This window comes from Novosphingobium sp., assembly GCF_040398825.1.
GTDB lineage: Bacteria > Pseudomonadota > Alphaproteobacteria > Sphingomonadales > Sphingomonadaceae > Novosphingobium.
This window is the reverse complement of sequence record NZ_JBBATI010000008.1, coordinates 1-115,343: the sequence shown is the minus strand read 5'-3', so window position 1 is coordinate 115,343 and position 115,343 is coordinate 1. Positions and strand designations below refer to the sequence as shown.

Annotated in this window: 104 protein-coding genes and 1 tRNA gene (1 of these 105 running past the window's edge); 63 read left to right on the top strand and 42 right to left on the bottom strand. The window is 62.9% G+C overall.

Annotation, left to right across the window (positions count from 1 at the left end):
• Positions 1-504, top strand: partial view of a crotonase/enoyl-CoA hydratase family protein gene (locus ABWP89_RS06490; protein ID WP_353228041.1) — the 3' portion only. It extends 300 nt beyond the left edge of the window; only the last 504 of its 804 coding nucleotides appear in the window; its start codon lies beyond the left edge, outside the window; the stop codon is at positions 502-504.
• A 120-nt stretch (positions 505-624) separates the two neighbouring features.
• Positions 625-698: transfer RNA gene (locus ABWP89_RS06485), tRNA-Cys, on the top strand.
• Here the strand turns inward: ABWP89_RS06485 and ABWP89_RS06480 are convergent.
• Together ABWP89_RS06480 and ABWP89_RS06475 are read right to left on the bottom strand one after the other, a co-directional pair.
• Complete coding sequence (locus ABWP89_RS06480; RefSeq protein WP_353228040.1) at positions 667-3,999, bottom strand: PAS domain S-box protein; 3,333 nt, start codon at positions 3,997-3,999, stop codon at positions 667-669. The genes ABWP89_RS06485 and ABWP89_RS06480 overlap by 32 nt on opposite strands.
• Positions 3,996-5,426 (bottom strand): sigma-54-dependent transcriptional regulator, encoded by a 1,431-nt coding sequence (locus ABWP89_RS06475; RefSeq protein WP_353228038.1) that lies wholly within the window; start codon positions 5,424-5,426, stop codon positions 3,996-3,998. The genes ABWP89_RS06480 and ABWP89_RS06475 overlap by 4 nt, the downstream gene beginning before the upstream one ends.
• Before the next feature lie 281 nt (positions 5,427-5,707).
• Between ABWP89_RS06475 and ABWP89_RS06470 the strand changes: the two genes are divergently transcribed.
• The 6 genes from ABWP89_RS06470 (at position 5,708) to ABWP89_RS06445 (ending at position 11,443) form a co-directional block, all read left to right on the top strand.
• Entirely contained in the window at positions 5,708-6,955 is a 1,248-nt protein-coding gene (locus tag ABWP89_RS06470; protein ID WP_353228037.1) for a polysaccharide biosynthesis/export family protein, read from the top strand.
• A complete protein-coding gene (locus ABWP89_RS06465; RefSeq protein WP_353228036.1) occupies positions 6,952-7,488 on the top strand; it encodes a hypothetical protein in 537 nt (178 codons plus the stop codon). Before ABWP89_RS06470 ends, ABWP89_RS06465 begins: the two co-directional genes overlap by 4 nt.
• Complete coding sequence (locus tag ABWP89_RS06460; protein ID WP_353228035.1) at positions 7,407-8,351, top strand: GumC domain-containing protein; 945 nt, start codon at positions 7,407-7,409, stop codon at positions 8,349-8,351. Before ABWP89_RS06465 ends, ABWP89_RS06460 begins: the two co-directional genes overlap by 82 nt.
• 201 nt (positions 8,352-8,552) lie before the next feature.
• Positions 8,553-9,122, top strand: coding sequence for a heme NO-binding domain-containing protein (locus ABWP89_RS06455; RefSeq protein ID WP_353228034.1), 570 nt, complete (start codon positions 8,553-8,555; stop codon positions 9,120-9,122).
• A gap of 10 nt (positions 9,123-9,132) precedes the next feature.
• Positions 9,133-11,058 (top strand): ATP-binding protein, encoded by a 1,926-nt coding sequence (locus ABWP89_RS06450; protein WP_353228033.1) that lies wholly within the window; start codon positions 9,133-9,135, stop codon positions 11,056-11,058.
• A gap of 61 nt (positions 11,059-11,119) precedes the next feature.
• Positions 11,120-11,443: an Hpt domain-containing protein gene (locus tag ABWP89_RS06445; RefSeq protein ID WP_353228032.1), complete on the top strand. Its 324-nt coding sequence runs from the start codon at positions 11,120-11,122 to the stop codon at positions 11,441-11,443.
• 12 nt (positions 11,444-11,455) lie between these two features.
• Here ABWP89_RS06445 and ABWP89_RS06440 read toward each other — a convergent pair whose 3' ends face one another.
• From ABWP89_RS06440 to ABWP89_RS06425, 4 genes are all read right to left on the bottom strand, one after another.
• Positions 11,456-12,772 (bottom strand): NADH:flavin oxidoreductase/NADH oxidase family protein, encoded by a 1,317-nt coding sequence (locus ABWP89_RS06440; RefSeq protein WP_353228030.1) that lies wholly within the window; start codon positions 12,770-12,772, stop codon positions 11,456-11,458.
• Positions 12,773-12,901: 129 nt separating this feature from the next.
• Positions 12,902-14,161, bottom strand: coding sequence for a GNAT family N-acetyltransferase (locus tag ABWP89_RS06435; protein WP_353228029.1), 1,260 nt, complete (start codon positions 14,159-14,161; stop codon positions 12,902-12,904).
• A gap of 153 nt (positions 14,162-14,314) precedes the next feature.
• Positions 14,315-15,763: a WecB/TagA/CpsF family glycosyltransferase gene (locus ABWP89_RS06430; RefSeq protein ID WP_353228027.1), complete on the bottom strand. Its 1,449-nt coding sequence runs from the start codon at positions 15,761-15,763 to the stop codon at positions 14,315-14,317.
• Between the two features lie 335 nt (positions 15,764-16,098).
• A complete protein-coding gene (locus ABWP89_RS06425; protein ID WP_353228026.1) occupies positions 16,099-17,262 on the bottom strand; it encodes an ATP-binding protein in 1,164 nt (387 codons plus the stop codon).
• Positions 17,263-17,561: 299 nt separating this feature from the next.
• On the opposite strand from ABWP89_RS06425, the gene ABWP89_RS06420 reads away from it, so the two are divergent.
• The 4 genes from ABWP89_RS06420 to ABWP89_RS06405 are packed head-to-tail and all read left to right on the top strand — an operon-like array spanning position 17,562 to position 21,890.
• On the top strand, positions 17,562-18,857 hold the full coding sequence (locus tag ABWP89_RS06420) for an oligosaccharide flippase family protein (RefSeq protein WP_353228025.1): 1,296 nt from the start codon (positions 17,562-17,564) through the stop codon (positions 18,855-18,857).
• Complete coding sequence (locus tag ABWP89_RS06415) at positions 18,857-19,837, top strand: glycosyltransferase family 2 protein (protein WP_353228024.1); 981 nt, start codon at positions 18,857-18,859, stop codon at positions 19,835-19,837. The genes ABWP89_RS06420 and ABWP89_RS06415 overlap by 1 nt, the downstream gene beginning before the upstream one ends.
• A gap of 26 nt (positions 19,838-19,863) precedes the next feature.
• Positions 19,864-20,880 (top strand): glycosyltransferase family 2 protein, encoded by a 1,017-nt coding sequence (locus tag ABWP89_RS06410; protein WP_353228022.1) that lies wholly within the window; start codon positions 19,864-19,866, stop codon positions 20,878-20,880.
• Positions 20,877-21,890 carry a glycosyltransferase family 4 protein gene (locus ABWP89_RS06405; RefSeq protein WP_353228020.1) on the top strand — a complete coding sequence of 338 codons (1,014 nt, stop codon included), beginning with the start codon at positions 20,877-20,879 and terminating at the stop codon, positions 21,888-21,890. The genes ABWP89_RS06410 and ABWP89_RS06405 overlap by 4 nt, the downstream gene beginning before the upstream one ends.
• A 66-nt stretch (positions 21,891-21,956) precedes the next feature.
• Here the strand turns inward: ABWP89_RS06405 and ABWP89_RS06400 are convergent, their stop codons facing one another.
• Together ABWP89_RS06400 and ABWP89_RS06395 are read right to left on the bottom strand one after the other, a co-directional pair.
• Complete coding sequence (locus ABWP89_RS06400) at positions 21,957-22,373, bottom strand: DUF1761 domain-containing protein (protein ID WP_353228019.1); 417 nt, start codon at positions 22,371-22,373, stop codon at positions 21,957-21,959.
• Between the two features lie 137 nt (positions 22,374-22,510).
• Positions 22,511-23,569, bottom strand: a complete 1,059-nt coding sequence (locus ABWP89_RS06395) for an SAM-dependent methyltransferase (protein ID WP_353228018.1) — start codon at positions 23,567-23,569, stop codon at positions 22,511-22,513.
• Positions 23,570-23,984: 415 nt separating this feature from the next.
• Here ABWP89_RS06395 and ABWP89_RS06390 point away from each other — a divergent pair, with 415 nt between their 5' ends.
• Positions 23,985-24,683, top strand: a complete 699-nt coding sequence (locus ABWP89_RS06390) for a response regulator transcription factor (protein ID WP_353228017.1) — start codon at positions 23,985-23,987, stop codon at positions 24,681-24,683.
• 2 nt (positions 24,684-24,685) lie between these two features.
• Positions 24,686-26,113, top strand: coding sequence for a HAMP domain-containing sensor histidine kinase (locus ABWP89_RS06385; protein WP_353228015.1), 1,428 nt, complete (start codon positions 24,686-24,688; stop codon positions 26,111-26,113).
• A gap of 30 nt (positions 26,114-26,143) precedes the next feature.
• On the opposite strand, the gene ABWP89_RS06380 is transcribed toward ABWP89_RS06385, so the two are convergent.
• Entirely contained in the window at positions 26,144-26,638 is a 495-nt protein-coding gene (locus tag ABWP89_RS06380) for a DUF427 domain-containing protein (RefSeq protein WP_353228014.1), read from the bottom strand.
• A 139-nt stretch (positions 26,639-26,777) separates the two neighbouring features.
• Positions 26,778-28,085: an MFS transporter gene (locus ABWP89_RS06375; protein WP_353228012.1), complete on the bottom strand. Its 1,308-nt coding sequence runs from the start codon at positions 28,083-28,085 to the stop codon at positions 26,778-26,780.
• A gap of 245 nt (positions 28,086-28,330) precedes the next feature.
• On the opposite strand from ABWP89_RS06375, the gene cyoA reads away from it, so the two are divergent.
• From cyoA to ABWP89_RS06335, 8 genes are all read left to right on the top strand, one after another.
• Positions 28,331-29,410, top strand: a complete 1,080-nt coding sequence (gene cyoA, locus ABWP89_RS06370) for a ubiquinol oxidase subunit II (RefSeq protein ID WP_353228011.1) — start codon at positions 28,331-28,333, stop codon at positions 29,408-29,410.
• A 22-nt stretch (positions 29,411-29,432) separates the two neighbouring features.
• A complete protein-coding gene (cyoB, locus tag ABWP89_RS06365) occupies positions 29,433-31,442 on the top strand; it encodes a cytochrome o ubiquinol oxidase subunit I (RefSeq protein WP_353228010.1) in 2,010 nt (669 codons plus the stop codon).
• A gap of 6 nt (positions 31,443-31,448) precedes the next feature.
• A complete protein-coding gene (cyoC, locus tag ABWP89_RS06360) occupies positions 31,449-32,099 on the top strand; it encodes a cytochrome o ubiquinol oxidase subunit III (RefSeq protein ID WP_353228008.1) in 651 nt (216 codons plus the stop codon).
• A complete protein-coding gene (gene cyoD / locus ABWP89_RS06355; RefSeq protein WP_353228007.1) occupies positions 32,096-32,470 on the top strand; it encodes a cytochrome o ubiquinol oxidase subunit IV in 375 nt (124 codons plus the stop codon). Before cyoC ends, cyoD begins: the two co-directional genes overlap by 4 nt.
• A complete protein-coding gene (locus tag ABWP89_RS06350; protein ID WP_353228005.1) occupies positions 32,467-33,186 on the top strand; it encodes an SURF1 family protein in 720 nt (239 codons plus the stop codon). Before cyoD ends, ABWP89_RS06350 begins: the two co-directional genes overlap by 4 nt.
• A gap of 62 nt (positions 33,187-33,248) precedes the next feature.
• The gene (locus ABWP89_RS06345; protein WP_502915250.1) at positions 33,249-34,490 is read left to right on the top strand and encodes an ATP-binding protein; all 1,242 of its coding nucleotides are present in this window, start codon (positions 33,249-33,251) and stop codon (positions 34,488-34,490) included.
• The gene (locus ABWP89_RS06340; protein ID WP_353228003.1) at positions 34,487-35,023 is read left to right on the top strand and encodes a response regulator transcription factor; all 537 of its coding nucleotides are present in this window, start codon (positions 34,487-34,489) and stop codon (positions 35,021-35,023) included. The genes ABWP89_RS06345 and ABWP89_RS06340 overlap by 4 nt, the downstream gene beginning before the upstream one ends.
• Positions 35,024-35,070: 47 nt before the next feature.
• Positions 35,071-35,958 (top strand): LOG family protein, encoded by an 888-nt coding sequence (locus ABWP89_RS06335; RefSeq protein ID WP_353228002.1) that lies wholly within the window; start codon positions 35,071-35,073, stop codon positions 35,956-35,958.
• Between the two features lie 28 nt (positions 35,959-35,986).
• Here the strand turns inward: ABWP89_RS06335 and ABWP89_RS06330 are convergent, their stop codons facing one another.
• Both ABWP89_RS06330 and glmM read right to left on the bottom strand, forming a co-directional pair.
• The gene (locus ABWP89_RS06330) at positions 35,987-36,211 is read right to left on the bottom strand and encodes a DUF1272 domain-containing protein (RefSeq protein ID WP_353228001.1); all 225 of its coding nucleotides are present in this window, start codon (positions 36,209-36,211) and stop codon (positions 35,987-35,989) included.
• 94 nt (positions 36,212-36,305) lie between these two features.
• Positions 36,306-37,643 carry a phosphoglucosamine mutase gene (gene glmM / locus ABWP89_RS06325; RefSeq protein ID WP_353228000.1) on the bottom strand — a complete coding sequence of 446 codons (1,338 nt, stop codon included), beginning with the start codon at positions 37,641-37,643 and terminating at the stop codon, positions 36,306-36,308.
• An 82-nt stretch (positions 37,644-37,725) separates the two neighbouring features.
• On the opposite strand from glmM, the gene ABWP89_RS06320 reads away from it, so the two are divergent.
• On the top strand, positions 37,726-39,033 hold the full coding sequence (locus tag ABWP89_RS06320) for a dicarboxylate/amino acid:cation symporter (RefSeq protein ID WP_353227999.1): 1,308 nt from the start codon (positions 37,726-37,728) through the stop codon (positions 39,031-39,033).
• 162 nt (positions 39,034-39,195) lie between these two features.
• The gene (locus ABWP89_RS06315; protein ID WP_353227997.1) at positions 39,196-39,789 is read left to right on the top strand and encodes a hypothetical protein; all 594 of its coding nucleotides are present in this window, start codon (positions 39,196-39,198) and stop codon (positions 39,787-39,789) included.
• 59 nt (positions 39,790-39,848) lie between these two features.
• Here ABWP89_RS06315 and ABWP89_RS06310 read toward each other — a convergent pair whose 3' ends face one another.
• The gene (locus tag ABWP89_RS06310) at positions 39,849-41,051 is read right to left on the bottom strand and encodes an AI-2E family transporter (RefSeq protein ID WP_353227996.1); all 1,203 of its coding nucleotides are present in this window, start codon (positions 41,049-41,051) and stop codon (positions 39,849-39,851) included.
• A gap of 263 nt (positions 41,052-41,314) precedes the next feature.
• Here ABWP89_RS06310 and ABWP89_RS06305 point away from each other — a divergent pair, with 263 nt between their 5' ends.
• The gene (locus tag ABWP89_RS06305; protein WP_353227995.1) at positions 41,315-42,616 is read left to right on the top strand and encodes a UDP-glucose dehydrogenase family protein; all 1,302 of its coding nucleotides are present in this window, start codon (positions 41,315-41,317) and stop codon (positions 42,614-42,616) included.
• 24 nt (positions 42,617-42,640) lie between these two features.
• Here the strand turns inward: ABWP89_RS06305 and ABWP89_RS06300 are convergent, their stop codons facing one another.
• Positions 42,641-43,609, bottom strand: coding sequence for a PDZ domain-containing protein (locus ABWP89_RS06300; RefSeq protein WP_353227994.1), 969 nt, complete (start codon positions 43,607-43,609; stop codon positions 42,641-42,643).
• 309 nt (positions 43,610-43,918) lie between these two features.
• Positions 43,919-44,170 carry a hypothetical protein gene (locus ABWP89_RS06295; protein ID WP_353227993.1) on the bottom strand — a complete coding sequence of 84 codons (252 nt, stop codon included), beginning with the start codon at positions 44,168-44,170 and terminating at the stop codon, positions 43,919-43,921.
• Positions 44,171-44,810: 640 nt separating this feature from the next.
• Between ABWP89_RS06295 and ABWP89_RS06290 the strand changes: the two genes are divergently transcribed.
• From ABWP89_RS06290 to ABWP89_RS06215, 16 genes are all read left to right on the top strand, one after another.
• Positions 44,811-45,488 (top strand): NnrU family protein, encoded by a 678-nt coding sequence (locus tag ABWP89_RS06290; protein WP_353227992.1) that lies wholly within the window; start codon positions 44,811-44,813, stop codon positions 45,486-45,488.
• 514 nt (positions 45,489-46,002) lie between these two features.
• The gene (gene nusG / locus ABWP89_RS06285) at positions 46,003-46,497 is read left to right on the top strand and encodes a transcription termination/antitermination protein NusG (RefSeq protein WP_353227990.1); all 495 of its coding nucleotides are present in this window, start codon (positions 46,003-46,005) and stop codon (positions 46,495-46,497) included.
• A 275-nt stretch (positions 46,498-46,772) separates the two neighbouring features.
• On the top strand, positions 46,773-48,020 hold the full coding sequence (locus tag ABWP89_RS06280) for a hypothetical protein (RefSeq protein ID WP_353227989.1): 1,248 nt from the start codon (positions 46,773-46,775) through the stop codon (positions 48,018-48,020).
• 223 nt (positions 48,021-48,243) lie between these two features.
• Positions 48,244-49,707, top strand: a complete 1,464-nt coding sequence (locus tag ABWP89_RS06275) for an O-antigen ligase family protein (protein ID WP_353227988.1) — start codon at positions 48,244-48,246, stop codon at positions 49,705-49,707.
• 78 nt (positions 49,708-49,785) lie between these two features.
• Positions 49,786-50,514 (top strand): polysaccharide biosynthesis/export family protein, encoded by a 729-nt coding sequence (locus ABWP89_RS06270; protein ID WP_353227987.1) that lies wholly within the window; start codon positions 49,786-49,788, stop codon positions 50,512-50,514.
• Positions 50,515-50,543: 29 nt separating this feature from the next.
• On the top strand, positions 50,544-52,781 hold the full coding sequence (locus ABWP89_RS06265; RefSeq protein WP_353227986.1) for a GumC family protein: 2,238 nt from the start codon (positions 50,544-50,546) through the stop codon (positions 52,779-52,781).
• Positions 52,782-53,215: 434 nt separating this feature from the next.
• The gene (locus tag ABWP89_RS06260; RefSeq protein WP_353227985.1) at positions 53,216-55,213 is read left to right on the top strand and encodes an acyltransferase family protein; all 1,998 of its coding nucleotides are present in this window, start codon (positions 53,216-53,218) and stop codon (positions 55,211-55,213) included.
• Positions 55,214-55,571: 358 nt separating this feature from the next.
• Positions 55,572-56,345 carry a hypothetical protein gene (locus ABWP89_RS06255; protein ID WP_353227984.1) on the top strand — a complete coding sequence of 258 codons (774 nt, stop codon included), beginning with the start codon at positions 55,572-55,574 and terminating at the stop codon, positions 56,343-56,345.
• Positions 56,346-56,515: 170 nt separating this feature from the next.
• On the top strand, positions 56,516-57,268 hold the full coding sequence (locus ABWP89_RS06250; protein WP_353227982.1) for a WecB/TagA/CpsF family glycosyltransferase: 753 nt from the start codon (positions 56,516-56,518) through the stop codon (positions 57,266-57,268).
• Between the two features lie 100 nt (positions 57,269-57,368).
• Complete coding sequence (locus ABWP89_RS06245; protein WP_353227980.1) at positions 57,369-58,619, top strand: lipopolysaccharide biosynthesis protein; 1,251 nt, start codon at positions 57,369-57,371, stop codon at positions 58,617-58,619.
• A 129-nt stretch (positions 58,620-58,748) separates the two neighbouring features.
• Entirely contained in the window at positions 58,749-59,966 is a 1,218-nt protein-coding gene (locus ABWP89_RS06240) for an O-antigen ligase family protein (RefSeq protein ID WP_353227979.1), read from the top strand.
• Positions 59,967-60,108: 142 nt separating this feature from the next.
• Positions 60,109-61,317, top strand: a complete 1,209-nt coding sequence (locus tag ABWP89_RS06235; protein ID WP_353227977.1) for a glycosyltransferase — start codon at positions 60,109-60,111, stop codon at positions 61,315-61,317.
• On the top strand, positions 61,295-63,301 hold the full coding sequence (locus ABWP89_RS06230; RefSeq protein WP_353227975.1) for a hypothetical protein: 2,007 nt from the start codon (positions 61,295-61,297) through the stop codon (positions 63,299-63,301). Before ABWP89_RS06235 ends, ABWP89_RS06230 begins: the two co-directional genes overlap by 23 nt.
• A 605-nt stretch (positions 63,302-63,906) precedes the next feature.
• Entirely contained in the window at positions 63,907-65,028 is a 1,122-nt protein-coding gene (gene gmd, locus ABWP89_RS06225; RefSeq protein WP_353228045.1) for a GDP-mannose 4,6-dehydratase, read from the top strand.
• A 16-nt stretch (positions 65,029-65,044) separates the two neighbouring features.
• Entirely contained in the window at positions 65,045-66,001 is a 957-nt protein-coding gene (gene fcl, locus ABWP89_RS06220) for a GDP-L-fucose synthase (RefSeq protein ID WP_353227974.1), read from the top strand.
• Positions 66,002-66,015: 14 nt separating this feature from the next.
• The gene (locus tag ABWP89_RS06215; protein ID WP_353227973.1) at positions 66,016-67,086 is read left to right on the top strand and encodes an NAD-dependent epimerase/dehydratase family protein; all 1,071 of its coding nucleotides are present in this window, start codon (positions 66,016-66,018) and stop codon (positions 67,084-67,086) included.
• A gap of 279 nt (positions 67,087-67,365) precedes the next feature.
• Here the strand turns inward: ABWP89_RS06215 and ABWP89_RS06210 are convergent, their stop codons facing one another.
• The 5 genes from ABWP89_RS06210 to ABWP89_RS06190 form a co-directional block, all read right to left on the bottom strand.
• Positions 67,366-68,784: a sugar transferase gene (locus ABWP89_RS06210; protein ID WP_353227972.1), complete on the bottom strand. Its 1,419-nt coding sequence runs from the start codon at positions 68,782-68,784 to the stop codon at positions 67,366-67,368.
• 463 nt (positions 68,785-69,247) lie between these two features.
• Positions 69,248-70,270, bottom strand: coding sequence for a DNA polymerase III subunit delta (holA, locus tag ABWP89_RS06205; protein WP_353227971.1), 1,023 nt, complete (start codon positions 70,268-70,270; stop codon positions 69,248-69,250).
• Positions 70,271-70,277: 7 nt separating this feature from the next.
• Positions 70,278-70,787, bottom strand: coding sequence for an LPS assembly lipoprotein LptE (gene lptE / locus ABWP89_RS06200; RefSeq protein WP_502915249.1), 510 nt, complete (start codon positions 70,785-70,787; stop codon positions 70,278-70,280).
• 10 nt (positions 70,788-70,797) lie between these two features.
• Positions 70,798-73,332 carry a leucine--tRNA ligase gene (gene leuS / locus ABWP89_RS06195; RefSeq protein ID WP_353227968.1) on the bottom strand — a complete coding sequence of 845 codons (2,535 nt, stop codon included), beginning with the start codon at positions 73,330-73,332 and terminating at the stop codon, positions 70,798-70,800.
• A gap of 117 nt (positions 73,333-73,449) precedes the next feature.
• Positions 73,450-73,893, bottom strand: coding sequence for a DUF3576 domain-containing protein (locus tag ABWP89_RS06190; RefSeq protein WP_502915248.1), 444 nt, complete (start codon positions 73,891-73,893; stop codon positions 73,450-73,452).
• A 503-nt stretch (positions 73,894-74,396) separates the two neighbouring features.
• On the opposite strand from ABWP89_RS06190, the gene ABWP89_RS06185 reads away from it, so the two are divergent.
• The 3 genes from ABWP89_RS06185 to ABWP89_RS06175 all read left to right on the top strand — a co-directional run bounded on the left by ABWP89_RS06185 (position 74,397) and on the right by ABWP89_RS06175 (position 76,361).
• Positions 74,397-75,221 carry a hypothetical protein gene (locus tag ABWP89_RS06185; RefSeq protein ID WP_353227966.1) on the top strand — a complete coding sequence of 275 codons (825 nt, stop codon included), beginning with the start codon at positions 74,397-74,399 and terminating at the stop codon, positions 75,219-75,221.
• Between the two features lie 154 nt (positions 75,222-75,375).
• Complete coding sequence (gene phbB, locus ABWP89_RS06180) at positions 75,376-76,098, top strand: acetoacetyl-CoA reductase (protein WP_353227964.1); 723 nt, start codon at positions 75,376-75,378, stop codon at positions 76,096-76,098.
• Entirely contained in the window at positions 76,095-76,361 is a 267-nt protein-coding gene (locus tag ABWP89_RS06175; protein WP_353227963.1) for a ribbon-helix-helix domain-containing protein, read from the top strand. Before phbB ends, ABWP89_RS06175 begins: the two co-directional genes overlap by 4 nt.
• A 126-nt stretch (positions 76,362-76,487) precedes the next feature.
• On the opposite strand, the gene ABWP89_RS06170 is transcribed toward ABWP89_RS06175, so the two are convergent.
• A complete protein-coding gene (locus ABWP89_RS06170; protein ID WP_353227962.1) occupies positions 76,488-77,789 on the bottom strand; it encodes a metal-dependent hydrolase family protein in 1,302 nt (433 codons plus the stop codon).
• A gap of 3 nt (positions 77,790-77,792) precedes the next feature.
• The gene (gene murA / locus ABWP89_RS06165; protein WP_353227960.1) at positions 77,793-79,076 is read right to left on the bottom strand and encodes a UDP-N-acetylglucosamine 1-carboxyvinyltransferase; all 1,284 of its coding nucleotides are present in this window, start codon (positions 79,074-79,076) and stop codon (positions 77,793-77,795) included.
• Positions 79,077-79,193: 117 nt separating this feature from the next.
• Here murA and galU point away from each other — a divergent pair, with 117 nt between their 5' ends.
• Positions 79,194-80,087: a UTP--glucose-1-phosphate uridylyltransferase GalU gene (gene galU / locus ABWP89_RS06160; protein ID WP_353227959.1), complete on the top strand. Its 894-nt coding sequence runs from the start codon at positions 79,194-79,196 to the stop codon at positions 80,085-80,087.
• A 138-nt stretch (positions 80,088-80,225) separates the two neighbouring features.
• Here galU and ABWP89_RS06155 read toward each other — a convergent pair whose 3' ends face one another.
• The 8 genes from ABWP89_RS06155 to ABWP89_RS06120 form a co-directional block, all read right to left on the bottom strand.
• The gene (locus ABWP89_RS06155; RefSeq protein ID WP_353227958.1) at positions 80,226-81,527 is read right to left on the bottom strand and encodes a cytochrome P450; all 1,302 of its coding nucleotides are present in this window, start codon (positions 81,525-81,527) and stop codon (positions 80,226-80,228) included.
• Between the two features lie 23 nt (positions 81,528-81,550).
• Positions 81,551-83,086 carry an acyl-CoA synthetase gene (locus ABWP89_RS06150; RefSeq protein WP_353227957.1) on the bottom strand — a complete coding sequence of 512 codons (1,536 nt, stop codon included), beginning with the start codon at positions 83,084-83,086 and terminating at the stop codon, positions 81,551-81,553.
• Positions 83,087-83,695: 609 nt separating this feature from the next.
• Positions 83,696-84,388, bottom strand: a complete 693-nt coding sequence (locus ABWP89_RS06145) for a M23 family metallopeptidase (protein WP_353227956.1) — start codon at positions 84,386-84,388, stop codon at positions 83,696-83,698.
• A 220-nt stretch (positions 84,389-84,608) separates the two neighbouring features.
• On the bottom strand, positions 84,609-85,409 hold the full coding sequence (locus ABWP89_RS06140) for a ferritin-like domain-containing protein (RefSeq protein WP_353227955.1): 801 nt from the start codon (positions 85,407-85,409) through the stop codon (positions 84,609-84,611).
• Between the two features lie 4 nt (positions 85,410-85,413).
• Positions 85,414-85,881: a peroxiredoxin gene (locus ABWP89_RS06135; RefSeq protein WP_353227954.1), complete on the bottom strand. Its 468-nt coding sequence runs from the start codon at positions 85,879-85,881 to the stop codon at positions 85,414-85,416.
• A 3-nt stretch (positions 85,882-85,884) separates the two neighbouring features.
• Positions 85,885-88,590 carry a bifunctional [glutamine synthetase] adenylyltransferase/[glutamine synthetase]-adenylyl-L-tyrosine phosphorylase gene (locus ABWP89_RS06130; protein WP_353227952.1) on the bottom strand — a complete coding sequence of 902 codons (2,706 nt, stop codon included), beginning with the start codon at positions 88,588-88,590 and terminating at the stop codon, positions 85,885-85,887.
• Positions 88,587-88,949 carry a type II toxin-antitoxin system VapC family toxin gene (locus ABWP89_RS06125; protein WP_353227950.1) on the bottom strand — a complete coding sequence of 121 codons (363 nt, stop codon included), beginning with the start codon at positions 88,947-88,949 and terminating at the stop codon, positions 88,587-88,589. Before ABWP89_RS06125 ends, ABWP89_RS06130 begins: the two co-directional genes overlap by 4 nt.
• Complete coding sequence (locus ABWP89_RS06120; protein ID WP_353227949.1) at positions 88,946-89,431, bottom strand: DUF7662 domain-containing protein; 486 nt, start codon at positions 89,429-89,431, stop codon at positions 88,946-88,948. Before ABWP89_RS06120 ends, ABWP89_RS06125 begins: the two co-directional genes overlap by 4 nt.
• 49 nt (positions 89,432-89,480) lie before the next feature.
• On the opposite strand from ABWP89_RS06120, the gene ABWP89_RS06115 reads away from it, so the two are divergent.
• The 3 genes from ABWP89_RS06115 to wecC are packed head-to-tail and all read left to right on the top strand — an operon-like array spanning position 89,481 to position 92,951.
• Entirely contained in the window at positions 89,481-90,467 is a 987-nt protein-coding gene (locus ABWP89_RS06115) for an agmatine deiminase family protein (RefSeq protein ID WP_353227948.1), read from the top strand.
• Positions 90,468-90,517: 50 nt separating this feature from the next.
• Positions 90,518-91,657 (top strand): non-hydrolyzing UDP-N-acetylglucosamine 2-epimerase, encoded by a 1,140-nt coding sequence (wecB, locus tag ABWP89_RS06110; protein ID WP_353227947.1) that lies wholly within the window; start codon positions 90,518-90,520, stop codon positions 91,655-91,657.
• On the top strand, positions 91,647-92,951 hold the full coding sequence (gene wecC / locus ABWP89_RS06105; protein ID WP_353227946.1) for a UDP-N-acetyl-D-mannosamine dehydrogenase: 1,305 nt from the start codon (positions 91,647-91,649) through the stop codon (positions 92,949-92,951). The genes wecB and wecC overlap by 11 nt, the downstream gene beginning before the upstream one ends.
• Positions 92,952-92,963: 12 nt before the next feature.
• Here wecC and ABWP89_RS06100 read toward each other — a convergent pair whose 3' ends face one another.
• The 5 genes from ABWP89_RS06100 to ABWP89_RS06080 all read right to left on the bottom strand — a co-directional run bounded on the left by ABWP89_RS06100 (position 92,964) and on the right by ABWP89_RS06080 (position 95,904).
• Positions 92,964-93,431 carry a GNAT family N-acetyltransferase gene (locus tag ABWP89_RS06100; RefSeq protein ID WP_353227944.1) on the bottom strand — a complete coding sequence of 156 codons (468 nt, stop codon included), beginning with the start codon at positions 93,429-93,431 and terminating at the stop codon, positions 92,964-92,966.
• A 75-nt stretch (positions 93,432-93,506) separates the two neighbouring features.
• Positions 93,507-93,896, bottom strand: a complete 390-nt coding sequence (locus ABWP89_RS06095; RefSeq protein WP_353227943.1) for a lysozyme inhibitor LprI family protein — start codon at positions 93,894-93,896, stop codon at positions 93,507-93,509.
• A 147-nt stretch (positions 93,897-94,043) separates the two neighbouring features.
• A complete protein-coding gene (locus ABWP89_RS06090) occupies positions 94,044-94,985 on the bottom strand; it encodes a sterol desaturase family protein (protein WP_353227942.1) in 942 nt (313 codons plus the stop codon).
• Complete coding sequence (locus ABWP89_RS06085; RefSeq protein WP_353227941.1) at positions 94,982-95,464, bottom strand: hypothetical protein; 483 nt, start codon at positions 95,462-95,464, stop codon at positions 94,982-94,984. Before ABWP89_RS06085 ends, ABWP89_RS06090 begins: the two co-directional genes overlap by 4 nt.
• Positions 95,461-95,904 (bottom strand): protein tyrosine phosphatase family protein, encoded by a 444-nt coding sequence (locus tag ABWP89_RS06080; protein ID WP_353227940.1) that lies wholly within the window; start codon positions 95,902-95,904, stop codon positions 95,461-95,463. The genes ABWP89_RS06085 and ABWP89_RS06080 overlap by 4 nt, the downstream gene beginning before the upstream one ends.
• A 306-nt stretch (positions 95,905-96,210) precedes the next feature.
• Here ABWP89_RS06080 and ABWP89_RS06075 point away from each other — a divergent pair, with 306 nt between their 5' ends.
• The 6 genes from ABWP89_RS06075 to ABWP89_RS06050 all read left to right on the top strand — a co-directional run bounded on the left by ABWP89_RS06075 (position 96,211) and on the right by ABWP89_RS06050 (position 102,547).
• Complete coding sequence (locus tag ABWP89_RS06075; RefSeq protein ID WP_353228043.1) at positions 96,211-97,008, top strand: cold-shock protein; 798 nt, start codon at positions 96,211-96,213, stop codon at positions 97,006-97,008.
• 169 nt (positions 97,009-97,177) lie between these two features.
• Positions 97,178-98,371 (top strand): aspartate aminotransferase family protein, encoded by a 1,194-nt coding sequence (locus ABWP89_RS06070; protein ID WP_353227939.1) that lies wholly within the window; start codon positions 97,178-97,180, stop codon positions 98,369-98,371.
• The gene (gene argF / locus ABWP89_RS06065) at positions 98,368-99,306 is read left to right on the top strand and encodes an ornithine carbamoyltransferase (RefSeq protein WP_353227938.1); all 939 of its coding nucleotides are present in this window, start codon (positions 98,368-98,370) and stop codon (positions 99,304-99,306) included. Before ABWP89_RS06070 ends, argF begins: the two co-directional genes overlap by 4 nt.
• Before the next feature lie 13 nt (positions 99,307-99,319).
• Positions 99,320-100,234, top strand: a complete 915-nt coding sequence (gene hslO / locus ABWP89_RS06060; protein ID WP_353227937.1) for an Hsp33 family molecular chaperone HslO — start codon at positions 99,320-99,322, stop codon at positions 100,232-100,234.
• A 35-nt stretch (positions 100,235-100,269) separates the two neighbouring features.
• Entirely contained in the window at positions 100,270-100,998 is a 729-nt protein-coding gene (gene queC / locus ABWP89_RS06055) for a 7-cyano-7-deazaguanine synthase QueC (RefSeq protein ID WP_502915247.1), read from the top strand.
• Positions 100,973-102,547, top strand: a complete 1,575-nt coding sequence (locus ABWP89_RS06050) for an MFS transporter (protein ID WP_353227935.1) — start codon at positions 100,973-100,975, stop codon at positions 102,545-102,547. The genes queC and ABWP89_RS06050 overlap by 26 nt, the downstream gene beginning before the upstream one ends.
• A 2-nt stretch (positions 102,548-102,549) precedes the next feature.
• Here the strand turns inward: ABWP89_RS06050 and ABWP89_RS06045 are convergent, their stop codons facing one another.
• Positions 102,550-103,704 (bottom strand): GNAT family N-acetyltransferase, encoded by a 1,155-nt coding sequence (locus tag ABWP89_RS06045; protein ID WP_353227934.1) that lies wholly within the window; start codon positions 103,702-103,704, stop codon positions 102,550-102,552.
• Between the two features lie 228 nt (positions 103,705-103,932).
• Entirely contained in the window at positions 103,933-104,997 is a 1,065-nt protein-coding gene (locus ABWP89_RS06040) for an outer membrane beta-barrel protein (protein WP_353227932.1), read from the bottom strand.
• A gap of 415 nt (positions 104,998-105,412) precedes the next feature.
• On the opposite strand from ABWP89_RS06040, the gene ABWP89_RS06035 reads away from it, so the two are divergent.
• On the top strand, positions 105,413-106,069 hold the full coding sequence (locus ABWP89_RS06035) for a YqaA family protein (RefSeq protein WP_353227931.1): 657 nt from the start codon (positions 105,413-105,415) through the stop codon (positions 106,067-106,069).
• On the opposite strand, the gene ABWP89_RS06030 is transcribed toward ABWP89_RS06035, so the two are convergent.
• Genes ABWP89_RS06030 through ABWP89_RS06020 form a run of 3 tightly spaced genes read right to left on the bottom strand, consistent with a single transcriptional unit; the run spans position 106,044 to position 108,392 of the window.
• The gene (locus ABWP89_RS06030; RefSeq protein ID WP_353227929.1) at positions 106,044-106,895 is read right to left on the bottom strand and encodes a GDSL-type esterase/lipase family protein; all 852 of its coding nucleotides are present in this window, start codon (positions 106,893-106,895) and stop codon (positions 106,044-106,046) included. The two genes, ABWP89_RS06035 and ABWP89_RS06030, sit on opposite strands and share 26 nt — an antisense overlap.
• Positions 106,895-108,142: a serine palmitoyltransferase gene (gene spt / locus ABWP89_RS06025; protein ID WP_353227928.1), complete on the bottom strand. Its 1,248-nt coding sequence runs from the start codon at positions 108,140-108,142 to the stop codon at positions 106,895-106,897. The genes ABWP89_RS06030 and spt overlap by 1 nt, the downstream gene beginning before the upstream one ends.
• Positions 108,143-108,152: 10 nt before the next feature.
• Positions 108,153-108,392: an acyl carrier protein gene (locus ABWP89_RS06020; RefSeq protein WP_353227927.1), complete on the bottom strand. Its 240-nt coding sequence runs from the start codon at positions 108,390-108,392 to the stop codon at positions 108,153-108,155.
• A gap of 120 nt (positions 108,393-108,512) precedes the next feature.
• Here ABWP89_RS06020 and ABWP89_RS06015 point away from each other — a divergent pair, with 120 nt between their 5' ends.
• Both ABWP89_RS06015 and ABWP89_RS06010 read left to right on the top strand, forming a co-directional pair.
• A complete protein-coding gene (locus tag ABWP89_RS06015; RefSeq protein ID WP_353227926.1) occupies positions 108,513-109,601 on the top strand; it encodes a serine hydrolase domain-containing protein in 1,089 nt (362 codons plus the stop codon).
• 98 nt (positions 109,602-109,699) lie between these two features.
• Positions 109,700-110,086, top strand: a complete 387-nt coding sequence (locus ABWP89_RS06010) for a RidA family protein (protein WP_353227924.1) — start codon at positions 109,700-109,702, stop codon at positions 110,084-110,086.
• 105 nt (positions 110,087-110,191) lie between these two features.
• Here ABWP89_RS06010 and ABWP89_RS06005 read toward each other — a convergent pair whose 3' ends face one another.
• Positions 110,192-110,554 carry a response regulator gene (locus ABWP89_RS06005; protein ID WP_353227923.1) on the bottom strand — a complete coding sequence of 121 codons (363 nt, stop codon included), beginning with the start codon at positions 110,552-110,554 and terminating at the stop codon, positions 110,192-110,194.
• Positions 110,555-110,594: 40 nt separating this feature from the next.
• On the opposite strand from ABWP89_RS06005, the gene ABWP89_RS06000 reads away from it, so the two are divergent.
• From ABWP89_RS06000 to ABWP89_RS05980, 5 genes are read left to right on the top strand one after another with little or no spacing between them, the layout of a single operon-like run.
• Positions 110,595-110,900, top strand: coding sequence for a DUF3572 domain-containing protein (locus ABWP89_RS06000; RefSeq protein ID WP_353227921.1), 306 nt, complete (start codon positions 110,595-110,597; stop codon positions 110,898-110,900).
• 5 nt (positions 110,901-110,905) lie between these two features.
• Positions 110,906-111,553, top strand: a complete 648-nt coding sequence (locus ABWP89_RS05995; protein ID WP_353228042.1) for an HAD family hydrolase — start codon at positions 110,906-110,908, stop codon at positions 111,551-111,553.
• A complete protein-coding gene (locus tag ABWP89_RS05990; RefSeq protein WP_353227920.1) occupies positions 111,550-112,029 on the top strand; it encodes a RidA family protein in 480 nt (159 codons plus the stop codon). The genes ABWP89_RS05995 and ABWP89_RS05990 overlap by 4 nt, the downstream gene beginning before the upstream one ends.
• Positions 112,001-112,810 carry a glycerophosphodiester phosphodiesterase family protein gene (locus ABWP89_RS05985; protein ID WP_353227919.1) on the top strand — a complete coding sequence of 270 codons (810 nt, stop codon included), beginning with the start codon at positions 112,001-112,003 and terminating at the stop codon, positions 112,808-112,810. The genes ABWP89_RS05990 and ABWP89_RS05985 overlap by 29 nt, the downstream gene beginning before the upstream one ends.
• Positions 112,807-113,943 (top strand): GNAT family N-acetyltransferase, encoded by a 1,137-nt coding sequence (locus tag ABWP89_RS05980; protein ID WP_353227918.1) that lies wholly within the window; start codon positions 112,807-112,809, stop codon positions 113,941-113,943. Before ABWP89_RS05985 ends, ABWP89_RS05980 begins: the two co-directional genes overlap by 4 nt.
• 188 nt (positions 113,944-114,131) lie before the next feature.
• Here the strand turns inward: ABWP89_RS05980 and ABWP89_RS05975 are convergent, their stop codons facing one another.
• Positions 114,132-114,488: an SEL1-like repeat protein gene (locus ABWP89_RS05975; RefSeq protein ID WP_353227917.1), complete on the bottom strand. Its 357-nt coding sequence runs from the start codon at positions 114,486-114,488 to the stop codon at positions 114,132-114,134.
• A gap of 299 nt (positions 114,489-114,787) precedes the next feature.
• On the opposite strand from ABWP89_RS05975, the gene dksA reads away from it, so the two are divergent.
• Positions 114,788-115,246, top strand: a complete 459-nt coding sequence (gene dksA / locus ABWP89_RS05970; protein ID WP_353227916.1) for an RNA polymerase-binding protein DksA — start codon at positions 114,788-114,790, stop codon at positions 115,244-115,246.
• The last annotated feature ends 97 nt before the right edge of the window (positions 115,247-115,343 follow it).

The following is a 115,343-nucleotide window of genomic DNA, read 5'->3' as shown; positions in this document are numbered from 1 at the left end:
GTCTGGCGCGATCTGCCGGTGCCGGTGATCGCGGCGGTGCATGGCGTGTGTTTTGGTGGCGGGCTGCAGATTGCCAGCGGCGCCGACATCCGCATTGCGCATCCGGACACGCGGCTGGCGGTGATGGAGGTCAAATGGGGGTTGGTGCCCGACATGGGCGGATACCTGCTGTGGCGCGGCAATGTGCGCGATGATGTCCTGCGCGAAATGACCTATACCCATCGCGAATTTACGGGGGTGGAGGCAGTGACGATGGGCTTTGCCACCCACACTGCGGCCGATCCGCTGGCGCATGCGCTGGACCTGGCGCGCACGATCGCCGACAAAAGCCCGGATGCGGTGCGCAGCGCCAAGGACCTGTCGAATCGCACCGCGCAGATGGCCGATGCCGACGTGCTGCTGGCCGAAAGCGTCGCCCAGATCGCGCTGATGCATTCGCCCAACCAGATTGAATCGGTCCACGCCGGCATGGCCCGCCGCACGCCCGAATTCGTCGACCCGTAAAGGCCGCGCCCTGATCGCGAACGCGCAAGGGATTCCCAAACAAACCGATTGCCCTGCCGCCCCGCCTCGGCTAATCGCGCTGCTCTCTTGCCGGGCGCCGCTGCGCGCGCCGGCACCGGGGGCCCGATGGCGGAATGGTTACGCGCCGGACTGCAAATCCGTTTATGCCGGTTCGATTCCGGCTCGGGCCTCCAATTTCCCTTGTTCTGGCAACGTTGGTGCTTTTTCTCGTGCGGGCGGGGCGGCCCGGGTTGCCGAACCCGGGTGGACCACTCTTGCAAGTTCGGCCGCGATTTCGGCCATGCGCACGGGTTTGACCAGGTGCCCCTGCATCCCGGCGGCCAGGCAGTCGTCGATGTTTTCCTGATAGCCGTTGGCGGTGACCGCAACGATCGGCAGCATGTCGGCGGAAATGCCGTTGCTGCGCAGGTTGCGGGTTGCGGTCATGCCGTCCATTCCCGGCATCTGGATATCCATCAGCACTCCGTCGAAGGGCTGGTTCGCGGCCATGGCTGCGTGAACCATGGCCACCGCTTCTTCACCGGTCTGCGCCAAAGTGACCTGGTGGCCCAGCTTGTTCAGCATGGCGGTGACGATCATCTGATTGGTGCGGCCGTCTTCGGCCACCAGCAGCCGCAGCGGCGCCAGCGAATCCGGCGGTGGCACGGGGGCGGGCTGCGGGGTGGACACGGCTGTTGCGTCGGGCAGGACCAGACCGATTCGCAGCACCAGCGTGGTGCCGACATCCGGGGCGCTGTGCAGGGTCAGTGTCCCGCCCATGGCCTGCGCAATCCGGCGTGATATCGGCAGGCCCAGGCCAGTGCCGCCATAGCCGCTGGCGATGCCCGCCCCGGCCTGCACAAAATCCTCGAACACCCGGGCCTGCGCCGTATTCGCAATGCCAATGCCGATGTCCTCTACCGCGATGACCAGCTGGTCACGCTCGGTCGTGGCCGACAGGCGAATTTGTCCGGCGTGGGTGAATTTGACCGCGTTGCCAATCAGGTTGGCCAGGATCTGGCGCAGTCGCAGGCTGTCCCCGACAATGCGCCGGGGCACATCGGGCGCGATGGCCAGGTTCAGCGCCAGGCCCTTGCCGACCGCGCTGGCGGTCATCAGGCTTAAACAATCGGCCAGGCAATCATGCAGGTCAAAGGGTTCGACCGACAGTTGCAGGCGCCCGGAATCGATCTTGGCGATATCCAGAATGTCGTTCAGCAGCTTCATCATGGTTGCGCCGGATTCAGAAATCAGCCGGACATAGTTGCGGCTGGTGGCGTCAAGCGGGTGATCCATCAGCAGCTCTGCCAGCCCGATCACCCCGTTCATCGGGGTGCGGATTTCGTGGCTGAGGTTGGCCAGAAATTCGCTCTTGGTCGCGGCGGCCTGCTCGGCGCGGCGGCGCGCCTCGATCAGATCGTGTTCGAGCAGTTTGCGCGCGGTGATGTCGCGCACCGATGCCACGATCTCGAACGGTTCCCCCTTGCGGTTGCGCAGCAACCGGCAGTTTGCTTCGAGCCACAGGTATTCGTCTGTCGATTTCGCTGGCAGCGATCGGTAGGTGATGGTCAGATCATCGATGGTGCCCTGCGCCAGCTGGTCAAACCCGGCGCGGACACTGTCGATCTCGTCAGGATGAATCCGCACCAGCACCGGCATGCCGATAATGGTCTGCGGATCGTGCCCCATAACCTCACGCACCGATGGCGTGACATACCGGCACCGCCCGTCCAGCCCGAGCCGGTACACCATGTCGTTGATGTTTTCGGTGACCAGGCGCAGTTCGCGCGTGCGCGTCGCCAGTTCGACATCGCTGGCTTTGCGCTGGGTGATGTCCGTGACCACCGCGATATAGCCGCTGAGCCGCGAACCGTTTTCGAATTCACCCGTGGCGCTGAAGGTCAGCCAGCGTTTGAGCCCGGCCTGATCACTGTACTGGATTTCGTTTTCGAAAATCGCACCGGGCGTCATCAGCGATCGATTGACCTGTTCGGCCAGCCGGCTGTTGTCCAATCCCAGCACCTCTACCCACGGCCTGCCGATGATGGATGCGGCAGGCGCCATCACCAGCAGTTCTATGCGCTGGTTGATATAGGTAACCAGACCATCCCGGTCGCAGCGCAGGATGCCGATCGGCGATGTGTCGCACAACCGGCGGAACCGCTGCTCGCTGGCCTCCAGCGCGCCGACGTACCGCAATTGGTCGGACACATCGCGGATGCTGCCGGAAGTGCCTTCGAACGTTCCGTCAGCGCCGCGGATCATCCGGACACTGATGTCGGCTTCACGTGCTTCGCCATCGCGTCGGACAAAGCTGCGATAGGTCCGCAGAACTTCGCTATCATCGTCGCGCGGCCGCGGGGAATGCGCCAGTCTGTCGACAATATCACCAAGATCAAGCGGCGCGGTCCCGGCGCCACGCAGCGTTTCGACCACCGCAATGCCGGTCATCGCCTCCCACGCCGGATTGAGGAAGGTCCAGCGCCCGCGGGCATCGGTGCGGAACACGACCTCTTGCATGTTGTTGAGAATTTGGGCGGTAAAGGCCGCGGTTTGCGCCAGTTCCTGTTCCAGCCGGCGGCGTGCCTCCATCGATGCGGCGATCGGCAGGATGCAGCCAAAGCAGCACAGATAGGCCGTCTCGAGATAGAAAAACCGGCTGTCGGGCGGGATCGCCAGCACGTCGGCCGGGCCATTGCCGCTGGCGACCGCCACGGTCGCGATCATCAGTGACAGCAGATGCGCCGCAGCGGTATCGCGGATACCAAGCGCCAGGCTGACCCAGATCAGCGCCGGGCAGACGAAGAAAATGTAGGCATGCCCATTGCTGAAAAATACCGCTGCAGTCAGCGCGCCGACCGCTGCAAAACCGGCCACCCGCTTGATCGAGAGCAGCCTCGCCATGTCAAACGACCGGTCCCCCAATGCCCCGAGAAAGATCGGGGTGGCGACGACGATGCCAAAGACATCGGGCAAGATCCATCGCAGGGCGCGGGCGTTCAAAACGTCCGCCAGGCCAAAAGCCGACAGCGCCGGCAGTGTGCCATCCCGCAAAAGCATCAGCACGCCGAACACCAGGCTGAACGCCGGCGCGATGACGATGGCCACGACCGCCAGTTTGAGCACGGCATTGGGGCTGGTCAGGTCAAGACCGCCCGGCGCCAGCCTTTTGAGCAGGGCGGCACCGATCAGCGCCTGCATGCCGGCCATGGCTGCCGCAGCGGCCGAGGTGGCCACGGTAACGCCGCCAAGCATGAGCCCGATCATCGCGGCCAGAACCATCCGCAGGACCTGTTTCCACGCCGCCGGCCGTTCCAGCGCAAACGTGGCCGCCAGCATGATCGATGGCACCAGAACGACCGTCAGCGCGCCGGAATGGCGGCGCACGAACTGTGCCTCGAACAAGGTCAGCAGAACAATCAGCGCTTCCAGAACAGTGCGCGCCGGGATCATCGGAAGACCGCCGCCGGCCCCGCGGCTGGCAATACGATTCATGCAGCCTGGCCGTTCGACGCCCATCGTTCGCGTTTGCGGTACAGCGTCGATGCACTCACGCCCAGCAGTTTGGCCGCGGCGGGCAGGCTGCCGTCGGCGTCGTCGATCGCGCGGGCGATAACGATCCGTTCGATTTCGTCGAGTGTCATGCCGCGAAAGGCGGCGGCGAAATCGGGCTGTACCGCCTCTGCGCGGTGCGGGGGGGCGACCGGCGCCGCTGCCGCCGTAACCGGCGGGGCCGGCGCCAGACCATACTCTGCCGGAATCGCCGACAGCGGCAGATCGGGGCCATCCCCCAGCACCGCGGCCCGCCGCAGGACATTCTGCAGTTCGCGCACGTTGCCCGGCCAGCGATAGGCGGACAACGCCGCCACCTGGGCCTGCCCCAGCGGGCCAAAGTGCTTGCCTTCCTCGCGCGAAAAGCGCTGCAGAAAGGTTTCCGCCAGTTCGGCGATGTCGCTGCCGCGATCGCGCAGCGGTGGCATGTGCACGGGGACGACCGCCAGGCGATAATAGAGGTCTTCACGAAAGCGGCCCTCGACCACTTCGCGCATGGGGTCGCGGTTGGTGGCGCAGACAATGCGCACGTCCACTTCATCCACCCGGCTGGTGCCAACCCGCTGGACCGTACCGGTCTGCAAAAACCGCAGCAGCTTTACCTGCAGCGGCAGCGCCATTTCGCACACCTCATCCAGGAACAGCGTGCCCTTGTGCGCCGCCTGCACGGCACCGATGCGATCGTTGACCGCGCCGGTGAATGATCCTTTCACATGCCCGAACAGTTCGGATTCAAGCAGGTTTTCGGGGATCGCACCGCAGTTGATGGCCACGAACGGCCCGCTGCTGCGGCCGGATTCGCGGTGGATGCTGTCGGCGCAGACTTCTTTGCCGGTGCCGCTTTCGCCGGTGATCAGGACGGTCGCGCGGCTGCGCGCGATGCAGCCGATCTGCCGGTACACTTCGCGCATGGCGGCGCAACTGCCGACAAAGCCGCCTGGCGCGGTGGCCGGCGCACCCGGTCCGGCGGCCTGAACCGGGGCCGCGGCCAAAATCGTCGGCCCCGTTTCGACCGCGCTGGCGACCACCGCCAGCAGCCGCTTGGCCGCCAGTGGCTTGACCAGAAAATCATAGGCCCCCAGCCGCATCGCATCGATCGCGCGTGACAGCGATCCGTCTGCGGTAACCACGATTACGGGCTGTTTTGCCAGCAGATCGGGGCTGGTGCGCAACAGTTCCAGGCCGTCGATATCGGGCAGCTGCAGATCCAGCAGCAAGGCGCTGAACGCCTCTCCGTCCGCCAGCGCGCGCAGGACCGCTGCACCCGTATCCACCACCACCGCTTCATAGCCCGCCTTTTCCAGGTGGCCGGCATACATCAGGGCGAGTGCGGGAATATCTTCGACGATCAGGATGCGTTTGCGGGTCATGGGTCGTACCAGGGTTTGAAGGTGTCCGACGAATGTAAGCAGGATGCGTGCCAGTTTCCGAAAGCTATGAACGCAGGGATAGGGGCAAATCCTTAGCATTTCTTTCGCATTTTGCGTATAAAAATCTTTGCAAAATGCGAAAACCGGTCGCGGCAAAATGCAATGATCGGCCCGTTGCAAAACGCGATCCAGCCGGCGTTCGGGCAAAATTGCCGATTTCCGGCGTATTTACCGAACTGGCACGGGGATTGCCATATTTGGGGGAAACGCCGGAGATTGCCATGCCACTGCTGCCCCGCCCACCGCTGACCTGCCCCGCCCGACCCTTGCGGACTTTCGCGCTGCTCACGCTGGCCCTGACCAGCGGGTGCGCCACGATGCCGACGCCCGGCAACCTTGCCGGGGCGCAGTATCAGCCTGCGCAGCGCGTGCCGGATGCCACCGTCGCCGATCGCTGCACGACCCCGGCGCTGCCGGCCGCGCTTGGCCCGCTGGTGGTTGAACCGGCCGAGGCACTGGCGGCCTTTCCCGACATCCTGGGGCCGGGTGACCGTCTGCGTATCGACGTGAGCGGCGACAAGGACGTGCTGTCGCATGACTATGTGATCACCGCGAATGGCAGCCTGATCATCAACGGCATTGCCGCGATCCCCGCGACCGGTCGCACCAGCGCTGCGGTTGCGCAGGACCTGCGCGACCGGCTGGTGGCCGCCGGCCTGATCCGCCCCATTGCCAACAATCTTCGGCTCGTCACGACCGAGCGCACCGGCGTTGCGGTATCGGTCGAGGGTGCGGTGTTCGAGCCAGGCGTGATCGTCGCGGGCGACCGCCCGAACGATGCGCGCGCAACAACGGTTGCCAATGCCGCGCTGGGCGATTTCAACAATGGCCGATCGCTGGCCACTGCCATTCGCGCTGCGGGCGGATTGCGGCCAGATGCCGCGCTCGATGCGGTCTATCTTGTGCGTGGTGATCGCTATGCCCGGATCGACCTCAGCCCGGTGCTGGGCGGGGTCATGGGCAGCGATGGCACCGGCGGTCTGCCGGTCGATCCGCAACTGGCGCGCGGTGACCGCATCATCATTCCTTCGGCGGGCTGTTTTCAGCCGCGGCTGGTCCGGCCCAGCCCGGTGACGGCACCGGGCATTCGCGTTTACATGTCGAACCTGTCGCGCCCTGCGGCCAGCAATGCCTCGTCTGCGATCGGCCGGGATTCAACCAGCCTGCCCTATGGCACGCGCTTTTTGCAGGGGTTGATTGCGGCCAATTGCGTCGGCGGTTCGGCGATGAACGCAGCCCGCAGCGCGGTGCTGATCTCACGCAATCCGGTGAATGGCCGATCGGTGGTGATCGCCCGGAAAGTGGAGGCGCTGGTGCGCGATTCCGATCGTGATGAGGTTGATCCCTATCTGATGCCTGGCGATGCCATCGCCTGCTATGACAGCACGGCGATGACGATCGTCGATGCGGTGGGCGTGGTGGGCAATCTGCTCGGCCCGGCCGTGCTGGTAAAGAGCCTGAAGCCATGAGCGCGATGCAGGACATCGTCGCCGAACGTCGGCTGAAGCGGATGTGGCGCGTGGTGCGCAATGGCCTGCCTTCGGTCGGTCGCTATCGCCGCTATATCGTGATCCTGGCCCCGGTGATCGCCGGCATCTGGGTGCTGACCGCGGTCTATCTGGTCGCGATGCCGCGCAGTTATACCAGCCAGTTCAGCCTGATCCTGCCGGGATCGGGCATCGGCAGTTCGATCAACGTGGAATCGATCGGGCAGGCGCAGGGATCCAGCAATTCCGCCTTTGCCAGCCCCACGCTCAGCCCGACCGAGAATTACAAACAATTGCTGACGGCCGACGTCACCTTGCGCGCGGCCGCCCGGATCGCCCATGAAAACGAAGACCGGTTCCCCGCACCGACGATCAAGCTGGTTGACCAGACCAATCTGATTTCGATCAGCATCACCGCGCGCATCGCCGGGCCATGGCGCTGCAGCAGGCGTTTGTCGAGGAACTGCAGGCCCTGCGCGCGGACGAAGCCAAAAAGCGCGAGGAAACCGATCTGACCCATCTGAGCGAGCTGTCCGACAAGGTAAAAACGGCGCAGCGCAAGCTGATCGAATTTCAGGCCAGCCACGGCCTCGCCACGCTCGAACAGTTCCACAGCCGCATCGCGTCGGTCGATACGATCCGCGACAAGGAACGCGACCTGCGTGTGCAGATGCGCATGCAGGGCGGCATGGCCGGGCGCCTGTCGGGAACGCTGGACACCAGCCCGGACCGCGCCAATGTGATCATGCGGCTGAAGGGCGATCCCGTGTTTGCCGAACTCGCGCAGCGCTATGCCGTCGCCAATGCGGACGCGCAGCTCAAGGCCGGTACGCTGGGCCCCCGGCACAGCGCGCGGGCCCAGGCCGATGCCGAAAGCGCCGAACTGCGGGCCGCGCTGGTGCATCGCGGACAGGAACTGACCGGCCTGTCCGAAGCGGCGCTGTTGCGCCATACCGATTTGCAACTGGGCGATGGCCGTTCGGCGCTGATGCAGGCGATGAGCGCCAGCGATGCCCAGGCGGCCGGCACGCGCAGTGCGCTGAACGAACTGCATGGCGATCTGGCGCGCGCGCGTGCCGAGGCGCCGCAATTGATATTGCAGGCGCAACAACTGGCCGATCTGCAACGCGACCAGCGCGTGACCGAGGCGGTGTTTTCATCGGCGCTGGCCCGGCTCGATACCAACAAGCAGGACCCGTTCGCCTCTTATCCGCTGGTGCAGGTGCTGGCCGCGCCGTCGCTGCCCAAATCGCCGAGCAGCCCATCGACCGGCATCGCCCTGGCGGGCGCGCTGGCGGCGACGATGATGACGCTGTTTGCGTTCGGTCTGTTGTGGCTGCGCCAGCCGATCCTGCGCCGCATGTTGAAAAACGCCTGATCGCCACGATCATCGGCCGGGGACAAGGCTTGCAAAATGCCAAAACCGTTGCCTTTTGCAAAGGCGCCAGTTGCAAAATGCAAATATTTGCCGCCCAAAACGCCCAAAACGCCAAAGTAACAGCGCGTTTCATGGCGTGGTACGTGAATTGCTTATCCAAGCCGTACAGCGCGTTGTAACCGCACAGACCGGGAATTTGGTATGAAGGGTGTTATCATTGCCGAACTGGTCCGGTGGATCGAACAGGCGTTTTCGCCCGCCGTCGCCGATGCGGTGATCACCCGGTCAAAAGTGCCGGGTGACGGGGTTTACACCACGGTCGGCAATTATCCGCACACCGATGCGCTGGCGCTGATGGGGGCGCTTGCCGAAATTTCGGGTCAGCCGGTGCCGGAGCTGGCGGATGCCTATGGCTTCTGGCTCGCCAGCCGGTTCATGGAACTCTATCCCGAAATGTTTGAAGGCTATACCGACGCCGTCACGTTTCTGCGCGATGTCGATGGCCAGCACCACCGCGAGGTGACCAAGCTCTATCCCGATGCGCGCACCCCCAGCATCGTGGTGGTTATCGACGGTGAGGAATTGACGGTCAGCTATGGGTCGCACCGGCCGCTGGCCGATATCGCGCATGGCCTGGTGCGTGGCTACATCGCCTATTACGGCGATGATCTTGAGGTTGTTCGCGACCCCGGCGCGCCCGGGCCGCATGCGGCGCGTGTCCTGGTGCGCGCGCCCGCGCGCCTGACGCCCGATCGCCTGTCGGCCGTTTGAACCCGTAACCATGCCCGGAACCCACCTGACCCGCTTTGCCGTGCCCAGGCTGATGGCGGAGGCCATCGAGCCCACCGACAGCGCGTCGAAAATCGCACTGCTGGAACGGCGGCTGGCGCGCGCAGAGGCGGCGCGGGCGGCGGCGGAGCACCTGCTGGAACAGAAAAGCCGCGTGCTGGCGGCGGCCAACAGCGAATTGACCGCCCGCAAGGACAGTCTGAGCACCAGTCTGGAGCGCCGCACGCGCCAGTTGTTGGATGCGCAGCGGGTGGCAGGTTTCGGTACGATGCTGTGGGACATCCGCAGCCGGCATCTTGAACTCTCTCCGCAAGTGCAGGTCATGATCGGGCTGGAGCCCGGGTCGGCTGTCCGGACCTATCGCACGCTGGTGCGCAGCCTGTTGCGCGAAGACCGTCGGCGCATGCTGCAGTGGATGCATCACGAGCTGCTGGCGGGGCTGAAAAATGACCGCTGCGACCGCTGCGGCACAAATGCCGATCAGCGGGTGGACGTTACCTGCGCGGAAACCCTGCGCGAATATCGCATCGAGGTCCGCTGTCTCGGTGGGCCGCCCGGTGGGCAGGATGGTGACAATGTGCGTTCACTGTGCGTGATGGCGCAGTTCCAGGTTGACAGCCAATGCCGCCCGGCGATGATCTTTGTGACCGTGCAGGACATTACCCGCCAGGTGCGCGCCGATAACGAGGCCGCCGCCTTGCGCGCGCGTGAATTGCAGCGGTTGGCGGACCTGGAACGGCTGAACGAGGCGCTGCTGGTCGCGCGTGAGCAGGCCGATCTTGCCAACGAGGCAAAATCACGGTTTCTGGCGATGATGAGCCACGACATCCGCACGCCGCTGAACGGTGTGATCGGCATGCTGGATCTGTTCGATGAAAGCACGCTGACCACAGAACAGAAACGGACGCTGACGCTGGTGCGTTCAAGCGGTGACCAGCTGCGCGTGCTGCTGAACGATATCATCGATCTCGCGCGGGCCGAGGCTGGCAAGCTGGCGCTCAATCCCGGGCCGACCAACCTGATCGGCGTGCTGACCGACGGGGCGGATTTCTGGCGGCACCTGGCCAACGACAAGAATCTGTCGCTGGATATCGTGCTGGCGCCGGACATGCCGACCTGGATCGAGGCCGACAGCGTGCGGTTGCGCCAGCTGATCGACAACATGTTGAGCAATGCCATCAAGTACACGCATGAAGGCGGGGTCATGCTCAAGACCCGCGTGCTGCCCCAGGGGCGGCTGCGGGTGGAGGTGGTCGATACCGGCATCGGCATTCCCGCCCATCGCCGGACCGAGCTGTTCACTGATTTCAGCCAGCTCAACCTGCTGGGCAGCGAGCCTGGCGGGGCAGGCCTGGGCCTGGCGATCTGCCAGCGCATCATCGCGGTGATGGATGGCCAACTGGGCGTTGATGACGCCGGCCGCGGCAGCTGTTTCTGGTTTGAAATACCGGTCACCACCATACCCGAGCCAAAGCGGGTCGCACACCCGATTGTCCTGTCCTTTGCGGGATTGGACGGACGGGTACCGCGCGTGCTGGTGGCCGAGGATCTGGCGACCAACCGCATTGTTGTCGAAGGCTGCCTGCGCAAACTGGGCTGCGAGGTCAGCGTTGTCGAGGACGGCCAGCAGGCGCTGATCGCCATTGAATCAGGTAACGTCTATGATCTGGTGCTGATGGACATGGCCATGCCGGTGATGGACGGGCCCGAGGCGACCCGCCGCATCCGCGCCCTGCCAGGCCCGCACGCGACGCTGCCGATCATCGCGCTGACGGCCTTTACCCGGCCAGAGGAACTGGCGCCGATGATGGCGGCGGGTGCCAATGGCAGCGTGGCCAAGCCGATCGTGATCGAAGACCTGTACCGCGTCATGGCCGGGGCATTGGCCTTGCCGGATGTCGGCGCTATCGCGCATTAAGCGGTGCCATGGGTGATCATGCACCTGCCACCTTTTCGCATTCAAACAAGGCTGGGCGTGCATGGACCTGATTGATCCCGAACTGACGCTGAGCCAGTTTGAAGCGCTGCCACCCGAAATCGTCGCCCCCTTGTGCGATGCGACTGCGGCCGATCTGCGCGATTGGGGCACACGCCTGCTGGACGCCGTGGCCGCAGACGACACCGATGCCCTGCGGCGCGCGCGCCATTCGCTGAAGGGTCTGTGCGGAAACTTTGGTGCCGGCGCGATCATGCTGCGCGCAGAAGGTGATTTGCGGTCGGCCGACGCCCGCGCTGGTTTTCGCGATTGTATCGAAGCGACGATCGCCGCCGTGCTGGCGATCGCCGCTCCGCTCATTCCGTAGGACAGGGTCTGTTCAGCGCGCCTTTAGCCAGACTTTGCCCGCCTTCTGGATGGACAGCAGGGCGGAAAACGGGGAAATGCGGATATTGGCTTTGCCGGTGCGCGCCAGCGCATCAATCTGGGCGTAATACCAGTATACTGCGGCAAAGGCTTCGACCGTGCGCAGCATTTTCAGCCCGCCGAGAAACGCCAGCCACGGCGGCAGCAGACGCAGCGTGTTTTCCCAGCGGTCCAGCGTGTCCGCACCCGCCAGCAACTTGGCGGGGGCTGCGGTATCGACACACAGCGGGCGGCCAAGGCCGATGATGTCGGCCCCGCCTTGCGCCAGCGCGGCATTCATCGCGTGGCGGGTGCGAAAGCCGCCGGTAACCATCAGCGGCATCGTGAGCGAGGCGCGCATCGTCTTGGCGAAATCGACGAAATAGGCCTCACGCGCGGCGGTCGATGCCTTTTGCGGGGGCGCGTCGGGGGCTTCCACGCCGGCAGTGTCCATCATCGCGGGCTGTTCGTATGATCCGCCCGAAATTTCCAGCAGATCGACCCCCGCCGCCTGCAACCAGCCCGCTACGATCACGCTGTCTTCAAACGCGAAGCCGCCCTTCTGGAAATCTGCCGAATTGAGCTTTACGCCGATGGGGAACGCCGGGCCTACGCCTGCCCGCACCCGCGCGACGACCGCCATCAGCATGCGCGCGCGGTTTTCCAGGCTGCCGCCCCACTGGTCGGTGCGCACGTTGGCGCGTGGGCTAAGGAACTGCGACAGCAAATAGCCGTGCGCGGCGTGGATTTGCACACCGGTAAAGCCGGTGTCCTTCGCCACTTCCGCCGCCACGCCAAAGCGTTCGATCAGCTCCAGTATTTCCGGCTCGGTCAGCGCCACCGGCAGGCCAAACTGCTTGCCAGGCAGACCCACGGCGATGGCCGACGGCGCCTTTGGGTGCGGGTTGACCGTGACTTGCGTCTGGCGCCCGGCATGGCTGATCTGCATCCAGATGTGCCCGCCCGCCCGCGTTCCGGCGCGCGCCATCGCCCGCAGGCCCGCGCGCGCAGCTTCGTCCGGCGCGCCCGCGATGATCACATTGCCCGGCCGTTCAAGATGGTCGCGATCGATCTGCACGTTGCCGGTGATCAGCAGGCCCGAACCACCATCGGCCCACAAGCCATAAAGCCGCTCCAGTTCCGGCGTCGCGCGCCCTTGCGGATCGGCCAGCCCCTCGGTCATTGCCGCCTTGGCCAACCGATTGGGCAGCACTGCCCCGCACGGCAGGGTAAGGCTGTCGGCGATATCAGGCGTTGGAGTCGGCACGGGTATGGGCACGGGTGTCGTCATGGGCAGCGCTCCGCAAGGTCAGGTTGCGAACCCTTGTGGCACCATAAGCGTGTGGGCCACAAGCCATCAGGCGGATGCCGGGGCGCAGCGCGATTTTCGCGGCTGCCTCGACACGACAATCGCCGCGCCTTAGCTCCGTTCGGGCGCTTGCGCAGGTTTGCCGCGTCCGAGCAGGTTCAGAATGGTCGCCTTTGCCCGGCGCCGGCGCTCGGCGGGAATGCTGGTGCGCAGCCGGTCTTTGGCAATCCGCAACGTCAGGAACGCCGCTTCGCACGCCAGCAGCGCGCGGCCGCCGCGACGGATCGCCAGCCGGTACGTCGTTGCCGGGCGGTCGTCCGTCGCCCAATCCAGCTTGTAGGGCTCCTCACCGATCCGGAAATCATACTCCAGCCCGCGCGCCATGCACCATTTCAAGCATTCCATCATCGCGATGGCCCCCGTCGAATAGGATGCGAAATCGGGGTCCTGGGCGGCGATGAACCCTTCGTAGCGCAATGCGTCAAGCGTGCCGATCTTGGTGGCGACCGTCTTGCCACCCAGTTTCAACGCAAACATCACCAGCCGGCCGGGCCTGGTTTCCGGCGCTGTCACCGTCGTGCCCATCACGCGCAGGAATTGCGCAAATTCGCTGGTCCGCATGAAGTCGTTGTCGAGCCGCATGCGGGCCATCCATTCAACCTTGTGCGCCAGCGTCCAGGCCAGCAGCGCTTCGAACTCGGCGCGGTCCTCGATCAGTTCGTATGTCACCGTTCCCAGTTCGGCAAACCGGCGCGATCGGCGCCCGGTGTTGCCTCTGGTATTCTTGCTGCGCGCGTTCCAATAGGCGTCCCAACTGGCAAAGCCGGCGAAGGATACCAGCGGCGAGGGCAAAGTGTGGCGCGTCCCGGGCAGGGTTTCGGCCGACAGCACCGCCTGCATCGCAGACCCTGCCCGCGCGTGCGGGACAACCACCAGGTCGGCGGGGCAATGCCGGTGCAGGAAGCCCAGGGCCGCGCGCAAATGGTCCGCCGCAGCGGGACTGTCCTCGACCAGAACGGAATCATATTCGGTAAATTCCGGCCCCAGCGGTGCGCCGACCTGCCAGGCCAGCCGGCGGTGCACTGCCAGCGGCCAGATCAGCACCGCGCGCCCGTTCACGCGCATGACCACGATGAACATGCGGCGGCCACGCGGCCGGCCGGTGGTTTCCCACCCGTGGCGGAACCAGGCGAAGCGGTGAGAGAATTGCGGCCGGTGCGTGCGTGCCCACAACTGGTCCCATTCGCGCTCAAGCGCCAGGAAATCGCGCTCTTGCGTGATGGTCTCAAAACACGGTTCGCTGCTGTCAGGCGCGCCTGACGCAACCCGCGCATCTGTGCCGAGGCCAGGCGCAAAGCCTGGGGTCAGCATGGTGCGGGCGTTGCCTTGTGCAGATGCGCGGTGGTGACTGGCACGCGGCAGGGCATGGCGTGCAGATTGGCAATTTTGGCCCTCAACATATGACATCATATTGTTATTCCTGTACTATATCGCCAAAATTGCCAGATTCCGCGACCGGCGGGTTCAATATGCGCCGCGCGCGGTGATGATGGCCGGCACCGTGCGCAGGATCAGCACCAGATCGGTCAGCAAGGAGCGCGTGCGCAAATACATCACATCGAGTTCGACCTGACGTTCAAACGGAATGTCGGCGCGCCCGCTGACCTGCCAGATGCAGGTGAGGCCGGGTTTGCCTGTCAGCCGTTCGCGTGCGTCGTCGTGATAACCGACGACTTCGCGCGGCAGTGCCGGGCGCGGTCCGACGACCGACATGTCGCCGGCAAAGATGTTGATCAGCTGCGGCAGTTCATCCAGCGACAGACGGCGCAGAACGGCGCCGATCCGGGTGACGCGGGGGTCGCGCTTCATCTTGAAACAGGTGCCATCGCGTTCTGACATCGCGCGAATGGCCGCCAGCCGGGCCTCTGCATCGATGACCATCGACCGGAATTTCCACATCCGGAACGGCCGGCCATTGGCGCCGATCCGCGTCTGGCGGAAAAACACCGGTCCGCCATCTTCCAGCCGGATCGCCGCACCCACCAGCAGGAACAGCGGTGACAGCAGCAGCAGCGCAATGCCCGCCGCGATGCGATCGGCACCATGCTTCATCGTCAGCGACACGCGCGCGGACAGATCGCGCGCCTGCCAGGCATGAACCAGCGCCGAGGCGAGGAAGCGTGGATTGCCCAGCACATAGCGCGCGAACAGGCGGCGCGGTTCTTGTGCCAGGCGCCACATCCATTCGCACCCGACCCGGCGAATTGCCGCCGGCGCGCGCGGGATCGCGCCCGAATAGTAATCGAACAGACCGCCCACGCCCATCACCACGTGGGCCATCAGCCGGTCGCGGAATTGGTCGATCCAGATTTCCTGGCGTGGCACGCCCAGTCCGACCAGCACGATCGCCGCGCCCGACGCATTGATTTCGGCCACCACGCGGTCGTCATCGCCCGTGTTCCAGAAACCGTCGCGGGTTCCGGCAATGCGCAAGGCGGGATACCGATCGACCATCGCCTGCGCTGCGGCGGTGGCGATGCCGGGCTTGCCGCCCAGCAGATAGATCGACTGGCCGCGTTCGGCGGCGCGGCGGCACAGTTCGGGGAACAGATCGGTGCCGTTCAGATTTTCGCCAAGCTGCGCGCCCGCCAGACTTGCGGCAATCGCCATGCCGCTGCCATCGGGCAGCAGGAAATCGGCGCGCGCCAGCGCATCGCGATAGGCCGGGTTGGTCTGCGCAATGTTGACGCAATGCGCATTGACGAACTGCACGGTCACGCATTCGCTGGACCGCGCCATGGCGACAAGCTCATCGGCAACATGCGCGCGGGTCGAAACCACGAGGTCAAGGCCAAACAGACGCGCGCGGGGGATCTGGCGCAGCGTCTCGGCGAAGGGGTTGCGACGCGCCTGCGGTTGCATGGCGGTGTCCAGCAGCGGAAAAACAGTGTCGGCTTCAAAACGCTTGAGCATGGGTTGGTTCCTGCAATGTGATGCAGATCCCAACGCAGGTGTTGTGCCAAACAGGTTATTTGTGATTTTTCAAATGCTTGCCACCCTGCCCGGTGGGTCTGGTGCAGATTGCCTTTGCGTTTCGCAACCATTCGGGACCCGGATTTTGCATTCTGCTTCGCAAAACGCGATGATTAAAGCTATGATAATAAGCTATAAAATCGTTAAACGACAAAAGGCGCGCCCAGCCTTGTACAGGCCGGGCGCGCGCAATGTGTCGCCAGAGCAATCGGGATCAGGGCAAGCCGGAATCAGATCAATGAACGAACCATTCTGGTGATTTCGTGACCTATCTTTCAGGCGGCCAGGCGCGTCGCAGGCAGGGGATCGCCGACATGCCGGATCAGCCCGGGGTCGTCGCCTGGCACATCGCTCAGACGATTGTGCCGCGCCAGCGCGGGATCAAGCGCATGCGGAAACAGCACCACTTCCAGCGCGCGGCTGGCGGGCATCGGGGCGGCATCCGGCGCTTCGCCGTCAAGCATGCGCGCCAGCGCGGCGGCCAGGTCAACCCCGACGTGGCGGCCCAGATGGTGCACCGGCACCGGCCGCGGATTGCATTCGATCAACAACGGATCACCGCCGTCGTGGGGAATCATGAAATCGAACGCCAGAAATCCGGTGAACCCCAGCGCCGCCGTCATCCTGGTCGCGACATCCTCCAGAACGGTATCATGCATCAGCTTCACGATCTTGCTCGGCCCATTGCCGTGCACCGGTTCCAGCTTTACCCCGGCAAAGCCGCCAACCAGGCGTCCGCGCCATGCCAGCCCGCAATACATCGCGCATTGGCCGGCGATCCCGCTTTGCACATCCATCGGCGCATCGGTCGGGTACCAGTCGCGGCCCATCATTTTTCGCGCGAGGGTCCGCAGCCCTGGCCGGCGCGGGCGTGCCGCGGCAAAGGCCGCGCGCAAGGCCGGGGCATCATGGCATTCCGCCACGCCCACGCCCGCCCAGCTGAACGACTGTTTGAGATAGACCGGAAACCCGATCGCCTCGGCCGCGTGCACTGCGACCTCGGCCGATGCGACGGTCTGCCCGCGCGGCACGGCGATGCCCAGGCTGCGCGCCAGGGCCATGGTGTCTGATTTCAGCAGGCTGGCCGCAAACATTGCCGGATCGCCCAGCGACGCGGCGATGATCACGCGTGCCTTGTGCCCGATGACCGCTTTGCAACGCCCGCCGGCAAAGGCCTGCAGCAGGATGACCGCCTGTTCGTCGCCCGGTATGATCAGCTGCGGGGACGTTTCGCGGATCGCCGCGGCCAGCGCGCGGGCGATGACGCGGATGGTGCGCGATGGCGGCAGCGGATGATGCGCGCGCAAAAAGCCGCTGTGCGCCAGCAGATTGTCGGCGGGGCACAGTGCGGCCACGGCCAGGCCGGCCTCGTGAAAGATCTGCGGCAGGCGGGCGGGGCCAAACCGGCCGTCTTCGATGCTGAAAATCAGAATGTCCATGCGGGCACCTTTTTGGTTGGAGCGCGCTGATGACGCACCCCATTCAAAGCAGGAGCTGTGCCAGACTGTATTGATCCATTGTTTCAATGGGATAGATAAATCCGTCGCAAGGAAACATTGCGTATTGGGAAGGCCGGCGGGCTATCGCTGCATTTTGCAACGCTGCCCGGCCCCGGGCCTGTGCACAATGCACATCATCATCGCCGGATTGGTGGCCAACCCCCGGGAATGCGTCATTTCGCGTGGCTGGCACGCTCTGTGAATACACTCCGGCAGTCCCTCAATCCGGAGTGTGTTCTTTGCTGTACAGCCTGATCCGCAATACCGAGCAGCGCATCGGCCCCCACCTTTCGCAGCTTGCGAAAGGGTTGGGCAGCTATGGCAGCGCGGAACTGGCGACGCGGTTCGTGCGGTTGCTGACCACCGTGGTCATCGCCCGCCGGCTCGCCCCCGATATCGTGGGTGAGGCTGCGCTGGCGCTGACGGTGTTCGAGCTCGTGCGCGTGCTCGAACGGATCGGCACGGGGCAGCAGATCGTGCGTGCGCCTGCCGCGGAACTGGCAGCAACCTGCAACACCGTGCAGCGCTTTTACATCGGCTGGACGGCCGCGCTGATGATCGCGCAATTGCTGGTGGCGGCCATGCTGGGCCTGGTGTTTCACCGGCCGGTCGCGGCAGAGCTGCTGGCAATGCTCACGCTGGTCTATCCGTTCATGGCGGGTGGCCATGTCCAGTTTTTCCTGGCGATGCGTGCCGGTCATGTCGCCCGTCTGGCGCGGATCGCCGCAAGTCAGTCGATCGCCGACCAGCTGCTGACCGCAGCGCTGCTGATCGCGTGGCCCAGCCCGTGGTCGGTCGTGCTGCCAAAGCTGCTGACCGCGCCGGTCTGGCTGGTGCTGGCGCGCCGCGCCGCACCCTGGCGGCCCGATCGTGCCGATGGTTTCCTTCCCGCGGCGCAAGTGCTGCGCTTTGCCGGGCCGATCATGCTCGCCGACGGGATGACCGCGCTGCGCACGCAGGGCGACAACCTGGTGATTGCCGCCACGCTGGGCACGGCCGCGCTCGGCACCTATTACTTCGCGTTCAACGCCGGTGTTGGCATCATCAGCTCGCTGGTCACCGCGTTTGGCACGGTGGCGTTTCCGATGCTGTGCGGCGCTGCATCCGGCCCGGCCCGCACGCGGCTGTTTCGCCGCATCGTGTTGTCCGGCGCCGCACTGCTGGTGCCGGTCGTGGCGGTGCAGGCGCTGGCCGCGCCGTTCTATGTTCCGCTGGTGTTCGGCGCGCACTGGGCGTTTGCCGCGCCGCTGATCGCCACGATGTGCCTGGCCGGCGTGCCGCTGCTGCTGGCGCAATTGTCAGCCAGCTGGCTGCGCGCCGAAGGCCGGGTGGGCACCGATGCCATCAACAGCACGGTGACCTGCGCGCTCGCGCTGGGTGGGCTGTGGCTTGGCGCGCGCTGTGGCGGGCTGACCCTGGCGGTCATCGGCCTGATCGCGGGCCAGACCATCGGCGCGCTGTGGTGCGGCGCGCGCATTTTGATCCCTGCGCTTGAAATTCGTCCCTTCAAAACCCTTCGTCCGGAGTTCCGCTGATGATCATGCCCCTTATGCCGCTCACCGATAACCAAGCCACTTGTGCCAGCCTTCGCCCTGAAATCTCGGTCGTGTTGCCGGTCTACAATGCCTCGGCCACGATCGCCGCGACGATCCGGTCAGTGCTCGATCAGACGTTTGCGTATTTTGAAATCATTGCGGTCGACGATGGTTCGACCGATGACAGCCTGGCCGTCCTGCTTGGCCTGGCGGTGCAGGATTCGCGCATCCGCGTGATTTCGCGCCGCAACGGCGGTGTCTCCTCCGCGCGCAACCGGGGGGTCGAAACCGCCTCGGCGCCACTGATCGCCTTTCTTGATGCTGATGACTTGTGGGCCCGCGAGAAGCTGGCCTGCCACATTGCGCGGCACCGGGATGAGCCGGCGCTGGTCGCCAGCTATGCCCGGATCGCGTTTATTGCGCAGGACGCGGCATCGCTGGACGGCGCGTGGACCGTTTCGACGCTGCCGCGCCAACCCGCACGCCTGCGCGATGTGTTGGGCGACAACCCGGTGTGCACGGCGTCCAATCTGGTCGTGCGGCGCGACTGGTTTCTGGCCACCGGCGGGTTTGATGAACACATGACCTTTGCCGAAGATCAGGAATTTGTCGCCCGGCTGGTTGCGCGTGGCGGCAAAGTGGACGGGATCGACAGCGTGCTGACCGGCTATCGCTTCAGCCCCGATGGCCTGTCGATGGACCATGCCAAAATGCACGCCGGCTGGCGCGTGCTGGCCGATCGTTACATCGATGATGCGGCGCTGCGGGCTGCGCTCGAAGCGCTCTATTGCCGTTACCTGGCACGCCGGGTGCTGCGGTCGGGCAGGCATCCGCTGCGCGCGCTGCGCTTTGTGATTGCCGGCCTGCGCCGCGATGCGCGCAGCTTTCTGGCCGAACGCCGGCGCGGTCTTTCAACCGTGCTGGCCGCGCTGGTTGCCCCGTTGATGCCGGCGATGATGCGTCGCCGGCTGTTTGCCTGATCCCATCCTGATCGAAAGCCTGAGCCATGACCATGATTTCACACACCAGCTTCGCCGCCCCCCGCGTCTCGGTCGTCATGCCCGTCTACAATGTCGAAGCCTATGTGGCAGAGGCGATCCGGTCGGTGCTGGCGCAGACCTTTACCGATTTCGAACTGATCATTGTCGATGATGGCGGTGCAGACGCATCATTGCAGATCTGCCGGTCATTTGCCGACCCGCGCATCACCATCGTGTCGCAGCCCAACCGCGGGCTGGCCGGCGCGCGTAACACCGGCATTGCCGCGGCCCGCGGCGAATTTGTCGCGCTGCTCGATTCCGATGACCGCTGGTTGCCCGAAAAGCTGATGCTGCATGTCATCCACCTCGACAACGCGCCGGACATTGGTGTCAGCTATGCCCCGTCGCGCTTCATCGACACCGCCGGGCAACCGCTGCGGATCGTCCAGCGGCCAAAGCTGAAGCGCGTGGCGCCACAGGATATCTTTTGCCGCAATCCGGTGGGCAACGGGTCTGCCGCGGTGCTGCGGCGCTCGGCGCTGGACACCGTCGCCTTTGCCCACCCCGATGACCGCACGCGCCCGTGCTGGTTTGATGAATCGCTGCGCCAGTCCGAAGATATCGAAATGTGGCTGCGGCTGTCGCTGACCGGTGGTGTCCGCTTTGAAGGGATCGCCCCGGTGCTGACCGAATACCGGGTCGGTGGCGGCGGGCTGTCCGCGCAGATCCTGCGGCAGTATGAAACCTGGCAAGGCGTGGTGGCGCGCATGGCGCGTTTCGCGCCCGATTTCACCGCGCGCCATCTTGATCGCGCGCGCGCCTATCAGCTGCGCTATCTGGCACGGCGCGCCATCCAGCTGGGTGATGCCGGGATGGCCATGGCGCTGCTGCGCGGTGCCGCCGCCAGCAGCCTGCGCCCGCTGCTGGAAGAACCGGTGAAATCGCTGACCACCCTGGCAGTGGCGCTGGCCGGGCGCCTGATCGGGCCGGACCGGTTTACCCGCCTGGCCACGCGCGCCGCGGGCGGTCAGCTCGTCGCATGACCCCCGTCCCTTTCCCCGGCCGGCGCATCCGTGTCGCCAACCTGCTCGACGATTGTTCGCTGGGCGGGGTAACACGCGCACTGGGTGTGTTTGAGGCAGAGGAATTGACCCGGATCGCAGCGGCAACGACCGTTGTCATGCGACCCGCCACGATCGTCGCGCCGCGCATCGCGGCCGATGTGATCATCACGCATTTCCCCCCCAACTGGCGCCGGCTGGTGCTGCTGGCAGGATTGAAACTGCGTCATCCCAAGGCCCGGATCGTGCATGTCGAACACAGCTATACCCGCGCGTGGGAGGCGATTCATGTCCGCAACCGGCCGCGTTTCCGGGCGATGCTGTGGCTGGCGATGCGGCTGGTCGACCAGATCGTGTGCGTGTCGCAGGCGCAAGCGGAGTGGCTGCAGGTAGCGGCGCGTATCGACGCGCGCCGGATCACGGTGATCCATCCTTATGCCGAAAACCCCGGGCTGGCCGAACTGCCCCTGCCGGCGCCGGGGCGGCGCTTGCGGATCGGCGCCTATGGCCGCTTTTGCGAACAAAAGGGTTTTGATGTGCTGATCAGCGCGTTTCGCAACGGCTGGTTTCCGGGCTGCGACCTGGTGCTGGGCGGGTTTGGCGAAGACGAGCCAAAACTGCGCGCACTGGCGGCCGATTGCCCCGACATCCGCTTCACCGGCAAAGTGGATGATGTGGCGACGTTCCTGCAATCATGCGATGTGGTCGCCGTGCCATCGCGGTGGGAGGCGTTTGGCATGGTCGCCAACGAAGCGCGTGAGGCGGGCCGGCCCATTCTGGTGGCGCCGGTCGACGGGCTGAGCGAACAGGCTGCCCGTGCCGGCGTTCTGGTCGATTTCACCGATCCCGAATCGATCAGCGACGCTTTGTCGGTGCTGCGTTCAACAGGCCTTCAGGCACTGGCGCAGCGCGCCCGCGCCACCGTCCGCCATTGCTGCCAGCTGCGCAAATCGCAATGGTTCGCGCTGCTGCTGTCCGGGCCTGCCGCCTGACGGGGAGGCGGGGCGCGACCAGTGCGATCGGGGTGCCGGAAACCCGGCGAAACGCGCCAGATCGGTTCAAACGGGCGGCGGCACCAGGCCGATCAGCCGCAGCACCACCGCCTGGATCAGCATCACCCCCAACCAATGCGCGCAATCGGTCAGCATGGCGCGCGCCGGCACGGCGCGGATGCGGTATGATGCCACTTGCGTCGGCACGACAAAGCCGATCCAGATCACCACCGCGCTGCCGATGGTCATGGTCCACACCCCGCCCTTGGGCGGCGCCAGAATCAGCGCCCCGGCCAGGATCGCGCACAGCCACAATTCGGCAATGAACGCGGTGGCGATGGTCACCACCCGGTTGCTGGCGGGTGCGCGGGCAATTCCCGCGTTTCGGGCAGGGCCGGCAATTCCGTAACAGACCACGCCAAACATGACGCCCGCCAGCGTCGCGGCGATGATGGCAACGGCATTGATGACGATATAGATCATCGGTCCTCCGGTGGGTGATCGCGCGCGGCAGGCGGTCACGGGTGGCCGGATTCGGGATGCCGCCGGTGGGCGCATCATGTCCCAGATTGGCGCCAGATGCCACCGTCGCCTTGGTGCTGTCAGGCCGGCACCACCGGTTATCGCATTGCCGCGCCATCCGCAGCTTTGTGCACAATGATCCCGAAACAGGTGGAGGCAAAGCCATCGATCGCCAGCTTGATATGCGGGGTGCCATCCTTTTCCCACGCGGCCATCTGCGCCGCGCCCTGGTCATGAAGATAGGGCGGTATATCGATAAATTTGTCGAGCGGCAGTTTGCCCACGTCAAAGTCCATCGGCGCAACCTTGTGCCCGCGCGCCTGCAACCGCCGCGCCAGTTCGGTAAAGTGCCGGCGCTGGAACAGCACGGTGGGCCAGTTGTCGATCGTCTGCTGATCGTTGGCAAAGTTGAATTCGGTGGTGTGCACCGACAACCCGCCCGGGCGCAGGGTGTTCAGCGAATTTTCCACGAAGGCCAGGCCCTGTTCGATCGACCCCAGGTGTTCCAGCGCGCACACCGACCAGCAGAAATCATACCCTGTCAAATCCGTCGGGATCGCGTTCATATCGACATGGCGCAGCGATACCAGTTCGTCGAACCGCGCGCGATCGACTAGGTGCGGGTGGAATGATGCATCGGCCGATGTGGTGTGCTGCCCGGTCTGCGCCCAACCCTGGTTGACGATTTCCTCCGGCGGCTGATCGGTGACCGTAACGGTGACACCGCGCGCCGCCAGATAACTGGGCAGTGGTTCCCGCCCGCAGCCAAAGCCCAGGCCGCGCGCGCCGGGGCGCATGCTGCCATGGGTGCGGATGGCCTGCAGCACATAGGCCAGTTCCCACAGCTTGCGGTGATAGATGCGTGGAATTTGCAACTGTCCGCACCAATGTGCCACCCAGTCGGCGGCGATGTCGGCCTGGGTCGATGGTTTGCAGGCCAATACAACCGCTTGTTCCGGCACGTCGGCGCAGCCTGGCAAAGCCTCTGCCAGGGTGCGCGCCAGTTCATACCCGAAAAATTTGACCGACAGGCTCAACGCGTCAATGCGGTTGACCATCAGCGCCAGCTTGTTGAGATTGGGCCGCGCATCGTGATCGACCAGCGCCAGCATCTGATCCAGCGTTTGATCCAACCGGTGGTTTGTCATTTGGTTCATCGTTGTGCGTCCCGACGTCTTGTGCATTTTGCTGAAAATCATGCCCCTGCAATCATACGGTGCGTTGGCCGGGGGTCCGGCTGCCATTGCCTGTGCTGACAATGGCAGGGGGGCCGGGGCAGAACAAGCTGTCGGGGCCACCGGGTGACACCAAACCGGATCGATATGGCGCGAAGGGTTCCCGGCAAAGTGCCCCCGCTCCGGAGGTGTTTGCGCCTTCGCCTGGTACCGTTTCGCGGCTATGCCTGCGGCATGGCAGCCGGCGCCGGGCGCGGCGCGCAGCCAGGACCGTTGTGAACGACCAGACGCTTTTGCCACCGAAGTGAAGCTGCCGCGGCATGCGGGTTGGGTTTGTAACATTTCCGTCTTGAATCTGTCGTAATTGCGGTGCCTTGCGCCAATTGAAAGGCATTTCATGCATTGTCTGCTGATCGAGGACGATCCGGTCATTTCCGGCCATATCGTCAATGGCCTGAAAGCGGCCGGGATCGCCACCACGTGTGCGGCGACGGTGGCACAGGGGTTGGCGCAAGGGCTGGCAAAGGGGCGTGAGGGCGCGTTCGACAGCGTGGTGCTCGACCGGTTGTTGCCCGATGGCAACGGCATCGATCTGTTGCGATCGTGGCGCCGGCACGGGCCGGTGCCGCCGGTGCTGATGCTTAGCGCGCTGGGTTCGGTCAAGGACCGGATCGAAGGGCTGGAGGCCGGCGCCGATGACTATCTGGCCAAACCGTTTCACATGGCCGAACTGATCGCGCGGGTGCAGGCGATTGCGCGCCGCACCGGCCCGCGTGATGAAGCCGAACCGGCGGTGCACAGCGTCGGGCGGCTGCGGCTTGATCCCAGCCGCCATGCCGCGTGTTTTGGCGATGGCTCGGTCGATTTGAACCGCAAACTCTATTCGTTGCTGGCGCATCTGATGCTGCATGCCGACCGGTTGGTGACGCGTGACATGCTGCTGGAACAGGTCTGGGGCTACAGCTTCAGCCCCGGCACCAATATTGTCGAAAGCAATATGAGCCGGCTGCGCGCGCGGTTGCAGGAATTGCGGATCGATCCGATCCTGACCCGGCGCGGCGAAGGCTATGTGCTGCTGGCCGGCGCCTGCCGCTGATCATGACCGCGCAACCGCACTGGCCCGCCGTGATGCCGGCGGCGCCGCTGCATGGCGGCACGCGCTGGCCGGGGGCGGGGCGGGTGTTTTTCCTGTTTGGCGGGCTGTTTACGGTGGCGATGCTGCTGATGGGCGCGCTGGTGTTCGTGGTGGCGACCCGCGCGGTGGCGCAACGTATCGACGATGACCTGATCCACCACGAAGGCAAATTCCTGCGCGATGCCGCCGGGCGCCCGGCCAGCAGCGCCGCAGTGGCGGCACGCATCCGCGACTGGCAGGCGCGCAAGATCACCAGTGAGCGGACCTATAGCCTGTTTGGCCCCGATGGGCGGCAGATTGCCGGCCGGCTGAACCTGCGGCCACGGGTCGGGCTGTCCGACGTGCTGTTCCTGGGTGGTGGCCGCACCTGGCAGCGCGGGCGCGCGCTGGCCGATCGTCTGCCGGATGGATCGCTGTTCGTGATCGTCCAGCACAGCGAGGCAGAGGCGGGATTGCGCGCGATGCTGCCGGGGCTGGTGCTGGCAAGCTTTGTCACCGCGCTGGCGGCGGGGCTGGGCGCGACGTGGTTTTTTGCGCATCTGACCGCGCAGCGGCTGGCGGGGACCGGCGACACCGCCGATGCCATTGCCGCCGGGGGCGATCTGGCGCGGCGGGTGGCGATGGACGGGCTGGACGGGATGTTTGCGCGCCAGGCCGAAAGCCTGAACCGCATGCTCGACCGCATGGAAAGCCTGGTGGAAACCCAGCGCCACTTTGCCAGCGCGCTGGCGCACGATCTGCGCACGCCGCTGACCCGGCTGCGCGCATCGCTGACCGCCAGTCCCGCCATGTCGCTGGCGGGGGATGAGGCGCGGTTGCGCGATGTGATCGATACCGCGATGCGCGAATGCAACGGGATCATCGCGATTTTCGATGCATTGTTGCGTCTCGCGGAAATCGAAGGCGGGCGGCATGGCTGTGCGATGGCCGATCTGGCGCTGGATGCGCTGGTGGAGGACGTTGCCGAAACGATGGAACCGGTGATCGCCGATGCCGGGGGCACGCTGGTGACCGGGCCGATCGAACCCGCGATCATCTGCGGTGATCCAGGGCTGATCACGCAGCTGCTGGTCAATCTGTTGCAGAACGTCGCCACGCATACCCCGGCGGGCACGTGCGCGCGATTGTCGCTGCATCGCCACAACGACACGGTCGTGCTGGTGCTGCGCGATGACGGCCCCGGCCTGGCGCAGGGCGATGGCCGGCGCGTGTTGCGGCCGTTTGAACGCGGGCGCAGCGCCGCAGACCGGGGCGGCAGCGGGCTGGGGCTATCGATTGCGCAGGCGATCGTGCAGTTTCATCGCGGGCGCATTGAACTGGGTCATGGCCCTGGCCCCGATGGGCGCGGGCTGGAAGTGCGTGTCGCGTTGCCGGTCAGCCGGACGGCTTGATCCCTGCCTGCGAACCAGCGAAGTGCGGGATTACCAGAACCGGCTGCCGGGCACGCCCTTGAATGGCCCGGCCAGATTGGCGGTGATCCAGCCGCCATAAAATTCGCCGGGTTGCGGGATGACCGTTTCGCCATTGACGCTGCAGCGGTCAAACGGCGCGGCGTAGAACGCGACATGGTCGCGCAATACCATGAACGGCGTGGTCGGATTTGGATAACTCCAGCCGACGCGCGGGATGACCACGCCGCCAATCACCACATCCCAATAGACCGCCGCGCCTTTCCATTCGCACAGCGAACTGCCCGTGGCGCGGCGCAGCACGCCAGGCGCGATGTCGGCGGGCGGGATGTAATAGCTGGGCGGATGGCTGGTTTCGAGCGTGCGGATCGCCGCCGTGGTGCTGGCAACGATCATGCCGGCGTGTTCGATTGTCACGCGCGCGTCAGTGGCCTCGGCAGTTGCCGGGCGGGGATAGGCCCAGACGCTTTCCTGGCCCGGGCCGACCGGATCGGGGCGCGGCCTCATAGTCTGTTTCGAAAGTCGCAAAGAGCGACTTTGTGCCACCCACCGCCCCGCACCCCCGGCCCATCCGCCCACAGGGCACCTTGAATGGGCGGATGGGCCGGGGGTGCGGGGCGGTGGGTGGCACTTTCGCAACAGATTCTCATGATCCGCGCGCCAGTTCGCGGTTGAGCCACAGCGCGATCAGCGTGGCGAGGGCACCTGACAGCAGATAGGCGCCCGATGCAATCAGGCCGAACCGTGCGGTGGCCCACAATGCCACCAGCGGGGCGAATCCCGCGCCCACCAGCCAGGCCAGATCGTTGGTCAGCGCGGCGCCGGTATAGCGGTCGCGCAGCGGCAGATCGCCCGCCACCGCGCCCGATGACTGGCCAAAACACAGCCCCAGCAGCACAAATCCGCTGATCATGAAGGCCAGCTCACCCGCCTCGCCCAGCGCCAGCAATTGCGGGGCAAATCCGCTGAATACCGCGATGGCCGCTGCCGATGCCGCCAGCAACCGCCGCCGCCCGAACCGGTCGGCCAGGCTGCCCGATGCGACCATCGCCAGCAGCCCGGTGGTTGCCGCGCCAGCCTCTATCAGCAAAAAGCGCGTGGGCGATTGCAGGGTGAACAGCGCCACCCACGACAGCGGAAACACCGTGACCATGTGGAACAGCGCAAAACTGGCGAGCGGCGCAAACGCCCCGATCACCACGGTCCGCCATTCGCGCGTCAGCGTGTGCAGGGCGCGTTCGGGCACCAGATCGCGGGTCTGGTAAAGCGCTTCAAAAGCGGGCGATTCGACAATGCGCAGCCGCGCAAACAGCGCAACGACATTGATCGCAAAGGCCACAAAGAACGGATAGCGCCAGCCCCAGTCCAGGAAATCGGCCGACCCCAGCGCGCCGGTAAACAATGCGAACAGCAGGCTGGCAACGATCAGCCCCAGCGGCGCGCCCAGTTGCGGCAGCATCGCGTACCAGCCGCGCCGCCCGGCCGGGGCATTCAGCGCCAGCAGCGAGGGCAGGCCATCCCACGTGCCCCCTTGCGCAAAACCCTGGCCCAGCCGGAACAGCGCCAGCAGCGCGACCGCGCCATTGCCGACCGTGTCATACCCCGGCAGAAACGCGATCGCCGCGGTCGATCCGCCCAACAGCACGAGCGCCACGGTCAGTTTGAACCCCCGGCCATAGGCGCGATCGACCCCGGTAAACCAGATCGACCCGACCGGGCGCGCGACAAACGCCAGCGCAAACACCGCGAATGACATCAGCGTGGCCGTCAGCGGCGTGGCCCAGGGAAACACCAGCCGCGGAAACACCAGCACCGACGCGATGGCGTAGACAAAGAAATCAAAGAATTCGGATGTGCGCCCGATGATCACGCCGATCGCGATGTCGCCGGGCGTAACCGCATCGCCATGGCCGCCGCCCGACCGGCCAGGTTCGCCAGAGGGTATCCTGGGCATGAGTGGGGTTGCCGGCAAGGTCATGATGGCGGTTTGCGGTCCTGAACGGTCACCTGCGCCCGGATCGGGCTGTCACGCGTTTGATGAAGCGTCACAGAGTCATTGATCCACGTCAACCCGCTGGGACAATATGTCCAATCGCCGCCCCTGATCGCCAAGCCTAGATCGCCGATATGATCGCAACGTCCCCCCCCTTCAAAACCTCGTCTCGTCGCAGGTTCGGCCGTGTTCTGCGCGTGGGCGCCATGCTGACGGCCGCGCTGACGCTGTCCGGCTGCGACTGGGTGGTGATGAACCCTGCGGGCGACATCGCACGGCAACAGGCCAGTCTGGTGCTGGTTTCGACCGCGCTGATGCTGGTGATCATCGTGCCGGTGATGGCGCTGACGGTGCTGTTTGCGTGGCGCTATCGCGCGGGCAACACCGCCGCCACTTATGATCCCGACTGGCACCATTCGACCCGGCTGGAACTGGTGATCTGGTCGGCGCCGCTGGCGATCGTCATCGCGCTGGGGTCAATCACCTGGCTCGCCACGCATCTGCTCGATCCCTATCGGCCGCTGTCGCGCATCGATGCGACCCATGCAATTGCACCCGGCACGCGCCCGCTGGAGGTTCAGGTGGTCGCGCTCGACTGGAAATGGCTGTTCATCTATCCGGAATCGCACATTGCCACGGTCAATGAACTGGTGCTGCCGGTCGGGCGCCCGGTGCGGTTTCACATCACGTCATCCACGGTGATGAATTCGTTCTATGTGCCCGCGCTGGCCGGGCAGATTTACGCCATGCCGGGGATGGAAACGCGGCTGAATGCGGTGTTCAACCAGACCGGCAGCTTTACCGGCCTGTCCGCCAATTTCAGCGGGCCGGGGTTCAGCCACATGCGCTTTGCCGCGCACAGCGTTGACGCCCGCGCCTTTGACGCGTGGGTCGCCGGGGTGCGGCGCGCGCCCGGCGCGCTCGATCGCGCCACCTATCGCGAACTTGATCAGCCCAGCGAAGCGGTGCCGGTGCGCCATTATGCGCAGGTTGCGCCCGATCTGTTCGCGGCGGTGGTCAATTTGTGCGTGCGCCCGGGCAAGCTGTGCGCCAGCGACATGGCGGCGATCGATGCGGGCGGCGGCACCGGCGCCGCCGGGCGGTTCAACGTTGCGGCGCTGGTTTACGACAAGAACGGCCATGAAACTGTGGTGTCGGCGTCGCCCCGGCTAACGGATGCCGGGGTCAACCACTTCGTGCGCAGCTGGTGCGCCGATCCGCGACCGTGGCGGGCCAGCGTTGCCACCGCCGCGACCACCGCGCTGCCTTCGCGTCCGTTCTCCTGATCCTTACTGGGACACTGTTCACATGCCCAATTCCGTTCCGAGCTGGTCGCCGTTGCTGGGTCGCCTGTCGCTCGATGTGCTGCCGCTGCACGAACCGATCATCCTCGTGACTTTTGCGGTGGTCGCGCTTGCTGGCGGCGCGCTGCTGGCGGCGGTGACCTGGTTCCGGCTGTGGGGCTATTTGTGGAGCGAATGGTTCACCAGCGTCGATCACAAGAAGATCGGCGTGATGTACATGGTGCTGGGGCTGGTGATGTTCCTGCGCGGGTTTGCCGATGCACTGTTGATGCGCGTGCAACAGGCGGTGGGGTTCAACGGCAACGAAGGCTTTCTGCCGGCGCACCATTATGACCAGGTGTTCACCGCGCATGGCGTGATCATGATCTTTTTCGTGGCGATGCCGTTTGTCACCGGGCTGATGAACTTTGTCGTGCCGCTCCAGATCGGCGCGCGCGACGTGTCGTTTCCGTTCCTCAACAATCTCAGCTTCTGGTTGACCGCATCGGGCGCCGCGCTGGTGATGGTATCGCTGTTCGTGGGCGAATTTGCCGCGACCGGCTGGCTGGCCTATCCGCCGCTGTCGGGGCTGGGATACAGTCCGGGCGTGGGCGTCGATTATTATATCTGGGCGCTGCAGATTGCCGGGGTGGGCACCACGCTGTCGGGAATCAACCTGATCGTCACGATTGTAAAGCTGCGCGCACCCGGCATGACCATGATGCGCATGCCGGTGTTTGTGTGGACCGCGTTGTGCACCAATGTGCTGATCGTCGCGTCGTTTCCGGTGCTGACCGCGGTGCTCGCGCTGCTCAGCCTCGATCGCTATGTCGGTACCGATTTCTTTACCAACGATTTTGGCGGCAGCCCGATGATGTATGTCAACCTCATCTGGATCTGGGGCCACCCGGAAGTCTACATCCTGATCCTGCCAATTTTTGGCGTGTTTTCAGAGATTACCGCTACCTTCAGCGGCAAGCGGTTGTTCGGCTATGCGTCGATGGTCTATGCCACCGTGGTCATCACCGTGCTGTCGTATGTGGTGTGGTTGCACCATTTTTTCACGATGGGATCGGGCGCCAGCGTCAACAGCTTTTTCGGGATCACCACCATGGTCATCTCGATCCCGACCGGTGCAAAGCTGTTCAACTGGCTGTTCACGATGTACCACGGCCGCATCCGCTATGAACTGCCGATGATGTGGACGGTGGCGTTCATGCTGACGTTCGTGATTGGCGGGATGACCGGGGTCATGCTGGCGGTGCCGCCGGCCGATTTTGTGCTGCACAATTCGCTGTTCCTGGTCGCGCATTTTCACAATGTGATCATCGGCGGGGTGGTGTTCGGGACCTTCGCGGCGATCAACTACTGGTGGCCAAAGGCGTTCGGTTTCCGGCTGGAACCGTTCTGGGGCAAAGTCAGTTTCTGGTGCTGGGTGCCGGGGTTCTGGCTGGCGTTTGCGCCGCTCTATGTGATGGGCCTGATGGGCGTCACCCGGCGCATGCGGGTGTTTGATGATGGCAGCCTGCAGCCCTATTTCATCGTGGCTGCGTTAGGTGCGGGGCTGATCGCCTGCGGGATCGGTGCGATGCTGGTGCAGTTCGGCGTGTCGATCGCGCGGCGTGAAAGCCTGCGCGATGAAACCGGCGATCCGTGGGGCGGGCGCACGCTGGAATGGGCGACCAGTTCGCCGCCACCCGCGTACAACTTTGCGTTTACCCCGCTGGTGCACGATCTCGACGCGTGGGACGATATGCAGCGCAAGGGCGTCGCGCGCCCGGTGGCGGGTTTCCGCGACATCGCCATGCCGCTCAACACCGGCACCGGTGTGGTGCTGGCGGCGATCAGCACCGTGTTCGGGTTCGGGATGATCTGGCATATCTGGTGGCTGGCCGGGACGGGCCTGACCGGCATCGTCGTCACCGCCATCGTGCACACTTTTAATGGCCGCCGCACGCATCACATTGCCGCTGCCGAAGTGGCGATGATCGAAACGGCCCGCACGCGCCAGCTGGCGCCGGCGACAGGAGCCTGAGCCGCCATGACCACGTTGCCCCTGACCCCGTACAATCCCCCGTACGATGCTGCCGCGCTGACGGCCACGCACTATGATCTGAACGAGGCCGACCATCCCGAAGGCGGCAGCACGCTGCTGGGCTTCTGGATCTATCTGATGAGCGATTGCCTGATCTTTGCCATGCTGTTCGCGGTCTATGGCGTGCTGGGCGGCAATTTTGCGGCCGGGCCAGGCCCGCGCGATTTGTTTGATCTGCCGCTGGTCGCGCTCAACACCGCGATGCTGCTGGGGTCATCGCTGACCTATGGTCTGGCGATGATCGCGATGCAGCGCGGGCACGTGCGCGGGGTGCAGGGCTGGCTGATCGCGACCGCGCTGTTTGGCGCGGGCTTCGTGGCGATCGAACTGTCGGAATTTGCGCATCTGATTGCGCTGGGCGCAACCCCGCAGCGCAGCGCGTTTCTGTCGTCGTTCTTCACGCTGGTCGGCACCCACGGGCTGCACGTCACGTTCGGGCTGGTGTGGCTGGCGGTGCTGGTGGTGCAACTGGCGCAAACCGGCCTGACGGCGGCGAACCAGCGGCGCCTGTTGTGCCTGTCGCTGTTCTGGCACTTTCTGGATGTGGTATGGGTCTGCGTGTTCAGCGTTGTCTATCTGATGGGAAGCCTGCGATGAGCGCCGTTCACACCGATACGCCGCATGATGATGTCCCGCATTTTTCGGGGCGCGACTATGCCGTGGGCTTTGCCGCGTCGGCGGTGCTGACGGCAGTGCCGTTCGCCCTGGTGATGGGCGGCGGGCTGCATGACAAACTGTTGACCGGGCTGGTGATTGCCGGTTTTGCGGTGGCGCAGATCGTGGTGCACATGGTCTGTTTCCTGCACATGAACACCCGGTCGCAGGGCGGGTGGAACTTTCTGGCGCTGGCGTTCACCGCGGTGCTGGTGCTGATCGTGCTGTCGGGCTCGATGTGGGTGATGTACCACCTGAACGAGAACATGATGCCGCAAGGGGCGATGCCGCCCGGCCTGTCCGACCAGCCATGACCACGGTTGCGCCCGCTGCTTTGCCGGCGCGGCGGGGCGCGGGGGCAGCGCTGGCGATGCTGATGCTTGCGCTGGTGTTTGCCGCGCTGGGTGTGTGGCAGGTGCAGCGCATGGGGTGGAAGTCGCGACTGATTGCCGCGACGCAAACCGCCGTTCATGCCCCGCCGATCAGCGTGGCCGTGCTGCCGCGTGGTGATCTGGCGGCACTGGCCTATCGCCCCGTGGTTCTGCGCGGGCATTACACGCCCGCCACGGCCACGCTCGTGACGGGCACATCGGTGCTGGGGACGGGATATTGGGAACTGGTGCCGCTGGTGGATGATGGCGGGCAGGTGGTGTTCGTCAATCGGGGGTTTTTGCCGCAGGGCAGCCGGATCGAGCGCGCGCGGGCAGCGGTTCCGACCGGGCGGGTTGAAACGACCGGGCTGTTGCGCCTGACCGAGCCGGGGGGGACCTGGTTGCGCGCCAACACCCCGCGCGACAACCGCTGGTATTCGCGCGATATTGCCATGATCGCGCGCACACGTGGCGTTACGGCCGATCCGCGCCTGTTTATCGACGCTGCCGCCGAATCCCCGGTGCCCGTATTAACCCCGCCGACCATGGGCCTGACCGTGCTGGATTTTCCCAACAGCCATCTGGGCTATGCGCTGACATGGTTTGCGCTGGCGGTGATGGCGGTGGCGGGCGCGGTCATGCTATACCGGCGCGGGTGATGGATCGTGACTTGTCCTTTTTTGCGCGTGCGCAGGCCTTTCCCGCCGCCAGTGCGCGCAACATGGCGCTGCTGGTGCAATTGCGCTGGATGGCGGTGGTCGGTCAGCTGCTGACGATCGCGCTGGTCAGCCAGGTGATGGGCATCGGCCTGCCGCTGCCGCAGCTGGTGGCCGTGCCGGCGCTGCTGGTGGTGATCAATATTGCCACGCACGTGCTGGGGGCAAAGCGGGAAAGGTACAGCGATCGGGAACTGATCGGCGCGCTGATGCTCGACGTCGCCGCGCTCACCTGGCAATTGTACCTGAGCGGAGGGACCACCAACCCGTTCACCTTTCTGTTTTTGCTGCAGATCGCCATCGGCGCGATCATGCTGCCGCCCAGCCGCAGCTGGATCGTGGCGGCGGCGGCGATTGTGGCCGGCACGCTGCTGTCGTTTCGCCATGTGCCATTGCAACTGCCGCCGCTGTTGCAGGCCGATCCGCTGCGGTTGTACCTGGCTGGCAGTTATGTGTGTTTTTGCCTGATTGCCGTGCTGACGGTGTTTTTCGTGATCAGCATCGATCGCAACCGCCGCCAAAGCGATGCGGCGCTGGCGCAATTGCGCCAGCATGCCGCCGAAGAAGACCATATCGTGCGCATGGGCCTGCTGGCATCGGGCGCCGCGCACGAACTGGGCACGCCGATGGCGACGATGTCGGTGCTGGTGCGCGACTGGTTCAACCATCCCGCCGTGCTGCCGCAACCCGACCTGATCGAAGAAATGCACGAGATGGAAACCGAATTGCAGCGCTGCAAATCGATCGTCAGCGGCATCCTGCTGTCGGCGGGCGAGGCACGCGGGGAAAATCCGGCGCTGACCACCGCAGCAACCTTCGTGCGCGATTTTGCCGCGGAATGGCACGCGCGCAGCGGTGGCGCGGTGCAGCTGACCGATCGCATCACCCAGGATGCGGCGATCGTGTCCGACCCGGCGCTGCGGCAGGTGATCGGCAATGTGATCGACAACGCGCTGGAGGTTTCGCCCGCGCATGTCGAGGTGATCGCCGATATCGACGCCGGCATGCTGGTGCTGACCTTTGTCGATCAGGGTCCGGGCTTTGCGGCAGAGGTGATCGCCCGCATCGGCCGGCCTTATGTGTCGACCAAGGGGCGCGCCGGCGGTGGCCTCGGGCTGTTTCTGGTGTTCAACGTGGTGCGCAAGCTGGGCGGCGAAGTGACCGTGCGCAACCGTGATGGTCGGGGCGCCGCTGTACGCCTGGCGATTCCGCTGGCGGCGATGCGCGCGCGCGGCGTTGCGGCATGACCGAGGGTCCGCTGCGGCTGGTGATTGTCGAGGATGACCCGGCGTTTGCCCGCACGCTCAGCCGCAGTTTTGAACGGCGCGGCTATCGCGTGCACCACGTTGCCAGCCCCGATGCATTGGCCTTGCTGCTGGGCGCCGCGGCGTTTGACTATGCTGTGGTCGATCTGAAACTGGGCACGGCGTCGGGGCTGACCGCGGTGCAGATGCTGCACGCGGCTGATCCGGCGATGCGGATAGTCGTGCTGACCGGGTTTGCCAGCATTGCGACGGCGGTAGAGGCGATCAAGCTGGGGGCCAGCCACTATCTGGCCAAACCTGCCAACACCGACGATATCGAAAATGCGTTCGGGCGCGACAGCGGCGATTCCACCGTTCCGGTCGAGGGGCGCAAAAGTTCGATCAAGACGGTGGAATGGGAATATATCCACGCCACGCTGGTCGAATGCGATTTCAACATTTCCGAAACCGCGCGGCGGCTGGGGATGCACCGGCGGACCCTGGCGCGCAAACTGGAAAAGCGGCAATTGCGATAAGGTGACTGGCCCTTGCGCAGCACGGGCAGGGCGGCAACAAGGCGCGGATGAGCAATGATCCTGCGCCGCCGACCCCGCTGTCCCACCCCGCCTTCTATGGCGCCGAACAAGAAGCGGGGTTTGTCGAGGACCACGCGCACACCTCTCCCCAGCAGCGCGATCCGGCGTATGAGCTGGCGTTTCGCGATACCGATTTCCTGTTGCGGCAGGAACTGCGCCCGGTGCGGTTTCAGTTGGAACTGCTGAAGCCTGAAATGCTGCTGGATGAGGCGGGGATTGCCTCAACCCTGGTGATCTATGGTTCGGCGCGCATCCCTGCGCCCGACGCCGCGCAAGGCGTGATCGACGCTGCGGCCACGCCGGCGGCGCGCAAGATTGCCGAACGGCTGGCGGCCAAGGCGAAGTACTATGATCAGGCGCGCCGGCTGGCGCGGCTGGCCGCTGATGCCAATGTTACCGAATCCGGCAAGCGGCACTTTGTGGTCTGTTCGGGCGGGGGCCCCGCGATCATGGAGGCGGCCAACCGTGGTGCGCGCGATGCCGGGGCGGATACCATCGGGCTGAACATCACGCTGCGCCACGAACAGCAACCCAACCCGTTCGTCACCCCGCATCTGTCGTTTCAGTTTCACTATTTTGCCTTGCGCAAGATGCATTTCCTGCTGCGTGCGCGGGCGGTGGCGGTGTTTCCCGGCGGGTTCGGCACGTTCGACGAACTGTTCGAACTGCTGACACTGGTGCAGACCGGCAAGATGCGGCCGATCCCGATCCTGTTGTTTGGCGGCGAATACTGGGACAAAGTGATCAATTTTCGCGCCATTGCCGAAGAAGGCCTGATCGGGTTTGATGATCTCGACTTGTTCCACCGCGTCGACACGGCCGAGGAGGGCTGGGCGCGGATTGTCGATTTTTACGCGCTGGAAACCGGGGATTGAGCGGCGATCCCCCCCGGCCCGCCGACGTTCAGGCCTTGTGTCGACGCTGCGTTGCTGGCGGATATTTGGCGTGCAACGCCGCCGCGCGGGTTGGCCGATCGACCAGCTCACCGCCGCAGTTGGGGCATTGATCGTCGAGCGCATCGGCGCAGGGCGCGCAGAACGTGCATTCGAATGAGCAGATGAACGCGCCTGGGGCTTGTGCTGGCAGGTCGGTGCCGCAGCGTTCGCAATCGGGGCGCATTTCCAGCATTTTGGCATAACTTTTGTCGTGGGATTGGTTGCCCGACTGACGTTGGACACCCCCACCCAACCCTCCCCCTGAGGGGGAGGGCTTTTCCGGGCGGTCAGGTGGCTTTGCGGACGGCGGCGCAGATGCGTTCGACCACGCTGGCGACCTGGGCAGCATCGTCGCCTTCGGCCATCACGCGGATCACCGGTTCGGTGCCCGACGGGCGGATCACCAGCCGGCCTTTGCCCGCCAGTTCCGCCTCTGCTTCGGCGATCACCGCCTTGACCTGCTCGTTGTCGAGCGGCTTGCCGCCGCTGAAACGGACATTGCGCAGCAATTGCGGCACGGGGTCGAACAAGTGCAGCGTTTCGCTGGCCGGTTTGCCGCTGGCGATCAGCGCCGCCAGCACTTGCAGCGCAGCAATCGTGCCATCGCCAGTGGTGCTGTGGTCGGTCAGGATCATGTGCCCGGATTGTTCGCCGCCGATATTGTACCCGCCTTCGCGCATTTTTTCCAACACATGGCGATCGCCCACCGCGGTGCGCACCAGGTCCACACCCTGGCTGTTCAGATAGCGTTCGAGGCCAAGGTTCGACATCACGGTCGCCACCACCCCGCCGCCGCGCAACAGCCCTTGCGCCGCCATGCGCCCGCCGATCAGCGCCATGATCTGGTCACCATCGACAGTCTGGCTTTTCTCATCAACCACGATCAGCCGGTCGGCATCACCGTCCAGCGCGATGCCGATATCGGCGCGCACTTCGCGCACTTTGGCCTTGATCGCATCCAGATGGGTCGATCCGACACCCAGGTTGATGTTCTTGCCATTGGGCTCCACGCCGATCGCGATGACCTCTGCACCCAGTTCCCACAGTGCTGATGGCGCGACGGTATATGCCGCACCATTGGCGCAATCGAGCACGATGCGCAGGCCATCCAGCCGGACATTGTGCGGCAGACTGGCCTTGACCGCGTGGATATAGCGCCCGCGCGCATCCTCGATCCGCCGCGCGCGGCCGACCAGTTCGGCATCGGCCAGCGGCAGATCTTCTTCCAGCAGCGCTTCGATCGCCAGTTCGTCTTCGTCCGACAGCTTGAACCCGTCGGGGCCGAACAGCTTTATCCCGTTGTCTTCAAACGGATTGTGGCTGGCCGAAATCATCACGCCGACATCGGCGCGCATTTCGCGCGCCAGCATCGCCACCGCCGGGGTCGGCAGTGGCCCCAGCAGCACGACATCCATGCCCACGCTGGTAAAACCGGCGGTCATCGCGTTTTCCAGCATGTATCCCGACAGGCGGGTATCTTTGCCGATCACCACGCGATGGCGGTGGTCGCCGCGCTGGAAATAGGTGCCGGCGGCCTGCCCCACCTTCATGGCGGTGGCGGCGTTCATCACGCCAGCGTTGGTGCGGCCGCGAATGCCGTCGGTGCCAAAGAACTTGCGCCCCATTCGAAAACCCTTTTGTACCCTGTTGGTGCCCGCTGTCGTGGGCGATTGCCATCGCACCTAACACCATTACACTAACATTCGCATGAACCAGACACACGGCGATGACAACGCGGCAAATGCTGCATCTGCAAATTCGGGCGGGCTGGTGCTGCCGCCAATCGCGCAAGTGCCGGCGGGGTGGACTTTTGCCGCGCTGGCGATTGGCCTGGGCGGGGGTCTGGCGCTGGCGTTCGCCGCGCCCGGCGTAATGCCGCAGGTGCTGGCTGTGGCCGGCCCGGTGGGTGATCTGTGGTTGCGGGCGTTGCAGGCGACGATCGTGCCGCTGGTGTCTGCGCTGATCTTTACCGGGGTGTTACAGACCGTACGCACCGCCAGCGCGGGGCCAATGGCACGCGCCAGCCTGGGCTGGTTTATGGGCGTGCTGGCGTTTGGCGCGGGCGTTGCGCTGACCGTGCCACCGCTGCTGTTGCGGCTGATCCCGGTGCCGCAAAGCGCGGGCGATGCCCTGCGCGCCAGCCTGGGTGGTGCGGTTCCGGCCAGCCTGCCAGGGATTGCCGATTATCTGCGGTCGATCATTCCGGCCAATGTCATCGATGCGGCGGCCAGTGACCATATGCTGCCGCTGATCCTGTTCATGACCGTGTTTGCGCTGGCGGCGACGCGGCTGGTGCCGGTGCAGCGCGATGCGCTGGCCACGCTGTTTGCCGCGATTGCCGCCGCCATGCTGGTGGTGATTGGCTGGGTGCTGGCGCTGGCGCCGGTGGGCGTGCTGGCGCTCAGCCTGACGGTCGCGGCCAAAAGCGGTCCGGCGGCGGTGGGCGCGCTGGCGCATTATATCGTCATCGTTACCGCATCGGGCACGGTGGTGTGGCTGGCGGCCTATCCGTTTGCAGCGCTGGTGGCGCGCCAGCCGCTGGCCCGGTTTGTGCGTGAAATGCTGCCGGTGCAGGTATTTGCGCTGTCAACGCAATCATCGCTGGCGTCATTGCCGGCGATGCTGGGCGCGTGCGAACGGCTGGGGCTGCGCCCGGCCACCGCCGAATTCACGATGCCGCTGGCCGTCGCGCTGTTTCGTGCGACCAGCCCGGCGATGAACCTGGCGGTGGTGGTCTATGTTGCGCATTGGTATGGCGTGCCACTGACCGCCGGCGCCATGGCATCGGGCTTTGTCATGGCGATCCTGGTGTCGCTGAGCTCGGTCAGCCTGCCCGGCACGATCAGCTTTATCGCCTCGGTCGGGCCGATCGCGCTGGCGATGGGCGTGCCGGTGGCGCCGCTGGCCCTGCTGGTGGCGGTAGAGGTGGTGCCCGATCTGATGCGCACGCTGGGCAATGTTACGTGGGATGTGGCGGTGACCGCAGCGGTCGATCGCGCGCGGGCTGATCCCTGATCGTGTTGCCCGCGCGGGGCAACACGCGGAAAAATACGAGATTCCGGTTGCGTCGCGCGGCCAAACGACGCAAAAACGCGCCCAAGCGGGCTCAACCCGGAATCTGTTTCACAAACCTTGCAGAATGACAGGACGCGGCAAATTCGCGTCGAAAGGGGAATTATGGCAAAGTTTTTTGGCAATCTGAATCTGGTCGTCACGGTGGGCGTCGTGCTTGCGCTGGCGATTATGCTTGGCCTGGACGCCGAATCCTTTGGCGGCACGGCTGCCTGCATCAAGATGACGTTCGTCTGGCTCCACGTGTTCATGGGCGTGCTGTGGATCGGGCTGCTGTACTACCTCAACTTTGTGCAGGTGCCGACGATGCCGTCGATCCCGGCCGAACAAAAGGGCGCGATCACCGGGCATATCGCCCCGCGCGTGTTCTGGTATTTTCGCTATGCCGCGCTGTGGACGGTGATCACCGGGCTGGTTGTCGCCTGGAACGGCGGGTTTCTGGTATCGGCGCTGTCGCTGGCCGAACCGGGCAAGGTGCGCCTGATTGGTGTCGGCATGTGGATGGCGCTGATCATGGCGTTCAACGTGTGGTTTATCATCTGGCCCGCGCAGAAAAAGATTCTGGGCATTGTCGAAGCGACTGCCGAGGAAAAGGCCGTTGCCGCGCCGCGCGCGCTGTTTGCCAGCCGCACCAACCTGCTGCTGTCGATCGGCATGCTTTATGCAATGTCGGCGGCGAACGTGCTGGTCGCCAGCTGAACCTTCGCCCACGGTAAAAGGGTCCGAACGTGGCGCTCCTGTCCGGAGCGCCGCGTTTTTTATGCGTCTTTGCCGTCGTCGTCGTCTTCGCCGGGGTCGGCGGGCTCGGCTGGTTCCTGCAACCGCGCCGGTTCGAACAGCGATTCGCCAAACAGGAACCCGACCAGATTGGGCCGGCCCAGATGGTCGATCAGCGCCGACAGCGTCAGCAGGATCGGCACCGACAGCAGTGCGCCGAGCACACCCCAGACCCAGGTAAAAAAGCTGAAGGAAATCAGAATGGACACCGGGTTGAGCGTAAACCGCGCGCCCAGGATGCTGGGGGTCACCAGATTGGCCTCGATCGCGTGCAGCGCGAGGAACGACAGCGCCGGGATGACCCCGGCGGTCACCGTGCTGGCGGTGCCGAGCCCGACCAGCGCCAGCAGTCCGACCATGGTCAACGGCCCCATATAGGGCAGGAAATTCAACACGAACGCCAGCCCGCCCCACATCACCGGTGCGGTAAAGCCATAATAGCGCGCCCCGGCATAGACGATCAGGCCGACGCCGGCGTTGATCTGCGCAACGGTCAGGATGTAGCTGGCGACGCGGTCCTGCACATCGCGCATCACCCGCGCGATCCGCACCGATGATGAAAAGTTGGCGCGCTCGACCAGCAGGCGCCGGCGCATGCGGATGCGCGATTCGATCATGAAAAAGGTCATCAGCCCGGTCAGCAGCACTTCCAGCACGACGCTGGGGGTCGCGAACGCCAGCTGTTCGATCACCGATGGCCCGGCCAGCGTGACCAGGCGCGGCGGCTGGCCCGCGATCGGCCCGCCCAGCCGGGCAAGCTGGCGGTTGAATTCGCCCACCCATTGGAAATTGTCGCGCAGCTGCGCAAACCGTCGGGTGATTTCGCGCGCCATCGCCGGCACCTGATCGACCATGTCGAACGCCGGTTGCAGGATGACCGCCAGCACCACGATGATCACGCCGATCATCACCAGGATCGCCATGAACGATGCCAGCATGTTGGGCACGCCAAACCGGGTCAGCCGGTCGGCCAGCGGTGACAGCACGATCGACAGCACCAGCGCGGTCACCGGCGGTTGTACCACCACCGCACCCAGGGTCAGGATGAACGGCAGCGCGATGACCAGCCCGGCCATCAGCAGCAGCACGATCGAGGATTGCAGGCGCACCTGCTGGCGGCGCAGCTGTTCGGTCTGGTCCGTTGCGGCGGCGGCAAACGGGGTTATTTCAGCGGGATCGGTCATCGCCGCCGTTGTGCGCCGATGATGCGGCGCGATCAAGTGTGGCAACCGTAGCGGCCGTGCATCGCGAAAGGTTTTCCTGAACGTCGGCGTATGTTGCAGCGCACAATTCTGACCGGCTTTTGCGCCAATACCGATTGCCCTCAGGGCGGTTAATCCGTAGCAGATGGCCGATGGGCCGCCTGCCAGGGGGTATGCGGCCCCTTGCGTTAAACAGTGCGGTGCACGGGCAATCGCCTGCGCCTGCCCGGAATGGATGCGGTGGCATGAAGCTGGTGATGATAGGGTCCGGATATGTCGGGCTGGTGTCCGGGGCCTGTTTTGCCGATTTCGGGCACGAAGTGGTCTGCGTCGACAAGGACGAAACCAAAATCGCCGCCCTGCAATCGGGCAAGATCCCGATTTTCGAACCCGGGCTTGATCATCTGGTGGCGACCGGCGCGGCATCCGGCCGCCTGACCTTTACCACCGAAATCGGTTCCGCCGTCGCTGATGCGCATGCGGTGTTCATCGCGGTCGGCACCCCGTCACGGCGCGGTGATGGCCACGCCGACATGGTCTATGTCTATGCTGCGGCACGCGAAATCGCCGCATCGTTGAGCGGATTTACGGTGATCGTCAACAAGTCGACTGTTCCGGTCGGCACCGGCGACGAAGTTGAACGCATCATCCGCGAGGTGAATCCCGCGGCCGAATTCGCGGTCGTGTCGAACCCCGAATTCCTGCGCGAAGGCGCGGCGATCGACGATTTCAAACGCCCCGACCGCGTGGTTATCGGCGGCGATGACGAACGCGGCCTGGCCGTGATGCGGCAAATTTACCGGCCACTCGCGCTGGGGCGTTCGCCGTTGATCGAAATGAGCCGGCGCGGCGCGGAATTGACCAAATATGCCGGCAACGCGTTTCTGGCGACCAAGATCACCTTTATTAACGAAATGGCGGATCTGTGTGAAAAGGTCGGTGCCGATGTGCTGGAAGTGGCGCGGGGCATCGGGCTGGATAACCGCATCGGGTCAAAATTCCTGCACGCCGGGCCAGGCTATGGTGGGTCTTGTTTTCCCAAGGACACGCTGGCGCTGTTGAAAACTGCGGATGACTATGACGCGCCGATTCGCATTGTCGAGGCGGTGGTTGCTGCCAATGACCGTCGCAAGCGGCTGATGGGGCGCAAGGTGATAGAGGCGGCCGGCGGTGATCTGCGCGGGCGGACAGTGGCAATCCTGGGTCTGGCGTTCAAGCCGAACACCGATGACATGCGTGAAAGCCCCGCGATCGCAATCATCCAGACCCTCCAGGATGGCGGGGCCAGTATCCATGCCTATGACCCACAGAGCATCGAACAGGCGCGCGGCGTGCTGCATGATGTGGACTATTTCACCGACGCCTACAGTGCCATGGCCGGGTGTGACGCACTCGTGATTGCAACCGAATGGGACGAATTTCGGGCGCTCGATCTCGGGCGGATCAAAACCTTGCTGCGCGAACCGGTGCTGGTTGATTTGCGCAACATCTATGATCGCGCTGCGGTCGAACAGCATGGTTTGCGTTATACGGCGGTGGGTCGCTGAAACGGTTCTGAAACCGGGCCCAGGTCATGGCGTGAAGGGTTGCCCCAGCCGGGTTATTTCGTCCTCCATCATGCTTGCGCGTTCGCGTGGAGAACCATGGTTGGGGCTGCGGAATATCCCTGCGTCGATCGATCGCCCCTTGCCGTGGCGCCAGAATTCCGGACCGATGCGGGGGTCGTAACCGGCGTTGGCCAGCAATCGGATGCTGAATCGGTCCGCCTCGTCCTCGGCCGCGCGCACGATTGACAGGCTTTTGCCGAATTGCCCCAGCATGCCGTGATGGACATGCGCGTCGCTGATGCGGTCGCCGTGTTTCAGCACGATGTGCGCCATTTCATGCGCGACAAGCACGGCGATGTCGTTGTCTGGCCAGGGTCCGACCAGGTCGATGCCCACCTGGATCGTGTTGTCGTCGGATTCGGCGATCTGGCCGCCCTCCAGCACCACCTCTGCAGTCATGGCGCAGGCGGTCACCGGCTGCATTTGCACATCCATCCGCTGTCCCGCGCGCAGCAGTCCGATCGCGATCGGTTGACCGGCCGGGGTTTGCCGGATCACCGCCAGCGCGCGGTCACGCGTGGTGGTCGCCGGTTTCGCCTGCGCGGTTACCGGTTCGAAGGTCTGGCCGGCAATTGTCACGATACTGTCGTTGGCGCGGATGCCGGCCTGTTCGGCCGGGCCGCCGGGCACCACGGCCTCAACCGCCAGCGGGGTGTTGAAATCAAACGCGGCCCGCGCCTGGTCACGCAGCGACGGCGGGTATTGTTCCAGCGATTGCAGGATCAGCCCGGTGGCCGATTCGCGTGCATCGCACAGACCGACGTTGGCCAGTGCCAGCCGATGGACAATCGCGGCCAAGCGCAGATCGTCGAAGCGCAGGCGATCCCATGCGTTCTCGACGTGCGTGGCCGGGGCCGGGTTATTGGTGTGGGCACTGGCGCCGGCGGGCATGGCCATCAGCAGCAGCGCGGCGGCAGACAGGCCGGCCAGCACAAAAAGGGCGCGCTCTGCGCCGACCCTGCCCGGTCCGCCTGGGCGCGCCAGGCGTGTGCGGCGGCGGCAAGGCGGTGTCGTGGCCTGGCAATTGATCATCCGAATCGTACCACGCCCACTACAGCCAGGCTGAACCCGCCCGCGGCTCAGCATTCGGTGACATTGATGGATGTGCCGCTGCGATCGTTGATTTTGCAATCCACAACCGCAATCCCGCCAGCATTGGCAGTCACAAGCAAAAGGGCGGGCAACCGAAGTTGCCCGCCCTGTGCAAAGTCATGCTGCGGGAAAAACCCGTGCAGCAAAAAATCACGGATTGCTTTTGGTCGCTTCATCGATCCCGAAACCAGCAGCAGCGCCACCGAGGCCAACGAGAACGAGTGTGCCGGCTTCGGCTGCGTGGCTGCGCTTGCCGGTGTCGAGATGACGACGTGCGCGGCTCAAGTCCTGAATTTTGGCGACCGACGTGGCCGAAGTCGAGGTTGCGGCGGGTTCAGCGAATGCTGCCGTCGCGGAGAGAAGAGAAATAACCGCGCTAGCGGCGATGAGCTTACCGAACATATGCCGACTCCTTTACTGTTGCTACAATTACTAAGCTAAATCCCCTAGGCCATCAAGCACTTTTTTGCACTGCAGCTAAGCAGCTTCTGCGCCTTCGGGCCGCGCGCTTTGGCGCCCATTGACCAATGTGTATACCTGAAGCTCGGGTAGTCAATGAGAAATAGTCCAAATATTTCAGTGTTTTGCAGGGTTTGGCCTGTGTCCATGTTGGACGAAGTCGGGTGGTGTGGTTGCCCGGGATTGTGGCCTGCGGCGCTAGTGCCCGGTCGGATGGCGACTGGATTCGATCGCGCCCTGGCGCGTGAAATTGTGCGTGTTGAACCGGATCAAACCCCGTCAAATTGCGACTATGTGCGTTTTCGAAGAACGCTTATTAATTGTTTTAATTGTATTTTTTGCAGAGCCTGGAGACCGCTCTTTACTCTGGAGCTGTGAACTGCAAGAGCAGGCGCGCGCTCGCCTGCGACCGGCTAGGTACGTCATCTTGCGTAGTATGGACCGAAATGCGGATCAGGACGACAGTCCTGCGCATGTTCGGGATTTTCCATCCCGCGCGATGTTCCTTGATGCAGGTCCATGGAACTTTTACGCTTGGAACATATCCTGTGCAGGTGCTGATTCTGAAAGGTTACCGAAACGGATGCCGTTGTTGATCTTGTTCGCCGCGATTGCCGCGTTTGTCGCTGGCCATTTTTTGCTTTCACATCCCCTGCGTGATGCAGCAGTGCGCACGTTTGGCGAGCAGGGATTCCGCTTTGCCTATTCGGCAATTGCCGTCGTGCTCTTGCCGCTTGCGTTTATCGCATTCCGTCGAGCGCCGCACGTGCCGGTGTTATGGGATCATGGGCACCCGTTGATCGGCCTGGCCTTTGACGTCGTGACATACATCTCGGTGGTGTTGTTTACGGGGTCATTGTTCGGCAATCCGGCGCGATACAACCGCAATCGTGAACTGATGCTGGAACAGCCGCCACGCGGGACGGTGCTGATGACCCGGCATCCGATGATGTTTGCGTTTGCCCTGTGGTCGATCGCGGAAATTGTGCTGGTCCCGGCTGCGCGCCAGGCCATTCTGTTCGGAGGCATTGCGATTTTTGCGATCGCCGGGGCTGCGCTGCAGGATCGCAAGCTGTTGGTGTTGTTTGGCAAAGATTGGCGGCTGTGGATGGAGCGCACGCCGTTCTGGCCTGATCCGCGCAGGATCACGGCGCCGGGCCTGAACTGGTTGTTCGCGCTTATTCCGTGGCTGATTTTGACTTGGCTGCACACCCATTTGGGGCAGGAACCGGTGGGCATCTGGTTGCTTGAAACGAAATGACTTGTGCGGGCGGATGCGCGCACGATGCGTGCAAATCCACCCGCGATTCGGACGGTCGGAGCCGCGCGGTTCTGTCGGCCAATGAGATCACCGCCCCCGCAAACGCGGCCATGCATCAGCGGCTTTGATTGCGTTGGTCCTGTCACCTTCTTCGAAGTGTGCCTCTGCAGCAAACTCTACCAGTTTTGCGATCAATGCAGTTGCGCGCGTGTGCCGCGGGGGTGACGCCCATCGCCGGAAGGCGTGGCGGTTAGCATTTGAAATACCATGAATGTTTTGCGGTTGGACGGCGAGTCGTGACATTAGGGAGCCGGACCGGTTGGCAACCCTAAGTATTTTGTGCTATGCAGCATGCAATCAGGTGTGCAACGGCAACAGGCTAAAGGCCGATGCTGGTGTACAGTGGGTTTAGCGGGGTTTGTGCATGCGTTCCTGCCATTATTCGCCGTCTGCCACAGCGCCGCTGCGTTCGCCTGTGGAGCGTTCGCCATCCGCGCAACCAGTGGGCTGGCCAGTGGGCTGGTTTGTGGTTGAAACGCTTCCCGGGCGAGAGGCGATTGCGGTACAGAATTTGAAGTTGCAGAATTTCGTCACCTTCTGGCCGCAATTCGAAAAGGTCCGGCAAGCTGGCCGGCAGGCTAAAATGGTAATGGCCTCGTTGTTTCCGAATTACATTTTCGTGCAACTTGACATGGGGGCGGGTCGGTTGCGTTCGATCAACGGCACCTTTGGAGTCAAGCGGTTGCTTTCCAACTTTGGCGGGCGACCGTCGCCGATCGCGCAGCCAATCATGGCCCACCTGTTTGCACGGTGCGAACGGGGCGGGATGACGCACCAGCTCGCCTCCTATGAACAAGGCCAACTGGCACGGGTGGTGGCGGGCCCGCTGGCTGACAAGATTGTTTTGATAGAGCGGCTTGATCCGATCGGCAGAGTGTGTGTTTTGATGGAGCTGCTTGGAACGACCGTAACTGTGTCGTTACCGACGAAATTGCTTGTTCCACATTGACGACATCCTGTGGATATTGCTTTCATTGTGTATTGTTAATTTTAATTGCTTATCATCTTCGGCGTGTATAAGTAAGTATGTTGTAAAGTTATTGAAATATTTTTGAAATCTTCGCGTTTTAAGCGTAGCGGCTAAGGGCGTGAACGCAATTTTTTGTTGAAGTACCGCCGTTGCGCGGCATTTGGTGGATTTGAGGGTTGGTATTGGCTATGGGCGGGCAACCCATAGTGCGGTAGCTATGGCGCAATACGCCTGCAACGGTGTATGACGCGTGGATGAAAGGTCGTACTATTTCCGCCAGGTCGTCCATGCATTGGTTCGTGCGCGCAGCCGTTTTGCTGTGTTGTACCGTCGCCGCCTTATTGTCGTGTCGTGACGCGTCTTTGGCATACTGGGCGAGCAGGTTGGGGGAGTCTTTGGAGGCGGGGCATGCCCATTTCGCCATGCCGGCCTGGGCTGCGCAGTCAACCCAGGTGCAATTGATCAACGACCAGCACGCGTTATGGATGGAGACGCTGCCCGATAGTGCGCTGCCCAGGGTGGCGGACAATGCGCGGGCTGAACTGGTGCGCGAACCTCTGGAGCCGTCCGCGCTGTACCAATTGGGCATGTTGGCCGAACGGCGCGCCGCAGGAACCGGAAGGCCGCTGTTCGAACTGGTTGAACGCGTGACCCGGCGCGAAGTCCCGAACGAGCTCGAATTGGAGGGCCTCGCGGTGCAGCGCGCAGACAACGCCGCTGCCATCGCGCATGTTGATCATGCCGTGTTGTATGTGCCGGCACTCGGTGACCAGATTTTTCCTGCGCTTGTGCCGGCGATTGCCGATCCGGCAATTCTAAAGATCATCATGCGCTATGCCGATCGTCCCTGGTATTATGGGTTCATCCGCCAGGCTATCGACCAAGGTGGCGACCCGGATGCGATAACCGGGCTGATTCGGGCCGGTTCCGGCCATCTGCAAACGATGTACATCAATGAGCTCAACGCCAGTCTGATCAGCGCCCTGATCAATTCCGGCAATATCGGAGCGGCCCGGCGTATATCCGGCGGTCTTGCGCCGGACATTCGCAAGGGCTTGGGTGAAATGGGTTTTTCGCAGATAGCAACCAACCCGCACCTGACCCCGCTCAGCTGGACAATTGACGGACGCGGCGGGATCAACACAAGGCTTGAAGAAAGCGGCACGCTGGCGGTAACCGCCGGGCCGGAACAGAGTGGCCTGGCTGCATCGCGGGTGACCATGTTTGCGCCTGGGACTTACGCATTCGTTCAGACGATCGTCCACGATGCTTCCACGCCAAGGGCAGGGATTGTCTGGGATGTGCTGTGCGCCGGGCAGGCGCAACAGGTGATCTGGCATCAACCGGTCAGCTTTGGTCAATCGGGCCGCACCACGACGCGCGCCACCGTGATTTTCCCCACAGGCTGTGACGCACAGGCGTGGCGTCTGCAGGTGGTCGGTGCCGATGGTGACGAGCCTTCTACGGTCAGCATCACCAATCTTGCAGTGCAGGCACAGTGATGCGGTCGACTCCGGAATACGGGATATATCGCCCATGAATGCTTCGACGGGCAAAACCGGCAGGCGATCACGGTCGCGGTCACAGTCATGGTCACGATCGCGCGGTCGGGCAATCCTGCCACAGCTAGGGCGCCTTGCCGATCTGTTTGGCCAGGCCAGGTGGCAGTTCTGGTTGCTGGCGGGGTTTTTGTGCGCAGTATTTGCGCTGGGTGGAACCTCGCGGATGGACAGTGCCGAGCTGATCGGGTTGCGGCCGTTGTCTGCTCTGGTGCTGGGCGCAGGATGCATGACGCTGCAATGGCAACAGATCGTGCGTCTTCGGTTTCTGTTTGCACTGGTACTGGTCTGTGTCGTGTTGCCAATGCTGCAACTGGTGCCCTTGCCCCCGCATATCTATGCTGCGTTGCCGGGCCGCACCCTGATCATCGCGATCGATCACGCGGTTGGCAATTCGGCCATCTGGCGCCCGTTCAGCATGTCGCCAACGCGCACCTGGAATGCACTGTGGGCGACCATGGCGCCCGCCGCGGTGCTGGTGCTGGGGGCACAGCTTGGTGCAGCAGACTTGCGCCGGTTGCTGCCCGTGGTGCTGGTGCTGGGGATGATCAGCGCGGGTCTTGGCATCGTGCAGATGGTCAGCGATCCGCACAGCCCGCTCTATCTGTATGAAACCACGACCGCAGGAATGCCGATTGGGCTGTTTGCGAATCGCAACCACCAGGCTGTGTTTCTGGCTACATTGCTGATCATGCTGGCGACGTGGGCGGGGTGGTCGGGGCAGCGCGCCGGCCGCACCGGGCGTTCCGAAACGTTCGCCAGTGATGTCCAACCGACAACGCAGGCGATGCGCGACCGTGCGGGCGAATCGGGAATAAAACGTCGCAAGTCCGGTCCGCGCCTGGGCGGTACCATGCGCGCAAGCATTGCTGCGTTGCTTGGTGTGGTGCTTTTGCCGGTCATTCTGGGCACGGGCTCACGATCCGGTCTGGCCATGACGGTGGTCGCCTGTCTAAGCCTTCCGCTGGTATATCGCGGCCGACGTGGAGCCAATAGTCCGTCCGGGGCAAAGACTGACCCAAACAAGGCTGCGCAGCATGGCTGGTCAGGCATAATCGCGCGCGGACGGCAGATCGTCCCGTACATGGCCCCGATCACCGGTCTTGCCATCGTTGGCACCGCCGTCTGGCTCGGTCGCGCAGAATCGGTAAATCGGTTGCTGGAGCAAGACGCGAGCCAGGATTTACGGTTTCAGATGCTGCCCGTGGCGCTTGGCATGGCTGGGCATTTCTGGCCTTTAGGCAGTGGCGTAGGCACTTTTTTGCCGGTATTCCGCACGTTTGAACCGGATAGTATGCTATCGCCCCGGATCATGGCGCAGGTGAACAATGACTGGATCGAAGTGGTAACGACAGCAGGATTGCCGGGCGCGCTGCTGCTGCTCACGGCTGTGGTGCTGTGGGTGGTGCGCGCCCGCACCGTCTTGCGGTCGGATCAATCCGAATTCCGCTTTGCCAGGCTTGGCCTGCTGGTGAACCTTATCTTTGCGCTGGCGTCGGTTACCGATTATCCAGCACGGGTCCCTGCCATTTCGTGCTTGATTGTATTGGCCGCATTGTGGTCTGTCGTACAGGATGATTACGGAGTGTTTATACGGGGTTCAGATCCTCAGGGCGGTCGCATTGCATAATATGCCGCCGCGCATAATTTCACGACTCACGATTCGATTGTCACTCACCCCCCTTTTTTCAGGCAGGTTGGTTTTTACATGAATTCCAACGTATTCAGATTTCGTCATATCGCTCTCGCCACGGTCTTTCTGTTGGGGGCATGCGCCCATGCAGTGCGGGTAGGCGGCGATCCCAGCATCACACCGGTGGAGGGGAACGCCCTGCCAGTGCCGACCCGGCAGGACGGATCACCGCAGGAACGGCCCTATCTGCTCGGCCCATTCGACAAGCTGGAAATCAGCGTGTTTGGCGTTCCCGAACTGGCCAAGATCGATGTCCAGGTTGATGCCAGTGGGCGCGTGTCGTTTCCGCTGGTCGGCATGGTCGCAGTGTCTGGGCAGACCCCGCATGAGGTTGAACTGGCGCTCGCCGACGGTTTGAAGAAAGCATATATTCGCAACCCGCAAGTTACTGTCAATGTTCTCGAAACACTCAGCCAGTATGTGACAGTTGACGGCGTCGTGAACAAGCCTGGGCTCTATCCGGTGATCGGGCACATGACGCTGTTACGGGCGATTGCAACGGCCTCTGGCACTACCGAATTCAGCCGGCTTGACGATGTGGTCATCTTCCGCACGGTCGCCGGGAAACAGTATGCTGCATTGTATAATCTTAAAGATGTGCGGCACGGCGCATATCCCGATCCGGAGATCTTTGCGAACGACGTGGTGGTGGTTGGCGACAATCACGCCCGGCGCTTGTTCAAGGATTATCTGACGACCGGGTCGCTGCTGGCCGGCCCATTGATCCTGTTGCTGCGCAAGTAATAATTGATATTTCATTGGAAAAAATGAAAATGGTAACGACGATTGACCAAGATAGCTACGAACAGAACAATTCTGTTCCGCCGTCAGATCGCCTCGACCTCGAAAGTTTCATGGAAACCGAGGAAAATGAGCGTCTTTTGCCGCCAGTACTGTTGCAATACTGGCACACGATGCTGCGCTGGCGGCTGGTATTGATCAGCATAATCGTTGCCAGCCTGGTGGCCGGAGTGGTGGTTACGCTGCTTATGCCGCGCAATTACACTGCGAAAACCCAGATTGAAATCAATCGCCAGCAGAAAAAGGTGACCAACGTCCAAAGCCTTGATGCGACGGAAAACACCCAGGATCTGGAATTTTATGCGACGCAATATGCTTTGCTGAAATCGACCTCGCTGGCTGACCGGATTTCCAAAAAGCTGCACCTGGTTGATCGCCCGGAATTTTTTAGCGCCGAAGGCTGGAAAATGGCGGACAGCCGCGATGATCGCGAACGCGATGCGATGAAGTTGTTGCTCGACAATGTCTCGGTGGAACCGGTGAAAACATCGCGGCTGGTTGATGTGTCGTACACCAGCCGCTCACCACAGCTATCAATGGAAATCGCCAACACCTGGGCCCACGAATTCATTGGCGCAACCACCGATCGAGAATTCGAATCGACTGCACAGGCTCGTGAGTTCCTGGAAGGGCGGCTGGTCGGCTTGCGTCAAAAGCTTGAACAATCCGAACAGATGGCGGTAACTTACGCATCAAAAAATAACATTATCTCGCTGGAAACCCAGCGTTCGGAAAGCGGCCGGACCCAAAGCGGCAAGACCTTGACGGCGTCTGACCTCGATCTTTTGAACACGGCGTTGATAGCGGCGCGGGCGGACCGCATCGCGGCTGCGAGCCGAGCCATGCCGGGGCGCGCAGATGTTGGTGCCGATGTGCTGACCAATCCTGCGATCGGCACGATGAAGGAACGACGCGCCGAAGTGGCTGCGGAATACGCCCGCGTGCTGACCCAGTTTGAACCGGGCTACCCGACAGCGCGGGCCTTGAAAGAACAAATTGACGAACTCGACGTGTCGATTGCCAAGGACACCAACCGCTTCACCGCCGAACGCAAGCAATCCTATGCCGAGGCGCTGGCGCGGGAAAAGGATCTGGAGCGGCAGTTCAATGCGGCCAAGGCCCTGTTCGACGTGCAAAACATGTCGACCATTCAATACAACATCTTTCAGCGTGACGCGGATACCAATCGTCAACTTTATGATGGCCTGCTCCAGCGATACAAGGAAATTGCCGAGGCTGGCGATGTCGGCGCAAGCAACATTGCTATTGTCGATCGCGCGCTGGTGCCGATCTTGCCGTCATCGCCAAAGCTGATCCTTAATCTTGGCCTTGCTCTGGTTGCCGGCATAGCCTTGGCTTCGATTGCGGTGCTGGCGCTGGAACAGATCGATGAAGGGATCCGCAGCCCGTCTGATATCTGGACGTTGCTGAAACTTCCGCTGCTTGGCAACGTACCACTGATTGAAGGCGATATCCGCGAAGAACTGTCGGATTCGAAATCGATCCTGACCGAGGCCTATCTCTCTATCCGTTCAAACCTGGCCTTTTCCACCAATCATGGCTTGCCTCGATCCATTGCGGTGACCAGCGCACAGCCGAATGAAGGAAAGACGACGTCTGCGCTGGCAATGGCCGAAATCATTGGCCGTACCGGAAAAACTGTAGTGTTGGTGGATGGGGACATGCGCAATCCGTCGATTCATCACATGCTCGACCTGACAAACACGTCGGGGCTTAGCAATCTGCTGGCAGGCGATGAAGATGTGGCTGTGCATGCGCGCGAAACCAGCCGTCGAGGCATGTCGGTGCTGACAGCCGGTCCGCTGCCGCCAAATCCGGCAGAATTGTTGAGCAGTGAACGCATCAGCCTGGTCATCGAGCGGCTTCTGGCGATTTATGACCATGTGGTGATTGACGCTCCCCCGGTGCTGGGCCTGGCCGACGCCCCGTTGATCTGTCGCGCAGTCGAAGGCAGCGTGTTCGTCGCCGAGCCGGGCAGATCGCCTGTCCGTGGTATCCGTTCCGCGTTGCAACGTCTGAAGTTGGTCGGGTCACACATCTTTGGCGTTGTGATCACAAAAATCGACAACAAGAGCAACCAACAATATGGCTATAACTATGGCTATGGTTACGGTTACGGTTATGGTTCGTCAAATTACGGTTATGGCTATATTTACCGCAGTGAAAAACGACCAGAACAAAACACATAGCGGCGTGACCGCAGTTTGTTGCCATCGTCACTTATGATCCCGCTATACGCAAGGATAGCGGGATCAAATTTGGCTTGGTAAGGCTGGACGTTGGGATAGGTTTATTTTCGGCCTGATGGCAGCCAATTCACCAGCAGCGCATTCACCAGCATACCGCTGCGCCGCCACTTCGTGCTGCGTTAGACACTCGCCAACAGCTGGACGGCGGGCATTCTGGCTATGGCTAAGGTGGATACAGCGTCGGCTTATGGTATGGTGCCGGGGCCAAGGTGCTTTAAGCGGGATTGCGAGCCGCCAAGATGAGTATGCTCATGCGAGCGGAGTTCGGCTTCTGGCGAACTGCGACGGTAACTCGGTCGATCCGACGAGCATTATATGGCGCGTTGCGGCATCGGTTTAAATTATTGCAGAAATTAGCTTGAAAGGGACAATACGTGACGAAGTTCCGCAATGATATTACTGGATTGCGAGCAATAGCGTGCGTAGCGGTAGTCGCAAACCATTTCGAGCACCAAATTCTCCCTGGTGGCAATCTTGGCGTTGATATATTTTTTGTGATTTCGGGATTCGTCATTACCCGTTCAATTCAGTCGATCGAAGAAAATAAGTCCCTACCAGATTTTCTAGGTTGGTTTTATGAGCGGCGGTATCGACGGCTTGTGCCTGCGCTGGTCGCTTGTATTCTGCCAGTGTGCGTGCTGTTTTGTCTGGTGAACGCTGCCCCAAAGGAGGGTGGAACGACTGGCTTGTTCTCATTGTTCGGGGCGGCCAATTTTTATTTGTTTTACAAAAGTTCAGATTACTTCGCGGCACCAGTTCAGCTCAACCCCTTTACCCACACATGGTCACTCGGGGTCGAGGAACAGTTTTATCTGCTTTACCCGGTGATTGCGTATGGGTTGTTGATTTGGCGGAATGGACAGTACCAACGCCTGTTTGTGCCGGTCATCGGCGCACTGCTGGCGGCATCGTTCTTGAACTATGCCGTGATTTTGCCACGTAATCCGATTGCTGCATTTTATCTGAGTCCCTTGCGGTTCTGGGAACTGGCAGCCGGATGTCTTTTGGCGCGACTGCCTGAAGATTGGGGCAGGTACGTGCCCCAAGCCCGCTGGGTGATGCCGTTGGCCTTGGCAATGCTCTTCGGCCTGCTCACCATTCCTTATGATGGCGCCCTGTTGCAACTGGCGATGGTGGTGATAACGACGGCCGTTCTCATTGCCTTTGGCGGTGGAGAAACCTATGCTGATCGGCTGCTGCTGCGGGTGCCGTTTCAGTATTTTGGGCGTATTTCATACTCCTTATACCTCTGGCATTGGCCCGTTCTGGCGCTTGCTAGACTGACGTTTGGGGTCACTTGGCAGCTCGCCCCGCTCGAACTTGCGATCATAGTGTTGCTTGCACACCTGAGTTACACGCACGTCGAAAATGCCCCTAAGCGGATTGCGCTTACACAGTCGCCCATGCGCAAGACGGGTTTTGCGTTTGGTTTGCTTGGTGCGCTTGCCGCCATGGTGGCTGTGCTGGTCTATCCATTGGGGGGGCACCTGTATTTGGGTGTAAGGCCGAAGCTTGAACAGCGCGGGCCTTCCTCATTGATGACCGACTTTCGCTCGCCCTACGGTGGCGTATGGTCAGGCGGCAGATGTGTCGTGGAACGTTCAAGCGATATGACCAAAGCCATTGATTTCGACGCTTGCACACTCGGCGGAGACAAAGCGCTGCACCGGCTGCTGGTGATAGGCAATTCATTTACGAGCGCCTTTCTGCGCGGCGTCGCACCAATCGCGGCAAATCCGGACTGGCGTGTCACGGTGCTGTCAGTGCACGGCTCGTCGCCGGGGCCGCATGTGGCAGCCGATTTTGCTTTCCGGGCAGCGAGCCATTATTTTTGGACGCGCATGTTCCCGGAATCGGTAGCGAAATTGCAGAAAGGCGATACGGTTCTGCTGGTTTCGGAACTGACTGACCTACTTGGCGATCCGGGAAAGCCCGCCCGTAAAGAGGCTGTCGTGAGCTATTTCACCGACCTTGAGCGCTTTGCGGTGGAGCAGCGGTCACGCGGCGTGCGGGTGGCTGTGCTTTACGGGGTTCCGCTAATGCGTGAGGCTAACTGCAATCCCGAGCAGGCAACGCCGCAATGGTTCGCCCCGGGCGCCCGAACATGCACCATCTACACCCACGAGGAAACCCGCCTACGGACCGCCGATCTGACAGCGGGATTCGACCACCTGGTCGCGGCTGGGCTGATCGTTCCCGTTGACGTATTGCCGGCACTCTGTCCTGGGCGAACGTGCGAGTTCCGTGCGCCAGACAATACCTTTCTCTACCGTGATGAATATTCGCATGTCTCAGTCGAGGGCGCGCTGCTGACCGCACCCACGATCGCCCGTGATCTTAGTATAGCGCTTCCCAAGCATGCCGCGCGTTGACCATTAAGCTATCTATATGATATTGCGGCGAATGTATCCGCATACCCGGCATTCAGGAACGGGTTGGCGAGGATTGAAATGAGCGTGTTGAGCAGTTACAATTTTGGATATTCATTGTCCGTTTCGCCGCACTATTTTTGGTATGACGGTTCGTTGCGAAGGGATGCGACAATATCCAGGCAAGTGATATTCACTAAGGTGGTGAAAGGCGGGATATTTTGAAATAATGAGCCATGCCTCCGTAATTGCTGGCACGGTTATCCATTTCAGGCCTGTCTATTGAACGAAGCCTGTTTTTGACTATCAAAAAAGAGATAGAAGATTATTTTGTGGAAATTTTGCCAGGGGGTGTCTGAAAATGACGGGGGTCAAAATGATGAAAGTGAATGACGAAAATCTGTATTCTATTAATGTGAAATCTGCTATTTATTTTTCTTTAAAGAAGCTTGTTTTCCAAAACCCGCTTGTTTATTTGTATGCCCGAAAGTTATTTCGTCCAGATGGGCTGGTGACAAAAACTACAAAGCTGGTTATCGAGGGTTACCCGCGCAGCGCCAACAGCTATGTGGAGGCCGCATTCAGGCTTACGAATGGTGATGATGCTGACTTCTGCCATCATATCCACAACGCCTCGATCGCCTGGGATGCCGATAAAAAGGGTGTTCCTTGCATCGTGCTCATTCGCGAACCCATGAAGGCGGTAATTTCCTACCAAAATTATCTGGGGGGCGCAGCGAATCCAAATGCTCTCCTCAAGGAGTGGGTAATTTATTACAAATTCATCAAGGATAAATGTCCCAACGCCATTGTCGTCGGCTTTGATCGCGCAATCAATGATTTCAATTCGGTGGTTGATCAACTGAATAAAAAGCACGGAAGCAATTTTCCGTATCTCGACAGCGGCCAATACAGTTCCGCGGATGTTTTTGCGAAGGTCGATGAGTTGAGCCGAATTCGCGGGTCCGTCAGAAAAACCGAGCCGTATTCTCCATTTGCGGGCAAAAATGCCAACGATGCCTACAAGGATAAATTGCAGCTTTCGTCGTCGGAGATCAGGCAAAAGGTCGACACGCTGTTGCTCGCTCAGGCTGATGAATTATACGCAATCTTTAACAAAAGTGAGGTCGTTTAATGACAAAGGTTGTATAGCTTGATTGCGGTAAAAGAATCAATTTCTATGAAGGCACTGGGATTGTGCTTTTCACGCTTGGGAAAATGATTGCGCTATCTATTTTTTATCTTGAAGTTTAATGATAAATACTTAGCCGCTTTTGCGGTCGTAGAGCTGTTTTGGAGATCATTGTGACCTCAGCCTCCCCACTCAAAACCTACAGCGTGCTGGGTGTTCCTGTTACCATAACGAATCCCGAACACGCTGTTCAGACTGTCGAGGGATGGGCGCGCGACAAGATCGGTCGTTTCGTCTGCATCCGAGACGTGCCCAGCCTGGTCGTTATAAGCGAGGATCCCGATCTCCGGGATCTGCATCATGAGGCGGCGATGATTACGCCGGACGGAATGCCGATCGCGGTTGTGGGAAAGCTGCGCGGGTTGCCGGTAAAGCGGACCTGCGGCGCCGATCTTATGGAGCGGCTGGCAAGTCGGTCCGCACATACAGGTGTTTCCAGCTATTTCTACGGCGGCAAGGAAGGCGTTGCCGAACGGCTTGCAGAAGGTTTTGCGCGCCGGTTTCCCGGCTTCAAGGTCGCCGGCTTTGAATGCCCGCCATTCCGCGCACTGACCGCTGACGAGGATAGGGCGGTTATTGAGCGCATCAAGGCGAGCGGGGCGGACGTCGTGTGGGTCGGGATTTCTTCCCCTAAGCAGGATGTCTGGATGCGTGATCACTACAAACTTTTGCCCCAGACGCTGATCGGTGTGGGCGCTGCGTTCGACTTCCACACTGGTGCGGTCAAGCGCGCTCCGAAGTGGATGCAAATGCTGATGCTCGAATGGTCTTACCGCCTGATGAGTGAACCGCGCAGGCTGTGGAGGCGCTATCTTGTGCTGGCTCCACGCTTCGTATGGAAATGTATCAGCACAGGCGGATATTGATCCTTTGTTACAATCCTTGCAAAACCGTCCGCAACTCAGACTGAGAGAGCTTTTGTCCAGAGGGGGTTATCACGAACCCGCATGGGCATTCGCGAGCCAGGTGGTCACCGCTGCTGCCAATTTTTTCTCCTCGATCATTCTCTTGCGGGCCTGCGGCATTGGTGAATTCGGGCGGTTTTCGCTTGCGTTCATGATCTTGATGATCATTCGCAATTTCGAGATCGCGGTCGTCCTTACGCCGATCTCGTCGATCCTGCCCAAGTTGCGCGGCCAGAGCTCGCTTGCCTACCGCGGCTTTCTGTTGTTCACCGCGTTCGTATTCTGCGCGGTTAGCGGACTGTTCATTGTCGTTGGCCTCGGGCCGCTCGGCAACCTGATCAACTCACCGTGGCTGGGCGACATCGTCTGGCCATTGGTGTTAGCCAACACATTCTCGGTGATGGCCGAATTTTACCGTCGGTATCTGTTTGTGATCGGCCGTTCGTTTCATGCTTTCTCGATCGACCTGTTGCGCTTCTCGAGCCAATTGGCCCTGTTTGGCTACCTTTCCCATAGCCATTTGGCAAAGCTCGACACGCTGAGCGCAATCTACACGCTCACGATCAGCTCGGGGCTCGCTACATTGCTCGGCGCCGCCATCTATGGCCGGTGCAAATGGCGTAAATTGCTCAACGGATTGATGTGGCGACGGCATTTTAATTTCATCGTGTGGATGATGCCGACTACCGTACTCGATAGCGTGCAGAGCGCCGCGCCGCTATTTATCGCTGTCGCTGTGCTCGGAGAGGGGACGCTGGGGCTGGTGCGGGCGACCCAGCAGCTCACCAATGTGCTCAATCTCCCACTCAATGCCATCCAGCAGGTGCTGCCTTCGATGGCCGCGCGTCAGTTCAAAGCCAAAGGGTTTGCCGCTTCGCGCATGTTGATCCGTAAATGTGGCTGGGGAATCGCCGGTCTCAGTGTTTTGCTTGGCATCGGGCTGCTTTTGGTGAGCCCCCTGGTCGCAGTGCTGATCAAGGTTCCCTGGACAACCAATTTCGCCATGCTGCTGGGATTGTTCATGTTGTTGAACTTCGCGCTTTCGATACGGCTTCCTCCTATGATCATGGTGGCGACGGTCGAAGATCCAAGCGCGAACTTCTTCGCATTTCTGGTCGGATTGGTATTCTCGTTTGCTGCCAGCCTTCCACTTATCCGGATGTTTAACGAGCTTGCGGTCCCAATCGTTCTGATCGCGGATGCGGTTGTGGTGTGGGGTGTGCTAAGCTTATGGATAGTATACCATGGCAAGCGCTATGCGCTGTCCCGTGGCGAAATCTCGCATTGGGGTGACGGTGACGTCGCCCGGTAGAGGATCGATTTTGTGAATCAGGCACGTCCCATCTCTGCTTCTTCGCGGTCTTGGCCGGTAACGCCACGCACACGCCCTGCGTCGCGCAAGCCCGCTGATCCTCTTTCGAACAAAAATGTGAAATCCTGGGTGCTGACGACCGGCCTTGTCCTGGCCAACCTCACCATTAGTTTGACTGGTGAAAAAGTTGACGGAAAAGTGCGGCAGACACAATTGTTCACCGCCACCAACGTCCTGGATATTGTTCTCGTCCTGGGAATGACTGCGCTGATATTTGCGATCAAGGCGACGAGTAAAAAGCAGAAAATATTCACACCCCAAACCAATATTACTATCCTTGCATTCCTGTACATGCTGGTTCCCGCCTATCTCACGCGGCACGAATATGGCAGCGGAGCGCTTCTCCAACAGGTATTCTCGATCACAGAATGGATCGTGCGTGTCGCTCTATGCTCCGCGCTACTGAACTATCCCCGCCGCATGACCTTCGACGAATCAATGCTTGTAGTAAGGTATTTTTTAAAGTGGAGTTCTGTACTCTGCGTAGTTATAATTACGCTGCTGACCGTCGTGGATAGAAATCTGACTTTCCTTCCAACCGGTGTGCTGTCGTTCGGTGGCTTTGCTTTGCACCCAAACAAGTTGTCGGTGATGTGCAGCCTGGGCATCATGGCTTGGCTCGATGATACAAAAAGCAAGCAAAGCTATTGGATTGTGCTGATACTCCTGCTTGTAACGGTAGCCACAGGGAGCCGCTCGGGTCTTGTGACGTCGCTTTTCGCGGTGGCCTATGGGCTTATCGGCAGATTTCCGCCAAGAGCACAGCCTATGCTCATGTTCGGCCTGGCGATCGTCAGCATTTTCTATCTGATACTGCTCAGCCTCGGGGTGGGATCGCTGAATGCCGTTTCCGGACGGGACGTTTCGATAACCGACCTCAACAACCGAGATGCCGTCTGGGATGCATCGAAAGTCATGATTTCGATGCGACCCTGGATAGGGTGGGGGTGGCTCGAAGGCCCCGCCCTGATCGGTGACTACATGAACCAGGGCTGGTGGCATGCGCGCAACGCCCAAAACGACTTCATGAATTTCTGGGTTGCCTCCGGTATCGGCGGTTTCATTATCTGTATTGTGATCTACGGCACTACAGCACTGGTTGGTTTCGGGCACGCACGAAAAATTGGCAACCGATTGGTTCTGGGGACTATCATCATCGTGACTGTCAGTGCCGTGTTTGAGCCGATCCTGTCGATGCGAGCAAACATAGTCGGCACTTCGTTGCTGCTTGTCTGGTTGGCGGCGGCACAAAGCCTTAGCCCGCCGAAGAAAAATCACCGCAGCTAGCAATGTTTCGAGGTGATCTGCAGCACATCGGCAATCGCACGAACGAGACCTTTGGCCCATAAATCAGGGAAATATCCGCAAAGGCGGAACCACCCGAAGCCAAGCGTCTGGCTACACTGTCCAAGGAACAATCGGGTAGGACATGATCAGCAATCCGAACATTGCCAATTCCAGACCGCTGCGCGTGCTCATGTTGCATAACGCATACCAGCAGGCCGGTGGCGAGGATGCGGTTGCGCGCAATGAAGCCGCATTGCTGCGTGACGGCGGCCATGATGTCCAGACCGTTGTGGTAAACAATGACGACATCCGCGGTTTTTCGGACAAGCTCGAGGTCACGCTACGGATTCGCTACAATCCGGACCGCGCCCGCTGGATCGATGGCCTGATCGACTTGCATAAGCCAGACGTTGTCCACGTGCATAACTTCTTCCCGCGATTGACCTTTGCCGTCCACGCCGCGGCCCGCGCGAGAGGATTGGCGGTAGTTCAAACCTTGCACAATTATCGGCTTGGCTGCGCTGCAGCCACATTCGAGCGTGACGGACAGATCTGTGAAGACTGCCTCGGGCGTGTGCCATTGCCGGCACTTCGCCATCGCTGCTATCGCGGTTCGCTGGTCGGCACCGCCGGAATTATCGCTATGCAGCACAAAGCGATGACTGGCGGCTACCTTGCCGGTCAGGTCGACCGGTTTATCGCCTTGACAGAATTTGCGAAGGAAAAATACATCGCTATTGGCCTGCCGGAGCCGGCTATTACGGTCAAACCCAACTTTCTCGATCGTCCCGTCCGGCCCGAATTGGGGCCTCGCGCGGGAATGTTGTTTGTCGGGCGGATCACGCATGAAAAGGGCATCGTCGATCTGATCGAGGCATGGCGTACCCTGCCCGACATTCGGTTGACGATTGCCGGTGACGGGCCGTTGCGCGCCTCGCTGGCCGCCAGCGCACCGCCCAACGTGACATTTATCGGCAGTGTCGAGCCAGATCAGGTCGAAGCCGAGATGCGCCGCGCCGCTGCGCTGATTGTCCCCTCGATCTGGTACGAGGGCTTTCCGATGACCCTCGTCGAAGCTTTTGCCAACGGATTGCCCGCGTTGGTGAGCCGCATCGGTTCGCTTGCGGAAATCGTTGAACCCGGTGTGACCGGGTGCCATTTTACCCCTGGTCAGCCAACATCGCTGGCAGCTGCAGTGCGCGCCTTTGTGGCCGATCCCGGCGCGGCAGTGGCGATGTCGGCCAACTGCAGAGAGACGTTCGAACGGAACTATTCTGCGGTTCGAAACTTATCCATGTTAACGTCGATCTACCAAAAGGCCATGGCTGATGTCCAATCTCGACACAGGTGATAAAGCATCCGCCGATGGCAAAATCAGCCGCCGATCGGCGCTTGGTGGTGTAGTAGGGGTTGCATTTGCGACCGGGGTTCTTCCTGCGGACGCCGGGGCAACGGCCTCTGATCCCTTGTCAGCATCGCCCAACATGTCAGATGCGGCGCACCAGATGGGCTATCGGGCGCCGGCGCGGACTGCGGTACTGCGCGGAGTGGGTGACAAACTCGACGAAAACCGGTCAGTGCTTGATTTCATTCCTGCCGAGCGAAGGGCTGACATCCTGGCGGGAACCTCAACCTGGGACGCTGCCGAGACCATCAATGCCGGGCTGAAAGACATCGGCGGCGGACATGTGGACATGACGGCAGCACGCAAGCTGTCGATCGGCAGCCCGCTTATTCTGCCGCGCGGGACCGCGCTGCGCGGTAAAAATCAGATGGACGATACACTGGCGCGAGGTACCATCATCCAACTTTTGCCCGGTGCCAATTGCGCCGCTATCCAGACATGGTCGGCGGCCTATCCAGGCACCGGCCCTGGTACATATTTCGGGATCGATGGCCTGGTGATCGATGGCAACGCGGCCAATCAGTCTGCAAGCACGCCTGACGGGATAGTGCAGTTGTCTGGCGCATTTGTCCCCTCATACATCCGCAACACCTTCATCAAGGATGCGCGCGGTCCGGGGCTGGTCATGGGCTGCGGCAGGAACATGGCCATCACCGATGCGGGCATGGATATCGAGGTCGATAACGTGTGGGTGCTGTTTTCGGTGCCCGATGCTGGGCAATATGCCGTGGATACCAACCCTGGCTTTCGTTCTGACAATCCCCACGGTGATTATTCCGGCGCGGTGGCGGGACTTGTGACCATCAATCATTTGTTTGTTGATGTTGTCACGAGCGCTGCGCGACAAGACAGCCGCCGCGACCTGAGATATCGCCAGAGAGATAATATTCGCTTCCATGGCGTGGAAGCGCTCGAAGCCGGACATATCCATGTCGAGGGCGGCGTCCACGGCATCCGCATAGACCACTGCCGCACTGTCAACATCGGCATGGTATCGGGCGCGTGGATCACTGACGGCAAAACCGCAGATGCCGCGCTGGTGTCGATCGGGCCGGGAAACCAGGCGGTAAAGATCGGGGCGTTCAACTGCTACGGCGGCGTCAACAGTTCGCCTCCGATTCATGCCGCAATTTCGCCGGTGATGCGCGCTTCCGACTTTACGGGCGCAGCAGAGAACTGGCCCAACATGCCTGTCATCCCGGGTGGCAAGACGGTCAGCGGTGGCTATGCTGCCACGGCGTCCGGTGTTCCGCCGATGATGTTGGGATCGGCACCGAGAGCAGCGAACACACTGGATGTGGTCAAAGCAGGTTCCTATCCTGCTCCCGGCGTAAGGGTATTCTGGGAAGATCCTTCGGTCGCTGCCAGCCCGGAGCACTCTGCCTTCTATACCGATGGGCATGAGACATGTCTGGGGAGCACACAAAACCAGGCCGGGCAGTCGATGAAGGCGGCTATCACCTACAAATTCAGCGCCACGCCGACCAAAGACAGTATCGCCTTTTCAGACCCCATCACCTTGCCGCTGCGCGCGGATTTCACCGACATGAAGCCAGGCAGTCTGTCATGGATCGGCGGTAGCGGTGGCGTGGCCCGTCTTGGCATGGCCGGGCCGGATGGAACCCAACTGGAAATCCGACCGATGCGGTCTGGCAGCGGCACACCTTACGGTGTGGTTACGCCACGCATCGAGGGGGAGGAGTATTGGGACTATGCCAACAAGCGGAAATACGTCGCGACCAATGCGATGAATACGGGTTGGACATTGGTGGCTCATCCGCGCGGGCTCGGCATTTCGGTAAACCGCCCGCGTTCCCTCGGCATCGGGGAGCGCGGCCTCTGCTACCATGACACAACGTTGGCGGCGCACGGACAGCCGATATGGTGGACGGGAACAGTATGGGTGAACGGTTCGGGTTCGGCTGTTTGATAGTGTTCGGATGCTCGGGGATGTTGCATTGCTGCCCTGGACTTGGCCTGGCAAATTTGGGCACCGGGTTAAGTGGATGTTCTGCCTGACGGCGGCCAGAATGGCTGCATGACAGGAGCAGGGGTGAGCGGATGACCAAGCCGGAACACAAGCCCGGCCTTCAACGCGAAGGTGGCCATGGCCGCGGTGAAGCGGCTGAACTGGCAAGCGCGCTTGTGACGACCGGCCTGTTGCCGGGCCACTGACTGCGCGTCCCGCAGGCTCGGCAGCGGCAAGGGGACGCGGACATGACGGAGGCGCACCTGCAGCACCACGGGGCTTCAATTTTTACACAAAGGCGTTCTAATCCAGGTTGCCGGTGTGCTATGCCGATCATACCAGGCACGTCCTTCGCAACGGGACCCAATTTTTTGTCAGTATTGCGTCGGCGGACAATGAACAACAATGGATGTGCTATCGACCACGCGCTGGTTTATCGGCAAAGCGCGGTCCCGGAGACATAACCCACGCTGCAGGCGGCCATGTCGGCCGGAAACCAGCAGGCAATTTACCCCCGTTCAATTGTTCATTCTTTTTGTCACCATGGCTATGGAACTTGTCAGATCATGCAGAAAAAGGCACTCATTACCGGGATCACTGGCCAAGATGGATCATATCTGGCGGAATTCCTTTTGGAAAAAGGCTATGAAGTGCATGGCATCAAACGCCGTGCATCATCGCTCAACACCCAACGCATCGATCACATCTATCAGGACCCGCACACACCGGCGGCCAAATTCAAGCTGCATTATGGAGATCTGTCGGACACATCCAACCTGACCCGGATCATCCGCGAGATTGAGCCCGATGAGGTTTATAACCTTGGCGCGCAAAGCCACGTCGCGGTCAGTTTCGAGGCGCCGGAATATACTGCCGATGTCGATTCGATCGGCACGTTGCGGCTCCTGGAAGCAATCCGCTTTCTCGGACTGGAGCACAAGACCCGGTTTTACCAGGCGTCGACCAGCGAGCTGTATGGCCTGGTTCAGGAAATCCCCCAGCGCGAAACCACCCCATTCCACCCACGGTCGCCTTATGCCGTGGCCAAGATGTATGCCTATTGGATCACGGTAAACTATCGCGAAGCCTATGGCATGTATGCCTGCAATGGAATTCTGTTTAACCATGAAAGCCCACGTCGGGGCGAAACATTTGTGACGCGCAAGATTACGCGGGGATTGGCCAACATCGCCCAGGGTGCGCAAGATTGCCTGTATATGGGCAATATCGATTCGCTGCGTGACTGGGGTCATGCCAAAGATTACGTGCGCATGCAGTGGATGATGCTGCAACAGGATCAACCAGACGACTTTGTGATTGCGACCGGTGTGCAATATTCCGTGCGCGAATTTATTCTGTGGTCGGCGCGGCATCTGGGCATCGAACTGGAATTTTCGGGCCACGGCGTCGACGAAATCGCCACTGTTGCCGCCATTACTGGCGATGATGCGCCCACATTGAAGGTCGGTGATGTGATCGTCCGGATCGATGCCCGGTATTTCCGTCCGGCCGAAGTGGAAACATTGCTGGGTGATCCGACCAAGGCCAAGCACAAGCTGGGCTGGGTACCTGAAATCACAGCGCAGGAAATGTGCGCCGAAATGGTGGCCCACGACTTGAAGACCGCCAAACGCCATGCGCTGCTGAAACTGCACGGGTTGGATTTGCCGGTGTCCAATGAATATTGATCCGCGGAGAACAGGCATGCGTATTTATGTAGCTGGACACCGTGGCATGGTCGGTGGGGCAATTGCCCGCAGGCTGACCGCCCGCGGAGACGAGGTGATCACCCGCACCCATGCTGATCTCGATCTGACCGACCAGGCGGCGGTGCGCAGCTTTTTTGCAGAGGAACGCCCCGATGCGGTCGTGCTCGCAGCGGCGAAAGTCGGGGGCATCCTGGCCAACAACACGTATCCGGCCGAATTCATCTATGAAAACCTGATGATGGAGGCGAACGTTATCCACCAGGCATGGTCAGCCGGTGTCGCGCGGCTGCTGTTTCTGGGGTCATCGTGCATCTATCCTTGCGCGGTGGCGCAACCGATGCGCGAAGACGCGTTGCTGACCGGGGTGTTGGAGGCCACCAACGAGCCCTATGCTGTTGCCAAGATTGCCGGGATCAAACTGTGCGAAAGCTACAATCGGCAATATGGCACCGATTATCGCAGTGTCATGCCCACCAACCTGTATGGTCCGGGAGACAATTTTCACCCGGCCAATTCGCATGTGCTGCCCGCGCTGATGCGGCGGTTCCATGAAGCGGCGCAGGCCGGCGCTGACGAGGTGGTGATCTGGGGCACTGGCACCCCGCGCCGGGAATTCCTGCACGTGGATGACATGGCGGAAGCATCGCTGTTCGTGTTTGACCTGCCGCACGATGTCTATGCTACGCAGACGCAGCCGATGTCGAGCCATATCAATGTCGGTTCGGGCAGCGATGTCACCATTGCCGAACTGGCTGCAACGATCGCGGCGGTTACCGGCTATCGCGGCCGGATTTCCTATGACACGGCCAAGCCGGATGGGACCATGCGCAAGCTCATGGATGTTTCGCGGCTGACCGCGATGGGATGGCAGGCCGGCATCGATCTGCAACAGGGTATTGCCGAGACCTATCAGTGGTTTTTGCACAACGCTGCGCAACTGCGCGAGGCGTGATTGTGGCGCCCGACGTGGTGAGGCACGACGGCGCGCCACGCACGGTGCTGGTGACCGGATCGGCCGGTTTCATCGGCTATCATCTGTGCCGGCTGCTGATCGATGAAGGGTTCAATGTCGTCGGTTTCGATGCGATGACCGACTATTATGATGTCAATCTGAAACGCCGGCGCCATGCCATGCTGCTGCAATCGGCGCGGTTTCGCATGGTCGAGGCGCGACTGGAAGACCATGCAGCGCTGCACGCGCTGTTTGATCGCGAACGGCCGGATGCGGTGGTCCATCTCGCCGCGCAGGCGGGCGTGCGCTACAGCTTGGAAAACCCCCGCTCTTATCTGGAAAGCAACCTGGTCGGCACGTTCAATGTGATGGAATGTGCGCGTGAATTCAGGGTCGGGCATCTGTTGATGGCATCGACATCATCGGTCTATGGCGCCAACACCAAACTGCCCTATGCCGAGACGGACCAGACCGACCATCCGCTGACATTTTATGCCGCGACCAAAAAAGCCAATGAGGTCATGGCCCATAGCTATGCCCATCTGTGGGATATGCCGGTTACCATGTTCCGGTTTTTTACGGTTTATGGCCCGTGGGGGCGGCCCGACATGGCGCTGTTCAAATTCGTCAAGGGCATCATCGATGGCACCCCGATCGATGTGTACAACCACGGTGAAATGTACCGCGATTTCACTTATGTGGGCGATCTGGTACGTGGCATCCGGCTGCTGATCGACGCGGTGCCGGTGCGCGCCGACGACCCGGCGACGATCCCGGCGTGGGATACGCTAAGCCCGGCCGCGCCGTTTCGCGTGGTCAACATCGGCAATTCAGACACTGTCAAACTGACCGATTTCATCGATGCGATCGAACGCGAATGCGGGCGCAAGGCGATCCGGCGCGAACTGCCGATGCAAAAGGGCGATGTTCCCGCCACCTGGGCCGATGCCACGCTGCTGCGCGAACTGACGGGTTATGCCCCTCAGACCAGGGTCGCCGATGGCATCCGTGCGTTTGTTGCATGGTACCACGATTATTTTGATGCGGGAGAGCGCGGGCATGATCCGCACGGGCGGCAGCCATGACCGTGGGTAGACAGGTTCCGACCGCGAAGTGTTTCGCTGCGCAATCTGGAGCCATGGTCGGTCTATTCGGGCAACCCTGCTGAAATCGTGAAAGCGCGCTGATGAAACGGGCCGGATCAGCCGGTCGCCAGTCCGCCGCCCTGATGCGCGTGCCCGACCGGTGCAATAGCGCAGGGTGCCAGAAAACCGGGCGCCGGTCGTTTGGAACAACGGTCTGGCAACAACGGTGTATGGAGAACTGCGGGTATCAGGCGAAACGCAACATGCCTTGCCTGTGGATCAAAACGCGCGGTGGTGGATCAGCACTTTCACAGTGCCCAGCACGATCCTGATATCGCGCAGGATGGTCCAGCCGTTGACGTATTCCAGATCGGCCTGCAGCCGTTCGGACAGATCAGCCTCCGTATCCGTCGCGCCGCGCAGGCCCCGCATCTGGGCCAGCCCGGTCAGCCCGGGCTTAAGCGAATGACGCAGCAGATAGCGTGAATCGACTTCCCAGAACCGCTTGTTTCCGGCCAGCGACCCGATCGCGTGCGGGCGCGGGCCGACAATGCTCATATCGCCACGCAGCACGTTGATCAGCTGCGGCAATTCATCGATGCTGGTGCGGCGGATAAACCGGCCCACACGGGTGATGCGATCATCGTCGCGGCTGGCCGAACGGTGGCCGGCATGATCGAGCTGCTGGGTGCGCATCGACCGGAATTTGTAGATCCAGAACAGGCGGTTGTTACGCCCCTGGCGCTGCTGGCGGAAAAACACCGGGCCGCCGTCTTCGAGCCGGATCAGCACCGCGACCACGACCAGCAGCGGCATCAGGAACAGCAGCGCCGGCCCTGCCAGTGCAATATCCATGCCCCGCTTGATCGCGCGGCCCTTAAGACTAAGCGGGCCGGCAGACACCACCAGCGTGCCAAAATCATTGCCGCGGCGTGCGCCGATCACCCCCAGCGCGTGCACGTCCGGATCGACGATTTCGCCAGAAATGTTTGATCCTTTGAACACCATGCCCCATGCGGCGCGGCGTTCGGGCGGGCAGGTGACCAGCACCCGGTCCATGTTGGTCATGAACAGGCCCAACCGGTCGAGCATGTGCGGATCACAGAAATCCGGTTTCAGGTTGTGTTCGCGGGTCGCCACCGTCCAGGCGTTTGGAATGCGCACAATCCCGCCGCCATCATCGATGATCAGCACGTTTTCTGCGGTCGGACCGCAGCGACGCACCACGAAGGACCGCATGACGCTGCGGATGCTGGCCAGCACCACTGCCGAGGCCAGCAGATCCAGTTGCAGCGACAGCCGCCCGATCTCCACGCTGCTGTGCGCGAGATAGAACAGAAAAATCAACGCGGTCAGCGCAACCATAAGCGAATAGATCGCCTGCACTTGCGCATACCGCGGGGAAATCAGCGAGCGCACCGAATAGACGCCCATATTGAGCGCGCAAGTCCAGTACAGCGGGATGAACAGCGGCAGCAGATCGCTCAATGCGGCGATATCATGCCGGCCCAGCGCCATGCCCACCGACAGGAACGCCGCGACAATGCCCAGCGTGTCGAGCACCATCAGCGTCAGATAGACCTGCAGGCGGCGCCGTTCCAGCGAAGGGGCAAGTGGCAGCACAAAGCGCTGCGAAGTGGGCATTGCCGATGCGCGGTCACGCTCCAGTAGCGCGGCAGGTTCCGTAATTGCGGTCATAACTGCCCCTCGGAAATCCGCTTCATATCGGCACGTCCCCTGCCAGTCCGGTCAAGGAGCGGCATCGGCCGACAATATTGCACTGCGGCAAAATAGGTTTGAATCCGATTCGGATCAATCGCTATTGTTGTTACGATCCTGCCGTTCATCGTGTGTCAGGCCCATTCCGTCATTATTGGGACAGTTTGCGGTACTGCCTGTTGCGCGAACGCGGGGTGCGGTGCTGGTTCCGTAGCGTCCACCACGCACCGCCATTCTGCGTTTTACCGCGGATTGTCTACCCCGAACGCGCGGGATCGCCAGGCTGTGTTGAAACAGGGCGATCGGCGCTGCCGTTACCTGACGCGCCAACTTGGCCGCACACGACGGTAAAGGTCAGGTTTACACCAATTTGGATATATTGTGCGTTCGGCATGAACATTCGCAGGCCGCCGAGCTACCGCGGTCAGCCGGACAGCACGGATCAACGGGCCGATGCGCGCGCGATTTCGATGATGGCCTGTTGCAGCCGCACTTGCGCCCCGGGGCTGTTGGTCAGCATGTCGCGATGCAGTGCGGCCAGGCGAGTCACCAGCCGTTCAATGCGTGGGCCCCGCCATTTTTGCAATTGCAGCATCAGATCCGGCTTGTCTTTGAAAAACACCCGCCGGCTCTGCATTTCGCGCTCCATGAACGCGCTCACGTTGGTGGCACTGCCCAGCCGGGCGGCCAGGCCGGTCAATTGCACCGCGCGCCGTTCAAACGCCAGCAGCAGCCCGACCGCGTTGATATCCCCCGCGGCCAGCTTTGGCAGTTCGCGCGCGACGCGGTCGACCATCCCGCCCAGCGCCGCGTTGACCAGTGGGGTCATGCTGTCTTCGCCGGTTTCGGCGCCGATCGCGGCCAGATCTTCCGGGGTGACAGTTTTGGGCGATTCGCGGGCAGCATCCAGGTACAGTGCCAGCTTTTCCAGCTCACTGCGCACGATCCGGCTGTCGAGCGTGGCGGCCTGCGCGATCGCTTCGGCCAGCCCGTCGTTCATGCGCAGCCCCAATGCTTCGGCCTGGGTTCGCACTGCTCCGCTGATCGTGGCGAGATCAGGCGGATAAAACATGGCGACCAGCGCGTCGTCGCGATCGACCAGCAATTTGGCCACGCGCGATTTGTCGGACGCTGCGCTGGCCACCAGCAGCACCGGCCAGCCAGGCACGGTATCGGCCATCAGCATCACCACCGCGTCGTGGGCTTCATCACCCGCCATCGCCACCCGGATCACGCGCCGATCGGCAAACAGCGAGGATGATCGCGCCTCATCAGCCAGGCGCATGGGGTCGGCCTTGAGCTCCGCGCCGGTAAATTCCACCAGTTCCGCCGGTTGCAGCCGTTCCAGCGCCAGCGCCGCAGCATCGGCGGCGCCCGCCTGATCGGACCCGCAAAAATACAGTACCCGCGCTTTGCGCAAGTTGCGGTCGAGCGTCGAGCCAAAGGTTTTTTGCGTGGCCTTCATGCCGCGATCACGGGTGCTGCCCGGCTTTTCCGGCCTGGCGCAACCGCAATGCGACATTGGTGACGATCTGATTGGCAATCGCCCTGGCCAGATTTTCCTGCGCGGTCTGTTCCGCGCCGATCACCGCATATTCGCTTGATACGATATCGATCCCGGCATCCGCATCGGCGGTGGCGTCGACGATGATCGCGCCACTGGCCAGATCGGTCAGCTGATAGCGTGCGCGCATCACCCGGCGTTCCCGGCTGACCGAATCGTCAGACTGGACGATCATGCCGATCAGCTTTTCATCCAGCCGCACATCCAGCCGATAGCGCGCATTGCCCGCAGCCGCGCCGCCCAGCCGGTCGGCCACTGCGTTGCGCACCAGATAGCCGGCCTTGCCCTCGATCGGCGTGATCAGCACTGCTGCGACATCGCGTGCCACCGTGCCCGACCCACCGCCGCCATACATTGGCTGCAACCCACAGGCCCCCAGCGGCAGTGTGGCCAGTGCCAGCAAGGCAATTGCGCGCAGCGCGCGCGCATCAGGCAACAAGATTCACCAGCCGGTCGGGCACCACGATCACCTTTTTCACCTCTGCACCATCCAGCGCACGCTGCACTTTGTCCGAGGCCAGCGCCAGCCGTTCCAGTTCGTCGCGCGCGGTGCCCTTGGGCACGGTCAGCGTATCGCGCAGCTTGCCCTTGACCTGAACCGCAACAGTGACTTCATCGTCGACCAGCAGCACGGGATCAACCTCTGGCCAGGCGGCATCGGCAATCAGCCCGCCGGTACCCGCCGCCGACCAGACCTGTTCGGCCAGATGCGGCATCATCGGCGCCACCAGCAGCAACAGGGTCATGATCGCCCGGCTGCGATCGGCAGAGGGCGCGGCCTTTTCGATCGCGCCGGTCAGTTCGTAAATGCGCGCGACGGCTTTGTTGAACCCCAGCGCCTCGATATCGCTGGCCACCGCGTGCACGGTCTGGTGCGCCTTGCGCGCCAGGTTGCGGTCTTCGCCATTGGCGTCGCGGTCGACTTGCGCAAACAGCCGCCACAGCCGCTGCACAAACCGCGCGCAGCCCTCGATGCCCGCTTCCGACCACGGCAGATCGCGTTCGGGCGGGCTGTCCGACAGCATGAACCAGCGGATGGCATCGGCGCCATAGCACGCGACAATCTCGTCGGGGTCCACCACGTTCTTCTTGGACTTCGACATCTTGATCACGCGGCCGATCGTGACCGTGCCACCATCGGCGCGCAGCACCGCGCCATCGCCGCCGCGATCGACCTCGGCCGGGCTGAAATAGACCGGCTGGCCGTTGTCGGGGTTGCGCCGCTCATAGGTTTCGTGCGTGACCATGCCTTGCGTAAACAGGCTGGCAAACGGTTCGGTCACATCGATCAGTCCGATATGCGCCAGCGCGCGGGTCCAGAACCGCGCGTAGAGCAGATGCAGGATCGCGTGTTCGATCCCGCCGATATACTGTTCCACCGGCAACCATTTGGCGATCATCGCGCGATCGAACGGGGCATCGGCCGGCTGGCTGGCAAAGCGCAGGAAATACCACGACGAATCGACAAACGTGTCCAGTGTGTCGGTCTCGCGCCGCGCCGCATGGCCGCATTGCGGGCAATCGACGTGCTTCCACGTCGGGTGGCGATCGAGCGGATTGCCCGGCGACGAAAATTCGACATCGTCGGGCAGTGTGACCGGCAACTGCTTTTTGGGCACCGGCACCACGCCGCACACTTCGCAATGCACAAACGGGATAGGCGTGCCCCAATAGCGCTGACGCGATACGCCCCAGTCGCGCAGGCGCCACACCGTCTTGCCCTGGCCCCAGCCTTCGGCCTCGGCCCGGGCGATCACCGTGGCTATCGCATCCTTGACAGTCGCGCCGTTCAGGAAACGCGAATTGACGATCACGCCATCGCCGGCTTCGGCTTCACCCGCAAACGGTGCGTCCGCCTCGGCAGCGCTGGCGGCCACCACGCGGATGATCGGCAGGGCATACTTGGTCGCGAATTCAAAGTCGCGCTGGTCGTGCCCGGGCACGCCCATGACCGCGCCGGTGCCATATTCCATCAGCACGAAATTGGCGATGTAGACCGGCAGGTGCCAATCCGCATCGAACGGATGGACCACGGTGTAACCGGTATCGAAACCCAGCTTTTCGGCGGTTTCCAGCTCGGCCGCGGTGGTGCCGCCCTGTTTGCACCGGTCGATGAACGCGGCAACCTCGGGACGTGTGCGCGCCAGGTCCTGCGCGATCGGATGATCGGCCGCAATGGCCACAAAGCTGGCGCCAAAGATGGTGTCGGGCCGGGTGGAATAGACCGGGATCGGGCTCCCGAGCGGCTCCACCGGGGCAAAGCTGAACTGCAACCCTTGTGATTTGCCGATCCAGTTTTCCTGCATCAGCCGCACTTTGTCGGGCCATTTGTCGAGCGCGCCCAATCCGGTCAGCAGATCATCGGCAAACGCGGTGATGTTCAGGAACCACTGGTTCAGCTTGCGCTTTTCCACCAGCGCGCCCGACCGCCAGCCGCGCCCGTCGATGACCTGTTCGTTGGCCAGCACGGTCATGTCCACCGGGTCCCAGTTGACCGCGGATTCGCGCCGATAGACCAGCCCGGCGGCATAGAGATCAAGGAACAGCGCCTGTTCGTGCCCGTAATAGCTGGGATCGCAAGTGGCCAGTTCGCGGCTCCAGTCGAGCGCAAAGCCAAGCCGCTGCAATTGCGCCTTCATGTTGGCGATGTTGTCGCGGGTCCAGCCGCCGGGGTGGACGCCCTTTTCCATCGCGGCGTTTTCGGCCGGCATGCCGAACGCGTCCCAGCCCATGGGGTGCAGCACTTCGTGCCCGGTCATCCGCTTGTAGCGCGCCAGCACGTCGCCCATGGTATAGTTGCGCACATGGCCGATGTGAATGCGCCCCGATGGATAGGGAAACATTTCAAGCACATAGCTATGCGGTTTGGCCGACATGTCGTCAGCGCGAAAGGTCTGGGCAGCGGCCCAGGCGTGCTGCCAGTGGAGATCGGCGGTGGCGGGATCAAAGCGGTCTGCGGTCATCATCGCCCTCTACGCGAACCGCACGGCCCAACGCAACCACCGCGCGTGTCGGCGCGGGGTCGCTATGGCCAATCACTGCTGATCATCCGCACCCGCACGGATGATCAGCGCCGGCGATCATCCGCGAATGGTCTTGCGGCGCAGGTCGCGCGCGCGCGTTAAAATCACATCTTCCAGCTTTTGCACGGTGGCCGCCTCAACCGGGGCGTCCAGCCAGGCGCCGCCTTGCAGTACCTGGCGGCTGGCGGCGACGCGCACGGCATCGGCGCGCAGATCCTGATCGAGGATCGACACGGTCACTTTCATGCGTTCGCCGGGGTTTTTCGGATTGGCGTACCAGTCGGTCACCACCACCCCGCCATTGCTGTCGGTTTGCAGCAGCGGCATGAACGACAGCGTGTCGAGCGTGGCGCGCCACAAATAGGCATTGACGCCGATCTGGGTGACTTTGCTGGGCGCCAGCGCGGCGGCCTCGGCCACACGCTTTTTCTTGTGGTGGCCAAGGTGGACCCCGCAACCGCCCAGCGTTGCGACAAGCGCACCGGTGGCGATGATGCGCATGGCGGCGGTGGAAAAGGATCCGATGGTTTTCGATTCTGCGCGCAACGTCACTGATCAATCCTGTCTTTCGCTGGTGCAGGCCAACGCGGGTTCACCGCAAAGCCCAGGCACAAACCGAAAACGGGCGCAAGGTATCCTGCCCTTTGCACCGATGCGCACGTTTGGCGCGCGCGGGGGCAATGACACGACCGGCTTGCGGCGTTTACCGGTCACTGCCTCTAACACCCTGTCGCCATCGGCGGCAAGCGCATTGCAAGGGTCGTCGATGGCGGCGGCAACCGCCCCCGCGCATGCCCGCTGTGGATTGGTTGCAACACCTTGCGCACGAAGCGCAAAGACCGCGCGGGAACGGTTGAAAGAACTGGACCTTCATCGGCGCGCGTAGCAAAGGAACTAAGCGCACAGAATTTCCCTGGCCTCTCTGCGGTGTCGCGCCGCAGACCAGCCATCGGCGACGACAGTGCGCAGGATTGGTTTATAACGATAAGGGTAGGCAAAAGATCATGCGTGGGATCGGTGGCAATAGCAGGAAAAACGGCGGTTTTCGCCGGATTCTGCGTTCGCCGGTGATCAGCCCGATGATCTGTGCAGCCTGTGTCGTGGTCTCGGCGCTGGTCGCACCAACCGTGGTTCGCGCGTTTGCCAGTGCCGGCGAATCACCCTCGGTCAGTCTGGCCGCACGCGGGGCCCTGGGTTCGTTTACGCCAGCATCGGTTGATCCGCGGCTGGTGGCGCAGGCGTCAATGCACGCGCTGTCGCATGGCCGGCTGTTTCGTTTCACCCCGGCCGGGATGGAAAATCGCCCCGATCGTGCGGTGACCGTGGCGATCCGGCTGCCCGATGCGCGTGGCCGGATGATTTCATCACGGGTTATCCCGACGGAGCCGGGCACGGGTTTCGCGGCGATGCGGATTGCGCCGGTGGCGTTCAATCTGGGCACGGCGCGCGGGTATCAAAGCTTTGCCCTTCCGGCGAACGGTCCGGCTGGTGCGCCCGTGGGTAGCGCGATCCACGACATGGTCCGCGAAAATGCCGAATTGCGCAGCTTCTCGCTCGCCGCTCCGGCACCGGTGGCGGGTGTGGGCCGCTCCTCGCGGCTTGAACCGACGGTGGCCTTTGACGAACGCGCGGTTCCCGGCCGGTTGCCGCGGACGCTGGGCACCCAGGGCGATTACCAGCTCAATATGGGCGGCAGCTATCGCGTGATGGGCAACCTCGATGTCACGGCTGGCTTGCGCTATTCCACCGATCGCGACCGGATTCGTCCGCTGACCGATCATCGCCAGGACAGCCAGGCGATTTACGTCGGAACCCAGTTCCACTTCTGACCTTTTGCGCGTTTGCTGCGGTTGGCCAATTCCCCTCATAATTTCAGTTTTGTCCGTATCACCGCGCCGTGATCGGCTGGCCTTGTCGGCGTGGCGCTATCGTCGTAGCGTGCGACTGCAAGCAGCAGGGCTTTTGACCCGGAGGGGATAAGACATGGCACGAGTGGCAATCGTAACCGGCGGAACACGCGGGATTGGCGAAGCAATCAGCATCGCGTTGCAGGCGCAGGGTCGCACGGTCGTCGCCAACTATGCCGGCAACGATGCCAAGGCGCAGGCCTTTGCCGACAGGACCGGAATTGCGATTGCGCGATTCGATGTCGGCGATCACGAAGCCACGCTGGCCGCAGTGGCGGCAATCGCCGAACAACACGGCCCGGTCGATATCGTCGTCAACAACGCCGGGATCACGCGCGACGGCGTGCTCCACCGCATGAGCTTTGACGATTGGAATGAAGTCATGCGCGTCAACCTCGGTGGCTGTTTCAACATGGCCAAGGCGACCTTTTCCGGAATGCGCGAACGTGGTTGGGGGCGGATCGTCAACATCGGTTCGATCAATGGCCAGGCCGGGCAATATGGTCAGGTCAATTATGCCGCCGCCAAATCGGGCATCCACGGCTTTACCAAGGCGCTGGCGCAGGAAGGCGCGAAATTCGGCGTAACCGTCAACGCCATCGCGCCGGGCTATATCGATACCGACATGGTCGCCGCGGTGCCCGCACCGGTGCTGGAAAAGATTGTCGCCAAAATCCCGGTCGGCCGGCTGGGCAATGCCGATGAAATCGCGCGCGGGGTGGTCTTTCTGACCTCTGACGAGGGCGCGTTTGTGACCGGATCGACCATGTCGATCAACGGCGGGCAGCACATGTATTGACCGCGCAATTTCATCCACCGGTCAAACGGTCGGTGGAAATTGCCGGGCACAAGACATCGATCAGCCTGGAACCCCTGTTCTGGGACTGGTTGCGACGGGTGGCCGCCGAAGAAGGCGTTCCGGTCAACGCACTGGTGGCGCGCATCGATGCCGAACGCATCCGCGCCAAGACCCCGCCCGGCCTGGCCGGCGCCATCCGCCTGTGGCTGGTGGCGCGGGTGTTTCCCGGTGAAAACGATTTGAGCGGGATGAGTTTGGTTTGATCGACATGAGCTCCTCCCCTCAGGGGAGGGGTTGGGGAGGGGTGTCCTGCGCCCGCAATGACGCGCATTTATCCGGGCGTCGGACACCCCCACCCAACCCTCCCCCTGAGGGGGAGGGCTTTTTATTCAATGGATTGCGGGCTTGCCGTCGCGCAGGTAGGTGATGCCGCCCTTCATGACGAAAGTTACCCTTCGGAGCAGTTCCGGATTGCCCAGCGGATCGCCGTTGACGGCCACGAGATCGGCGTACCGTTCAGGTTGCACCGATCCCACGCGATCGCTTGCGCCGAGCAGGTCGGCGGCATTGCGCGTTGCCGCGAGGATGGCGTCCATAGGCTTCATACCGCCAGCCGCCAGCAGGCCGAATTCCATGGTGTGATCGCCTTCACCAATGTCGGTACCATACGCGATCTTTACCCCTGACCTGATCGCCAGCGGCAGGTTCTGCTTTGGCAGCAGATCATTGGCGAGCTCTTTCGCTGCGGTGCCAGGCGTCAGCAGTTCGGGGTGATCGCGTGCCGCCTCATAAAACACCTGGAAAACGGTCAGCGTTGGCACCAGATACGTGCCGTGCGCTTTCATCAGTTCAAAGGTTTCGGCGGTGGCGAACGATCCGTGTTCGACAGAGTCCACGCCCGCGCGCACGGCATTCTCGATCGCAGCAGCGGGGTAGATGTGCGCCGCCACTTTCATGCCCAGGCTGTGCGCGGTTGTTACCGCGACCTGGATTTCTTCGTTGGTCATCAGCTGCTGGCGCGGATCGTCGCCGGTGGACGCGATCCCGCCGGACGGCATGATCTTGATCAGGTCAGCGCCGCGCGCTTTGTGTTCGCGAACGCGAATGCGTGCCTGCTCGGGCGTGTCGACGATGCCATTTTCCCAGCCGGGGTGCGACAGGTCGTGGTCCAGCCCGCTATGGGGGTCACCGTGTCCGGCAGTGGGGCCAAGCGCCTCAAGCGCGACCCACAGCCGCGGGCCATCGATCTTGCCCGTATTGATCGCGCCGCGCACTGCGACCGTATCATCGCCGCCGCCGCAGTCGCGCCCGCTGGTAAAGCCCTGCAGCAGCATCTGTCGGGCGAACATCGCGCCGTCGAACGCGCGGTCGAGCGCAGAGTGAGTCAGCCAGTCCTCGGTCGCATTCGTGCGGCTTGGCAGTTTGGCCGCGATGTGGACATGGACGTCAATGAACCCCGGCATCACCGTTTCATGCGAGAGGTCGATGACCGCAGCGCCGGCCGGTGACTGAAAACCAGGCTGGATCGCCACAATGCGGTCGTCATGAATCAGGATGGAAACCTGATGGGACGGGGCCTTGCCCGTGCCGTCAATCAGCGTTCCGGCATGAACGACCAGATCGCTTGCCCTGGCTGCAGTCGCAATCAGCGCCAGTGACGCCAGACCCAGTGCTGTCGAACCCCGCAACATGCTTCAATCCCCGCCGGCGCGTTCGACATCGGCGCCCAGCAGCGCCAGTTTTTCTTCCAGCCGTTCATAACCGCGATCGAGGTGATAGACCCGGTGGACGCGGGTTTCGCCCTGCGCGGCCAGGCCGGCGATGATCAGGCTCATCGATGCGCGCAGATCGGTGGCCATGACATCGGCGCCCACCAGGTGATCGACCCCGTGCACGATCGCGGTGCGGCCATGGGTTTCGATGCGCGCGCCCATCCGGTTCAATTCGGGCACGTGCATGTACCGGTTTTCAAAGATCGTTTCGGTCAGCACCGATGATCCGCTGGCCATGCACAGCATCGCCATCAGCTGTGCCTGCATATCGGTGGCAAAGCCGGGGAAGGGCGCGGTGGACAGCGTGACCGGGCGGATCGCGCCATTGGCCGCGACATGCACCCCGCCGCGCACCTCTTCGACATGCACGCCGGCATCGCGCAGCGATTGCACGGTCGCCGCCATATCCTCTATCCGCGCGCCGGCCAGCGTTACTTCGCCGCCGGTGATCGCCGCGGCGCAGGCATAAGACCCGGCCTCGATGCGGTCGGGCATCACCATATAGGTTGCCCCGTGCAGTCGGGGCACGCCGTGCACGGTCAATTCGGATGAGCCGATGCCCTCAATCTGCGCGCCCATCGCCACCAGCAACTGGCACAGATCGACAATTTCGGGTTCACGCGCGGCATTGTGCATGGTCGATGTGCCGGTGGCCAGCACCGCCGCCATCAGCGCATTTTCGGTCGCCCCCACCGACACCACCGGAAAGGTGTAATCGCCGCCGGGCAGTCCGCCATCGGGGGCGTATGCGCGCACATAGCCGGCCGCTAGTTCGATCTGCGCGCCGAACGCTTCCAGCGCTTTCAGATGCAGGTCGATCGGGCGGTTGCCAATCGCGCAGCCGCCGGGCAGCGATACCGTTGCCTCACCCGCGCGCGCCAGCATCGGGCCCAGCACCAGAATCGATGCGCGCATCTTGCGCACCAGGTCATAGGGCGCGACGGTCGATGTCAGCCGCGTGGCCTGGAGGGTCATCACCCGGCCAAAATCTTCGGGCCGGGCGCCGGCGATCGCGGTCGACACACCGAACTGGTTCAACAAATGCTGAAAACTGTCGATATCGGCCAGACGCGGCAGATTGCGCAGCGTCAGCGGTTCATCGGTCAGCAGCGCGCAGGGCAGCAGCGTCAGCGCCGCATTTTTTGCTCCCGAAACCGGGACCGTGCCCGACAGGCGGCGACCGCCGCGAATGATGATCTTGTCCATGCTGCGATTTACCGTGATTCTGCGGCGGCGCAATATCGCCATCAAAAAGAGCTGTTGCTTCACAGCCGCGCCAAAGCATAACGACGCTGTAACAATTATCGGGGTATGCACAGCGGCATGAACGACACCACCACCCGCAAACCCATCCGCAAGGCCGTCTTTCCGGTCGCCGGGCTGGGTACGCGCTTTCTGCCGGCGACCAAGGCCATCCCCAAGGAAATGCTGCCGATCATCGATCGCCCGTTGATCCAGTACGCGGTGGACGAAGCGCGCGAAGCCGGGATTGAACAGCTGATTTTCGTAACCGGCCGGGGCAAGACCGCGATTGTCGAACATTTCGACACCGCGTTCGAGCTGGAGGCGACCATGAACGCGCGCGGCAAACCGCTTGATGTGCTCGACGCGACTCGCATTCAGCCGGGCAACCTGGTCACCGTGCGGCAACAGGTGCCGATGGGCCTGGGCCATGCCATCTGGTGCGCGCGCGCAATCGTCGGTGATGAACCGTTTGCCATTTTCCTGCCCGATGAACTGATGATCGGCACCCCCGGGTGCATGAAACAGATGGTCGATGCCTATCACCAGGTTGGCGGCAACCTGATTTCGGTGCTGGAAGTGCCCGAAGACGAAGTGTCGAGCTATGGCGTGATCAAGCCGGGCGCGCGGGTGTCAGCGGACCTGACCGAAGTCACCGGGCTGGTGGAAAAGCCGAAACGCGAAGACGCGCCATCCAACCTGATCATTTCCGGGCGCTACATCCTGCAACCCGAAGTCATGCGCACGCTGGAAACCCAGGGCAAAGGCGCCGGCGGTGAAATTCAGCTGACCGACGCCATGGCGCGGATGATCGGGCATCAGCCGTTTCACGCGGTCACCTTTGCCGGGCGTCGTTATGATTGCGGTGGCAAATCCGGCTTTGTCGAGGCCACGCTGGAACTGGCGCTGGCCCGCCCCGACATGGCCGATGACATGCGCGCGCTGATCAAACGGCTGGCGGCGCAGATCGATTAGGCTTTCGTTTGTCACGCGTCTGCGACGCGTGAAAGCGCCACCCACCACCCCGTACCCCCGGCCCATCCGCACACAGGTTACCTGGAATGGGCGGATGGGCCGGGGGTGCGGGGTGGTGGGTGGCGCTTGCGAACCAGATTACGCCGCCTTCCACCGCAGTGGCAGGCGTTTCAGCCCGCCGACAAAGGTGGAATTGGCGCGTGCGGGTTCGCCCGCCAGTTCGATGCTGTCGATCCGGTCGAGCAGCACTTCGAACAGCACGCGCATTTCCAGCCGGGCCAGATGCAGCCCCAGGCACTGGTGCGCGCCGGCGCCGAACGCCACGTGGCGGTTGCCATCGCGCGTGGCGTCAAACCGGCGTGGATCGGCAAATTGCGCCGGGTCATGGTTGGCCGCGACATAGTTGATCATCACCCAGTCGCCAGCGGCAATGTGCTGCCCGCCCAGCACGGTATCGGCGGCGGCGGTACGCATGAAATGCTGCACCGGTGATGTCCAGCGGATCGCTTCTTCGACAATGCCGGACAGCAGGCTGCGGTCGGCCTTGACCAGCGCGAACTGCGCCGGGTCCTGCGCCAGCGCCAGCATCGCGCCGGCGGTCGATGCCGATGTGGTGTCGTGGCCGGCGCTGGCGGCGATGATGTAATAGCCAGCGGTATCGCGGTCGCTGATCGGTTGCCCATCGATCATGCCATTGGCGATCACGCTGGCCAGATCGTCGACCGGGTTGGCGCGGCGTTCCGCGGCGAGCGCGGCAAAATAGGCTTCGAAATCCTTGACCGCGCCCGACACGATCTGGGTGATCACTTCTGGCGGCAGGTTGCGGATGCCGGATTGGTTCAGGTCTTCATCCTGGCCGCCAAACATCTGCTGGGTCAGCAGCAACATGCGCTGTTCATCGCTTTCGGGCACGCCCAGGATCTGCATGACGACGTGCAAGGGGTAGGGGCTCGACACCAGTTTGGTGAAATCGCCTTCGTTTCCTGAATCCAGCAGGCGAGCAACGGTGTGCTCGGCGATGGCACGGATTTGCGCTTCGACGTTGCGCAGGTTTTTGGGCATGAACCAGTCCTGCGTCAGCCGGCGCAGCTTCGGATGTTTGGGCGCGTCGATCTGTACCAGCGATTCGACCAGGTGCGGGCTGCCCCCGGTGATCCCGCGCACCAGCGCATCGACGCTGCGCAAAGTGAACACCGCGTTTTTGGGGTTGTTGAGGTAAGTCTGGTTGTCCTTGCTGACCTGCATCACCGCATCAAAGCTTGATACCAACCAGAATGGTTCGTGACTGTCGTCGGGCGCAACGACTTTGGCGACGCCCAGGCCGTTGTCGCGCAGCCAGTCAAACTGATCCAGCAGTGGCGTCCACGCCCCATAGGCGCGCGGGTCGATCACTGCTGCGCCAATGTCTGGCGGCACCATGGCAGCGCGTGGCTGGGTCATCGGTCTGGTCCTTTTGTGGGCAATCAAACAGCGGTTGCGGCGGTCTTGTATTCATCGCGCAGCAGGCGTTTGAACAGTTTGCCAGTGGGTTCGCGCGGCAGTTCGGCGCGGAAATCGATCTGGCGCGGCATTTTTACCCGGCTCAACTGGGGGCTGAGCCATTCGGTCAGTTCGGCCGCCAGCGCGGGGCCGGCCATGGCAAAATCGGCGGGTTGCACCACCGCGACCACGCGTTCGCCCATGTCGGCATCGGGCGCGCCGATCACTGCGACATCGGCCACCTTTGGATGGGTGACCAGCAGGTTTTCAATCTCCTGCGGATAGATGTTTACCCCGCCTGATATGATCATGAAACTTTTGCGGTCGGTCAGGAACAGATAGCCGTCTTCGTCCTGCCGGCCGACATCGCCCAGGCTGGTCCAGCCATGCTTGTTGGTGGCATCGCGGGTTTTTTCCGGGTCATTGTGATAGCTGAACGTGCTGGCGCCTTCAAAGAACACCTGGCCCTCAATGCCGCGCGGCACTTCGTCGCCCGCTTCGTCGCAGATGCGGATTGTGCCCAGCAGCGCGCGCCCGACCGATCCGGGGCGCTGCAGCCATTCCTGGCTGGAAATGAAGGTAAAGCCGTTGCCCTCGGTCCCGGCATAATATTCGCGCAGGATCGGCCCCCACCATTCGATCATCGCCTGCTTGACCGGCACCGGGCAGGGCGCGGCGGCATGGACCGCGCAGGCCAGCGATGACAGGTCATAGCGGTGCCGCACCGCCTCATCCAGTTTCAGCAGGCGCACGAAATGGGTGGGCACCCACTGGCTTTCGGTCACGCGATACCGTTCGATCAATTGCAGCGCGTGTTCGGGGTCGAACTTTTCCATGCATACCACCGTGCCGCCGATGCGGTGCACGGTCAGGCACCAGCGCAGCGGTGCCGCGTGATAGAGCGGGGCGGGGGACAGATAGACGGTGTCAGCGTGAAAGCCAAAGGCACCGCGCGCAATATCGACCAGGCCGTTCGGCGCGCCGATCGCCGGGTCTTCGGGCAGTGGCACGCGCACGCCCTTTGGCTTGCCGGTGGTGCCGGACGAATAGAGCATGTCGATCCCGGCGCGTTCATCGCCGATCGGTTCGGCCGGCATTGCCGCCAGCGCCGCGATCAGATCGTGATCCCCTGTGCCGTCCAACCGCAGTTGCGGCAGGTCGGGCAGGGCCTGCGCCACCGCGTCCAGCAATGGCGCAAAGGCGTTGTTGCTGACCAGCAGTCGCGATCCGCTGTCCTGCACGATATAGGCAACCTCTGGCGGGGTCAGCCGCGATGAGATCGCGACATAGATCACGCCCGCGCGCTGCGCGCCCCAGCACAGCGCAAAGAACACCGGGTTGTTGTCAAAACACAGCGCCACGGTATCGCCGATCTGAAGCCCTCGCGCGCGCAGCAATTGCGCAAAGCGGTTGCTGGCCGCATCGAGTTCGCCATAGGTCACTACCTCGCCGCTCGATCCCATGATCACCGCCGGCTTGTCGGGATTGGTCCGCGCGTGGGCGCTGGGGTGGAATGACATGGCTGGTCCTCTCGTGTGCGCCGCCGTGGCCGGTGGCGCAGCCTTTGCGGCGGTTGGCTGCGGCCATGTTAACCGAACGGTTAAGGAATACAACGGGAATTGGTGGGTGGTGTTCAGCGCAAGGTGCCGGTAAAACGCCGTTCTGGACCAGACAGGCATTTTGACGAGACACCCATGGACACCTATTTCCTTAGCACCGACGCAGACCACCGGGCTGTCATTCAAGAAATAGCCTGCCTGTGGAATGCGGTGACAGGAACAGCCGATGCGAAACGTCTGGACAGGCTCACTACACTTGCAGATGCCTATGAGGCATCACGCTGGCCATTATCCAACTGCGATTGCGTAGACGCGCCAACCTGATCTTCGTCACCCCGGCCTTGATCCGGGGGCCCGCTTTTGTAGGCGTCGCAGGTCACAGGTAAAAAAGCGGGATGCCGGATCAAGTCCGGCATGACGTGGTGGGTTTGGATGGGTGCGCGCAGCTGGCAAAATCGTTGTCGCAAAAACTTTATCAAAAAAAGGGCGCCGTTGCCGGCGCCCTTTTTCGTGTTTGTCGCATCCTCTCCCAAACGCGACAGGGCCGTTTTCGGCCTATGGGTAAATAGCTTATTCTTCCGGGCTGTCCGGGGTTGGCGCGGTCCCATTGCTGGCCAGCACGATGCCGGCGCTCGCTTCGGCAATTTGCAGGTACGGCACCGGGTTGACCGCTTCACCGCCGATGCGCACTTCGTAATGGAGGTGTGCGCCGGTTGAGCGGCCGGTTGAGCCGACATAACCGATCACGTCGCCCTTGTGCACATGCTGCCCTTCGGCAACCGCGATGCGCGACATGTGGCCGTAGCGTGTTTCCAGATTGGCGCCGTGTTCGATTTCCACGCACAGGCCATATCCGCCAAACCAGTCGGCGCGGCCGATTACACCATCGGCGGTGGCATGGATCGGGGTGCCGGTCGATGCGGGCAGATCAACGCCCTTGTGCATGCGGTATCCGCCCAGCACGGGGTGGGTGCGCATGCCGAAATTGCTGCTCATCGCGCGGTTGCTGGTGACCGGCACCAACATCGGGATGGAGGCGGAGCCGGTATCGGCCAAGCTGGATGAGCCAAAGCCATTCAGCGGACGTCCGTTGTCGAGAGCGCGCCAGTTGGCAAACAGCTGGCGGAATTCGCTGTCGCTGGCGCTGGAGCCGAACGACGCTGTGCCATTGCGGCCCGCTTCGGCCGCGCGCAGTGGTGCGGTGATGTCGGCAGAGGCAGCGCTGCTGGCCAGGGCTGGCTGTGCGATCAGGCCTGCGGCCACGACCAGCACCAGCCGACCAAATGATTTAGGGAGGAACCTGTTTTGCAGCATTACGACCCTTGTAAACCTTTTTCCAATCGCCTGGCCCCTGCCGTTCGCAGATCACCAGCCGCGTGATTGATGCTGGATCAGAGCCATTTGGGTGGCCTGGCAACATCGCAAACCGGGCCGACCCCCCGGTATTCACCTAGTGCCCGTGGGGTAGGGGCATGTGTGGCAATCAGGCAACCCCTGCCATGAATTCATACGACAGACCGGCACTCGTCCGCGCCGAGTCGTTGAATGGCGGCTTAACCAAGCCCCTGAAATGCCGCGCGACCAGCATTTTCCATGCTTGCGCCGGCGAATCCCCCCGTTCTGCGCAGACTGCGCTGAAATGAATCGTGCCAAACCGCACGTGGCGAATTTCGTCGTCAAGGATTCGTTGCAGGATGCGCGCGCTGCGCACATCACCCACCGCGGTGAACCGTTCGATCATCGTCGGCGTGACATCCAGTGCGCGCGCCTCCAGCACCATCGGCACCACCGCCAGCCGGGCCGCCAGGTCGTGCGCGGTGTCGCGCGCGGCATCCCACAGCCCGTCGTGCGCGGGCAGTGCGCCATAATGGCTGCCCAGCGTGATCAGCCGCCGCGCCAGCAGCGAAAAATGCATCGCCTCGTCCGCCGCCACGCTCAGCCAGTCGGTCACGAAGTCTGGCCCGCGCTCCCCGCCAAACCGCCCCGCCGCATCCAGCGCCAGATCGATCGCGGTGAATTCGATATGCGCCAGCGCGTGGATCAGCGCGATCCGCCCGCGTGCCGATCCGCCACGCCCGCGCCTGGGCATGGCCGTGGGCGGCAGCAGTTCGGGCCGCGCCGGGCGTGCGGGGACATCGGGCATGGCCACATCGAACAGCGGCGCGAGCTGCCCCGCCGCCCAGTCGCGCGCCACAGCGCGGGTGGCCATGACCTTGGCGCGCGGGTCAGCCGTCAGCATCGCCGCACGAATGGCGCGGGCCACGGTCATACCGGCATCGGGCATGGGTTCAGAGCGCTTCGGCCGCGGCGAGCACTTCGGCGGCGTGGCCTTTCACTTTGACCTTGGGCCAGATCCGCGCGATTCGCCCCGCCGCATCGATCAGCAGCGTGGTGCGTTCCATGCCCATATAGCTGCGCCCGTACATCGATTTTTCGGTCCAGATGCCCAGCGCATCCGACAGGCCATCGGTTTCCGCATCGCTGGCCAGTGGTGCGGCCAGGCCATGTTTGTCGATGAAGCGCTGGTGTTTTTGCGGGGTGTCCTTGCTGATCCCCAGCAGTGCCACGCCGGCGGCGGCAAAACGGTCGGCCAGGCCCGAAAAATCCTTGTTTTCGGTGGTGCAGCCTGGGGTGTCATCCTTTGGGTAAAAGAACAGCACCAGCTTTTGCCCCGCGAACTGCGACAGCCGCAGCGGTTCGCCGGCGGGGGTTGTCAGCGCAATGTCGGGGAGCGTTTCGCCCAGGGCAAGCGTCATGCGTCAAATCTCCAGCGGTTCGTCAAAAGTTTCGGTCCACACCATGGCAATGGTTGCCCGGGCGGCGGTGATCGCGGCCAGCAGCGCATCCCAATCGGGGCGCCCGCAGGCCTGTGCAACAATGCCATGGCTGGCCACCGGCGGATAGGCCCCATCAGGGGCAACCAGCCGCACCACCACCAGCAACCGGCACAGCAAATCATACGCCCCGCGCATCGTCACTGGCACCAGCCCGGCCTGCGCCAGATCGTCAATCGCCTGGCCCAGATCGGGGTCGAGGCCAAGGTGGTCGCGCAATTGCAGGAAATGCAGGATGAATTCGGCATCGACCAGCCCGCCGCGCGCCAGTTTCACATCCAGCGGGCCTTTGGGCGGTTTGTGCCGCGCGATGTCGCTGCGCATTTTCAGCACGTCGGCGCGCAAGGCCAGCGGATCGCGCGGGGTGGCCAACACTGCGTCGATCATAGCCGCCAGCGCCGCACAGTCGGGGGCGGTGCCATACAGCGGCCGCGCGCGGCACAGCGCCATGTGTTCCCACGTCCACGCATCGTGCCCCTGATAGCGGGCAAAACTGTCCAGGCTGACCGCAATCGGCCCTTGCGTGCCCGATGGGCGCAGCCGGGTATCCACATCGTACAACGCGCCGGCGGCGGTCGGCGCCGACAGCGCGACCACCACCCGCTGGCTCAGCCGCGTATAATAGAGCGTGGCGCCCAGTGGCCGCGCGCCATCGGATTCGTCGGCAAAATCGCCGCTGAACAGGAATATGAGATCGAGGTCCGACGCATGCGTCATCGCCCCGCCGCCCAGCCGCCCCAGCCCCAGGATCACCAGCCGGCTGCCGGGAACCGTGCCGTGCACGGCGGCAAATTCGGCCTCGGTCGCCGCGGCCAGCACGCGGATCGTCGCTTCGGCCACGCGTGACAGCGCGGCGGCGATCGCCAGCGGATCGTGCGCCTGTTCGATCAGCTGCACCCCCAGTGCAAAGCGCAGTTCGCCCACCCGGCGCCGCACCGCGTCCAGCAGGCATTGGTAATCCTCACCCGGTTCGGTGCGCGCCAGTGCCGCGGCAATGCTGTCGACATCGCCGGGCAGGGCAAACACGGTCTGGTCGATCAGCGTGTCGAGCAGGTCGGCGCGGCGGGCCAGTTCATCCGCCAGCGTCGGCGCATGCGCCAGCACGCGCATGACCACATCCAGCAGCGCGGGTCGCGCCTCCAGCAAACGAAACACGTTGATGGCGGACGGCAGGTGCTCAATCAGTTGTTCCCACCGCAACAGCGCGCGACCGGGATCGGGTGCGGCGGCCAGCGCGCGCAACAGCGGGCTGCGGATGCGGGCAAATGCCTCTCGCGCGGCTTCGCTGCGCAGCGCACGGAATTTGCCGTTGCTCCAGTTTTCGATGCGCGTGGCCAATGCTTCGGGGTCGGCAAAGCCCAGTTGCGCCAGATCGCGCGCCAGCGGCACTTCGGTCACGGCCACCGCGCCGCGCGGGGCCCAGGCGGCGATCAGCGCATCGAATCGCGTGCCGACCCGGTCCGAAATCGCCGTCAATTCCGCCACCAGCGCCGCGCCATCGGCGAGGCCATCCAGGCTTGCGACATTGTTCAGCGCGGCCGGGTCCTGCGGCAGGCTGTGCGTCTGCTGGTCGGCCACCATCTGCAACCGGTGTTCGATCGTGCGCAACCGGTCATAGGCCTGGCCCAGCACCAGCGCATCTTCCGCGCCGATGATCCCGGCCTGCGCCAGCGCATCCAGCGTGGCGCGGGTGCCGCGCAGCCGCAGCGCCGGGTTGCGCCCGCCATGGATCAGCTGGTGCGTCTGGGCAAAGAATTCGACCTCGCGAATCCCGCCGCGCCCGCGTTTCAGGTCATAACCGGGCCCGACCACCTGCCCGCCGGCGTAATGGTCGCGGATGCGCGTGGTCAGCCGGCCGATTTCGGCAATCGCGCCAAAATCCAGGCTGCGCCGCCACACGAATGGCCGGATCGTATCGAGAAACGCCTGCCCCCGGGGCAGATCGCCCGATGCCGCGCGCGCGCGGATGAACGCCGCGCGTTCCCACGCCAGCGCGCTCGATTCGTAATGTGTGATCGCGGCGGCGAACGACAGCGCCAGTGGGGTAATTTCCGACTGGGGCCGCAGCCGCAGATCGACGCGGAACACATAACCTTCGCCGGTCATCGTCGACAGCAATTCCACCACCCGGCGTGCCACCATTTGCGCGGCCTCGGCCGGGTCATCGCGCGCCAGCCGGGGCAGGACATCGGGATCGAACAGCAGGATCGGATCGATGTCCGACGAATAATTCAGCTCGCCCGCGCCCTGTTTGCCCAGCGCAATGCCTGAAAAGCCTACGTTACCCGCATCGGGCACGCGGCGGCGGATGCCTGCGCCAATCGCGGCATCCAGCGCGCGATCGGCAAAGGCGGACAGCGTGCCGGTAACCTGGCGCAAATCAAACGCCCCGGCCAGATCGGCAATCGCCACCACCAGGCTTAACGCCAGCCGTTCGCGCCGCAGCGCCCCGCCCACATCGTCGCACCCGTGCCCCGCCGCCAGCGCCATGGTCAGCGCTGCATCGACGTCTCCCGCACCAAGCAAGGTGCCCAGATCGGGCCGCCGATCCAGCGCCCGCGCCAGAAATGGCGCGTGCAGGCGCGCGCGGTGCAGGGCATCGGCCCAGTCGATGGATTGGCGAGCTGTCACAGCCGGAAAGCCAGGCCCAAACGTTCGGCCTGCGCCAATAGTCTTCGGTCACGGGTCCATAGGCTGCACCCGGACACATGCGCACTGCCAAGCAAATGGGCGTCGATTGCTCCGATGCCGGTCCCGGCCAATTCCATTTCTTCGACAAAGTCGAGCAAGGCATCATTCGTCAGGTGCACTGCCTGTGGCAGTCGCGACAACAAGATGATCGTTCGGCGCCAGTCCCGCAAATTGCCCATTCCAAGCTCGGCCGTGACCAACGGATGGTGCTTGAGATTTCCGTCAATAAGCAGGAGGCCAATCTGTGGCTCTTCGCGACGGAAGTGGTCGGCCCAGATCGAAGTGTCGATTATGATCATAAAGTCGGACGTTCGCGTTCCGGCACCTGTAATTCAGGCATCGTTCCGCCAAGGTTGATCAATTCCCGGTTTACCGATTGCCTGATGAGCGTTTCGAGAGCGACGCGCATAATCTCGCGATGGTCGTCAATTTTCAGGATGCGGCCAGCAAGGTCAAAGAGCTGGCCATACTCATCGAAGCCGGTTGGCTTTTGCGGCTCGGCCTGACGCGTTGTAGAGGGGCTCGTCCGACGCGGCCTAACTCTTTCAAACCGAAGTTGATTCGCCTTCAAATTAACGTCTCGCGTATGCCAGCCCGCCTCTTGCCAGCTCTTTGCGTGACTATGTGAACCGCTGGTCTCATTGGCCCACCACGCGTAATAGGTATAGGCGCTGTTCGGCAGCGCAAATCCGAGCACACTTTCCACGTCTGCCAGGCTGGCCTCCCAGCTATCGTCATCGCGTGTTTCGAGGTAACGTCGTAACGGATCATATTTTCCCATGACGTAACTCCTTTAGTAATTATGTACTAAATGTTATAGCAGGACGATAATGTCAAAACCTATTTCAATGCCCCCCGAATGGCACCCGCAAGACCTGCTGTGGATCGGATTTCCGCATCTGGCGGATGAATGGTCCGGGGTGATCGATCGCGCGCAGGAACAGATTGCCGCGTTTGCCAATGCCGTCGCGCAGACCGGGCAGGCAGTGCGGCTGGTGGTGCGCGACGACGCCAATGCGGCGCGGGCACGCGCGCTGGTCAGCGATGCAGTCACGCTGGACATGCGCACTTATGGTGATGTGTGGCTGCGCGATACCGGGCCGTTGGTGGTTTGTGATGGGGCGGGAAACCGGAAGGCGCGGCTGTTCGGGTTCAACGGCTGGGGCGGCAAATATGTGATGCCGGGGGACCAGACGATCGGCGCAGACCTTGCCCGCAGCGTCGATCTGACCGCGACGCGTGCCGACTGGGTGCTGGAGGGCGGTGCGCTCGATGGTGATGGCACCGGGCTGGTGGTGACTACCGAGCAGTGTTTGCTCAACCCCAACCGCAATCCGCACCTGTCGCGCGCCGATCTGGAACTGCGGCTTGAGCGCGATCTGGGGTTTGCCCGCGTGTTGTGGCTGGGTGACGGCCTGATCAACGATCATACCGATGGCCATGTCGACAATCTGGCGCGGTTTGTTGCGCCCAATCGACTGGCGGTGCCGGTGGCGACCGGGGCGGATGATCCCAACGCGGCGATCTATGCCGATGCCGCGGCGCGCGCGCGCACGTTCGGTGTTGAGGTGGTGCCGGTGCCATCGCCGGGCCGGATCGTGCGGGATGGTATGGTGCAACCCGCCAGCTATATGAACTTTGTCGTGACCAGCCACGCCGTGATCGTGCCGGTGTTCGGATCGGTGCACGATCACGCCGGCGTGGATGCCATCGCTGCGCTGTTTCCGGGGCGGCAAACCATCGGGCTGATGGCCGATGCGGTGCTGGCCGGCGGCGGCGGGTTTCATTGTTCCAGCCAGCAATTGCCGGCCGCCTGAAATCTTGCACGTTTATGCGCGTATTAACCTCGACAGGGTAGGGCACTGGCATGACCGAGCTTTCTGCCGCACGCCAGACCATCCTGATCATCTTTGGCACCAGGCCAGAGGCGATCAAGATGTTTCCCGTGGTGCACGCGCTGCGTGCCGACCCGCGTTTCACCGTGCGCGTGTGCATTTCGGCGCAGCATCGCGGCATGCTGGACCAGGTCATGGCGATTGCCGGGATCACCGCCGATCATGATCTGGATCTGATGCGCCCCGATCAGACGCTGGACGCGCTGACCGCTGCGCTGCTGACCGGGCTGGGCACAGTGATGGATGCCGAAAAGCCCGATTGGGTGGTGGTGCAGGGCGATACCGCCACCGCGATGGCCGGCGCGCTCGCCGCCTATTACCGCAAGATCCGCGTGGCGCATGTCGAGGCTGGCCTGCGCAGCCACAACATCTATCACCCCTGGCCCGAAGAGGTGAACCGCAAGATCATCGGCACGATCGCCGCGCTGCATTTCGCGCCGACCGAAACCGCCGCCGCCGCGCTGCGCGCCGAAAACGTCGCGGCCGATACCATCCATGTTACCGGCAACACGGTGATCGATGCGCTGCACTGGGTAACCGCGCGGATCGCGGCGGAACCCGCGCTGGCAGCGGGCTTGCGCGATCTGGAAACGCGCTTTGCCGGCAAACGCATCATCGGCGTGACCAGCCATCGCCGCGAAAATTTTGGCGGCGGGCTCGAATCGATTGCCCGCGCGATCCGCCAGATTGCCGCACGCGATGATGTCGCGCTGATCTTTCCGGTCCATCCCAATCCCAATGTCCGCCGGGTGATGGAGGCGGAACTGGCCGGGCTGGACAATGTGGCGCTGATCGAACCGCTCGATTACCCGCATTTCGCGCATCTGCTGGGGCTGGCAGAGATCATGTTGACCGACAGCGGCGGCGTGCAGGAAGAGGCGCCCGCGCTGGGCAAGCCGGTGCTGGTCATGCGCGAAACCACCGAACGGCCCGAAGGCATTGCCGCCGGCACCGCGCGGCTGGTCGGCACCGATCCGGCGCGCATCGTTACCGAAATTTTCACGCTGCTGGATGATAAGGCAGCGTATGACGAGATGGCGCGCGCCCACAATCCGTTTGGCGATGGCCAGACCGCGCGCCGCATCATGGAGCTGATTGCCAATGCAGGGTGATGTGAAACCAAAGGTCTGCGTCGTGGGCCTGGGCTATATCGGGTTGCCAACCGCGGCAATCATCGCGCGCGCCGGGTGCCCGGTGCTGGGGCTGGATGTCACGCAATCGGTGGTCGATACCATCAACCGCGGCGAAATCCATATCGAGGAAGTCGATCTGGACGGGCTGGTGCGCGGCGTGGTGCAGCGCGGGTTGCTGCGCGCATCGACCCAGATCGAACCCGCCGATGTGTTTGTGATCGCGGTGCCGACACCGTTTGCCAAGGACGGCCACCACACCCCCGATGTGTCCTATGTCATGGCCGCCGCGACCGAAGTCGCCGCCGTGCTCAAGGCCGGCGATGCGGTGATCCTGGAATCCACTTCGCCGGTTGGCACGACCGAGGCGATGCGCGACCTGATGGCCGGGCTGCGCCCCGATCTGACCTTTCCCGGCACCACCCGCGAAACCCCCGATGTGGCGATTGCCTATTGCCCCGAACGCGTGCTGCCCGGCCGCATTTTGGAAGAGCTGGCCAACAACGACCGATCGATCGGCGGGATCACGCCGCGCTGCGCGCGCAAGGCGCTGGCGTTTTACAAACGGTTTGTGCGCGGTGCCTGTATCACCACCGATGCGCGGTCGGCGGAAATGACCAAGCTGGTCGAAAACGCCTATCGCGATGTCAACATCGCCTTTGCCAACGAACTGTCGATCGTCGCCGACCGCATGGGGCTGGACGTGTGGGAAGTGATCCGGCTGGCCAACCGCCACCCGCGCGTCAACATCCTGCAACCCGGGCCGGGCGTGGGCGGGCATTGCATCGCGGTCGACCCGTGGTTCATCGTCCACGGCGCGCCTGATGAAACGCCGCTGATCCGCACTGCCCGCGGCGTCAACGATGCCAAGATGCACCATGTCATCGACCGCGCCGTGGCGCTGATCGACGCGCATCCCGCTGCGCGCATCGCGTGCCTGGGGCTGGCGTTCAAGGCCAACATCGACGATTTCCGCGAAAGCCCGGCACGCTTCGTTGCCGCGCGCATCGCCCGCCGGTTTGGCGCGCGGGTGCACATTGTCGAGCCTTACGCCGCGCAATTGCCGGTGGAATTCACCGACACCGGCGCCACGCTGATCGATATCGATATGGCGCTGGAAACCTGCGACGTGCTGATCGTGCTGGTCGATCACGACATATTCCGCGTGGTGCCATTGGCCGAACGCGTCGGCCACGCCGTGTATGACACGCGCGGCATCTGGCCTGATCAGCCTGTTGCGGGGCCGGATGCGGCGGGGTTGCGGCTGGTTGGATAGGGGCTGACAGACTTACGCAGTCGGACAACGCCAGGATATCAAAGGGCCATCCTCTTCATCCACACGTTCTCCGACACGGCAGAAGCCGTTTCGCGCCAGAACGCGTTGGGACGGCAGGTTTGCGGGACTTGTGTCGGCGGTCAAGGCATCCACACCCGGCGTACTTCGCGCCCACTGCACAATGTCGCCAACGGCACGCTGGGCAATCCCCCTGTTTTGCCGGCTGGGGGCGATGCCATAGCCGATGTCAACGACACCCCCTGCCGGTGGGCGGGTAACAGAGCACATGCCTGTAACCTCGTTCTCCTCGACAATCAGCCATGACGCGGGCGAAAACGAGGCACTCACCCGCACCGCCAAATCGGCCAGCATCTGGAGCACTTCGATCGGCGCGATTGGTGTATCGGCAAGTTCGAAGGTTCGCGGCGCGCAACCGCTCAGCAAGGCAGCGTAATCTTCGCCGGTCGTTTCTACGATCATCGTTTCTCTCGAATGATGGGTCGCGGCTGCCGTCGTGACGTCGGCCCGCTTGTGGGTGTTTGCCCTTGCATCCCATCACGGGGTCGCGTCCTGATGGCTTAATTCGGTGATGCCCTTCAGGGTCGCGATCCGGGCTTCGATGATCTCGCCGCGGCACGCGACGAAATGGAGCACTTGCCCTTCGCGTCCAAATGCGCCGCTGGCATAGACTTGGCACGACGCGTCCCGGAAGCGGAGCCAGGCCCGCTGTTCTTCCAGCAACTGGCTGCGGCTTGGCTGGTCGGGCAGAGCGGCATTGGCCTTTTTCCAGACCACATTGAGGTCGGCGTCCAGACGGTCCAGATAGGTCGTGCCGCAGCCGCTCCATTCGGCATTGGTTGAGGTGTTGGAAATGCACTGTTGCCACGTGTCTGCCGCAGTGGGTGTGGCTGCCGCCATCGCTGCGCTTGCAAGCAGACCCAACATTGCCATTGCTTCGCCCCCCTATCGTCGGAAGACACCAATACAGCATCGGAGCAGCACGCCGCACTAAATCCGCGCGCCAGTTTACCGGGATGCAAGGGCAATAGCCCTTGCCCGCCGGAGGCCCCTTAAACGCCCGCCGGAGGCCCGCTAAACCTGCTCCTGCCCCGCCAGCCACCGTGCGCGAATCATGTCCGACGTATCGCGGGTCCCGTCGTGGCTCCAGCCCGGCGGGCGCACGACATAGCCCAGTTTGGCCGACCACGGCGCGCGCCACAGGTCGCGGGCGATGCTGGCCCATTCGTGGAACGCGACGGTCAGCAGCGAAAACGTGCCGAGCTGGTGGACGACTCCATAGCGCACCGGGTCATCATCGCGTTCGGGTTGATACGTGCCCAGCAGGCGGTCCCACACGATGAACACGCCGGCGAAATTGCGATCGAGATAGCGCGGGTTGGTGGCGTGGTGGACGCGGTGGTGCGACGGAGTGTTCATCACCGCTTCAAACCAGCGCGGCATGCGGCGGATCGCCTCGGTATGGATCCAGTATTGATAGACCAGGTTGATCCCGCCCACGGTCAACAGCATGCCCGGCGGCACGCCGATGAACGCCGGCCACACGCGAAACGCAAACGACAGCGCGGGGAAGCCGGTCCAGGTCTGGCGCAGCGCGGTTGACAGGTTGTAATGCTGGCTGGTGTGGTGGTTGACGTGGCTGGCCCAGAACCAGCGCATGCGATGCGCGGAGCGGTGGAACAGGTAATAGTTGAAATCATCGAGCAGAAATACCGCGATCCACATCCACCACTGCGTCCACCATAGCACCGGCACGGTGGCCACACGGTGGGCATAGAGCCACCCCATCACGAGTGCGATCAGCCCGGCGACCAGTGCGCCGGCCACCGTGCTGCCCAGGCCCATCGCCAATGATGTCAGGGTATCACCGGGTTCATACGCGGTGGGGTCGCGGCGCGCTGCCCAGACCATTTCGATCACGATGGTCAAAATGAAAAACGGCACGGCAAACGGCACCACGTCAACGCCGACGGTGGCGGCGCGCGTGGCGAAATCGGACAGCATGGTCGCGTTCATGCCACGGCCCCGCGCGCCGGATCAATCAGCCGGCGCAGGCTGGCCGCCCAGATCTGCGCATCGGCGCCCAGATCGATGGTCAGCGTGCCGGCCTGGCGATCGCCGGTTTCCAGCGTCAGCGTATGGCGATCGAGCCGGATGCCATCGTGCGTGGTCAATTCGCGGCCGACAAAGCGCGCGCCATGGCGGCGGATCAGCAGCACGCGGCCTTCCACATTGCGCACCAGCGCGCCGATCCGCGCGCGATCGAGTGTGACCTCGGTCGCGGCAAAGCCGGGCCAGGTTTCTTCGGCCAGCCGCTTGGCGTGATCGGCATCGGCAATCCGCTGATCCCCGCCCAGACGCAACGACCGCGCCAGCGCATAGAGCCCCAGGATCATCACCAGCGAAACCAGCGTGGTCGCCACCTGCACCAGCACCGGGCCGACGTCGGGGCGGGCCAGCAGGGCAGTCACCGTTTCGCGAAAGGCTCCGCTCATTCGCGCGCCCCGGCCTGGGCATGCAGCATGTCGATCTGCGCGCGCAGCGGCGACACGTCATAGCCGGCTGCCGCAGCCTTGGCGGCGATTGCGGCGGGCGCCATGCCGGCGGCGGCCATGGTCAGCGCCCACAGCAGCGTCGATCGCGTGCCCGACCGGCAATAAGCCAGCACCGGGGCGTCGCCGGCCTGTGCCAGCGCGGCGTCCATTGCCACAACTTGCGAATGCGAAAACCCGGCGTGGGTGACGGGAATCGCCACATAGGCGATGCCAGCGGCGGCGGCCGCGGCGGCGATTGCGTCGCCCGGGGTCTGGTCTGCCGATTCGTCTTCGGGACGGTTGTTGATGATCAGGCCGACGCCCAGCACCTGTGCCGTAGCGACATCGTCGATGCTGATCTGGGCTGAAACCATGATCCGGTCATCAAGGGGTATGAACATGAACGCGCTGGCCTCTGTATCAAAAAGGGCGGGATTTGGCGGTTGCGCCGGTCCACGATCCCCTAGCCGGTTCGGCGGCGGAAGGAAACAGGACATGGTCGGCAAGGATGCCACACTGCAAGCTGCAAAACCGTTTTCGCGTCGATTCCGTTCGCACTTGGTCATTTTGTCGGTTATAGTAGTGATGTAATGGACCAAGCCGGCCCCAATTCTGGGTGGTTAGGATCCGTTGTCGTGCCGCCGGCTCCCGCGTCCGGCCTGCGGTGCCGAGGAAAACTGGGGCGGAAACAAGGTTTATCGATTTCTATGGGTTTTGACAGAGGGCGGCGTCGCGGACGCGACAAGCGCGACGGTTTCGGCGAAGACAATTTCGATCCCTACGGTGGTTTCGGCGGCGGTGGTGGTCGTGGTGGCTTTGGCGGCGGTGATCGCGGTGGCTTCAGCGGCGGCGGCGATCGTGGCGGCTTTGGCGGCGGTGATCGTGGTGGCTTTAGCGGCGGCGGTGATCGCGGCGGCTTCAGCGGCGGCCCGCGTGGCGGCGGCGGCGGCGGCGGTGGTGGCGGCTTCGGCGGTCCCCGTGGCGGCGCTGGCGGTGGTGCCGGCGGCGGCATGCCCGCACAGGTTGTCGGCACCGGCAAGGGCGTCGTGAAGTTCTTCAACGCCCAAAAGGGTTTTGGCTTCATCCAGCGTGAAGACGGCGGCGAAGATGTGTTCGTGCACATCAGCGCGGTCGAACGCGCCGGTCTGGAAAGCCTGGCCGAAGGTCAGCAGCTGGAATTCAACCTGGTCGATCGCGGTGGCAAAGTGTCCGCCGCCGATCTGCAGGTTGTCGGCGACGTGATCGCGGCTCCGGCCAAGGCCGCTGCACCGCAGCGCCAGCTGACCGGTGAAAAGGCCACTGGCACGGTCAAGTTCTTCAACGCCATGAAGGGCTTTGGCTTCATCACCCGCGACGACGGGCAGCCCGATGCGTTCGTGCACATCAGTGCGGTCGAACGGTCCGGGATGCGCGAACTGAACGAGGGCGACCGGCTGGAATTTGACCTCGAAGTCGATCGACGAGGCAAACATTCGGCTGTCAACCTGGTGCCGCGGCAGGGCTGACCAACCGATTTGCTTGCCCATCCGGCGGTTTGACCCGCTGGCGACAAGCCTTTAAAAACGCGCAAATGGCGGCTCCGTTCGGGGCCGCCATTTGTCGTTTCCGTTTCCCGGCTTCATTTTTACCGATCCCGTTTCTATTCCAATCCGACCTTTGATGCAGGAGCATGCCATGACCATCACCCCGCTTATGCCCGTCTATCCCCGGTGTGGCGTGCGTCCGGTGCGTGGTGAGCATTGCCATCTGATTGGTGAGGATGGCACGCGCTATCTGGATTTCGCCAGCGGTATCGCGGTCAATCTGCTGGGCCATTCGCACCCGCACCTGATCGGCACGATCCAGCGCCAGGCCGCCGAACTGATGCACGTGTCGAACCTCTATGGCAGCCCGCAGGGTGAAGCGGTGGCGCAGCGGCTGGTCGATCTGACCTTTGCCGACACGGTGTTCTTTACCAATTCGGGGGCCGAAGCGGTCGAATGCGCGATCAAGACCGCGCGCGCCTATCACCAGCACGCCGGCAACACCGACCGGTATGAACTGATCACGTTCAACAACGCCTTTCACGGCCGCACCATGGCCACGATCAGCGCGTCCGATCAGGAAAAGATGCACAAGGGCTTTATGCCGTTGCTGCCCGGTTTCAAATACGCGCCGTTCGATGATCTCGCCGCGGCCGAGGCCCTGATCGGCCCGCACACTGCCGGTTTCCTGGTCGAGCCGATTCAGGGCGAAGGCGGCATCCGCGATGGTTCGCAGGAATTCATCGCCGGCTTGCGCGCACTTGCCGACAAGCACGGCCTGCTGCTGATTTTTGACGAAGTGCAGTGCGGCGTGGCGCGCACCGGATCGCTTTACGCCTATGAACAATACGGCGTGACCCCCGATATCCTGGCCACGGCCAAGGGGCTGGGTGGCGGCTTTCCGCTGGGCGCGTGCCTGGCGACGCAGGACGCGGCGCGCGGCATGGTGTTCGGCACGCATGGCAGCACGTATGGCGGCAACCCGCTGGCGATGGCGGCGGCTGGCGCGGTGCTGGATGTCGTCGCCAACGACGAATTTCTGGCCAATGTGCGCAGCACCGGCGCGCGGCTGCGGTCGCGGATCGAACAGTTCATCGGCAATTATCCCGATCTGTTTGAACTGGTGCGCGGCAAGGGCCTGATGCTGGGGATCCGGCTGAAAATCGAACCGCGCGCGTTCGTCGCGCATCTGCGCGACAACCACCAGGTGCTGACGGTCGCCGCCGGCGACATGACCATGCGCGTGCTGCCCCCGCTGGTGATCGACGATACCCATATCGATGAGTTCATCGAGCGGTTGTCGGCCGGTGCGGCCAGCTTTACAGCCGCGGCCGGCGCGGCATGACCCGGCATTTCCTCAATCTGTCCGACGCCGGTGCGCCTGCGCTGCAGGCAATCCTGAACGAAGCGATCGCGCGCAAGGCGGCACGTGTGGCACTGCCGAAGGGGCAGGTCGATGCCGATGCGCCGCTGGCCGGCCGCGTGCTGGCGATGGTGTTCGAAAAGAATTCCACCCGCACACGCGTGTCGTTCGACATGGCGATGCGCCAGCTGGGTGGTTCTGCGCTGATTCTCGAAGCCGGATCGACGCAATTGGGGCGTGGCGAAACCATTGCCGATACCGCGCGCGTGCTCAGCCGCATGGTCGATGCGATCATGCTGCGCACCGATGACCATGCCAAGATCGAGGAACTGGCGCATTATGCCACGGTGCCGGTGATCAACGGGCTGACCGATCTGTCGCACCCGTGCCAGATCGTCGCCGATCTGCAGACCGTGACCGAACATGCGGCAGCGTGCGGCAAAACGCTCGCGGGGCAGCAATGGGCGTGGCTGGGCGATGGCAACAATGTGGTCAATTCGATTGTCGAGGCGGCCGGCCTGGCCGGGTTTCACCTGAACCTGGGTGTGCCCGCCGGCTATGACAGCGATCCGGGGTTCATCGCGCGGGCGCAGGCGCTGGGCGCGCGAATCACCGTGACCCGCGATCCGGTGGCGGCGGTTGCTGGTGCCGATGTGGTCGCCACCGACACCTGGATATCGATGGGGCAGGCACAGGCGCATGAAAAGCTGGCGGCGATGACGCCGTACCAGGTCAATGCCGCGCTGATGGCGCATGCGCGGCCCGATGCGCTGTTCCTGCATTGCCTGCCGGTGCACCGCGGTGAAGAAGTGACTGCGGACGTGATCGACGGCCCGGCATCGGTGGTGTGGGATGAGGCGGAGAACCGCATCCACGCGCAAAAGGCCATTTTGCGCTGGGCGTTCGGGCAGATCTGAACCGATGGAACCGATGTCCACCGCGCCGATTGCGGGTGATCCCGAAACCGGGTTTGACCGTACGCTGCTGTTCACCGTGCCCGACCGCGATGCGCGCGGGCGGCTGGTGCGGCTGGGCCCGGTGCTGGAAACCGTGCTGGCCGCGCATGCCTATCCAATGGCCATCCGCAATCTGCTGGCAGAAGCGCTGGTGTTGGCGGCGATCCTGGGCTCGCTGCTGAAAGACCCGGAGGGGCAATTGACGCTGCAAGTGCAGAACAGCGAAGGCGTGGTTGATCTGCTGGTGTGTGATTATCGCGGCGGTGAACTGCGCGGTTATGCCCGCCATGATCGCGCCCGGCTGGATGAACTGGGCCCCAATCCGTCGCTCCACGCGCTGTTCGGGCAGGGCTTTCTGGCGGTGACGTTCGATCTGGCATCGACCGGGCAACGCTATCAGGGCATCGTGCCGTTGGAAGGCGATACACTGGCCAGCGCGTGCGAAAGCTATTTTCTGCAATCGGAACAAGTGCCGACGCTGATCCGTGTTTCGGTCGATTGCACCGGGCCGCATGCCGTGGCGGGCGGACTGCTGATCCAGCACCTGCCCGAGGGCGAAGAGGGACGCGAACGGCTGCATGCCCGGCTCGATCATCCCGAATGGGACCATCTGGCGATCATGGGCGGATCGGTGCGGCGCGATGAACTGCTGAATCCGGGCCTGTCGCTGGAATCGCTGGCCTGGCGCCTGTTCCATGAAGAGCGCGAAGTGCGCGTCGATCACGGGCCACCGCTGGTGCGCGGTTGCCGCTGCACCGCCGATTATTACCGCCAGGTGCTGACCCGGTTTGGCGTGGATGAGCAGCGCGAGATGCTGGACGAGGACGGATTGGTGAAAATCGATTGCGCGTTCTGTTCGCGCCAGTTCCTGATTGATCTCGACCTGTGATTGCCAAAGGTGCCCGACCGGGTTAGCCCATGGTCATGAGTGAAACCGGCACGGCGCAAACACCCAACGCAGACGATCAACCTTTGGCGGTGGTGCTGCTGTCGGGTGGGCTCGATTCGATGGTCTGTGCCGGCCTGGCGCGCGAACAGGGCTATCGCATTCTGGCGCTGACGTTCGATTACAACCAGCGGCACCGGGTGGAAATCGATGCCGCGCGGCGGCTGGCCGCCACTATCGGCGTGGAACGGCATATTGTGTTGCCACTGGATCTGCGCGCGTTTGGCGGATCGGCGCTGACGGCGGATATCGCGGTGCCAAAGCAGGGCGTTGGTCCGGACATCCCGGTGACGTATGTGCCGGCGCGCAACCTGGTGTTTCTGTCGCTCGCCCTTGCCTGGGCAGAGGCGGCGGGATCGGGCGATATCTTTATCGGGGTCAATGCGCTGGATTATTCGGGTTATCCCGATTGCCGGCCTGAATTCATCAGCGGATTTGAAAGCCTTGCCCGCATCGCCACCGCCTATGGCGATCGCGGCGGCACGGTCACCATCCATGCCCCGCTGCAACATCTGAAAAAAGCCGACATTGCCCGCCAGGCCCAGCGGCTTGGGCTGGACAGTGCCGACAGCTGGTCGTGTTATGATCCCACGCCCGATGGCCGGGCCTGTGGTCTGTGCGACAGCTGCCGGTTGCGTGCAGCGGGCTTTGCAGAAGCGGGGTTGGAGGATGGCACGGTCTATGCCGAAGGATGCGCTGACGGCTGAATCGCCGCAGATGCCAGATATTGCCCCGGGGAATCCCCCGGGCAAAGCGTACGCGTGGTATGCGCTGGCGGTGCTGGTGCTGGTCTATGCGCTCAATTTCATCGATCGCCAGATGCTCACCATTCTGGCCCCCGATATCAAGCATGACCTGGGCATATCCGATGCGCAGTTCGGGTTTCTGTACGGCACCGCGTTTGGCGTGTTCTATTCGGTATTCGGCATTCCGCTGGGCAAGCTGGCCGATCGCTGGTCGCGCAAACGGCTGCTGGCGATCGGGCTGGCGACCTGGTCGACGATGACCGCGCTGTCAGGGCTGGCCGGCAATTTTACCCAGATCGGCATGGCGCGGATCGGGGTGGGCGTGGGCGAGGCGACCGCTGGCCCGTGCGGGTTTTCGTTGCTGTCTGATCTGTTTCCACCGCGCCGCCGCGCGACAGTGATCGCGATCTTTACCGCCGGAATTTACATCGGCGGCGGCATGGCGCTGTCGCTCGGCACCAGCCTTGCGCATGGCTGGGATCATGCCTTTGCCGCCGGCGCACGGCCGCTGGGGCTGGCCGGGTGGCAGGCCGCGTTCCTGGGGCTGGGGTTGCCGGGACTGGTGATGGCGCTGTGGGTGGCATCGTTGCGTGAACCCGCGCGTGGCCGGTTTGAAGCCGTGACAGTGGCGCCCGATATGCCGGCCGCACAGGCCTGGCGCGCGTTTGCGCACGATCTGGCGACGATTGCGCCACCGTTCACGCTGTGGGCGGCAGCCCGGCGCGGGCCGGCCAAATTGCGATCGAACGTGCTGTCTTTGCTGGCGATCATGCTGGTCGCGGCGGGGCTCACGCGGGTGCTGGGTGATCCGGCGCAATGGTTCGTGCTGGGGACAGGCGTCTATGCGGTGGTGTCATGGGCGCAGTCGATGCGGCACGATGATCCCGACGGGTTTGCGCTGATCTGGAAAAATCCGGCGCTGGTCGGGGTCAATGTCGGCTATGGTCTGTTGTGCGCGCTGGCCTATTCCGCCAGCGCGTTCGGGCCGCTCTATGCGATGCAGACCTTTCACGCGCCCCCTGCGCAAGTCGCGCTGATTGTTGGCGGCGGCGGTGCGGCGGGCGGCGCGCTGGGCACGATCGCCGGCGGCTGGCTGGGTGACTGGCTGTCGGGCGGGGTACATCATGCGCGGCGCGTGCTGGTGATCATGGGTGCGATCGCGTTGGCCACGATCCCGCAAGCGGTGATGATGTCCACGCATGCGTTGACGGTGTTTTACTGGGGTGTGTTTCCGCTGTGGTTCCTGCTGAGCGCCGGTCTGGGCAGTTCGGCGGGTACCGTGGTCAATGTCGTCCCACCCCGGCTGCGCGCCACCGCCAGCGCGTCGTTTTTTCTGGGGGCGACGATGCTGGGGCTGTCATTGGGGCCTTATGCAGCGGGGCGTATTTCGCAATCGACCCATTCGCTGTGGGCCGGGCTGGTCGCGGTTACTTGCGTGATCCCGTTCGCGCTGGTGTCGCTGGCGTTTGCCTGGCGGCACCTGGCGCGCAAGGAAGCAGAAATCAGCTGATATCACAGCATCTTCTGGTAGATCGTGTATTCCTTGTTGACGTGGCTTTCGATGGCGTCGGCGATCGCCACCATCCCCCGGTTGTCATCCAGGATCCAGCCGATCTCGCCGCGGCTGGCGCCATAGCGCGTGACCGAATTGCGGCGGATATATTCGATCATCATGAATGCCAATTGGCTGGCCAGCCGCGATGACTGCAGCTTTTTGCGCACGCCCATCAGCGGCACACGCATCGTGCGCACGCGCGGTTTGCGCAGCCACAACAACAGCTTGATGAAATTGAACGGGAACAGCTTGCCGCCCATCGGCTTGATCGCCTCGTTCAGATCGGGCAGCGTCATCATAAAGGCGACCGGTTCGCCATCGTATTCGGCGACCATGATCAGGTCTTCGTGCACGATCGGTTTGAACTTTTTGCCGGCATATTTGATTTCGGTGTCGGTGAACGGGACAAAGCCCCAGTTGTCCGACCAGGCATCGTTCAGGATGTCGAGGATCAGCGCGGCCTCTGTATCAAACTTTGCCCGGCTGACATTGCGGATGCGGATGCGCGGGTTCTTTTCGCCCGACTGGATAATCCGCTGGATCAGCGGCGGAAACGCGTGGGTGATGTCCAACTCATACGTGCGCAACAGCTTTTCCGGGGTATAGCCGCCGGCCGCCTTGATATAGTCGTTATAGCGTTCGGATTGGTGGCCCATCATCACCGTGGGCGGATGGTCAAACCCCTTGGTCAGCTGGCCCGGTTCTTCCCAGACTGACATCGACATCGGCGCCAGCACGCGGGTCATGCCATGGTCGCGCAACCACTGTTCGGCGCGTGCGATCAGCGCAAGCGCGGTCGCTTCATCCTCGGATTCCAGCAGGCCCCAGTTGCCGGTGCCCGGGCCCATACCCTGGCGCGGGTCCATCGCCACAGCCAGATGATCGATATGCGCGGAAATGCGCCCCACCGCACGGCCATCGCGCCGGGCGATGAAAAACTGCACATCGGCATGTTCGAAAAACGGGTTCTTGCCTGGGGTGACCAGCTCGATCGCCTCCATCCGCAGCGGCGGCACCCAATTGGGATCGCCGGCGTTCAGGCGATAGGCCAGATCGACAAATTCCTTGCGTTCGCTCTGGCTGTTGATCGGTACGATCGTCAGTTCACCCATGTCAGCTCCGTCATGTCCATATTCCTGTCGTCACGTTCGCAGCCGATCACAGGTCTCACCCAGGCCATCCCGCCATGGCGGACCGCCTTGCCCCGCTTTGCCCGAAAAGCCAAGTGACCCCGCGCCGTTGCGCGCGGATTGCAGGCACAAAAAAAGCCGGATTGCTCCGGCCTTTTTCGTATCAGGCGATAACCGGGGTGGCGGTGGGCCACCCCGGCATTGTCGCTATCAGTTGCCCGCACCCGGACCGTAGGTGATTTCCACGCGACGGTTCTGCAGTTCGCGAACGCCGTCGGCGGTCGGAACGCGGGGGTTGGATTTGCCGAAGGCCTTGGTCGAAATCGCCGCTGCCGGGATCCCGTGCGCGGTCAGGTAACCCTGAACCGAAGTGTTGCGGCGTGCCGACAGAGCCAGGTTGTACTTCACCGTACCCGAAAGGTCGGTGTAGCCATCGAGCTGGATCGGAACGCTGGCGCAATTGCCATACGAGGTGACCGCGTTGTCGAGGATCGTCGCCGCTTCGGGCGTGATGTCCGACTTGTCCCAATCGAAGAACACGATGTACGGGCCCTTGTTGCACACCGGCGCCGGGGGCGGCGGGGGCGGGGGCGGCGGGGGAGGCGGCGGCGGCGGCGGGGGCGGCGGCGGAGCCGCTGCTGCCGGTTCTGCAACCGGTGCACCACCGAAGTTGTAGGTCAGCGTGCCCATGATCGAGTGCTGGCGGTACTTTGCATTGATCCCGCCGGCGGTTGGGTCGTTCTTGAACAGGCCGTTGACGTTGAAGTAGCTGTAGCGCAGGCCAACGTCCACGTGTGACGAAATCGGCGCGCGGACACCGGCAATCAACTGCCAGGCAGCCTTGCTGTCCGAACCATAGAAGACACCCGGCAGATTGGCGGTCACGCGCGCAACACCTGCGCCGCCGCCGACAAAGCCCTGCAGGCCGTTGTCCGGTCCGAAATCAACCAGGCCATTCAGCATCGCGTCCCACACGTGGGTGGAGTTGAACGCAGGTTGCGACACACCGTTGACCGTCAACACCTTGTTGCGGTTGGTGCGGTATCCGGTTTCCGCTTCAAGGCGAAACATGCCGAAATCGTAACCGACTTCGCCATTGAAAGTGCTACCGGTTTTGTAGCTGAGCGTGCCGGCAGTGTTGCCGCTGCCACCGGTTGCGGTTTCCAGAATGGAAGGACCAGCTTCACCTTCGACATACCACTGACCGCTGCGTGCGAACGCAGGAGTCGCCATGGCGGTAGTTGCCAGGGCAAGGCCCAGGACCAGTTTCCGCATTTTCGTTCCCCTTGATATAGGTAAATTTTGCCGCGTCGTGGCCGGTCATTAGCGTTTTGATCATAATTTCGCAAGCGCGGTATTGGCGATTGTGTGGCATCTTGGCCACTGTACCCGCGCATGTCGCCGTTGTTGCCCGCATGTGTGGCGGCATTGCCCCCGAACTGCGGGCTTTTTGCGGCTGTTGGTCGCAAACCGTACCCGGCTTTTGCGCCTGCTCGCCCGTAAAAAGGTGGCAAGCAGACGATATCGGCTCCGCTGCAATGCAAACAAGCGCGAATCGGCCCGGGTCGATTTCCATCGCTGACCTTTTTTGCTGTTTGTCGCCGCGCCATTTGCCTGGTCTTTACAACTGGTGCTGTACCGGTTGGCGCGATAGTGCACCGCCACCACACCGCTTCATTCGGGATATGCCATGCTTCGCCGCCTTTACGACTGGACCCTGGCCAAGGCCGCGCATCGCCATGCCGGCGCCTGGCTGGCGCTGTTTGCGTTTGTCGAGGCCAGCTTTTTTCCGATCCCGCCGCATCCACTGCTGGGGTTGATGTGTCTGGCCGATCCGAAACGCGCGGTGCGCTTTGCCGCGATCGCCACGCTGGGTTCGGTCGCAGGGGGATTGCTGGGCTATGCCATCGGGCATTTCCTGTTTGCCAGCATCGGCGCCCAATTGCTGTCGCTGCTGCATCTGTCGCACAGCTTTCCTTATGCCGCGTGCCAGTTGCGCGCCAATGCGTTCTATCTGATCATCGGCAAGGGCGTCACCCCGATCCCGTTTAAACTGGTGACGATCACTGCCGGGTTTGTCGGGGTGCCGATCGCCACCTTCGTCGTCGCCAGCCTGATTTCGCGGTCGATCAGCTTCATGATCGTGGGTGTGCTGTTCCGGTTGTTCGGCGCGCCAATCAAGGCATTTATCGATCGCTATCTGATCTGGGTGACGCTGGGCTTTGTCGCGCTGGTGATCGGCGGATTTGTCGCGGTGTCGCTGCTGACCGGGCACCATACCGGGGTCATCGATGCCTGTTCCGGGGCGGCGATGCCGGCAATCAGCGCCGCCGCACCGGCGGCCTGAAATCTTGGCGCGCTGCGATCGGTGCCGGCGCCTCGGCCTCGGCAATCGCCGCGCGCGCGATGGGGAGCATCAGGGCGTAACCGGCGGCGTTGGGGTGCACTCCGTCGCTTGACAGCCAGGGCTTCATCGCGTCGGCGGCATCCGCCATCGCGCTGTGATAATCGGCATAGACCAGACCGCGTTGCCGGGCCAGATCGCGCAGCCACTGGTTGAACGCGGTGATCTGCGTCGCCGGGCGAAACCCGGGGCGCCAGCCAAACGCGCCGGCGGGTGGGATCGACCCCAGCACCACCGCAATGTGGTTGGCGCGCGCCATGTCGACCATCGCCAGCACCGCATTGGCAAAGGCATCGGGGCTGGTCGGGCCGGTGTTGCCGGCAATATCGTTGGTGCCGCACAGGATATGCACCACGCGCGGGTGCAGCCGCACCACATCCTGATAGAATCGCGCCATGATCTGCACCGATGTCTGCCCTGACACGCCGCGGTCCACCACGTCGGCAGTGAACAGTGCGGGATCGGTGCTGATCCACCCTTCGGTAATCGAATCGCCGATCAGCACGACGCGCGGGGGCGTGGCCAGCGCCCGGTTGGCATCGTGATAGCGGCACAGCGCCGCCCAGTCGGCGGGCGCATTCGGGGGCGGGGCGCATGGTTGCGCGGTGATCGCGGTTACCGCATCGGGCGCGAGCACCGGCGCGGCAACCGCTTCGGGTGCAACCGCCGCTGGCGATGGCGGCGGGGCACCGGCCGTTTGACGGGCCTGGGCCGGTGCCACCGTGGCCATGGTGGCGGCCAGCGCCAGCATGGCCAGCGCGCGCGGCATCAGATGATGCCCATCGCCTTGCCCGCGCGTTCAAACATGCCGATGATGGTCTGCACCTGGTCGGCGGTATGTTCCGCGCACAGCGAACAGCGCAGCAGCGTCATCCCCGCCGGTGTCGCCGGTGGCCGCGCCAGATTGACGTACAGCCCTTCGTGCAACAGCGCTTCCCACATCGCCGCGCCGCGTTCCAGATCGGGCATGATCACCGAAATGATCGCGCTTTGCGGGGTTTGCGTGCCCAGTTTGAACCCCAGCTCCATCAGCCCGGCGTGCAGGATGCGTGAATTTTCCCACAAATGCGCGCGCTTGTCGCCGGCATGCATCAGCTTGCGGATGGACGTGGCGGCGGTGTGCATCACGCTGGGGGGTAGGCTGGCAGTAAATACATAAGGCCGGCACACCAGCCGCAGGATCTCGAACTTGGGATGGTTCGACACGCAAAAGCCGCCGACTGTGCCAACCGATTTGGAAAACGTGCCGATAATGAAATCGACATCGTCCAGCACGCCCTGGTCTTCGGCCACACCGCGCCCGTTGGGCCCGATAAAGCCCATCGAATGCGCTTCATCCACCAGCACCATCGCGCCGTGCGCCTTGGCCACTGCCACCATCTCTTTCAGCGGGGCGATATCGCCCAGCATGGAATAGACACCTTCGAGAATGACCAGTTTGCCCGCGCCTGCGGGAATGCGGCGCAGGCGTTTTTCCATGGCTTCGATATCGTTGTGTCTGAACGGCACGACTTCGGCGTCGCCCATCTTGCAGCCATCCCAGATCGAGGCATGGCTATCGATATCGAGCACGATGTAATCGCCCTTGCCCGCGATCGTGCTGATAATGCCCAGATTGGCCTGGTACCCGGTGGAAAACACCATGGCATGATCCATGCCGTAAAATTCGCGCAAGGCGTCCTCAACCGCGCGGTGGCCCGCATACGTCCCGTTCAGCACGCGGCTGCCGGTGGTGCCCGACCCGAATTCATCCAGCGCCTTTTTTCCGGCGGCAATCACATCGGGATCAAACGTCATGCCCATGTAGTTGTAGGTGCCCAGCAGGATCGTTTCGCGCCCGTTGCAGATGGCCACGGTGGGCGACACCACCCGTTCCATCACCAGGTTGAACGGATCGGTCAGCCCGGTGGACAGCAGCGCGCGGCGCTGTTCGATCAACCCGTCGAATTTGGAAAACAGGTCGGTGGCCGGGGTTGATTCGGCTGCTGGAGCGGCTTGGGTCGCAATGTCGGTCATGGTCGGTGGGTCAGCCCTTGATAGTGATGACGGCGTCAACCAGCTGGCCATAGGTTTCGATTTCGGCCTGCTGGTTCATGCTGATGATGATATCGAATTCGTCTTCGATCGCGGCGACAAAATCCATCACCGTCAGGCTGTCCCATTCCAGATCGCCGGCAAAGGTGGTCGCATCGGTCAGGGCCACGCCCTTTTTGTTGAATGGTTCCAGCAGTGTGGCAATCCGGGCGCGGGTTTCGGCGCGATCCATTCAGGTTCTCCAATTGGGCTGGCCAGCCATATCGGGCGGGCATGCCAGACGATTGCGGCGGAAAAGCGGCTTAACCCCGCGCTTGTCAAGCATAGCCACGCAGGGCAACGGATGAAACCGATGAAACAGGGCATTCTGGCATGGCTGATCGGGCTGGTGGCGCTGGTCGCGCCGCCGGCGCGCGCCGCTGATGCGGATGCCGTGCTGGCGGCGGCGATGGCGGGCACGCGTGTGCCGGCAATGGGCGTGGTGGTGCTGCGCGATGGGCACATTGCTGCACTGGCCGTGCAGGGCGTGCGCGACAATGACGGCCATGATCCAGTGCGCGCCGATGACCCCTGGCACATCGGTTCGGATATAAAGGCGATGACCGCGACGCTGATTGGGCGGCTGGTGGAACAGCGCCGCCTGCACTGGCAAGACCGCGTCGGCGCGATGTTGCCCGAATGGGCCAACGTCATGCACCCGCACTATGCACGCGCGACGCTGGCCGATCTACTGTCGCACCACGCCGGGCTGCCGCACGATCTGATCGATCCGGTCGGGCGCGCTGCGCTGTTTGATCCGGCGGCGCCGGGCACCCCGCGCGAACAACGGCTGCGCTATGTGGTGCGCGCGCTGGCCGATCCGCCGGTGGATCGTGACGGATCGTTCCATTACGCCAACACCGGCTATCTGGTGGCGGCAGCGATGGCAGAGGCGGTGACCGGCGAACCCTATGAAACGCTGTTGCAGCGCGAAGTGCTGGCGCCGCTGGGCATTGCCCGCGCGCGGTTTGGCACCACTGGCGCGGGCGAACCGCGCGGGCATCGCGACGGCCACCCGACCGGGCCGGATGACACCAATCCGCCGTTTTTTGCCCCGGCGGGCGGCCTGGTCCTGCCGCTGGACGATTGGGCCCGATTTGCGCTGGACCAACTGGCGGGCGCGCGCGGCGCGGGCAGGTTGCTGACACCCGGCGGCTATCACCGGATGCAGACCGCGCATGGTGATGGTCACTATGGCCTGGGCTGGGAAGTGGTTGACGAATACGCCGGGCATGCCGGCCCGGCGCTGGTCCACGCCGGGTCCGACACCAACTGGTACGCCATGGCGGTGCTGTTTCCGCGCGATGGCACCGGCGTGCTGGTGGTCGCCAATGCCGGGGCGGATATGGGCGGCGATGCGGCGGACCGCGCCGTGCTGACCGCGCTGGTGCCGGGGTTGTGATGAACTTCGGCAGCACCGCCATGGCGGGTTGAGCGCGATCGCCGGCGGCCTTATCGCGCAGCCATGCCGGGCCGGCATCACTTCAAGGGAGTATAACCATGACCATCACGCGCATTTCAACCGGTTCCCCGTGGGAAGCGAAAATGGGCTATTCCCGCGCAGTGGTCGCGGGTGGGCTGGTGTATATTTCGGCAACCGCCGCCACCGATGCCAGCGGCGCGGTGGTGGGCAAGGGCGATTTTGAACGCCAGACCACGGTCATCCTGGAAAAGCTGGGCGCGGTGCTGGCCGATGCCGGATCGTCGTTTGCAGCTGTTGTGCAAAGCCGCGTGTACCTGACCGACGTGGCCCAATGGGAAGCGGTCGGCCGCGCGCACGGCGCGGTGTTCGGCGGCCACGGCCCGGCGCTGAGCCTGGTCCAGGTCAAACCCTTCCTCGATCCCGACATGCTGGTGGAAATCGAACTGGTGGCGGTGGTCGGGTAACGGGTGTCACGCGCTGCCCTGAATTTCATCGTCTTGCCAGGCTTGACCCGGCATCCCGCTTGGTTGCGTTGGTGCGGCGGCGCGAAATTTTGCAGCTTTTGACAATCAAATCAACTGGTTCACCGCTTGCAAAAACGGCATGATCGATACCGGCTTGGCCAGGTATCCTTCGGCGCCGGCTTCGCGGATGCGGTCTTCGTCGCCTTTGCCGGCATAGGCGGTGACCGCCAGGATCGGGATCGTGCGCAGCACCTCGTCGCGTTTCATCGCCTCGATCAGTTCCAGCCCGGAAATTCGCGGCAGCTGGATATCCATGATCACCAGATCGGGGGCAAAGGCGTGTGCGCGTTCGATGACCGCGTGGCCGTCGGCCAGCGGTTCCACCTCAAACCCCTTGGCCTTGAGCAGATCGCCGAACAATTTGCGGTTGAGGTCGTTATCCTCGACAACCAGAATTCTTTTTGCCACGGATCGGCCTTATTGCTGTAGGGGCGGCGTTGGACAACCGATGCCACTGGTCTATGCATGCGAAAGGGCGCTGGCAATCATTCGTGAACCCTCTTCACCGACCGACCCGATGGCGCTGGCGCTGGGCGCGCTGGTGTTCGTGCTGGGCGATGATGCGCTGTCCAGCCGGTTTATGGATATGACCGGGCTCACCCCCGATGCCTTGCGCGCCGGGGTCAATGACCCGGCGGTGATGGGCGCGGTGCTGGAATTTCTGGCCAACCACGAATCCGATCTGATCGCGGCGGCAGACCACCTGGGCGTTGCGCCCGCGGTGCTGGGCGCGGCATGGGAGAAATTGCGTTGAATACCATGGTAACGGGCCGTGCGCCAAAAAACCGTCCGCTGGTCATCAGCGATTGCGATGAAGTGCTGTTGCACATGGTCGCGCCGTACAAGGCCTGGCTGGCCGAATGCCACGGCATTGATTTCGTGATGACCGACAACGATTTTGGCAAGGCCATGCGCTATGGCGATGGCCGGGTGGTGGAACCGACCGAAATCTGGCGCATGCTGGGGCTGTTTTTCGATACCGAAATGTACCGGCAGCATCCGATCATCGGCGCGGTCGATGCGATCAACACCATTTCTGCGCATGCCGATGTGGTGATCCTGACCAACCTTAACGATGAACGGCGTGATGCGCGCGCGCGGCAACTGGCCGATCACGGCATCAATGCCCGCGTGTTTACCAACCAGGGCCCCAAAGGCCCGGCGCTGCGCGCGATTATCGAAGAATACCGCCCGTCGCGCGCGGTGTTTATCGACGATCTGCCGCAACACCACGCCTCTGTGCTGGAAATCGCCCCCGATGTGCGGCGGCTGCATCTGTGTGGGGAGCCCCTGCTGGCCCCGCACATCACCTGTGCGCATGCGGCCGGCCATGCCGATGCCCGCATTGACGCATGGTCAGACGCGCTGCCCTGGGTCATGGCGCATATCAACGGAGAATGTTCATGACCGATCCCGTCGTCGATTCTGTCGCTGACAAGCTCGCCGCCGCCGGCCATGTCCTGCCCGTGCCCGCCGCGCCGGTCGCCGCCTATGTGCCGACCGTACTGGCCGGCGGGCTGCTGCATGTGTCGGGCCAGTTGCCGTTTGTCGTCGGGCAGCTGGTCACCGGCCGGCTGGGCGAGGATGTCAGCGTTGAGGCGGGGCAGGCCGCCGCGCAGGCCTGCGGGCTGATGCTGCTGGCGCAGGTAAAGGCCGCGCTGGGGTCGCTCGACCGGGTCGAACGCGTGGTCAAACTGGGTGCGTTCATCAATTCCGCCAGCACCTTTACCGATCAGCCAAAGGTGGCCAATGGCGCCAGCGAACTGATGGTGCTGGCGTTTGGCGATGCCGGTCGCCATGCGCGCAGCGCGGTCGGCGTGCCGTGCCTGCCGCTGGGCGCTGCGGTGGAAATCGATGCTGTTTTTGCTGTTCGCGCTCATTGACCGCTGGCTCGTACCGGCCCCGCGCGCGGGCCGGTGCGACTGGCTGCGGTCTGGCGCGTTTGCCCATCGCGGGTGGCATGATCCGGCCGCCGGGCGGGTGGAAAACAGCGCGTCGGCATTTGCTGCGGCGATCGGTGCGGGGTTGGGCATCGAATGCGACGTGCAACGCACGCGCGATGGCCAGGCGGTGGTATTTCATGACGAAGATCTGGCGCGTCTGACCGGGCAGACCGGCCGGGTTGCCGATGCCACCGCCGCCGCGCTGACCGCGATTGCGCTGTCGGGCAGCACCGACACCATCCAACTGCTGAGCGATCTGTTGCGCCAGGTCGATGGCCGCGTGCCGCTGCTGATCGAGGTGAAGATCGCGCGCGGGCGCCGCATCGCCCCGCTGTGCCTGGCAGTGCGCCGCGCGTTGGAAGGTTATGCCGGGCCGGTCGCGGTGATGAGCTTTGACCCGCGCGTGGCGGCCTGGTTCCGCCGCTATTCGCCCCATATGGTGCGCGGGCTGGTGATGACAGAGGCCAACTGGCGCACGCTGGGGGCAAAGGCGCGGCGCCATCTGGCGCTGTGGCGCGCACGGCCCGATTTTCTGGCCTATGATATCGATGATCTGGCGGGGTCGTTTCCCCAGGGGCAGCGGCGGCGCGGTATCCCGCTGCTGACCTGGACGGTGGACAATCCGGCGCGGATGGCGCGGGCGCAAACGCGCGCCGATGCCCCCATTGCCGAAGGCACCGGGCTGGCGATGATCCTGGCTGGCACGGCGCGCAAAGCATGACCCATGTGGCGCGCATCCACCGCGCGGTGCGCGACATTGCCGCGCACGATTGGGACCGCATGGCGGGCAGCGACAACCCGTTTGTGTCCCACGCGTTCCTGACCAGCCTGGAACTGTCGGGCAGCGTCGGTGGGCGCAGCGGGTGGAGCCCGCTGCCGATCGTGATCGAGGATGAAACCGGCCATCCACTGGCTGCGCTGCCCGCGTACCTGAAAACCCACAGCCAGGGCGAATATGTGTTCGACCATGCGTGGGCCGATGCGTGGGCGCGGGCGGGCGGGCGCTATTACCCCAAATTGCAGATCAGCGTGCCGTTTACCCCCGCAACCGGCCCGCGCCTGCTGCTGGGGGATCGCCCCGAACTGGCGCCGGTGCTGCTGGCGGCGGCGGAACAGGTGGCGCGCGAACACGATCTGTCATCGGCGCATGCCACGTTCATCGCGCCCAACCAGGTGGCGATGTTCGATGCGGCGGGCTGGTTGCTGCGCGCCGATATCCAGTTTCACTGGGAAAACCGCGGCTATGCCACGTTCGATGATTTTCTGGGCGCGCTGTCATCGGCCAAGCGCAAGAACCTGCGCAAGGAACGCGCCAACGCCCAGGCCGGGGTGGAGATTCGCGCGCTGCGCGGGGGCGATATCCGCCCCGAACACTGGGATGCGTTCTGGGTGTTTTACCAGGATACCGGCGCGCGCAAATGGGGGCAGCCCTATCTGACGCGCGCGGCGTTTGACCTGTTCGGGCAAACGCTGGGCGATGCGGTGTTGCTGGTCATGGCGTTCATCGATGGGCAGGCGGTGGCCGGCGCGCTGAATTTCATCGGCCGCGATGCGATTTACGGGCGGTACTGGGGATCGGTTATCGACAAGCCGTTCCTGCATTTCGAACTGTGCTATTATCAGGCGATCGATGCGGCAATCGCGCTGGGGCTGTCGCGGGTCGAGGCTGGCGCGCAAGGGCAGCACAAGCTGGCGCGCGGTTATGAACCGGTGCAGACCATGTCGGCGCACCACATTGTCGATCCGCAGTTCCGCCGCGCGGTGGCCGATTTTCTGGTGCGCGAACGCGCCGGCGTGGCGCAGGATCAGCAATGGCTGGGTCAGCGCACGCCGTTTCGGCAGGAAACGGAGTGATCCTAGAAGGGATTGGTCTTCGGTTCGATCGGCTTGCAGAGACACCGATAGTCAGTGCAATGCACTGAATCTAGAGCCCTTCCCCTCAGGGGAAGGGTTGGGTTGGGGTGTGCGACGTCGCGATCGCGCACGCCATTGTCCGCGTTGGACATCTTTCCCCAACCCCTCCCCTGATGGGAGGGGCTCATTCACGCCACCCGGCGGGCGTTTCCGTCACGCAGCCATTCGCGCGCGCGGCGCTGGGCTTCGGCGATTTCGCGCGCGGTCATTTCTTCGGCCAGATCGGCGCGGCAATGCGGGGCATCCTCGTGCCCGCCGACCGCGGCCAGGTTGAACCATTTGTGCGCTTCGATCAGATCGACCGTGATCCCGTGGCTGCCGGTTGAAAACGCCATGGCCAGATCGAACAGTGCATCGCTGTTGCCCGCCTGTGCGGCGGCCAGGCATTGCGCCACCAGCGCGTCGCGTAACGCATCCTGCGTGCTGCAATCGCTTGCGGTCTGTGTATCTGTTCCGCCGACCAGCTTGATCCGAACCTGTTCCATTGCCCGATATTCCCCATGCCGTGCGCCCGTGTCCAAGGGCGTCATGCCCGGCGATCAGCGCGATGGGGCCAAGTTCGTCTGGTATGGTCAACATATGGTTAACAGCGGCAAGATTTTGCCGGTTGAGCTGCATTCGTGCACATTTTTTTCGGTCATGCCCAAACGGGGGCATCGGCGAAAGAGGATGGCGGAATGGCTTGTGTGCGGATCGCCCGCGCCCTATAGGCGCCGTCAACCACGGACCACGTGCCTGATTGGCGAACGGGCAAGGGTCGTAAGGCACGAATGCGGAGGGCCGGATGGCTGGGGTGCTGAGTGACGAAATCGACGTATTGGCCAAAGCCCGGCGGGCATTGCCGGGTGACTATTTTCCCAGTGAAGACGAAGAATACATGAACGAACAGCAGCAGGATTATTTCCGGCGCCTGCTGCTTGAATGGAAACGCTCGATTCTCTCCGCCTCGGTCGACACGTTGTCGGCGCTGCAGGAAGGGCCGATCCGCGAACCCGATCTGAACGACCGTGCATCCAGCGAAACCGACTGGGGCATTGAACTGCGCACCCGTGACCGCCAGCGCAAGCTGATCGCGAAGATCGATTCGGCGATGCGCCGGATCGATGAAGGCGATTACGGCTATTGCGAAGTGACCGGGGAACCGATCGGCCTGGGCCGGCTGGTCGCCCGCCCGATCGCCACCATGACGGTAGAGGCGCAACAGGCGCACGAACGCCGCGAAAAGGTTTCGCGGGATAACTGATTTGAATGATGTGAAACTGCACTGACGTGCAGTCAGACCACCCGCCCCGCCGCCCCGCCCGACCACCAATGATACCATCATGCTGTGGTGGTCGGGC

Bases quoted from the DNA above. Each gene is read 5' to 3' on its own strand.
- ABWP89_RS06095 (WP_353227943.1), bottom strand. From the start codon at position 93,896: ATGTTGGGTCTGCTTGCAAGCGCAGCGATGGCGGCAGCCACACCCACT.
- ABWP89_RS06310 (WP_353227996.1), bottom strand. From the start codon at position 41,051: ATGACCGATCCCGCTGAAATAACCCCGTTTGCCGCCGCCGCAACGGAC.
- ABWP89_RS06320 (WP_353227999.1), top strand. From the start codon at position 37,726: ATGAACCAGACACACGGCGATGACAACGCGGCAAATGCTGCATCTGCA.
- ABWP89_RS06450 (WP_353228033.1), top strand. From the start codon at position 9,133: ATGCCCGGAACCCACCTGACCCGCTTTGCCGTGCCCAGGCTGATGGCG.
- glmM (WP_353228000.1), bottom strand. From the start codon at position 37,643: ATGGGGCGCAAGTTCTTTGGCACCGACGGCATTCGCGGCCGCACCAAC.
- ABWP89_RS06470 (WP_353228037.1), top strand. From the start codon at position 5,708: ATGCCACTGCTGCCCCGCCCACCGCTGACCTGCCCCGCCCGACCCTTG.
- wecC (WP_353227946.1), top strand. From the start codon at position 91,647: ATGCAGGGTGATGTGAAACCAAAGGTCTGCGTCGTGGGCCTGGGCTAT.
- ABWP89_RS06460 (WP_353228035.1), top strand. From the start codon at position 7,407: ATGGCGCTGCAGCAGGCGTTTGTCGAGGAACTGCAGGCCCTGCGCGCG.
- ABWP89_RS06010 (WP_353227924.1), top strand. From the start codon at position 109,700: ATGACCATCACGCGCATTTCAACCGGTTCCCCGTGGGAAGCGAAAATG.
- ABWP89_RS06120 (WP_353227949.1), bottom strand. From the start codon at position 89,431: ATGGGAAAATATGATCCGTTACGACGTTACCTCGAAACACGCGATGAC.
- ABWP89_RS06000 (WP_353227921.1), top strand. From the start codon at position 110,595: ATGCCACTGGTCTATGCATGCGAAAGGGCGCTGGCAATCATTCGTGAA.
- ABWP89_RS06295 (WP_353227993.1), bottom strand. From the start codon at position 44,170: ATGTTCGGTAAGCTCATCGCCGCTAGCGCGGTTATTTCTCTTCTCTCC.
- ABWP89_RS05990 (WP_353227920.1), top strand. From the start codon at position 111,550: ATGACCGATCCCGTCGTCGATTCTGTCGCTGACAAGCTCGCCGCCGCC.
- ABWP89_RS06045 (WP_353227934.1), bottom strand. From the start codon at position 103,704: ATGGGTGAACTGACGATCGTACCGATCAACAGCCAGAGCGAACGCAAG.
- murA (WP_353227960.1), bottom strand. From the start codon at position 79,076: ATGGACAAGATCATCATTCGCGGCGGTCGCCGCCTGTCGGGCACGGTC.
- ABWP89_RS06035 (WP_353227931.1), top strand. From the start codon at position 105,413: ATGCTTCGCCGCCTTTACGACTGGACCCTGGCCAAGGCCGCGCATCGC.
- ABWP89_RS06255 (WP_353227984.1), top strand. From the start codon at position 55,572: ATGACGGGGGTCAAAATGATGAAAGTGAATGACGAAAATCTGTATTCT.
- phbB (WP_353227964.1), top strand. From the start codon at position 75,376: ATGGCACGAGTGGCAATCGTAACCGGCGGAACACGCGGGATTGGCGAA.
- ABWP89_RS06100 (WP_353227944.1), bottom strand. From the start codon at position 93,431: ATGATCGTAGAAACGACCGGCGAAGATTACGCTGCCTTGCTGAGCGGT.
- ABWP89_RS06405 (WP_353228020.1), top strand. From the start codon at position 20,877: ATGACCCCCGTCCCTTTCCCCGGCCGGCGCATCCGTGTCGCCAACCTG.
- gmd (WP_353228045.1), top strand. From the start codon at position 63,907: ATGCAGAAAAAGGCACTCATTACCGGGATCACTGGCCAAGATGGATCA.
- holA (WP_353227971.1), bottom strand. From the start codon at position 70,270: ATGAAGGCCACGCAAAAAACCTTTGGCTCGACGCTCGACCGCAACTTG.
- cyoD (WP_353228007.1), top strand. From the start codon at position 32,096: ATGAGCGCCGTTCACACCGATACGCCGCATGATGATGTCCCGCATTTT.
- ABWP89_RS06270 (WP_353227987.1), top strand. From the start codon at position 49,786: ATGAATTCCAACGTATTCAGATTTCGTCATATCGCTCTCGCCACGGTC.
- ABWP89_RS06150 (WP_353227957.1), bottom strand. From the start codon at position 83,086: ATGTCATTCCACCCCAGCGCCCACGCGCGGACCAATCCCGACAAGCCG.
- ABWP89_RS06040 (WP_353227932.1), bottom strand. From the start codon at position 104,997: ATGCGGAAACTGGTCCTGGGCCTTGCCCTGGCAACTACCGCCATGGCG.
- queC (WP_502915247.1), top strand. From the start codon at position 100,270: ATGAGTGAAACCGGCACGGCGCAAACACCCAACGCAGACGATCAACCT.
- ABWP89_RS06480 (WP_353228040.1), bottom strand. From the start codon at position 3,999: ATGAATCGTATTGCCAGCCGCGGGGCCGGCGGCGGTCTTCCGATGATC.
- ABWP89_RS06020 (WP_353227927.1), bottom strand. From the start codon at position 108,392: ATGGATCGCGCCGAAACCCGCGCCCGGATTGCCACACTGCTGGAACCA.
- ABWP89_RS06015 (WP_353227926.1), top strand. From the start codon at position 108,513: ATGAAACAGGGCATTCTGGCATGGCTGATCGGGCTGGTGGCGCTGGTC.
- leuS (WP_353227968.1), bottom strand. From the start codon at position 73,332: ATGACCGCAGACCGCTTTGATCCCGCCACCGCCGATCTCCACTGGCAG.
- ABWP89_RS06275 (WP_353227988.1), top strand. From the start codon at position 48,244: ATGGACAGTGCCGAGCTGATCGGGTTGCGGCCGTTGTCTGCTCTGGTG.
- ABWP89_RS06465 (WP_353228036.1), top strand. From the start codon at position 6,952: ATGAGCGCGATGCAGGACATCGTCGCCGAACGTCGGCTGAAGCGGATG.
- ABWP89_RS06385 (WP_353228015.1), top strand. From the start codon at position 24,686: ATGACCGCGCAACCGCACTGGCCCGCCGTGATGCCGGCGGCGCCGCTG.
- ABWP89_RS06455 (WP_353228034.1), top strand. From the start codon at position 8,553: ATGAAGGGTGTTATCATTGCCGAACTGGTCCGGTGGATCGAACAGGCG.
- ABWP89_RS06335 (WP_353228002.1), top strand. From the start codon at position 35,071: ATGAGCAATGATCCTGCGCCGCCGACCCCGCTGTCCCACCCCGCCTTC.
- ABWP89_RS06075 (WP_353228043.1), top strand. From the start codon at position 96,211: ATGGGTTTTGACAGAGGGCGGCGTCGCGGACGCGACAAGCGCGACGGT.
- ABWP89_RS06170 (WP_353227962.1), bottom strand. From the start codon at position 77,789: ATGTTGCGGGGTTCGACAGCACTGGGTCTGGCGTCACTGGCGCTGATT.
- argF (WP_353227938.1), top strand. From the start codon at position 98,368: ATGACCCGGCATTTCCTCAATCTGTCCGACGCCGGTGCGCCTGCGCTG.
- cyoA (WP_353228011.1), top strand. From the start codon at position 28,331: ATGCTGACGGCCGCGCTGACGCTGTCCGGCTGCGACTGGGTGGTGATG.
- ABWP89_RS06415 (WP_353228024.1), top strand. From the start codon at position 18,857: ATGATCATGCCCCTTATGCCGCTCACCGATAACCAAGCCACTTGTGCC.
- ABWP89_RS06280 (WP_353227989.1), top strand. From the start codon at position 46,773: ATGAAAGGTCGTACTATTTCCGCCAGGTCGTCCATGCATTGGTTCGTG.
- ABWP89_RS06265 (WP_353227986.1), top strand. From the start codon at position 50,544: ATGGTAACGACGATTGACCAAGATAGCTACGAACAGAACAATTCTGTT.
- ABWP89_RS06440 (WP_353228030.1), bottom strand. From the start codon at position 12,772: ATGACGACACCCGTGCCCATACCCGTGCCGACTCCAACGCCTGATATC.
- ABWP89_RS06125 (WP_353227950.1), bottom strand. From the start codon at position 88,949: ATGATCATAATCGACACTTCGATCTGGGCCGACCACTTCCGTCGCGAA.
- galU (WP_353227959.1), top strand. From the start codon at position 79,194: ATGAACGACACCACCACCCGCAAACCCATCCGCAAGGCCGTCTTTCCG.
- ABWP89_RS05980 (WP_353227918.1), top strand. From the start codon at position 112,807: ATGACCCATGTGGCGCGCATCCACCGCGCGGTGCGCGACATTGCCGCG.
- ABWP89_RS06430 (WP_353228027.1), bottom strand. From the start codon at position 15,763: ATGCTCAAGCGTTTTGAAGCCGACACTGTTTTTCCGCTGCTGGACACC.
- ABWP89_RS06400 (WP_353228019.1), bottom strand. From the start codon at position 22,373: ATGATCTATATCGTCATCAATGCCGTTGCCATCATCGCCGCGACGCTG.
- ABWP89_RS06030 (WP_353227929.1), bottom strand. From the start codon at position 106,895: ATGCCGCGCGCGCTGGCCATGCTGGCGCTGGCCGCCACCATGGCCACG.
- ABWP89_RS06475 (WP_353228038.1), bottom strand. From the start codon at position 5,426: ATGACCCGCAAACGCATCCTGATCGTCGAAGATATTCCCGCACTCGCC.
- ABWP89_RS05995 (WP_353228042.1), top strand. From the start codon at position 110,906: ATGGTAACGGGCCGTGCGCCAAAAAACCGTCCGCTGGTCATCAGCGAT.
- ABWP89_RS06425 (WP_353228026.1), bottom strand. From the start codon at position 17,262: ATGGACATTCTGATTTTCAGCATCGAAGACGGCCGGTTTGGCCCCGCC.
- ABWP89_RS06235 (WP_353227977.1), top strand. From the start codon at position 60,109: ATGATCAGCAATCCGAACATTGCCAATTCCAGACCGCTGCGCGTGCTC.
- ABWP89_RS05975 (WP_353227917.1), bottom strand. From the start codon at position 114,488: ATGGAACAGGTTCGGATCAAGCTGGTCGGCGGAACAGATACACAGACC.
- spt (WP_353227928.1), bottom strand. From the start codon at position 108,142: ATGACCGACATTGCGACCCAAGCCGCTCCAGCAGCCGAATCAACCCCG.
- cyoB (WP_353228010.1), top strand. From the start codon at position 29,433: ATGCCCAATTCCGTTCCGAGCTGGTCGCCGTTGCTGGGTCGCCTGTCG.
- ABWP89_RS06340 (WP_353228003.1), top strand. From the start codon at position 34,487: ATGACCGAGGGTCCGCTGCGGCTGGTGATTGTCGAGGATGACCCGGCG.
- hslO (WP_353227937.1), top strand. From the start codon at position 99,320: ATGTCCACCGCGCCGATTGCGGGTGATCCCGAAACCGGGTTTGACCGT.
- ABWP89_RS06230 (WP_353227975.1), top strand. From the start codon at position 61,295: ATGTCCAATCTCGACACAGGTGATAAAGCATCCGCCGATGGCAAAATC.
- wecB (WP_353227947.1), top strand. From the start codon at position 90,518: ATGACCGAGCTTTCTGCCGCACGCCAGACCATCCTGATCATCTTTGGC.
- ABWP89_RS06395 (WP_353228018.1), bottom strand. From the start codon at position 23,569: ATGAACCAAATGACAAACCACCGGTTGGATCAAACGCTGGATCAGATG.
- ABWP89_RS06210 (WP_353227972.1), bottom strand. From the start codon at position 68,784: ATGACCGCAATTACGGAACCTGCCGCGCTACTGGAGCGTGACCGCGCA.
- ABWP89_RS06290 (WP_353227992.1), top strand. From the start codon at position 44,811: ATGCCGTTGTTGATCTTGTTCGCCGCGATTGCCGCGTTTGTCGCTGGC.
- ABWP89_RS06345 (WP_502915250.1), top strand. From the start codon at position 33,249: ATGGCGCTGCTGGTGCAATTGCGCTGGATGGCGGTGGTCGGTCAGCTG.
- ABWP89_RS06140 (WP_353227955.1), bottom strand. From the start codon at position 85,409: ATGCCCGATGCCGGTATGACCGTGGCCCGCGCCATTCGTGCGGCGATG.
- ABWP89_RS06080 (WP_353227940.1), bottom strand. From the start codon at position 95,904: ATGTTCATACCCCTTGATGACCGGATCATGGTTTCAGCCCAGATCAGC.
- ABWP89_RS06390 (WP_353228017.1), top strand. From the start codon at position 23,985: ATGCATTGTCTGCTGATCGAGGACGATCCGGTCATTTCCGGCCATATC.
- ABWP89_RS06375 (WP_353228012.1), bottom strand. From the start codon at position 28,085: ATGCCCAGGATACCCTCTGGCGAACCTGGCCGGTCGGGCGGCGGCCAT.
- ABWP89_RS05985 (WP_353227919.1), top strand. From the start codon at position 112,001: ATGCTGTTTTTGCTGTTCGCGCTCATTGACCGCTGGCTCGTACCGGCC.
- ABWP89_RS06190 (WP_502915248.1), bottom strand. From the start codon at position 73,893: ATGCGCATCATCGCCACCGGTGCGCTTGTCGCAACGCTGGGCGGTTGC.
- ABWP89_RS06135 (WP_353227954.1), bottom strand. From the start codon at position 85,881: ATGACGCTTGCCCTGGGCGAAACGCTCCCCGACATTGCGCTGACAACC.
- ABWP89_RS06155 (WP_353227958.1), bottom strand. From the start codon at position 81,527: ATGACCCAGCCACGCGCTGCCATGGTGCCGCCAGACATTGGCGCAGCA.
- ABWP89_RS06380 (WP_353228014.1), bottom strand. From the start codon at position 26,638: ATGAGGCCGCGCCCCGATCCGGTCGGCCCGGGCCAGGAAAGCGTCTGG.
- dksA (WP_353227916.1), top strand. From the start codon at position 114,788: ATGGCTGGGGTGCTGAGTGACGAAATCGACGTATTGGCCAAAGCCCGG.
- ABWP89_RS06330 (WP_353228001.1), bottom strand. From the start codon at position 36,211: ATGCTGGAAATGCGCCCCGATTGCGAACGCTGCGGCACCGACCTGCCA.
- ABWP89_RS06090 (WP_353227942.1), bottom strand. From the start codon at position 94,985: ATGAACGCGACCATGCTGTCCGATTTCGCCACGCGCGCCGCCACCGTC.
- ABWP89_RS06350 (WP_353228005.1), top strand. From the start codon at position 32,467: ATGACCACGGTTGCGCCCGCTGCTTTGCCGGCGCGGCGGGGCGCGGGG.
- ABWP89_RS06435 (WP_353228029.1), bottom strand. From the start codon at position 14,161: ATGCTGACCCCAGGCTTTGCGCCTGGCCTCGGCACAGATGCGCGGGTT.
- ABWP89_RS06050 (WP_353227935.1), top strand. From the start codon at position 100,973: ATGCCGAAGGATGCGCTGACGGCTGAATCGCCGCAGATGCCAGATATT.
- ABWP89_RS06410 (WP_353228022.1), top strand. From the start codon at position 19,864: ATGACCATGATTTCACACACCAGCTTCGCCGCCCCCCGCGTCTCGGTC.
- cyoC (WP_353228008.1), top strand. From the start codon at position 31,449: ATGACCACGTTGCCCCTGACCCCGTACAATCCCCCGTACGATGCTGCC.
- ABWP89_RS06445 (WP_353228032.1), top strand. From the start codon at position 11,120: ATGGACCTGATTGATCCCGAACTGACGCTGAGCCAGTTTGAAGCGCTG.
- ABWP89_RS06070 (WP_353227939.1), top strand. From the start codon at position 97,178: ATGACCATCACCCCGCTTATGCCCGTCTATCCCCGGTGTGGCGTGCGT.
- fcl (WP_353227974.1), top strand. From the start codon at position 65,045: ATGCGTATTTATGTAGCTGGACACCGTGGCATGGTCGGTGGGGCAATT.
- ABWP89_RS06115 (WP_353227948.1), top strand. From the start codon at position 89,481: ATGTCAAAACCTATTTCAATGCCCCCCGAATGGCACCCGCAAGACCTG.
- ABWP89_RS06185 (WP_353227966.1), top strand. From the start codon at position 74,397: ATGCGTGGGATCGGTGGCAATAGCAGGAAAAACGGCGGTTTTCGCCGG.
- ABWP89_RS06085 (WP_353227941.1), bottom strand. From the start codon at position 95,464: ATGAGCGGAGCCTTTCGCGAAACGGTGACTGCCCTGCTGGCCCGCCCC.
- ABWP89_RS06305 (WP_353227995.1), top strand. From the start codon at position 41,315: ATGAAGCTGGTGATGATAGGGTCCGGATATGTCGGGCTGGTGTCCGGG.
- ABWP89_RS06315 (WP_353227997.1), top strand. From the start codon at position 39,196: ATGGCAAAGTTTTTTGGCAATCTGAATCTGGTCGTCACGGTGGGCGTC.